This is a genomic window from Prochlorococcus marinus str. MIT 1013 (genome assembly GCF_027359395.1).
GTDB lineage: Bacteria > Cyanobacteriota > Cyanobacteriia > PCC-6307 > Cyanobiaceae > Prochlorococcus_B > Prochlorococcus_B marinus_E.
In genome coordinates, this window is record NZ_CP114778.1 from 1863270 (window position 1) to 1972812 (window position 109543).

The 109543-nt window shown below is 36.3% G+C and carries 138 protein-coding genes, 4 tRNA genes and 2 pseudogenes (2 of these 144 only partly in view); 77 read left to right on the forward strand and 67 right to left on the reverse strand.

Features of this window, described 5'->3' with window-relative positions:
* The 8 genes and pseudogenes from O5633_RS10540 to O5633_RS10575 all read right to left on the reverse strand — a co-directional run.
* Positions 1-1692, reverse strand: partial view of a GIY-YIG nuclease family protein gene (locus O5633_RS10540; RefSeq protein ID WP_269609662.1) — the 5' portion only. The gene continues 51 nt to the left of window position 1, outside the view; the window shows 1692 of its 1743 coding nt (coding positions 1-1692); the start codon lies at positions 1690-1692; its stop codon lies beyond the left edge, outside the window.
* An 18-nt stretch (positions 1693-1710) separates the two neighbouring features.
* On the reverse strand, positions 1711-2562 hold the full coding sequence (locus tag O5633_RS10545) for a PD-(D/E)XK nuclease family protein (RefSeq protein ID WP_269609663.1): 852 nt from the start codon (positions 2560-2562) through the stop codon (positions 1711-1713).
* 3 nt (positions 2563-2565) lie between these two features.
* Positions 2566-3102 carry a hypothetical protein gene (locus tag O5633_RS10550; RefSeq protein WP_269609664.1) on the reverse strand — a complete coding sequence of 179 codons (537 nt, stop codon included), beginning with the start codon at positions 3100-3102 and terminating at the stop codon, positions 2566-2568.
* A gap of 1 nt (position 3103) precedes the next feature.
* Positions 3104-3703 carry a hypothetical protein gene (locus O5633_RS10555; protein ID WP_269609665.1) on the reverse strand — a complete coding sequence of 200 codons (600 nt, stop codon included), beginning with the start codon at positions 3701-3703 and terminating at the stop codon, positions 3104-3106.
* Positions 3700-5013 carry a tetratricopeptide repeat protein gene (locus O5633_RS10560; RefSeq protein WP_269609667.1) on the reverse strand — a complete coding sequence of 438 codons (1314 nt, stop codon included), beginning with the start codon at positions 5011-5013 and terminating at the stop codon, positions 3700-3702. Before O5633_RS10560 ends, O5633_RS10555 begins: the two co-directional genes overlap by 4 nt.
* A gap of 572 nt (positions 5014-5585) precedes the next feature.
* Positions 5586-5804 (reverse strand): annotated as a pseudogene (locus O5633_RS10565) (hypothetical protein); the annotation flags it as partial.
* Between the two features lie 580 nt (positions 5805-6384).
* Positions 6385-6867 (reverse strand): hypothetical protein, encoded by a 483-nt coding sequence (locus O5633_RS10570; protein WP_269609668.1) that lies wholly within the window; start codon positions 6865-6867, stop codon positions 6385-6387.
* A gap of 339 nt (positions 6868-7206) precedes the next feature.
* Complete coding sequence (locus O5633_RS10575) at positions 7207-7524, reverse strand: pyrimidine/purine nucleoside phosphorylase (RefSeq protein ID WP_269609669.1); 318 nt, start codon at positions 7522-7524, stop codon at positions 7207-7209.
* 48 nt (positions 7525-7572) lie between these two features.
* Between O5633_RS10575 and O5633_RS10580 the strand changes: the two genes are divergently transcribed.
* Positions 7573-7758, forward strand: a complete 186-nt coding sequence (locus tag O5633_RS10580; protein WP_269609670.1) for a hypothetical protein — start codon at positions 7573-7575, stop codon at positions 7756-7758.
* Here O5633_RS10580 and O5633_RS10585 read toward each other — a convergent pair.
* Positions 7759-7872 (reverse strand): annotated as a pseudogene (locus tag O5633_RS10585) (DUF1651 domain-containing protein); the annotation flags it as partial. It abuts the gene before it with no gap.
* A gap of 73 nt (positions 7873-7945) precedes the next feature.
* Here O5633_RS10585 and O5633_RS10590 point away from each other — a divergent pair.
* The 5 genes from O5633_RS10590 (at position 7946) to O5633_RS10610 (ending at position 9948) form a co-directional block, all read left to right on the forward strand.
* Complete coding sequence (locus O5633_RS10590) at positions 7946-8146, forward strand: hypothetical protein (protein WP_269609672.1); 201 nt, start codon at positions 7946-7948, stop codon at positions 8144-8146.
* Between the two features lie 596 nt (positions 8147-8742).
* A complete protein-coding gene (locus tag O5633_RS10595) occupies positions 8743-9378 on the forward strand; it encodes a recombinase family protein (protein ID WP_269609673.1) in 636 nt (211 codons plus the stop codon).
* Positions 9375-9569: a hypothetical protein gene (locus O5633_RS10600; RefSeq protein WP_269609674.1), complete on the forward strand. Its 195-nt coding sequence runs from the start codon at positions 9375-9377 to the stop codon at positions 9567-9569. The genes O5633_RS10595 and O5633_RS10600 overlap by 4 nt, the downstream gene beginning before the upstream one ends.
* Positions 9566-9763, forward strand: coding sequence for a hypothetical protein (locus O5633_RS10605; RefSeq protein ID WP_269609676.1), 198 nt, complete (start codon positions 9566-9568; stop codon positions 9761-9763). Before O5633_RS10600 ends, O5633_RS10605 begins: the two co-directional genes overlap by 4 nt.
* Positions 9763-9948, forward strand: a complete 186-nt coding sequence (locus O5633_RS10610) for a hypothetical protein (RefSeq protein ID WP_269609677.1) — start codon at positions 9763-9765, stop codon at positions 9946-9948. Before O5633_RS10605 ends, O5633_RS10610 begins: the two co-directional genes overlap by 1 nt.
* Before the next feature lie 137 nt (positions 9949-10085).
* Here O5633_RS10610 and O5633_RS10615 read toward each other — a convergent pair whose 3' ends face one another.
* Positions 10086-10634 (reverse strand): hypothetical protein, encoded by a 549-nt coding sequence (locus O5633_RS10615; RefSeq protein ID WP_269609678.1) that lies wholly within the window; start codon positions 10632-10634, stop codon positions 10086-10088.
* Positions 10635-11527: 893 nt separating this feature from the next.
* Here O5633_RS10615 and O5633_RS10620 point away from each other — a divergent pair.
* On the forward strand, positions 11528-11653 hold the full coding sequence (locus O5633_RS10620; protein WP_269609679.1) for a hypothetical protein: 126 nt from the start codon (positions 11528-11530) through the stop codon (positions 11651-11653).
* Positions 11654-11692: 39 nt separating this feature from the next.
* Here O5633_RS10620 and O5633_RS10625 read toward each other — a convergent pair whose 3' ends face one another.
* The 3 genes from O5633_RS10625 to O5633_RS10635 all read right to left on the reverse strand — a co-directional run bounded on the left by O5633_RS10625 (position 11693) and on the right by O5633_RS10635 (position 12467).
* Positions 11693-12028: a hypothetical protein gene (locus O5633_RS10625; protein ID WP_269609680.1), complete on the reverse strand. Its 336-nt coding sequence runs from the start codon at positions 12026-12028 to the stop codon at positions 11693-11695.
* Between the two features lie 274 nt (positions 12029-12302).
* Positions 12303-12374: transfer RNA gene (locus O5633_RS10630), tRNA-Thr, on the reverse strand.
* 11 nt (positions 12375-12385) lie between these two features.
* A tRNA-Tyr gene (locus tag O5633_RS10635) sits at positions 12386-12467 on the reverse strand.
* 108 nt (positions 12468-12575) lie between these two features.
* Here O5633_RS10635 and aroQ point away from each other — a divergent pair.
* Genes aroQ through cobI form a run of 3 tightly spaced genes read left to right on the forward strand, consistent with a single transcriptional unit; the run spans position 12576 to position 14400 of the window.
* Positions 12576-13013 carry a type II 3-dehydroquinate dehydratase gene (gene aroQ / locus O5633_RS10640; RefSeq protein WP_269609681.1) on the forward strand — a complete coding sequence of 146 codons (438 nt, stop codon included), beginning with the start codon at positions 12576-12578 and terminating at the stop codon, positions 13011-13013.
* A 7-nt stretch (positions 13014-13020) separates the two neighbouring features.
* Positions 13021-13635, forward strand: coding sequence for a tRNA-(ms[2]io[6]A)-hydroxylase (locus O5633_RS10645; RefSeq protein WP_269611358.1), 615 nt, complete (start codon positions 13021-13023; stop codon positions 13633-13635).
* A gap of 36 nt (positions 13636-13671) precedes the next feature.
* Positions 13672-14400, forward strand: a complete 729-nt coding sequence (gene cobI, locus O5633_RS10650; protein WP_269609682.1) for a precorrin-2 C(20)-methyltransferase — start codon at positions 13672-13674, stop codon at positions 14398-14400.
* Between the two features lie 5 nt (positions 14401-14405).
* Here the strand turns inward: cobI and dusB are convergent, their stop codons facing one another.
* Positions 14406-15398: a tRNA dihydrouridine synthase DusB gene (gene dusB / locus O5633_RS10655; protein WP_269609684.1), complete on the reverse strand. Its 993-nt coding sequence runs from the start codon at positions 15396-15398 to the stop codon at positions 14406-14408.
* Positions 15399-15724: 326 nt separating this feature from the next.
* Here dusB and der point away from each other — a divergent pair, with 326 nt between their 5' ends.
* The 6 genes from der to proC all read left to right on the forward strand — a co-directional run bounded on the left by der (position 15725) and on the right by proC (position 20541).
* Positions 15725-17095 (forward strand): ribosome biogenesis GTPase Der, encoded by a 1371-nt coding sequence (gene der, locus O5633_RS10660; protein ID WP_269609685.1) that lies wholly within the window; start codon positions 15725-15727, stop codon positions 17093-17095.
* A 9-nt stretch (positions 17096-17104) separates the two neighbouring features.
* Complete coding sequence (locus tag O5633_RS10665) at positions 17105-18019, forward strand: energy-coupling factor transporter transmembrane component T family protein (protein ID WP_269609687.1); 915 nt, start codon at positions 17105-17107, stop codon at positions 18017-18019.
* Between the two features lie 16 nt (positions 18020-18035).
* Positions 18036-18302 (forward strand): PipX family protein, encoded by a 267-nt coding sequence (locus tag O5633_RS10670; protein ID WP_269609688.1) that lies wholly within the window; start codon positions 18036-18038, stop codon positions 18300-18302.
* 6 nt (positions 18303-18308) lie between these two features.
* Positions 18309-18956 carry a YggS family pyridoxal phosphate-dependent enzyme gene (locus tag O5633_RS10675; protein WP_269609690.1) on the forward strand — a complete coding sequence of 216 codons (648 nt, stop codon included), beginning with the start codon at positions 18309-18311 and terminating at the stop codon, positions 18954-18956.
* Positions 18957-19112: 156 nt separating this feature from the next.
* Positions 19113-19685 (forward strand): cell division protein SepF, encoded by a 573-nt coding sequence (locus O5633_RS10680; RefSeq protein ID WP_269609692.1) that lies wholly within the window; start codon positions 19113-19115, stop codon positions 19683-19685.
* Between the two features lie 13 nt (positions 19686-19698).
* Positions 19699-20541, forward strand: a complete 843-nt coding sequence (proC, locus tag O5633_RS10685; protein ID WP_269609693.1) for a pyrroline-5-carboxylate reductase — start codon at positions 19699-19701, stop codon at positions 20539-20541.
* Here the strand turns inward: proC and O5633_RS10690 are convergent.
* The 4 genes from O5633_RS10690 to hpf form a co-directional block, all read right to left on the reverse strand.
* Positions 20432-21706, reverse strand: coding sequence for a glycosyltransferase family 4 protein (locus O5633_RS10690; protein WP_269609694.1), 1275 nt, complete (start codon positions 21704-21706; stop codon positions 20432-20434). The genes proC and O5633_RS10690 overlap by 110 nt on opposite strands.
* Before the next feature lie 123 nt (positions 21707-21829).
* Entirely contained in the window at positions 21830-22630 is an 801-nt protein-coding gene (gene recO, locus O5633_RS10695) for a DNA repair protein RecO (RefSeq protein ID WP_269609695.1), read from the reverse strand.
* Positions 22627-23313 carry a deoxyribose-phosphate aldolase gene (deoC, locus tag O5633_RS10700; RefSeq protein ID WP_269609696.1) on the reverse strand — a complete coding sequence of 229 codons (687 nt, stop codon included), beginning with the start codon at positions 23311-23313 and terminating at the stop codon, positions 22627-22629. Before deoC ends, recO begins: the two co-directional genes overlap by 4 nt.
* A 15-nt stretch (positions 23314-23328) precedes the next feature.
* Positions 23329-23913 carry a ribosome hibernation-promoting factor, HPF/YfiA family gene (gene hpf, locus O5633_RS10705; protein ID WP_269609698.1) on the reverse strand — a complete coding sequence of 195 codons (585 nt, stop codon included), beginning with the start codon at positions 23911-23913 and terminating at the stop codon, positions 23329-23331.
* Between hpf and lipB the strand changes: the two genes are divergently transcribed.
* The 5 genes from lipB (at position 23896) to queA (ending at position 29872) form a co-directional block, all read left to right on the forward strand.
* A complete protein-coding gene (gene lipB, locus O5633_RS10710; protein WP_269609699.1) occupies positions 23896-24618 on the forward strand; it encodes a lipoyl(octanoyl) transferase LipB in 723 nt (240 codons plus the stop codon). The two genes, hpf and lipB, sit on opposite strands and share 18 nt — an antisense overlap.
* A gap of 47 nt (positions 24619-24665) precedes the next feature.
* Entirely contained in the window at positions 24666-26639 is a 1974-nt protein-coding gene (locus O5633_RS10715) for an AMP-binding protein (protein WP_269609700.1), read from the forward strand.
* A gap of 80 nt (positions 26640-26719) precedes the next feature.
* A complete protein-coding gene (locus O5633_RS10720) occupies positions 26720-27154 on the forward strand; it encodes a YlqD family protein (protein WP_420063616.1) in 435 nt (144 codons plus the stop codon).
* Between the two features lie 190 nt (positions 27155-27344).
* Positions 27345-28721 carry a dihydrolipoamide acetyltransferase family protein gene (locus O5633_RS10725; protein ID WP_269609702.1) on the forward strand — a complete coding sequence of 459 codons (1377 nt, stop codon included), beginning with the start codon at positions 27345-27347 and terminating at the stop codon, positions 28719-28721.
* Between the two features lie 53 nt (positions 28722-28774).
* Positions 28775-29872, forward strand: a complete 1098-nt coding sequence (queA, locus tag O5633_RS10730) for a tRNA preQ1(34) S-adenosylmethionine ribosyltransferase-isomerase QueA (protein ID WP_269609703.1) — start codon at positions 28775-28777, stop codon at positions 29870-29872.
* A gap of 8 nt (positions 29873-29880) precedes the next feature.
* On the opposite strand, the gene cysK is transcribed toward queA, so the two are convergent.
* From cysK to O5633_RS10745, 3 genes are all read right to left on the reverse strand, one after another.
* Entirely contained in the window at positions 29881-30867 is a 987-nt protein-coding gene (gene cysK / locus O5633_RS10735; RefSeq protein WP_269609704.1) for a cysteine synthase A, read from the reverse strand.
* A gap of 88 nt (positions 30868-30955) precedes the next feature.
* Positions 30956-32422 carry a PLP-dependent transferase gene (locus tag O5633_RS10740; protein ID WP_269609705.1) on the reverse strand — a complete coding sequence of 489 codons (1467 nt, stop codon included), beginning with the start codon at positions 32420-32422 and terminating at the stop codon, positions 30956-30958.
* Complete coding sequence (locus tag O5633_RS10745; protein ID WP_269609706.1) at positions 32419-33588, reverse strand: trans-sulfuration enzyme family protein; 1170 nt, start codon at positions 33586-33588, stop codon at positions 32419-32421. Before O5633_RS10745 ends, O5633_RS10740 begins: the two co-directional genes overlap by 4 nt.
* A 310-nt stretch (positions 33589-33898) precedes the next feature.
* Between O5633_RS10745 and O5633_RS10750 the strand changes: the two genes are divergently transcribed.
* Positions 33899-34069: a hypothetical protein gene (locus O5633_RS10750; protein ID WP_269609707.1), complete on the forward strand. Its 171-nt coding sequence runs from the start codon at positions 33899-33901 to the stop codon at positions 34067-34069.
* Positions 34070-34816: 747 nt separating this feature from the next.
* Here O5633_RS10750 and O5633_RS10755 read toward each other — a convergent pair.
* The 3 genes from O5633_RS10755 to O5633_RS10765 form a co-directional block, all read right to left on the reverse strand.
* Complete coding sequence (locus O5633_RS10755; protein WP_269604600.1) at positions 34817-34957, reverse strand: hypothetical protein; 141 nt, start codon at positions 34955-34957, stop codon at positions 34817-34819.
* 94 nt (positions 34958-35051) lie between these two features.
* Positions 35052-35582 (reverse strand): PAP/fibrillin family protein, encoded by a 531-nt coding sequence (locus tag O5633_RS10760; protein WP_269609708.1) that lies wholly within the window; start codon positions 35580-35582, stop codon positions 35052-35054.
* Between the two features lie 20 nt (positions 35583-35602).
* Positions 35603-35800, reverse strand: coding sequence for a hypothetical protein (locus O5633_RS10765; RefSeq protein ID WP_269609709.1), 198 nt, complete (start codon positions 35798-35800; stop codon positions 35603-35605).
* An 834-nt stretch (positions 35801-36634) separates the two neighbouring features.
* Between O5633_RS10765 and O5633_RS10770 the strand changes: the two genes are divergently transcribed.
* From O5633_RS10770 to O5633_RS10780, 3 genes are read left to right on the forward strand one after another with little or no spacing between them, the layout of a single operon-like run.
* On the forward strand, positions 36635-36808 hold the full coding sequence (locus tag O5633_RS10770) for a hypothetical protein (RefSeq protein ID WP_269609711.1): 174 nt from the start codon (positions 36635-36637) through the stop codon (positions 36806-36808).
* 1 nt (position 36809) lies between these two features.
* A complete protein-coding gene (locus tag O5633_RS10775) occupies positions 36810-36941 on the forward strand; it encodes a hypothetical protein (RefSeq protein ID WP_269609712.1) in 132 nt (43 codons plus the stop codon).
* Entirely contained in the window at positions 36934-37074 is a 141-nt protein-coding gene (locus tag O5633_RS10780) for a hypothetical protein (protein ID WP_269609714.1), read from the forward strand. Before O5633_RS10775 ends, O5633_RS10780 begins: the two co-directional genes overlap by 8 nt.
* A 533-nt stretch (positions 37075-37607) precedes the next feature.
* Here O5633_RS10780 and O5633_RS10785 read toward each other — a convergent pair.
* Entirely contained in the window at positions 37608-37889 is a 282-nt protein-coding gene (locus tag O5633_RS10785; RefSeq protein WP_269609715.1) for a hypothetical protein, read from the reverse strand.
* Positions 37890-38147: 258 nt separating this feature from the next.
* Here O5633_RS10785 and O5633_RS10790 point away from each other — a divergent pair, with 258 nt between their 5' ends.
* From O5633_RS10790 to O5633_RS10830, 9 genes are all read left to right on the forward strand, one after another.
* Positions 38148-38357, forward strand: coding sequence for a high light inducible protein (locus O5633_RS10790; RefSeq protein WP_269609716.1), 210 nt, complete (start codon positions 38148-38150; stop codon positions 38355-38357).
* A complete protein-coding gene (locus O5633_RS10795) occupies positions 38354-38518 on the forward strand; it encodes a hypothetical protein (RefSeq protein WP_269609717.1) in 165 nt (54 codons plus the stop codon). The genes O5633_RS10790 and O5633_RS10795 overlap by 4 nt, the downstream gene beginning before the upstream one ends.
* Before the next feature lie 11 nt (positions 38519-38529).
* On the forward strand, positions 38530-38649 hold the full coding sequence (locus O5633_RS10800; RefSeq protein WP_011294968.1) for a high light inducible protein: 120 nt from the start codon (positions 38530-38532) through the stop codon (positions 38647-38649).
* Positions 38649-38795, forward strand: coding sequence for a high light inducible protein (locus O5633_RS10805; protein WP_269609718.1), 147 nt, complete (start codon positions 38649-38651; stop codon positions 38793-38795). Before O5633_RS10800 ends, O5633_RS10805 begins: the two co-directional genes overlap by 1 nt.
* Positions 38795-38941 (forward strand): high light inducible protein, encoded by a 147-nt coding sequence (locus O5633_RS10810; protein WP_038653298.1) that lies wholly within the window; start codon positions 38795-38797, stop codon positions 38939-38941. The genes O5633_RS10805 and O5633_RS10810 overlap by 1 nt, the downstream gene beginning before the upstream one ends.
* A complete protein-coding gene (locus O5633_RS10815; protein ID WP_269604622.1) occupies positions 38941-39066 on the forward strand; it encodes a chlorophyll a/b-binding protein in 126 nt (41 codons plus the stop codon). The genes O5633_RS10810 and O5633_RS10815 overlap by 1 nt, the downstream gene beginning before the upstream one ends.
* Before the next feature lie 172 nt (positions 39067-39238).
* On the forward strand, positions 39239-39373 hold the full coding sequence (locus O5633_RS10820) for a Photosystem I reaction center subunit IX (protein WP_269609720.1): 135 nt from the start codon (positions 39239-39241) through the stop codon (positions 39371-39373).
* 56 nt (positions 39374-39429) lie between these two features.
* Entirely contained in the window at positions 39430-39621 is a 192-nt protein-coding gene (locus O5633_RS10825; RefSeq protein ID WP_269609721.1) for a hypothetical protein, read from the forward strand.
* A gap of 269 nt (positions 39622-39890) precedes the next feature.
* The gene (locus O5633_RS10830; protein ID WP_187152535.1) at positions 39891-40061 is read left to right on the forward strand and encodes a hypothetical protein; all 171 of its coding nucleotides are present in this window, start codon (positions 39891-39893) and stop codon (positions 40059-40061) included.
* Between the two features lie 98 nt (positions 40062-40159).
* On the opposite strand, the gene O5633_RS10835 is transcribed toward O5633_RS10830, so the two are convergent.
* The gene (locus O5633_RS10835) at positions 40160-40267 is read right to left on the reverse strand and encodes a high light inducible protein (protein ID WP_158466094.1); all 108 of its coding nucleotides are present in this window, start codon (positions 40265-40267) and stop codon (positions 40160-40162) included.
* Between the two features lie 352 nt (positions 40268-40619).
* On the opposite strand from O5633_RS10835, the gene O5633_RS10840 reads away from it, so the two are divergent.
* Positions 40620-41042, forward strand: a complete 423-nt coding sequence (locus O5633_RS10840) for a hypothetical protein (RefSeq protein ID WP_269609723.1) — start codon at positions 40620-40622, stop codon at positions 41040-41042.
* A 252-nt stretch (positions 41043-41294) separates the two neighbouring features.
* On the opposite strand, the gene O5633_RS10845 is transcribed toward O5633_RS10840, so the two are convergent.
* From O5633_RS10845 to O5633_RS10860, 4 genes are all read right to left on the reverse strand, one after another.
* The gene (locus O5633_RS10845; RefSeq protein ID WP_269609724.1) at positions 41295-41591 is read right to left on the reverse strand and encodes a hypothetical protein; all 297 of its coding nucleotides are present in this window, start codon (positions 41589-41591) and stop codon (positions 41295-41297) included.
* 312 nt (positions 41592-41903) lie between these two features.
* On the reverse strand, positions 41904-42077 hold the full coding sequence (locus tag O5633_RS10850; RefSeq protein WP_269609725.1) for a hypothetical protein: 174 nt from the start codon (positions 42075-42077) through the stop codon (positions 41904-41906).
* A 178-nt stretch (positions 42078-42255) separates the two neighbouring features.
* The gene (locus O5633_RS10855) at positions 42256-42420 is read right to left on the reverse strand and encodes a hypothetical protein (RefSeq protein WP_269604639.1); all 165 of its coding nucleotides are present in this window, start codon (positions 42418-42420) and stop codon (positions 42256-42258) included.
* 5 nt (positions 42421-42425) lie between these two features.
* Positions 42426-42611 carry a hypothetical protein gene (locus O5633_RS10860; protein WP_269609726.1) on the reverse strand — a complete coding sequence of 62 codons (186 nt, stop codon included), beginning with the start codon at positions 42609-42611 and terminating at the stop codon, positions 42426-42428.
* A gap of 381 nt (positions 42612-42992) precedes the next feature.
* On the opposite strand from O5633_RS10860, the gene O5633_RS10865 reads away from it, so the two are divergent.
* The gene (locus tag O5633_RS10865) at positions 42993-43202 is read left to right on the forward strand and encodes a hypothetical protein (RefSeq protein ID WP_269609727.1); all 210 of its coding nucleotides are present in this window, start codon (positions 42993-42995) and stop codon (positions 43200-43202) included.
* 139 nt (positions 43203-43341) lie between these two features.
* Here the strand turns inward: O5633_RS10865 and rpsD are convergent, their stop codons facing one another.
* Positions 43342-43950 carry a 30S ribosomal protein S4 gene (gene rpsD, locus O5633_RS10870; protein WP_269609728.1) on the reverse strand — a complete coding sequence of 203 codons (609 nt, stop codon included), beginning with the start codon at positions 43948-43950 and terminating at the stop codon, positions 43342-43344.
* Positions 43951-44042: 92 nt separating this feature from the next.
* Between rpsD and yidD the strand changes: the two genes are divergently transcribed.
* The 3 genes from yidD (at position 44043) to O5633_RS10885 (ending at position 46335) form a co-directional block, all read left to right on the forward strand.
* Positions 44043-44282 carry a membrane protein insertion efficiency factor YidD gene (yidD, locus tag O5633_RS10875; protein WP_269609729.1) on the forward strand — a complete coding sequence of 80 codons (240 nt, stop codon included), beginning with the start codon at positions 44043-44045 and terminating at the stop codon, positions 44280-44282.
* Entirely contained in the window at positions 44279-44590 is a 312-nt protein-coding gene (locus tag O5633_RS10880; protein WP_269609730.1) for a glutaredoxin family protein, read from the forward strand. The genes yidD and O5633_RS10880 overlap by 4 nt, the downstream gene beginning before the upstream one ends.
* A gap of 215 nt (positions 44591-44805) precedes the next feature.
* Positions 44806-46335: a UDP-N-acetylmuramoyl-L-alanyl-D-glutamate--2,6-diaminopimelate ligase gene (locus O5633_RS10885; protein WP_269609733.1), complete on the forward strand. Its 1530-nt coding sequence runs from the start codon at positions 44806-44808 to the stop codon at positions 46333-46335.
* Here O5633_RS10885 and O5633_RS10890 read toward each other — a convergent pair.
* Complete coding sequence (locus tag O5633_RS10890; RefSeq protein WP_269609734.1) at positions 46328-47539, reverse strand: aminotransferase class V-fold PLP-dependent enzyme; 1212 nt, start codon at positions 47537-47539, stop codon at positions 46328-46330. The genes O5633_RS10885 and O5633_RS10890 overlap by 8 nt on opposite strands.
* Before the next feature lie 178 nt (positions 47540-47717).
* Here O5633_RS10890 and O5633_RS10895 point away from each other — a divergent pair, with 178 nt between their 5' ends.
* The 4 genes from O5633_RS10895 to O5633_RS10910 all read left to right on the forward strand — a co-directional run bounded on the left by O5633_RS10895 (position 47718) and on the right by O5633_RS10910 (position 49568).
* Positions 47718-47855, forward strand: a complete 138-nt coding sequence (locus O5633_RS10895; protein ID WP_269609735.1) for a hypothetical protein — start codon at positions 47718-47720, stop codon at positions 47853-47855.
* Positions 47856-48333: 478 nt separating this feature from the next.
* The gene (locus tag O5633_RS10900) at positions 48334-48570 is read left to right on the forward strand and encodes a photosystem II reaction center protein PsbN (RefSeq protein ID WP_269609736.1); all 237 of its coding nucleotides are present in this window, start codon (positions 48334-48336) and stop codon (positions 48568-48570) included.
* Between the two features lie 182 nt (positions 48571-48752).
* Complete coding sequence (locus tag O5633_RS10905) at positions 48753-49421, forward strand: hydantoin utilization protein A (RefSeq protein WP_269609737.1); 669 nt, start codon at positions 48753-48755, stop codon at positions 49419-49421.
* A 12-nt stretch (positions 49422-49433) separates the two neighbouring features.
* A complete protein-coding gene (locus O5633_RS10910) occupies positions 49434-49568 on the forward strand; it encodes a hypothetical protein (protein ID WP_269609738.1) in 135 nt (44 codons plus the stop codon).
* A gap of 377 nt (positions 49569-49945) precedes the next feature.
* On the opposite strand, the gene O5633_RS10915 is transcribed toward O5633_RS10910, so the two are convergent.
* Positions 49946-50191 (reverse strand): NifU family protein, encoded by a 246-nt coding sequence (locus tag O5633_RS10915; protein WP_011294385.1) that lies wholly within the window; start codon positions 50189-50191, stop codon positions 49946-49948.
* Between the two features lie 74 nt (positions 50192-50265).
* Here O5633_RS10915 and O5633_RS10920 point away from each other — a divergent pair, with 74 nt between their 5' ends.
* Both O5633_RS10920 and lepA read left to right on the forward strand, forming a co-directional pair.
* Positions 50266-51756: a malate:quinone oxidoreductase gene (locus O5633_RS10920; protein ID WP_269609739.1), complete on the forward strand. Its 1491-nt coding sequence runs from the start codon at positions 50266-50268 to the stop codon at positions 51754-51756.
* A gap of 84 nt (positions 51757-51840) precedes the next feature.
* Positions 51841-53652 (forward strand): translation elongation factor 4, encoded by a 1812-nt coding sequence (gene lepA / locus O5633_RS10925; protein ID WP_269609740.1) that lies wholly within the window; start codon positions 51841-51843, stop codon positions 53650-53652.
* A gap of 16 nt (positions 53653-53668) precedes the next feature.
* On the opposite strand, the gene O5633_RS10930 is transcribed toward lepA, so the two are convergent.
* Entirely contained in the window at positions 53669-53860 is a 192-nt protein-coding gene (locus O5633_RS10930) for a hypothetical protein (protein ID WP_269609741.1), read from the reverse strand.
* A gap of 166 nt (positions 53861-54026) precedes the next feature.
* Here O5633_RS10930 and O5633_RS10935 point away from each other — a divergent pair, with 166 nt between their 5' ends.
* A complete protein-coding gene (locus O5633_RS10935; RefSeq protein ID WP_332299679.1) occupies positions 54027-54785 on the forward strand; it encodes an ABC transporter permease in 759 nt (252 codons plus the stop codon).
* A 21-nt stretch (positions 54786-54806) separates the two neighbouring features.
* Here O5633_RS10935 and trmH read toward each other — a convergent pair whose 3' ends face one another.
* Together trmH and O5633_RS10945 are read right to left on the reverse strand one after the other, a co-directional pair.
* The gene (gene trmH, locus O5633_RS10940; RefSeq protein WP_269609743.1) at positions 54807-55496 is read right to left on the reverse strand and encodes a tRNA (guanosine(18)-2'-O)-methyltransferase TrmH; all 690 of its coding nucleotides are present in this window, start codon (positions 55494-55496) and stop codon (positions 54807-54809) included.
* Between the two features lie 176 nt (positions 55497-55672).
* The gene (locus O5633_RS10945) at positions 55673-56677 is read right to left on the reverse strand and encodes a porin (protein WP_269609744.1); all 1005 of its coding nucleotides are present in this window, start codon (positions 56675-56677) and stop codon (positions 55673-55675) included.
* Between the two features lie 222 nt (positions 56678-56899).
* Here O5633_RS10945 and O5633_RS10950 point away from each other — a divergent pair, with 222 nt between their 5' ends.
* A complete protein-coding gene (locus O5633_RS10950; protein WP_269609745.1) occupies positions 56900-58216 on the forward strand; it encodes a 16S rRNA (cytosine(967)-C(5))-methyltransferase in 1317 nt (438 codons plus the stop codon).
* Positions 58217-58288: 72 nt separating this feature from the next.
* Here the strand turns inward: O5633_RS10950 and chlG are convergent, their stop codons facing one another.
* Positions 58289-59239, reverse strand: coding sequence for a chlorophyll synthase ChlG (gene chlG / locus O5633_RS10955; RefSeq protein WP_269609746.1), 951 nt, complete (start codon positions 59237-59239; stop codon positions 58289-58291).
* A gap of 15 nt (positions 59240-59254) precedes the next feature.
* Entirely contained in the window at positions 59255-59476 is a 222-nt protein-coding gene (locus O5633_RS10960) for a DUF2862 domain-containing protein (protein ID WP_269609747.1), read from the reverse strand.
* Positions 59477-59530: 54 nt separating this feature from the next.
* Between O5633_RS10960 and hisF the strand changes: the two genes are divergently transcribed.
* Together hisF and ubiE are read left to right on the forward strand one after the other, a co-directional pair.
* Positions 59531-60301, forward strand: a complete 771-nt coding sequence (gene hisF / locus O5633_RS10965; RefSeq protein WP_269609748.1) for an imidazole glycerol phosphate synthase subunit HisF — start codon at positions 59531-59533, stop codon at positions 60299-60301.
* Positions 60302-60381: 80 nt separating this feature from the next.
* Positions 60382-61080 (forward strand): bifunctional demethylmenaquinone methyltransferase/2-methoxy-6-polyprenyl-1,4-benzoquinol methylase UbiE, encoded by a 699-nt coding sequence (gene ubiE / locus O5633_RS10970; RefSeq protein ID WP_269609750.1) that lies wholly within the window; start codon positions 60382-60384, stop codon positions 61078-61080.
* A gap of 11 nt (positions 61081-61091) precedes the next feature.
* Here ubiE and O5633_RS10975 read toward each other — a convergent pair whose 3' ends face one another.
* Complete coding sequence (locus tag O5633_RS10975) at positions 61092-61574, reverse strand: DUF721 domain-containing protein (RefSeq protein ID WP_269609751.1); 483 nt, start codon at positions 61572-61574, stop codon at positions 61092-61094.
* 74 nt (positions 61575-61648) lie between these two features.
* Here O5633_RS10975 and O5633_RS10980 point away from each other — a divergent pair, with 74 nt between their 5' ends.
* Together O5633_RS10980 and O5633_RS10985 are read left to right on the forward strand one after the other, a co-directional pair.
* Positions 61649-62425 (forward strand): PspA/IM30 family protein, encoded by a 777-nt coding sequence (locus O5633_RS10980; protein ID WP_269609752.1) that lies wholly within the window; start codon positions 61649-61651, stop codon positions 62423-62425.
* 28 nt (positions 62426-62453) lie between these two features.
* Positions 62454-63212: a biotin--[acetyl-CoA-carboxylase] ligase gene (locus tag O5633_RS10985; protein ID WP_269609753.1), complete on the forward strand. Its 759-nt coding sequence runs from the start codon at positions 62454-62456 to the stop codon at positions 63210-63212.
* Positions 63213-63215: 3 nt separating this feature from the next.
* On the opposite strand, the gene O5633_RS10990 is transcribed toward O5633_RS10985, so the two are convergent.
* A complete protein-coding gene (locus O5633_RS10990) occupies positions 63216-63935 on the reverse strand; it encodes an ABC transporter ATP-binding protein (RefSeq protein ID WP_269609754.1) in 720 nt (239 codons plus the stop codon).
* Entirely contained in the window at positions 63928-65490 is a 1563-nt protein-coding gene (locus O5633_RS10995; RefSeq protein WP_269609755.1) for an NAD(P)H-quinone oxidoreductase subunit N, read from the reverse strand. Before O5633_RS10995 ends, O5633_RS10990 begins: the two co-directional genes overlap by 8 nt.
* Before the next feature lie 130 nt (positions 65491-65620).
* On the opposite strand from O5633_RS10995, the gene topA reads away from it, so the two are divergent.
* The 6 genes from topA (at position 65621) to O5633_RS11025 (ending at position 72664) form a co-directional block, all read left to right on the forward strand.
* Complete coding sequence (topA, locus tag O5633_RS11000; protein ID WP_269609757.1) at positions 65621-68527, forward strand: type I DNA topoisomerase; 2907 nt, start codon at positions 65621-65623, stop codon at positions 68525-68527.
* Between the two features lie 4 nt (positions 68528-68531).
* Entirely contained in the window at positions 68532-69020 is a 489-nt protein-coding gene (locus O5633_RS11005; RefSeq protein ID WP_269609759.1) for a hypothetical protein, read from the forward strand.
* Positions 69021-69025: 5 nt separating this feature from the next.
* The gene (locus tag O5633_RS11010) at positions 69026-69712 is read left to right on the forward strand and encodes a DUF2232 domain-containing protein (RefSeq protein ID WP_269609760.1); all 687 of its coding nucleotides are present in this window, start codon (positions 69026-69028) and stop codon (positions 69710-69712) included.
* Between the two features lie 7 nt (positions 69713-69719).
* Positions 69720-70916, forward strand: a complete 1197-nt coding sequence (locus O5633_RS11015) for a nicotinate-nucleotide--dimethylbenzimidazole phosphoribosyltransferase (protein WP_269609762.1) — start codon at positions 69720-69722, stop codon at positions 70914-70916.
* A 5-nt stretch (positions 70917-70921) separates the two neighbouring features.
* Complete coding sequence (locus O5633_RS11020) at positions 70922-71923, forward strand: hypothetical protein (protein ID WP_269609764.1); 1002 nt, start codon at positions 70922-70924, stop codon at positions 71921-71923.
* Between the two features lie 84 nt (positions 71924-72007).
* Positions 72008-72664, forward strand: a complete 657-nt coding sequence (locus tag O5633_RS11025; RefSeq protein ID WP_269609765.1) for a riboflavin synthase — start codon at positions 72008-72010, stop codon at positions 72662-72664.
* Positions 72665-72695: 31 nt separating this feature from the next.
* Here O5633_RS11025 and O5633_RS11030 read toward each other — a convergent pair whose 3' ends face one another.
* The 4 genes from O5633_RS11030 to O5633_RS11045 form a co-directional block, all read right to left on the reverse strand.
* Positions 72696-73049, reverse strand: a complete 354-nt coding sequence (locus O5633_RS11030) for an AbrB family transcriptional regulator (protein WP_269609766.1) — start codon at positions 73047-73049, stop codon at positions 72696-72698.
* 95 nt (positions 73050-73144) lie between these two features.
* Positions 73145-73750 (reverse strand): cytochrome c oxidase subunit 3, encoded by a 606-nt coding sequence (locus O5633_RS11035; protein WP_269609767.1) that lies wholly within the window; start codon positions 73748-73750, stop codon positions 73145-73147.
* Positions 73747-75387 (reverse strand): cytochrome c oxidase subunit I, encoded by a 1641-nt coding sequence (gene ctaD / locus O5633_RS11040; protein ID WP_269609768.1) that lies wholly within the window; start codon positions 75385-75387, stop codon positions 73747-73749. The genes O5633_RS11035 and ctaD overlap by 4 nt, the downstream gene beginning before the upstream one ends.
* Before the next feature lie 4 nt (positions 75388-75391).
* A complete protein-coding gene (locus O5633_RS11045) occupies positions 75392-76204 on the reverse strand; it encodes a cytochrome c oxidase subunit II (RefSeq protein WP_269609770.1) in 813 nt (270 codons plus the stop codon).
* A gap of 169 nt (positions 76205-76373) precedes the next feature.
* Here O5633_RS11045 and O5633_RS11050 point away from each other — a divergent pair, with 169 nt between their 5' ends.
* The 5 genes from O5633_RS11050 (at position 76374) to O5633_RS11070 (ending at position 80818) form a co-directional block, all read left to right on the forward strand.
* A complete protein-coding gene (locus O5633_RS11050; RefSeq protein WP_269609771.1) occupies positions 76374-77315 on the forward strand; it encodes a COX15/CtaA family protein in 942 nt (313 codons plus the stop codon).
* Complete coding sequence (locus O5633_RS11055) at positions 77308-78303, forward strand: heme o synthase (protein ID WP_269609773.1); 996 nt, start codon at positions 77308-77310, stop codon at positions 78301-78303. Before O5633_RS11050 ends, O5633_RS11055 begins: the two co-directional genes overlap by 8 nt.
* A 101-nt stretch (positions 78304-78404) precedes the next feature.
* Positions 78405-79418 carry an ABC transporter ATP-binding protein gene (locus tag O5633_RS11060; RefSeq protein WP_269609774.1) on the forward strand — a complete coding sequence of 338 codons (1014 nt, stop codon included), beginning with the start codon at positions 78405-78407 and terminating at the stop codon, positions 79416-79418.
* A 31-nt stretch (positions 79419-79449) separates the two neighbouring features.
* Positions 79450-80307, forward strand: coding sequence for an ABC transporter permease (locus tag O5633_RS11065; RefSeq protein WP_269609775.1), 858 nt, complete (start codon positions 79450-79452; stop codon positions 80305-80307).
* A gap of 28 nt (positions 80308-80335) precedes the next feature.
* On the forward strand, positions 80336-80818 hold the full coding sequence (locus O5633_RS11070) for a hypothetical protein (protein WP_269609776.1): 483 nt from the start codon (positions 80336-80338) through the stop codon (positions 80816-80818).
* 56 nt (positions 80819-80874) lie between these two features.
* Here O5633_RS11070 and groL read toward each other — a convergent pair whose 3' ends face one another.
* Positions 80875-82572: a chaperonin GroEL gene (groL, locus tag O5633_RS11075; protein WP_269609777.1), complete on the reverse strand. Its 1698-nt coding sequence runs from the start codon at positions 82570-82572 to the stop codon at positions 80875-80877.
* Between the two features lie 128 nt (positions 82573-82700).
* Between groL and O5633_RS11080 the strand changes: the two genes are divergently transcribed.
* Positions 82701-82877, forward strand: coding sequence for a hypothetical protein (locus tag O5633_RS11080; protein ID WP_158466132.1), 177 nt, complete (start codon positions 82701-82703; stop codon positions 82875-82877).
* Positions 82878-82884: 7 nt separating this feature from the next.
* Here the strand turns inward: O5633_RS11080 and fabG are convergent, their stop codons facing one another.
* Positions 82885-83637 carry a 3-oxoacyl-[acyl-carrier-protein] reductase gene (fabG, locus tag O5633_RS11085; protein WP_269609778.1) on the reverse strand — a complete coding sequence of 251 codons (753 nt, stop codon included), beginning with the start codon at positions 83635-83637 and terminating at the stop codon, positions 82885-82887.
* Between the two features lie 159 nt (positions 83638-83796).
* On the opposite strand from fabG, the gene ispD reads away from it, so the two are divergent.
* Entirely contained in the window at positions 83797-84474 is a 678-nt protein-coding gene (ispD, locus tag O5633_RS11090) for a 2-C-methyl-D-erythritol 4-phosphate cytidylyltransferase (protein ID WP_269609780.1), read from the forward strand.
* Here the strand turns inward: ispD and O5633_RS11095 are convergent.
* Both O5633_RS11095 and O5633_RS11100 read right to left on the reverse strand, forming a co-directional pair.
* Positions 84458-85333 carry a S66 peptidase family protein gene (locus O5633_RS11095; RefSeq protein ID WP_269609781.1) on the reverse strand — a complete coding sequence of 292 codons (876 nt, stop codon included), beginning with the start codon at positions 85331-85333 and terminating at the stop codon, positions 84458-84460. The two genes, ispD and O5633_RS11095, sit on opposite strands and share 17 nt — an antisense overlap.
* A gap of 25 nt (positions 85334-85358) precedes the next feature.
* Positions 85359-86249, reverse strand: coding sequence for a 4-hydroxybenzoate polyprenyltransferase (locus tag O5633_RS11100; RefSeq protein ID WP_269609782.1), 891 nt, complete (start codon positions 86247-86249; stop codon positions 85359-85361).
* 84 nt (positions 86250-86333) lie between these two features.
* Here O5633_RS11100 and O5633_RS11105 point away from each other — a divergent pair, with 84 nt between their 5' ends.
* Complete coding sequence (locus O5633_RS11105) at positions 86334-87953, forward strand: Ppx/GppA phosphatase family protein (RefSeq protein WP_269609783.1); 1620 nt, start codon at positions 86334-86336, stop codon at positions 87951-87953.
* Here O5633_RS11105 and O5633_RS11110 read toward each other — a convergent pair.
* From O5633_RS11110 to petC, 5 genes are all read right to left on the reverse strand, one after another.
* Entirely contained in the window at positions 87950-88447 is a 498-nt protein-coding gene (locus tag O5633_RS11110) for a helix-turn-helix domain-containing protein (protein ID WP_269609785.1), read from the reverse strand. The two genes, O5633_RS11105 and O5633_RS11110, sit on opposite strands and share 4 nt — an antisense overlap.
* 118 nt (positions 88448-88565) lie before the next feature.
* Positions 88566-89318, reverse strand: coding sequence for a precorrin-4 C(11)-methyltransferase (cobM, locus tag O5633_RS11115; protein WP_269609786.1), 753 nt, complete (start codon positions 89316-89318; stop codon positions 88566-88568).
* Positions 89315-90226 carry a prolipoprotein diacylglyceryl transferase gene (lgt, locus tag O5633_RS11120; RefSeq protein WP_269609787.1) on the reverse strand — a complete coding sequence of 304 codons (912 nt, stop codon included), beginning with the start codon at positions 90224-90226 and terminating at the stop codon, positions 89315-89317. The genes cobM and lgt overlap by 4 nt, the downstream gene beginning before the upstream one ends.
* Positions 90227-90239: 13 nt before the next feature.
* Entirely contained in the window at positions 90240-91205 is a 966-nt protein-coding gene (petA, locus tag O5633_RS11125; RefSeq protein ID WP_269609788.1) for a cytochrome f, read from the reverse strand.
* A gap of 7 nt (positions 91206-91212) precedes the next feature.
* Positions 91213-91749: a cytochrome b6-f complex iron-sulfur subunit gene (gene petC / locus O5633_RS11130; RefSeq protein WP_269609790.1), complete on the reverse strand. Its 537-nt coding sequence runs from the start codon at positions 91747-91749 to the stop codon at positions 91213-91215.
* Between the two features lie 82 nt (positions 91750-91831).
* Between petC and O5633_RS11135 the strand changes: the two genes are divergently transcribed.
* The gene (locus tag O5633_RS11135) at positions 91832-92194 is read left to right on the forward strand and encodes a DUF3067 family protein (protein ID WP_269609791.1); all 363 of its coding nucleotides are present in this window, start codon (positions 91832-91834) and stop codon (positions 92192-92194) included.
* On the opposite strand, the gene tatC is transcribed toward O5633_RS11135, so the two are convergent.
* The 3 genes from tatC to O5633_RS11150 all read right to left on the reverse strand — a co-directional run bounded on the left by tatC (position 92160) and on the right by O5633_RS11150 (position 95102).
* On the reverse strand, positions 92160-92879 hold the full coding sequence (tatC, locus tag O5633_RS11140; protein ID WP_269609792.1) for a twin-arginine translocase subunit TatC: 720 nt from the start codon (positions 92877-92879) through the stop codon (positions 92160-92162). The two genes, O5633_RS11135 and tatC, sit on opposite strands and share 35 nt — an antisense overlap.
* A 226-nt stretch (positions 92880-93105) precedes the next feature.
* Positions 93106-93357, reverse strand: a complete 252-nt coding sequence (locus tag O5633_RS11145; RefSeq protein ID WP_332299685.1) for a hypothetical protein — start codon at positions 93355-93357, stop codon at positions 93106-93108.
* 41 nt (positions 93358-93398) lie between these two features.
* On the reverse strand, positions 93399-95102 hold the full coding sequence (locus O5633_RS11150) for an Rqc2 family fibronectin-binding protein (protein ID WP_269609796.1): 1704 nt from the start codon (positions 95100-95102) through the stop codon (positions 93399-93401).
* A gap of 68 nt (positions 95103-95170) precedes the next feature.
* Between O5633_RS11150 and gmk the strand changes: the two genes are divergently transcribed.
* A complete protein-coding gene (gene gmk, locus O5633_RS11155; RefSeq protein ID WP_269609799.1) occupies positions 95171-95737 on the forward strand; it encodes a guanylate kinase in 567 nt (188 codons plus the stop codon).
* A 16-nt stretch (positions 95738-95753) separates the two neighbouring features.
* On the opposite strand, the gene psaJ is transcribed toward gmk, so the two are convergent.
* Both psaJ and O5633_RS11165 read right to left on the reverse strand, forming a co-directional pair.
* Positions 95754-95891, reverse strand: coding sequence for a photosystem I reaction center subunit IX (gene psaJ / locus O5633_RS11160; protein ID WP_269609801.1), 138 nt, complete (start codon positions 95889-95891; stop codon positions 95754-95756).
* A gap of 45 nt (positions 95892-95936) precedes the next feature.
* Positions 95937-96494, reverse strand: coding sequence for a Photosystem I reaction center subunit III (locus O5633_RS11165; RefSeq protein ID WP_269609803.1), 558 nt, complete (start codon positions 96492-96494; stop codon positions 95937-95939).
* Positions 96495-96567: 73 nt separating this feature from the next.
* Here O5633_RS11165 and tsaD point away from each other — a divergent pair, with 73 nt between their 5' ends.
* From tsaD to O5633_RS11185, 4 genes are all read left to right on the forward strand, one after another.
* Positions 96568-97638 carry a tRNA (adenosine(37)-N6)-threonylcarbamoyltransferase complex transferase subunit TsaD gene (gene tsaD / locus O5633_RS11170; protein WP_269609805.1) on the forward strand — a complete coding sequence of 357 codons (1071 nt, stop codon included), beginning with the start codon at positions 96568-96570 and terminating at the stop codon, positions 97636-97638.
* A 22-nt stretch (positions 97639-97660) separates the two neighbouring features.
* A complete protein-coding gene (locus O5633_RS11175) occupies positions 97661-97843 on the forward strand; it encodes a high light inducible protein (RefSeq protein ID WP_269609807.1) in 183 nt (60 codons plus the stop codon).
* Positions 97844-97887: 44 nt separating this feature from the next.
* Positions 97888-98409 (forward strand): DUF1643 domain-containing protein, encoded by a 522-nt coding sequence (locus tag O5633_RS11180; protein WP_269609808.1) that lies wholly within the window; start codon positions 97888-97890, stop codon positions 98407-98409.
* A 165-nt stretch (positions 98410-98574) separates the two neighbouring features.
* Positions 98575-99819, forward strand: a complete 1245-nt coding sequence (locus O5633_RS11185) for a cation:proton antiporter (RefSeq protein WP_269609810.1) — start codon at positions 98575-98577, stop codon at positions 99817-99819.
* Here O5633_RS11185 and gltX read toward each other — a convergent pair.
* The 5 genes from gltX to rplS all read right to left on the reverse strand — a co-directional run bounded on the left by gltX (position 99775) and on the right by rplS (position 102347).
* A complete protein-coding gene (gene gltX / locus O5633_RS11190; RefSeq protein ID WP_269609812.1) occupies positions 99775-101205 on the reverse strand; it encodes a glutamate--tRNA ligase in 1431 nt (476 codons plus the stop codon). The two genes, O5633_RS11185 and gltX, sit on opposite strands and share 45 nt — an antisense overlap.
* A 21-nt stretch (positions 101206-101226) precedes the next feature.
* Positions 101227-101300 (reverse strand) — tRNA-Asp (locus O5633_RS11195).
* Between the two features lie 201 nt (positions 101301-101501).
* Positions 101502-101690, reverse strand: coding sequence for a hyperconserved protein Hcp (locus tag O5633_RS11200; protein ID WP_006043540.1), 189 nt, complete (start codon positions 101688-101690; stop codon positions 101502-101504).
* Between the two features lie 35 nt (positions 101691-101725).
* Positions 101726-101798 (reverse strand) — tRNA-Trp (locus O5633_RS11205).
* Between the two features lie 60 nt (positions 101799-101858).
* Complete coding sequence (rplS, locus tag O5633_RS11210) at positions 101859-102347, reverse strand: 50S ribosomal protein L19 (protein ID WP_269609814.1); 489 nt, start codon at positions 102345-102347, stop codon at positions 101859-101861.
* Positions 102348-102646: 299 nt separating this feature from the next.
* Here rplS and map point away from each other — a divergent pair, with 299 nt between their 5' ends.
* Positions 102647-103486, forward strand: coding sequence for a type I methionyl aminopeptidase (gene map, locus O5633_RS11215; protein WP_269609817.1), 840 nt, complete (start codon positions 102647-102649; stop codon positions 103484-103486).
* 16 nt (positions 103487-103502) lie between these two features.
* On the opposite strand, the gene O5633_RS11220 is transcribed toward map, so the two are convergent.
* Positions 103503-104246, reverse strand: a complete 744-nt coding sequence (locus tag O5633_RS11220) for an SDR family oxidoreductase (RefSeq protein ID WP_269609819.1) — start codon at positions 104244-104246, stop codon at positions 103503-103505.
* 148 nt (positions 104247-104394) lie between these two features.
* On the opposite strand from O5633_RS11220, the gene O5633_RS11225 reads away from it, so the two are divergent.
* The 5 genes from O5633_RS11225 to O5633_RS11245 all read left to right on the forward strand — a co-directional run bounded on the left by O5633_RS11225 (position 104395) and on the right by O5633_RS11245 (position 107840).
* Entirely contained in the window at positions 104395-105495 is a 1101-nt protein-coding gene (locus tag O5633_RS11225; protein WP_269609821.1) for a phosphotransacetylase family protein, read from the forward strand.
* A 30-nt stretch (positions 105496-105525) separates the two neighbouring features.
* A complete protein-coding gene (locus O5633_RS11230) occupies positions 105526-106044 on the forward strand; it encodes a DNA recombination-mediator protein A (RefSeq protein WP_269609823.1) in 519 nt (172 codons plus the stop codon).
* A gap of 121 nt (positions 106045-106165) precedes the next feature.
* On the forward strand, positions 106166-106663 hold the full coding sequence (locus tag O5633_RS11235) for a YajQ family cyclic di-GMP-binding protein (RefSeq protein ID WP_269609825.1): 498 nt from the start codon (positions 106166-106168) through the stop codon (positions 106661-106663).
* A gap of 41 nt (positions 106664-106704) precedes the next feature.
* Complete coding sequence (locus O5633_RS11240) at positions 106705-106899, forward strand: hypothetical protein (protein WP_269609826.1); 195 nt, start codon at positions 106705-106707, stop codon at positions 106897-106899.
* A 137-nt stretch (positions 106900-107036) separates the two neighbouring features.
* Positions 107037-107840 (forward strand): prohibitin family protein, encoded by an 804-nt coding sequence (locus O5633_RS11245; protein ID WP_269609827.1) that lies wholly within the window; start codon positions 107037-107039, stop codon positions 107838-107840.
* Between the two features lie 60 nt (positions 107841-107900).
* Here the strand turns inward: O5633_RS11245 and hemL are convergent, their stop codons facing one another.
* A complete protein-coding gene (hemL, locus tag O5633_RS11250; protein WP_269609828.1) occupies positions 107901-109196 on the reverse strand; it encodes a glutamate-1-semialdehyde 2,1-aminomutase in 1296 nt (431 codons plus the stop codon).
* A 269-nt stretch (positions 109197-109465) separates the two neighbouring features.
* Positions 109466-109543: the end of an exodeoxyribonuclease III gene (gene xth, locus O5633_RS11255; RefSeq protein WP_269609829.1), read on the reverse strand. The gene runs 750 nt beyond the window's last position; only the last 78 of its 828 coding nucleotides appear in the window; its start codon lies beyond the right edge, outside the window — the gene reads right to left on this strand; it ends in the stop codon at positions 109466-109468.

A 109543-nucleotide genomic window follows, 5' to 3' on the forward strand; every position in this document is an offset into this window, starting at 1 on the left:
TGCAGGTATCCATCCTCTTCGGAATTTCTGGATCATTTTATCTAAATTTAAATTCGTAAGTGTTCTCATTCTCCACATCCCACACTGTTCATTCTCGATCCAAATATCAAAGTATTGATCAGCAAAACACCAGATTTCTTTTCTAGTAGACGGACGCGACCAACTCATATCATCTTTGGATCTTAGAAATTTATATATCTCTTCTAAGTATCCATTTCTCCTTGCTGCGTCGTAAGCGCCATTATTGGCATCGACAAATTCAGAACGGTCAGTACATGATCTAGCAAACTCAACAATTTTCTTTTTTTTCCATGTATGTGCCTTTTCAATCGACCGCATATGAGTACATGCTTTATCTAATAATCTTTGAGTACAAGCAGCATCATAAATTCTTGGACTTTTCTTTTTGAATTCTCCTCTTGTTGCATATTTTTTTGCTTCAGCAAAAATTATTTCATCTGTATGGATTCTCCTATCTGTACCGGTTCGCCCAAGTTGCTTTTCATCATTTAGCAATATAAATCCTTTACGTTGATATTTTTTGAACCATTTAAATTCTGCTTCCTTAACCTGACTTGAATCAAACAAATAATCAGTAAGTTGAATAAACTCAGTGTCTTTTAAATTTGTGATTGCTTTTGAACTAGCAGTATTATTCTCACTTTTATGACCTTCCATTCTTGCATTAAATAATTGCCTAGTTATTCCTACATAAGCAAGGTTTTTTCTTTTATTTAAAATTACATAAATGCAATGATTATAACCATCAGCATGAGATTTCATATGTGAGCATATTTCATCTAACCAACCATTCTTTAATGCTGCGTTATAAGCACTACCGAATTCCTTTTGAAATTCATTTCTATAATGATATTTACTTGCTTTCTCTTTACATTTTTCTATCGTCCAATAACCATGAGGGACTAATAATCTATCCATCTTTTTAACCACCTCTGTAAGGTATCCATTCTTGCAAGCATAAAGATAAGCACCTTTTTTTTCGGTTCTGAATTTTTTTAGTGATTTATATTGTTTTGCTACTTCCATTAACATTGATTTAGTCCAATATATTGATTTCATATGTGCACATACTTCATCGACTATTCCATATCTTTTTGCTGCTTTATATGCTCCATATGCTCCTTTTTGAAACTTTTTTCTCCCGTTATATTTTAATGCTTCTTGTTTAATACTTTCTGGGTCCCATTTTTCTGAAAACTTTGGTTTCATATGACTACATATTTCATCCATTATTCCCAATTTATATGCTGCTCTTACAGCACCTTTAAATTCTCTTGCAAAGTCTTTTCTACGATCAAATTTTAATGCTTCTTCTCTAATACTTTTTTCGTCCCATTTTCTTGATTCCCTTTTAGGCATATGTTCGCAAATATCATCTATTATTCCTAATTTTCTTGCTGCTCCATACGCACTACGACAACCTGACTGAAATTTACCTCTTGAGTCGTATTTTAATGCTTCTTCTTTAATACTTTTTGCATCCCATTTTCTTGTTGAACCTTTTGGCATATGAGCGCAAACTTGATCAATAATTCCAAGTTTTAATGCTGCCTGATATGCACCTGCGGTGCCTTTTTCAAAGTCAGATCGTCGATCGTATTTCAGTGCCTCTTTCTGGATAATTTCATGTGTCCATTTTCTTGGTTTGCTTTTTCGTTCTATTCGTTTCATATGTTTTTATCATTCCTACTAAAACAAACTTCCTTGAGAGTCATCACCACGATCAATTCCATCAGGATGAACTGCTCTTGCATATTGATCTGAGTAAGCACAGTTCTTACAACTCTCATGAGGTTGTGGGATCTGGTGCTGATTCATGAGAGAAACCATTTCATCAATCTCTTCTTCTATCCAACTCATATCCCAGTTGTAAGGAATTAGATACTCATCAAAGTTCATTGTTTTATGGAATCCGTCTTCCTCTCTTTTGGCATTGCAGACCAAGAAGTAAGCAGTCGGATGAACTTCAAAACCCATTCCTGAAAGTAGATAGGAATAGAAGTCCATTTGGGTTTTGTATCCCTGATGGTATGGATCATCTAGATATTCTCTTTTATCAACCAGTCCACTCTTTGCTTGTGATTTGTAGTCAACAACGATCAATTGATTGGTACGAGTGTCTTGCCAAATATCGTCTACTCCTCCAGTCAAAATAATGTTTGTATCCTTGTGCCGAAGCATCAATCCATGGTGAAGAGAGTCCCTCCACTTATCCATCTGAGGATGATCAAAAGGAACGACATGACCTAAACCATTAGGAGCAAAAAGTCTGTGAGGAATCTGCCGATGTCTGCACTCATCAAACTCTTTTTTAAGTAATCGGTCAGTGGTTTCATTGAGAGTCCAACCTGGTGTTCCTGGAGGGTCTAAACCTTTGACACGATTGAGATAAAAGCATCTAGGACAGGAAAGAAAATCAGAGAATTTACCTCTACTTATTTTGAAGTCTTCTTGTTGATGAGGTGAATAGATCGATGATGCTTTGACTCTGCATCCAGTTGCTTTCACAAATCCTTTTTTGTTTCTTTTGAGATCGATCATCGTTTAACCGTCATAGAAACTTTCAATGGTGAAACCTTCTTCATCAAGCAATTTTCGATTGAATCCATAAAGACCTTCTAAGACAACTTTGGAATCTTTCTCTTTCAAATAAACCATCTCTTGTTCAATATCATTTTCTTGATCTACTAATTGAACAAATGAAGGGATGGTAAAACTATAAGTTCCATTTGTTAATTGCTCTGTCTCTACGTCTATCCATTCACCCGCACAACTGATCTCTTCATCAAAGTCATCTTTGTGCTTTTCATAAACCTCTTGAGTCATGCATCCTGTAATTTCATGCTCATCAAATGAGGTCTGGTAATAATTGTCTTTGTACTTCAGAACTACAAATAGATCCTCTCCGTAAGAGATAGGTTCATCCAAGGGATATTCAATTTGTTTGCATCCTTGATAAGGGTTGTTCTCGTGCTCACATTGATTACCTAATCCATCCGTATTGTTCACGTCGAGATTGTTGAACTGATCTACAAGTTCATTGAATGTTGATGGATAAGGTTTACGAGATTGATTAGTCATATCAATCATCCCTCCAAGTAGATGATTCCTTGCAGCAGTCTTCGTACCTCAGTCCCCAATAATCTGCGATCTCTTCATAAGTAAACCAAGAGGATCCTTCTATCCATTTCAAATCCCAAGGATTTACATAGACCATATTCATTACTGATTGCACCATCATTGGTTCTTTAAAACCAAGTTCTTCAATGTATTCTTCTGCCGAATCACTATCTCCATATGTGATCTCTTCATTTACGTAATCAATATCGAAATCAACTAATTCTGTCCCTTCATAGAATTCCTTATTTGCCTCTACAAGTCTTTTAGGGACATAAACAATTCCTGTGTGGTCATCACTGATTACTAATCGGTCTTTGTAAATATCAAAGAAATTATCTTCGTCTTTATGAGTAGCACTATGATTTTTCTCTGCCTCATCGATTGCTTTCTTTAGGTGATCAACTAAAGGAATCTTTTTCCCTTGATCATCGATATGAAAATAACCAAGTGCTAGGGCAATTGAACTTTCATCTTGACCATCAAGGTCTTCCATAACGGAGGCAAGATAATCACCTTTGCATACCTTATTTAAATCATCAGGTTCAAAAGTTTTTGGTGTCATTTGTTCCTCAGTGAGTTAATCATCTTGTTTACCTCAACCTCTTGTGCAGTTCCTTTGATCTCAGATGATTGAGAGTAATCCTCCAAAACTTTAAGTGCTTTTTCATCACCCATTTCTGCTGCTTTGAATATTGCATCGAAAGACCCTTGCAGATCTCCAATCTTTAATTTGCTAGTACCTAATAAATAATAAGGAAATGCATCACAGTCAGGATTGAGTTCTAATCCTTTCTCTAAATCAGCAATAGCACTTTGGTAATCCTCTAAACAATATTTACTAAATCCTCTACCAAAATATGATGGAGAAATATCATCCCCATTATCATGATTATCTATAACAAAACTATAATCAATAATCGCACCTTGATGATCTCCTAGGGATTGTTTATTTTTAGCAAGATCATAATAAATTTCTTCGTCATTTTGATCAGACTCCAGTATCTTATTCAGATCAAAGATTGCACCCTTATAATCTTCCAAATTTCTTTTAACTATTGATCTATTAATATAGGCATCTCTATAATCTGGAAGTATTTCTATGATTTTATTATAATCTTTAAGTGCTTCATTGTAATTATTTAAATCGCAGTAAGTTGAACCCCTATTCATTAAAACTATATGGTCTGTCGGAACAATATTTAATGCAATATTGAAATCATTAATTGCACCTTGATAGTCTTCAGTTAAAGATCGAGCATACCCACGACTATTCAATATCTGTATATTTTCTGGTTCTATTGAAAGAGCATTTGTATAATAATTTATTGCTTGATCTATGTTTCCTTTAGACTCTAATTGACGACCAATAGAATATAATTCTTGGACACTACTAGGTGATAATTTATCTTCTAATTCTGTCTCAAAATTTTCACGACTTGTTTTTCTTTCTCTATTTACTGATGGTTGACAAAGTAAATACCAAATATATAAACCTATTGATACTTTAATTAAACCAAAAACCCCTGATCTTGGTAAGAAGATTGCATACCACCATAGAAAACTCTTTCCTGCATCATTTAGTCTTCGTAAAGAGAGAGTATAAAATGGTGCAAATGCTATTGAATAAGTCAATACTCTTAAAACAGAATAGAGAGAAGAATTGATTGACTTTATAAACTCACCTTGGAAAGGTTGTAAGTATAAAATTATCAAATAATAGATTAAAGCATTGAAAATTATCCCAGGTAAATATAAGAAGAAATCCTTTCGAGATACAAATTTCTCAGTATTTAAAATATCAATAAATGGAATAAGATAATATCTAAATATTTTTTTAAATCTATTTCTTTTTTTGTCGTTCATAGATTTCATTTGCAATTCTCCTCCACTAATTTCGCAGCATCTTCCTCTCCTAGTTCTGCTGCTTTCTTCCAGTCCTCACAAGCACCTTTCATATCCCCAAGTGCATTTTTAGCATCCCCTCTTTCCTTATAGTTATATTCATCTGTACCCCTAAAATCTTCTGTATTGGTGTCGACTTTGATTGCTTCCGTTAAATAATAAATTGCCTCTTTATATTCTCCTTCTGATAATTTTTCTCCTCCTGCTTCACTCCAAGTTTCCCATGTATGAATAGGTTTTTTTAATCCACAATGTTCCATCAATAATTCATCTGCCCAAACATAATCAGATTCATATACCTTATTCCATGCTTCACAAGCACCCTCTAGATCTCCTAATTCTTTTTTTGCTTTACCTACTTGCAAAAGAGCATCAAGTTTAGGACCTTCATCTGCCCAATAAGTCTTTTCATATGCCTCTTGGAAATATTTAACTGCCCCTTTAAAGTCTTTTTCTTTAAATTTTTTATCACCAATTTCATATAACTGCAGACTAGTAGGTTCATCTTCTATGACATCTTCTCCAGAATCTTCTGAGTTTCCTGCAGACCTTGAGACTCCTTTTGCTTCTAAGAGTGCTTCGTAAAAAGCAGTGAAATAAAGACGTTCACCTCCATCTTTTTTAGTCCCTACATAACCACACTCTCTAACCAGGTCTGACTTGCTGACATCCCCAAGTGATTCAACTTTCTCTAATAACTCTTTCCCTGTAAGTCTTCCTGAAGAGATGTTGGAATCTTCTTTATCCTTCAACGCAATCATCAATCCTGCACCGACAACAACAGCAGTCGATCCAACAACAAGATCCTTATTAACTTTCAGCAGAGATAAACCAGTCGCAGTCGCAGCACCTATTCCTAAAGCAATCGCAGTATTTCTAAGTTTCATCTAGTCAGACTAGTTCTTCTAACTTTAAAGAGATCAACCAGTTCTTCAACGATTCAATTTTTACAAGTAATAAATCACTGACTTTGATTGAAGGTGTATAAAAAAGCAAGATATTTTGTACACCTTCACTTGGACCGATATGACTAATGTTTGGGTGTATTGGAATACTGTATAAAAATGATATTCAAATCAGATAAGGGAAAATCCTTTACGCAAGAGGAAGCAATAGATCTAATGGTTTCATTGAGTGCAACTGACGCAAATTCAGAAAAGAAGTGGAGAGGTTTCCATCTCTCTTTTAACGAATTCTTGGCATTAAGAAAGGGACCCTGCTGCATCAGCGACCTTGAGTCCCCTTCTTTCTCTGTCGACAGAACTAATACTGGTAAGGAGTTGTTCTGCTTTTGCTTTTCTAATCCAATCAACAAAGATAAGAATCGGAAATTATTCCTAATTAGCAATCAGCGTTAGCAATGCCCATACCAAGAACAGCACCTAAAGGAATAGACCATCCATAAGCATCTTTCTTAGATAGTGCAGCAGCAAGACCACCACCAAGCAATCCTCCTGTGGTTGCACTACTTGAACTACAACTTCCACCGCTGGATGTATAACTCCGAGAAACTAAAACTTGTCGGTGAGTTGGTCTGTAATACCTGCGATGAGTGTGAGGGGAAGAATGAGCGTGATTATGGTGATGACGATAATTACGAACTGGTGAATTCCAACTAAGTGAAGAGCAAGGGACTTCAACTTTATCCAGATAGGACTTCACATAACCTTTGGATGATCTTGTCCCAGCAACATATTCCTCTTTATAAATTTCCTTGTAGCAAGAGCGTTGAGTTGTATATCCCCTCTGGTGATGGTATCCTTCTGCCATTGCTGCCATGGGAGACAGAAGCATTGCAGTTAGAACTAATGGTTGGATTCTCATCGCTTACATTTACCTCTAATACAAACATAGGATTAGTCTTCCGTGATATCCAATAACTTAGACACTACATAAATTGATTGATCTATTGGAAGGCAGGACTTTTAAAAAAATATGGGTCTTCTCTACTTAAATTTTTTCCAGACTCAAATCAACCAACTGAAGCAAATACTGGGAGACCGACTGTTGCTGTACCTGCAACAAAAGCAGCGAAGATAAGGAAAGGAAGTAAAGGGTATTTCTTGATCATATTTAAAATTAAGTTTAAACCATCTTATAAGTAATTTTACTCAACCGTGCCTTTTTGTGGGTCAGTCTAAAGTTTTTCCCTACTCTAATTTTTTAATCATCAAAATAAGAGCATGTGTAGTTTACTAATTCTGAAACCTCTAAACAAAATGAAGAATTTTTGGGGACATTAAAATCCATACCCTCAGTTATTAATGTCCAATCTTTATCACCTGCAATTTTTACATTTAGTTTTCCAGAGTGGATTTCCATGACTTCTCTTGACGCAGTTTTAAATTCATATCCACCCTCCAACATCACTCCTAATGTTTTTTTTGAACCATCTTTAAAAAAAATGTTCCGACTAACAACTTTACCTTCAAAATAAATATTTGCTAATTTATCAACATCTACATTTTGATAGTTATCCATTTAGAAATCCCTGAGTCTAATTTTCTAATCACTAATCATAATCTATAGATGTTGAATTTCATTTATGCACTTGTTATCCCAGTACTGATCTTGGGATTGCTTTATCTATTCATCATTGAAAATAATGGTCTTCCAGATTGGATGGAGCGTGTCTCAAGAAATAGTGGTTCCGTTTGGACTTATGGAATTATTGCCATCGCCCTAGTTGGAATTCTTAGATATCTGATTCGATGACTAAGCAGCAGCATCACTTATCTGATGTTCCATTAGTTCCCAATCTTGAGTTAAGAGTCCATGCCAAGTTTCTATAGCAGAATCGAGATGAAGTCTTCTTGAATTTTTTAATTTGGTTGAAGTGCCTCCCTTTGCTTACAGAATTATTGTTTAGTTGATTATCTTTAGAAGTATCTGAATTGCTCTTATGGCAAGAACTGAAAATGATCTTGATATCTACTATGCAGTAGGAAATGCCAATACTTCTAGGCAGGAAACTGAAATTGGAGAAATCATCAAAAAAAGAAATTCATTGGGATGGAAATTAGTTTCTACCAGTACTGCTGTTGTTGATACGAGCAAACAATTCTCGAACCTCTATCTTTTTTGGGAAAAACAATATGAGTAAGAGAAAAGAGAATTTCAATGTGACACAGGGCATGACCTTGTTACTTCTTAAAAAACTTTCATTGCCTGCAAACCTAGTTTTTCAACTAATTCTCTTTATTACTGATCCTGAAAACAATATTGGGTATGAAGATTAATAGGCACAAAAAAACCGCCCAGTTCTGTTAGGGCGGTTTCTTCGTGAGATCAGGCGTAAGTGTTTCCTTGTTTCCACTACGGAGGATCTCGACTCCTCACATGTAGAACTTACCGGAACGGGATTAGTAATAAACCTCTAGCAGGTGGGTTTGAAGATTGGCACATCGATTGAAGGCACTAAAAAAGCACCCTATTGGATGCTCATTCAGCACAGAACTATGTGTGAGGAGTTGTTCTGTGTCTCTATTCTTGTATACGAAGACGAAGATAGCAATAGCACAAATATTTTCTTGAAAATTGGTGTTCCAAAAAGGGGACGGTAATCAAACTTAGAGAATGTTCACTTTGATATTATTGAAAATCCAGGATAAAAGAGTTTTAGTGTTCCAATAAGACTGTTTGGTTGGTAAAATAATGACATATGCAATTCAATAAGAAACACCATAGTTTATGGAACAGATGAAAACACAAACAAAGTTCCAAAGAAAAAAACCACTATTCAGAGATAGACCTGAATACAAGTGCATTGGATATGCGCGCCAAAGTACGAATAAACAAATCTCTATTGGCGCTCAAGTTGAAGAGTTGAAAAAGGCAGGTTGCGTTGTTGTATTCCAAGAGACTGTCTCAAGTGCGGACAAAGCAAGACCACAATTCGAGGCAGCATTAAGAACCCTTGAAGAGGGAGATGAAATCGTATTCACCAAGTTGGATAGAGGTTTTAGAAATCAGAGGCAATGCATCAATACCCTCCATGACCTTCAAGAAAAAGGGATCCATGTAAGAACAACAGATGGAATGATCAACACCAGAGCACTGGGAAAATTTGCTCCAATTATGATTGGTCTTTTAAGTGGAATCGGAGAAGTTGAGCGTCAAATGGTGATTGAGAGAACGCAAGAATCGATTAACCACAGAAGAGAGACAGGAGGAAATCTTGGCGGAAGACCAAAGACAAACAACGAGAAAGAAGGTTTGGTATTGCGTCTAAGAGAGGAAGGTTGTTCTTACAGATCAATCAGGAAACAAACTGGACTTGCTTTATCAACCATTAGAAGAATTATTGTTGAGCAAGATGTGGTGATAGAAGTATGACCAAAGAGACAGAAATAATGAATGCAATGGATGAATGCGTGGTGAATGCTTGCGAGCGAATGAAAACTCTTAACCCTCAAGAGAGGTTCCACCTTTTGTGTGAGATGGGTGAGTGGATGTATAACCCTCTTTCTGAAGAGATAGAAGACGTATTGATGGTTCCTAATTTTGGAGAGAAGGAAACGGCATGACCGACAAAAACGTAGGGGGACTATCTGATTACATTGTCTTGAAGAAAGAGAAGGAAGTTGTTTTTTATTTGCATAATCCCTATCCAGATTGCTTGGAAATTCCAGCAATCATGAAGCAAAGATTCCCTGATGACTACAAATCAATAGTTACCAGTTCATTAGAGGAGTTCAAGAAATACAGAGGACAGGTGTGATGACTCTTCCTCCTCACTTCATAGATGAAAAGAAGAAAGAAGTGGTCTTTCATCTCAAAGGAACCTTTCCAGTTCAGTTAGAAATTCCTACTTGGATGCAATCTTTTCCAGAAGGTTTTAAGGGGGTTACTTGTCGCTGTGAAGAAACCTTCTACAAGTTGAGAGCGAAAGTAAATGAAGGTTGAACTTACTTATTGCCAAGGAGGTAAGACATGGAAAGAAACAGTCCATGCCAACAACGTGACTGATGCAAAAAAATAGGAGAGGCACGAAACCCCTCCATAAAAATCATTGCTGCTAATCCTTTGCCTTAATACTTCTTCTATGCAACTGCCTTATGCTTATCCCATAAATTCTGGATATCGTCAGGGTGAGGGCAGCAATGAATATTGCCTTTCTTGTCTCCAACAAGTATCCATTTTTTTCCATTAGATAAACCAATCCCAATAGTAGATATAATTTCATCTACTTGTTTCTTACTAAATAAATTTAAAAGTAGGTCTATTCCTTCATCAATATAAGGTTCTTTGATATCCCAAGTTCCTAAAGTTAGTTTATTTACATCTATACCAAGATCCATAGATTGATCTGATTTCTCCCAATCAGATAAGGTCTTTGACATTGGTGAATCTCCAATAACACATGCTATTTGGGTTTGACTTTGATTAAGAATTACTGATATATTTCCCATCTCACTTCTTGATTGTTTTTCGGGAAGAATAGCGAAACGAAGTAAGTAATGGTAATCATTAGTTAGACACATGAAAACACTATTGTGAATATTTCCTTGCGTATCAGAATCTACCAAAGACAACATTTTTTTATTCTTCTCACGAAGATTTTTTACCTCATGCAAGTTTCCTTTTGGCATAGTTAAATTAGATAAAGTTGGATAAAATTAGTAAAATTAATCCTCACAATTGAGTCCAATATTTAAAAGATAAATTATGAGGTGATTATATTTTGATTGACAAGTCGCTGAAGTAGTCTGACTGTGCTTAAGATGCCCCTAGCAGGGTCTTATTTTATTCAATTTGTATTGAAGAGGAATTACTTAGTTCATCCCTGTTTCAATACTTACATTATAACATGAAAATTGTTTTAAGGGCACTAAATTGGGTCAATTATGAATGTGGTATCCCTTTTTATAGCAACTAGTTTAAACCTTTTGTCTATAATTTTTAATATCATAATCTTACTGATATTGACTAAGTATATTTTTCATCATAACTAATCTATAAAGTGTTCCAGTCTGCAAGAAAAAATCTCAACCAGAAAAATTCTATTAATAAGAATTAGAATATATAATTGTTAGGAAAAGTTAATAATTGGTACGCTTTAAATACTTTATTTGTATAAATATTTCTGTTAGGTTTCAAGGGTTGTTCTAAAGACTTATAACTTAAACAACTAATAACCATGAGCGAAGCGAATCATTCCCGAAGGGAATGGATTTAAAAGCATTAAATAAATAATATTGAGTTCTTTCTTTCTCGTGATCTTGGATAGCAGTTTATAAAGACGAATGAATTCAAGATCAATATCAATACAACGCAATTAAGACACATTTACGACCAATGTTTAATCCAGTATCTAATCAATTCCATATCACTTATAAAAAGCGTGAGGTTCCGATCTTGATCCCCATCGAACGACAGTTGTGTAAGGAGATGGGACTTACAAGAAGCGACCTACACAAGAATGCAATTAAACGCTTGTGGAACTCAAGGCAAGAAAAGCAACTGAAATTGGTATGAGAGAACAATGAAGCAAGTAAAAGTAAATCCTGTGAGATATCAAATGCTTACTGAACTAGCAAAGGGAAGCAGAATGAATATTGAGAATTATCTGGGCGAACTTATTGATTCGATCTATGCAAAGAAAAAGTGAACTGATAATTGCCTTTGGTTTTGTCTTTTGATCTTCTAATTAGTTGCTTCGGCAGAACCCATTCCCTTTGTACTGAGCACCAGAAGGGCAAGATGTTCCGCTAGATCCACCACCACGTAAAAATTGTTTGTAATCGTTTGATTTGCAGAATCCATTCCCTTTGTACTGACTTCCGGAGGGACAAGCAGTTCCACTGTTCCCACCACCACGGAAGAACTGTTTCCCGTCAGATGAACTGCAAAATCCATTTCCTTTGTATTGACTTCCAGATGGACAGGCAGTGCCACTAGAACCTCCTCCTCTGAAAACTTGAGCAGAAGCAGAAGTTCCCAGAAAACTTGCGATAAGGATTAAGGGAAGAAAATATTTTTTCATTGGTTAATTCTTCAGACTTTCACCCAATCTAATCCTGAGTTTGCTTATAAATTCTTGGGGAACTTTTGGAGATTTTGGGGAACTTTTTTGGGGAACTTTTGGATATTTCTGAGGAACTTTTAGGGAACTTTGATTTTGAATTTTTGGTGTATCCTGATATTCCCTGATGGTCTCCTTTCGGAACTTCCCTCTGATTGCAACGACTTGGCATTAAAAAAGAGACCTCAAGAGGTCTCTTGATTGCGATTAAATCTCTTTGATGTCCCTCCGACGATGCCCTCGTCGGGACTTGAACCCGAGACCTCTCCCTTACCAAGGGAGTGCTCTACCGCTGAGCTACAAGGGCTTGTGGAAAGATGGGCCGGGTTGGATTTGAACCAACGTAGGCGTAGCCAGCGGATTTACAGTCCGCCCCCATTAACCACTCGGGCACCGACCCGATCCACTTGATGAGATTAACAGTAAACGGTGCCACTTTTTTCGAATTTGTTGGTCCTTTGAGGTTGGAATCGATACGATCATGAAAGATATTTAATTTGTAAGGAATATGGATCTTTTACTTATCAATGGTCCGAATTTAAATCTTGTTGGAAGAAGGGAACCATCTATATACGGATCGCAAACTTTAGAAGATATTCAAGAAGAGTTATTGACTTTAGCTAATAAACTTGATGCAAGGCTGAAATTTTTTCAGAGTAATTCAGAGGGGGAGATGATTGATTGCATTCAAAAAAGTGTTGGTTCAATTGACGGAATTTTAATTAACGCAGGTGCTTATACACATACCTCTATTGCTCTAAGAGATGCTTTATTAGGAGTTGCCATTCCTTATGTAGAAGTACATTTAAGTAACATTTATTCTAGGGAAGAATTTCGACATAAATCATTCCTTTCAGATAAAGCATTGGGTTTGGTTTGCGGCTTTGGATCAAATAGTTATCAACTTGCTTTAAAGGGGATGGTTTCTTATTTAAAGAGTGCCTGAGGAGCTTATGGATAATTCAAAATCTCAAGTTTTTGGTCAATCAAAGATTCGTTGGTTAATAAATAAAACTAGTGAAGATTGGATAGATCTTGCAATTTCTAATCCAATGGAAATACTTTTGGACCATGCACATTGTGAGAGAAAGGCTGCTGGTGTAGCGCTGCAACTTATGTTTCGTTATGTAAGTGAACCTGGACTTTCAGAGGTCTTAAGCCCTTTAGCAAGAGAGGAGCTTGAACATTTTGAGAGGGTTGTGTCTATTTTAAATGCGCGTGGAAAAAAACTTCAAAAATTAGCCTCACCTCCCTATGGAGCAATTATGGCAAAAAATATTTGTAAAGATGAACCATTTCGAATGTTGGATAGCTTTCTAGTAGCGGGACTTATTGAGGCAAGGAGTCATGAAAGAATGAAATTATTGTCTATACATTCTCCTGATATTGAACTTCGGAATTTATACGCTGACTTACTAATAAGTGAGGCTAGGCATTTTGGAATTTATTGGAAGTTGGCAGATGAACGTTTTGATCGAAATATTCTGACTTCTAGGTTAGAAGAATTAGCTAAGGTTGAATCTGATGCTTTATTGGAAATGCATCATGCGCCAAGAATGCACAGTTAATTATCTCTTTTAAGTAGACAGATGTTACCCAATTAAATGAAAATTTTGACTATTACTGGCTTAGGCCCAGGTGATCCCTCTTTATTAACTTTGGCAGCAGTTGATGCAATTCAAGAATCAACAGTTGTTTCTTATCCTGTCTCGACTAGGGGCGGAGATAGTCTTGCTGAAAAAATTGCTTCAAAATGGATAACCAAAGATAAAAAAAAATTGCCTTTGCATTTTCCCATGGTTAAAGATCAGAGCACTTTAAAAAGTGCATGGCGAGTTGCTGGGAATGAATTAATGAAGATGGTTGAGAAAGGTGAAAGAGTCGTTTTCCTTGCTCAAGGAGATATATCGCTTTTTTCGACAGGCTCTTATCTTTCAAAAGAGTTAGAAAAACATCATCCAGAGTGCCTTGTTAAATTAATTCCAGGTGTTACATCTTTTTCTGCAGCTGCCGCGAAAAGTAAATTACCACTGGCTTTTCAAGAGGAACAATTACTTGTATTGCCTGTGCCCTCCTCATCTGAGGAGCTAAAGGTTATGTTGTCTGATGCAGCGTTAAAGAAAAGGGTAGTTGTTTTGCTCAAACTTGGTAAAAATTGGGAATGGGTCAAACCTTTGCTTGAAGAACTTGATTTAATTAAACAGTCAGTATTCGCAGAAAGAATAGGATTTTCAGATCAAAAAATCCTTAGGGCATCTGAGCTCTCCTCGGGCACTAGGCCATATTTTTCTTTACTATTGATACGACAAAGTTGGCCTTTCATAATGCCTTAAAATTTTTAGTTCAATTTAATAAGTTCATCTTCGAGTAGTTTTATTGCCTCTGTTGGAGTGCTTGCCCTAACTAGTTTATGGCGAAGAGTAGAGGCTCCTTGAAATCCCCTACAAGTCCAATTCATATGTTTCCTAGCAATCAAAAGCCCATGATCACCTCTCTTTGAAACTAATAATTTTAAGTGTTCTAAAGATAAACTGACTTTCATCTTTGCATCAGGTGGTTTAAAAGTTTTTTGATTTTTAATTTCTTCATCAATTTGCCCAACCAGCCATGGTGAGCCCATACTTGCTCTTCCTATCATCACTCCATCGGCATTAGTAATCTTTAGGCATTCAATAGCATCTTGTGAGTTTTTAATATCACCATTAGCAATGACAGGTATATCTAATGACTTTTTGATTTTTGAAATAGCTTCCCAGTTTGCGTACCCAGAAAATCCTTGCCTTCTCGTTCGTCCATGAACAGTTATGAGTTGTGCGCCAGCCTCCTGTAGTCCTAAAGCAAAAGATACTGGATTACTTGTGGTTTCACACCAGCCCAACCTTATTTTTACTGTTACTGGAATTGATATGGCTTTTGAAACCTTTTTGACGATTAATTGAGCAAGTTCTGGTTCTTTTAATAGAGCACTTCCGCCTCCTTTCCTGGCAATTTTTTTTACTGGGCAGCCCATATTGATATCTATAAGAAATGCACCAGATGACTCGGCTTTTATGGCAGCATCTATCATTGAATCTGGCCTATGGTCAAAAAGTTGAACACCAATTGGTCCACTCTCTTCTGAAAGCTCAATTACCTTCTCTTCACCATGACCTAATTCAAGACTTTTAGCATTTACCATTTCGGTAAAAAGTAAAGCTTTTGGAGACCATCTTCGAACAAACTTCCTGAAAATTTGATCGCTTACACCTGCAAGTGGGGACTGAATAACCGGACACTCTAAAGATCTAGAAGTCCCATTACCTGATAAAAAAATGGGAGATAACTCTTTCATCTATAAAAAAGATTGGATTTATTTAACTCATTACAAAAAAACAAAGTTTTATTTGTTTCGCTGGTTTCTGAAAATAAGCAAAAAATACTTATTGATGCTTTTAAGGAAATTGGTATTTGAAGAAAAGCTATCAAAAGAAGAAGTATTGCTATTAAAGATGGTTTGTTAGTTAATGAATCCCTTTGCCTTTGGGTGAATCTTTTTAGGGAAGTTTGATTTCTAAATTTCATTTTGGAATCGAACTCTTTGCTCTTACTTGTAGTATGAAGAATTAATCTTGATTCTGACCTATAAAGGGTAAATAATCTTATGAAAGGTAGAGAAATTTGGCGCTACCAATAGTCGCAATAATTGGACGCCCAAATGTTGGGAAATCTACATTGGTCAATCGCTTATGTCAGAGCAGAGAGGCCATTGTTCATGATGAGCCAGGGGTAACTCGAGATCGAACTTATCAAGATGGATTTTGGAGGGATAGAGATTTTAAAGTTGTAGATACTGGAGGTCTGGTTTTTGATGATGATAGTGAGTTCCTTCCTGAAATTAGAGAGCAAGCTAATCTTGCGCTTGAAGAAGCCGTAGTTGCATTAGTAATTGTTGATGGCCAGGAGGGCGTTACTACTGCTGATGAATCGATTGCGGAATTTTTAAGGTCTCATTCCTGTCAAACACTTGTGGTGGTTAATAAATGTGAATCTCCCGAACAAGGCTTGGCAATGGCAGCTGAATTTTGGAAGCTTGGTCTTGGTGAGCCCTATCCAATTTCTGCCATACATGGTGTAGGAACAGGTGATCTGCTTGATCATGTAATCACTTTGTTTCCCTCTAAAGATTTAGATGAAGTCAATGATTCTCCTATTCAATTAGCTATTATTGGGAGACCTAATGTAGGGAAGTCAAGTCTTCTTAATTCTATTTGTGGAGAGACAAGAGCAATTGTTAGTTCGATTAGGGGTACGACTCGAGATACTATTGATACTCGAATTACTCATCAGGATAAGCAATGGAAATTAGTTGATACAGCGGGAATACGTAGACGTAGAAGTGTTAATTATGGCCCAGAATTTTTTGGTATTAATCGCAGTTTTAAGGCAATAGAAAGGAGTGATGTTTGTGTTTTGGTTATAGATGCTTTGGATGGCGTCACAGAACAAGATCAGAGGCTTGCAGGTAGAATTGAGCAGGAAGGAAGAGCTTGTTTGATCGTCATTAATAAATGGGATGCTGTCGAGAAAGATAGTCATACAATGTCTGCAATGGAAAAAGACATTCGTGCAAAACTATATTTTCTCGACTGGGCCGAGATGATTTTTACGTCTGCACTTACGGGACAAAGAGTAGAAGGCATTTTTGCATTAGCAACTTTGGCTGTTGATCAGAATAGAAGGAGGATCAGTACGTCAGTTGTTAATGAGGTGCTGACAGAGGCATTAAAATGGAGAAGTCCTCCTACTACGAGAGGTGGAAAACAAGGACGTCTTTATTACGGTACTCAAGTGGCTATTAATCCTCCAAGTTTTACTCTGTTTGTGAATGATCCTAAATTGTTTGGCGAAACTTATCGAAGATATATTGAGAGACAAATTAGAGAGGGACTAGGCTTTGAAGGAACTCCCATAAAATTGTTTTGGAGAGGGAAGCAGCAGCGCGATGTTGAAAAAGATTTGGCTCGCCAACAGCAAGGATCCAGAAAATAGTAGTTTTTTATGGACTGGCTAAAAAAGATTCCGATAGGTCAATATGTCTCTGGCAAATCAAGCTGGCTTCGCCGAATTGATCCTCGGATCAAACTCTCCTGGATCCTTTTGTTTTTAATAACCCCAATTTTAGCAAACTCCATCTGGAGGATTTCAACAGCTTGTGTTCTTTTATTAATTACATTTCTTAGTTTGTTGCCACCACGTATTTGGTGGCGATCTTTGGTGTTTTTATTAGCTTTTTCCTTGATTATTGGATTCTTGTCGATTGTTTTACCTGCGAGTGAAATATCAAGTGAATTGTCTATAAGGGCACCCGATGAAATACCAGGAACAACTGTTTTAGCACAATCATGGGAGATTTTCAGGTTTGGACCATTTAACATCGGAGGTATTTCATTAGGACCATTAATCGTTGATCGTCGCTCCGCAGAATTAGGTATTAAAACTTCGACCCTTATTTTTACTGTTATTCATAGTGTGAATTTGATGTTAATTACAACCCCTCCAGAAGATCTTGTTTGGGCACTAAGGTGGTTTTTTGCGCCTCTAACTGTGTTGGGATTTCCTTTGGAAAAATTCTCATTTCAACTTCTTTTGGCTTTACGGTTTTTACCTTTAGTTCAAGAGGAACTTCAAAACCTCTTTCGTTCAATTGGTGTGAGGGCAATTGATTTTAGTAAATTAGGATTTAAAAGTACATTAGGGTTGTTTATTTCCTTAGGAGAAAGACTTTTGTCAAATATTTTGCTGAGGGCAGAGCAGGGGGCTGATTCTTTAATGACAAGAGAGGGGCTTTGGCTATCATCTCAACAATTGCGGCCTTGCATTGTTATTAATTCTAGATATTTGTTGATTAACTTGACTTCAATTTTTTTGCTTTTGATAGCTATTGTCTTACGTTGTCTGTATGGTACGTCTTAACTAAAAAAATCAAGGTTTGAACGCTGAACGCTATCTAAATCATCCAACTTTTGGAATGCTATATCTAGTGTCACCAGCGAGTAATGGAAGGGATGTGTATGCAACTTTATATGCACAAAAAATATTTTTCTTAGTTACTTTGCAACCTCGTGGAGCAGCCTTTGAAGTTATTCCATATATGGATGCTAGGCATTATTCCGAAATGCATTTGGCTAAATGCAAGAGAGATAAATCGTCTGATATTGCCGTTTGGCAGGAATTATTTAATCAAACTTTTATGTGACTTTATTTGATTTTGACCTCCTCTAATGAATTTAAGTTTATAAAAGATTCTTTACCCAAGGGGGTTAATTTACTTGCAGTAAGCAAGGGACATAATCAAGAATCTATACGTCAAATATATAGTTATGGTCAGTTGGATTTTGGAGAAAGTCGTTTACAAGAGGCTCTTCCAAAAAAAAACGATCTGAATGATCTAAATCAACTCCGATGGCATTTCGTGGGTACATTGCAGAAAAATAAAGTTAGAGGAGTTATTAAAGAATTTGACTTTATTCATTCGGTTGATTCTTTGCCTTTGCTTGAACGAATCTCTAGGATTTCACAAGAAGAAAATAAAATTCCGAATATATTTTTACAAGTAAAATTTAGGGATGATCCAAAAAAGGGTGGATTTTTAAAACAAGATCTTTTGCAAAGTTGGCCCAAAATTATGACTTTGGAAAATATTCATTTAATTGGCGTAATGACAATCCCACCCATAGCTCTTACTTCGTTTCAGAGAAAAGATTTATTTTGTGAATGTAGAAATTTTGCAAATCATCTGGGATTAAAGGATTGTTCGATGGGAATGAGCAACGATTGGCAAGAGGCTATTCAAGGTGGTGCTACTTGGATTCGTTTAGGATCGGTTCTGTTTGGCAAACGTCCAATTTAATTAAATTGTCGAAGATATGAAAAAACTAATAAAAAAGCTTGCCCCTTAAGATAAGGAACGTTATTTAAGTATATGGTTCATCCTTCAATGTTGTTGTAGATGCATCATTGTTGGCTTATCCAACTTTTAAACAAATCATCCCGAGAGGATTAACAGGTGTCGCTTATTTCCCGTCTTCGTGCTGTCGTCGCTGGTGATGACTTTTTAGATAGTGATTTTGATGAGCTCGATTACGAAACAAGTGATGACTTTGAAAATTTTAAAAGAGACAAAAAAGGAAGTGGAGAAATGGCTACCATTTCTTCACATAATCCTTTTGACGGAAGGAGTGGAGTTGCTTCTTCTAATGTGATTGGGATGCCTGGCATCTCAACAAATGATTCTGAAGTTAGTTTGATGGAACCGCGTAGTTTTGATGAAATGCCCAGAGTTATCCAGGCTTTGCGTGAACGTAAAACAGTTATTTTGAATCTCACAATGATGGAGCCTGATCAGGCTCAAAGAGCTGTTGATTTCGTCGCAGGTGGAACGTTTGCTATTGATGGACATCAAGAAAGAGTTGGAGAAAGTATTTTCCTTTTTGCGCCTTCTTGTGTAACTGTAACTAATTCATTTCAAGAGGAAGCTTCTCCTTCAAATATGACTAATAAAGGGACTGATTTGATTTCTAAGGAGTCCTCTCCTGCACCAGAGCCTGCTTGGGGGGAGACAGTAGCTACAGCTCTTTGATCTATTAAATAGATTGGAAATTTCCATAGGTATAATTGGTCTTGGTAGTATGGCTAAAGCCATTATTTCACCTCTTCTTGAAAGAGGTGAATACCAGTCCGAACATGTTTTAGGGATTGTTGGTAGTAGCTCAAGTATTGCATCTACATTAAATGATCTTCCAAAGGGAGTAAGAGTAGTATCCAGTGAAGATTCTTTGTCTAGGGATCTATGGAATGCTCCTCTGAAATTATTAGCTGTAAAACCTCAACAATTTGGCAAAATCAAAGAATATGACTCATCATTTCAATCGAATGATCAGTTTCCCAAACCATTGTTGATCTCAGTTTTAGCTGGCATAACATTGAAAAGTCTTAAGAAAGCTTTTCCTGGTCACACATGTGTAAGAGCGGTTCCAAATACCCCTTCACTTGTTGGGAAGGGGCTTACTGGCTTGTCTTGGGAGGATGATATTACTTTGGATCAAAAAATATTAGTTAGAAAGATTTTTGAACCCATTAGTGAAATTTTTGAATTACAGGAGAGTATGCTTGATTCCTTTTTGGCTTTAACTTCTTCTGGGCCTGCATATATAGCTTTAGTGGTTGAAGCAATGGCTGATGGTGCTGTTGCAGCAGGATTGCCTAGAAAATTATCCAATCAATTAGCTCATAAAACCCTTTCAGGGACAGCATATTTACTAAGAGAAAAAAGTTTGCATCCTGCTGAACTTAAAGATATGGTTGCCTCTCCTGCAGGTACCACAATTAGTGCTCTTCGACACCTTGAACTTGCGGGCTTGAGATCTGCCTTAATTGAAGCAGTTGTTTTGGCAGCTCAGAAGAGTCGTCAATTGGCTGAAGAGGTTTCGAGTTAGATGAGCTAAGTACGTTTGCGTATAGAGTTTCAAGTGAGTCAATATTTTGTTGAAGTGTATATTTCTCTTCTACTCTCAAACGTGCACGTCTACCTAATTCGTGGGTAAGTACTGGTTGATCGCGCAAAACAGGTAAAAGAGTACGTAATTGAGAAGTAACCCCTTCAGTGTTAAGTATTATCCCTGCTCCATTTTTAATCACTTCTCCATCTGCTCCAGCATCTGTCGCAACGCATGCTGTTCCAGTTGCCATGGCTTCGAGCAAGGCGATAGATAGCCCTTCTACAAGACTTGGAAGTAAAAAAACTTCGGCGATTTGAAGAAGAGCGACTCTTTTATTTTGATCAGCCTCGTATCCCCACCAAACCACATTATCTTTTTTATTGAAGATTGAATGATTTTCGAGTGTTGGCCTTAAAGGCCCATCGCCTACTATTACTAGTCGACATCCTTTTGGCTGAACAAACCTCCATGCACGTAGTAAGGCTTCAACATTTTTTTCAGAAGCTATTCTACCCATATAGATAAAGATCCTATCAGAACCTAGCTTTTTCCTTATTCCAAGTTGAAGTTCATTTTGTGAATTATTAGGTTTAAGGGGGTTCCACTTTTTTATGTCAATTCCATTAGGGATTACTTCGAGTCGGCTTTCTTTTACTCCTAGTTTTGCGAGAACTTCTGCTTGCAAATCTGAAAAAACAATCACTTTGTCATACTTAGCTAATGATGGTGCATAAAGTTGGTAAGTAAGTTGCTGTGTATTGGCAGTAAGATTTCTGAGCTTTGAATCGAAAGCTGGGTGAAAAGTTGCGATCAAAGGTAAATTAAGTTGATGACAAAGCTCAGGAAGTCGAAAATCCAATGGAGAAAGAGTAAGACTTGCATGGACTAAATCAGGTTTTAGTCTTGAGAGAGATTCTCTAAGCTCTCTTTGAGCATTTAAAGAAGGGATTGTGTAAACCTGAGATTTAATTAAATAAGGAAGACTTACATCAGGATCATTGGCTAGCAAGGAAGTTTTATTATTCCCATCTCTCATTGGGTTATCAAAGTGAATAAAACTTGTTTGATATCCTCTTTCTCTAAGTTCTTCAGTCGTGCTAAGTCCGTAACAGACGTTCCCGCAAAAAGGTGTTTTTTTGCCTAGCCAGGCGATATGGGTCAAGCTCTAAAAAAACCGGTATTTCAAGCTAGCAGCTATTCTATATTTCTTTTCAAACTATTGTTAATAGTTAAATAATTTATAAACAAGATTTTTTTACTATTAATTCTTTCCAAATATATGTCCCTACTTAGTATTTAGATCATTACTGATTATTACCTCTCTCATCATTTCAAGAGATGTAACTCTTCTTTGTAAATGTGTTTCAATCCAGGTTTCAACAATTTGCAGTAGCTTTAACCAAACATTTTTAGGACCTAATATTTTTCCATTACTGTGAAATGGTACTTTTTCTAGTAATAGTCTTTGAAGTAAAGCAAGTTCAGATGGATTCAGCTCCATTCTTGCATTTTGGATCGTTCCAATTGCAAAACCTTCTTCGGGAATAAAGCTGCACTTCCAGCTCCATTCTCCAATAGGGGGTATTAGCTTCGATCCAGAATGACAACAGTTTTGGAGTGGTAAGCAATATCCTCCTAAAGCCAATAAATGCATACACGATTGAACACTTATTGCTAAAGCTTCTAATGAATCAAATTCTGTTTTATGCAAGTCATTTAATCTATCTAAATGGATTAAAACCAGTTTAAGTAAATCTTTTTGCGGATCTTCATTACCAACCATTATCATAATCAGCTCTGAAATTGCTTGTGCCGCTGAAAGTGTTTCGATGCTTTTGCCAAGATTTCCATAACTCTTAAGAATCCTTATTTGTGTAACTCGTCTAAGATTTTTTTTTCCTACGATGTGTAAATCTAAAAAATTAAAAGGAGATGTTGCTCCAAGCCTACTTTTAGGTTTTCTTGCTCCTGGTATGGCAAGGCGAGATATTCCATTCTCTTCACTAAGTATGGTTAAAAGCCTGTCATTTTCCCCAAGAGGTCCAACTTTTAAAGATAGTCCTTTCACTCTTTGATTAAGACTCATTCCTCCTTTCTCTTTTGTTCTGCGCTAATTTCAAAACCAAAACTTGTACCAATATATGTTGATCCTGCTTCAATGATTTCTATTGCTTGATCAAAAGTTTTAATACCTCCAACAGTTTTAATTGAGCAGCGATTTTTAACAATTTTAGAGACATGATTAGTTTGATTCTTGGTGATAGGTGGACCAAAACCATTACCTATTTGAATTCCAATTGCTCCCGCATCAATTAAAGCATCTATTGCTATGGAAAGTTTTGATGAATTTAAGAGTGTAGTTGCATCAATTATTACTCTTACTGGAATACCAAGTTCACTTATTAGATTTATTTCCTCAGCAAAAAGTTCGACATTTCCTTCTTTTAATGCAAAATAATTTGGAACAAGATCTAACTCTTCTGCTCCTTTCTCGATTGCATACTCGGCTTCTTTTAGTTTGTTGAAAGTTGGGATAAAACCAAAAGGAAAGGCAATTACTGAGATTAATTTTGTAGTACTTTTGCTTCCTAACCTTTCACGTGCAAATGGTAAATGGGAAAGGCTGGTGCATAAACCTGCAAAGCTATTTTGCTTGGAAGCATCACAAATTTGAACAAGCATCTCTTTATCGAAATGAGGATTTAAGACTGCTTGATAAATCACATTAGAAATATTGGCATGAGCTTCTTCCAGGCTGTGTTTACTCATTTGACTTTGTAGTAATTAAATTTTTTCTTGGATTACGCCATATCCTCCATGATTTCTCTTGTATATGACTCGCAAAGCTGATCCTTTTTCCTCTCTAAATAGATAGAAATCATGATCAATCAGGTCTAATTGGACTCTTGCTTGCTCAATGGTCATAGGATCCATATCAAAATATTTGCGTCTTACTCCTGGGCTAGGTAGATGGGGCTCTTTACCTTCAATGAGTGAATGATCTGAGGAAGAAAAATTTTGAGTTTCTTCGTTTTGGACTGATTTCGTTGACTGATTATTATGAACATTATGACTGTTATGTCGCTCTTTGTACTTACGTAATTGTCGTGCAAGTTTATTTGCTACTAAGTCGATGCTTGAATAAAGATTTTCACTTCTTTCTTGGGCTCTTATCACTGTTCCATTTGCAAAAACAGTCACCTCAGCCGTCTGTTGTGGCACGCGAGGGTTTCGAGCGACTGAGAGGTGGACATCAGCTTCTTGCACCATTTCTTGGAAATTGTGAGTTGCTTTATCAATTTTTGTTTTGGTGTAATCACGAAGTGATGGAGTTAATTCAAGATTGCGTCCATGAATAAGAAGCTTCATTCTGTTTCGCCTGAATCAGGGCCTAATAGCAACTTAGATCTAACCCCTCAACTTGCACAATCTTCTTCCGCTTTTCTTTTTGAACCTAAAAATATTGTGCCATTTGAGACTGCGTTAGGTTGGCAGAAGAATTTTCAGAAAAGCCTTATTGAGGAACCGTTCTCACCACAAGCAGTATGGTTTCTTGAACATTTTTCTTGCTTCACTATCGGTCGAGGTAGCGACATGAAAAATTTGTTATTCGATGAAAATAAGTCTCCTTTACCCGTTTTTAGGATTGAAAGAGGAGGTGAAGTAACGCATCACATGCCTGGGCAGATCGTTGGATACTTGGTTTTGAATTTGAGTCGTCACAAAAAAGATTTATTTTGGTACTTGAGAGAATTGGAACAAGTGCTGATTGATGTTCTTGACTTATTGGGAATAGAAGGGAAGAGGATAGATGGCTTAACAGGAGTTTGGTGCAAAGACAAAAAAGTTGGTTCAATAGGAATTGGTTGCAAGAGATGGGTGACTCAACATGGATTCTCACTAAATGTAGATTGCGATCTTATTGGTTTTGAGAAGATAATTCCTTGTGGACTGGATAAAGTTAAATTAGGTAAATTGAGTGATTGGATTCCTGGCATCAAAGTCTGTGACGTTAAGCCTCTTTTAAGTGAATCTGTGAAAAGACGTTTTAAATTGAATTGGGAAAACATATAAATTCACTTTGAATTATTACTAAAAAAAATAAAAATTATTTTTTGGATATGACAAAAACTAACTCAAAAAAAAATATTTTTGCCTCTAAAGATGCTTTGGCTTTTTGGATCCCTAATAGAAAAGAGGAAAAAGCACTTAATAGAAGATCTCAACTTGAGATGATTACTCAAGTTGATGAGATTTGGGAGCTATTAAAAGTTCAGTTGAGAGATGTATTAGCTGTTGATTCTCCGCATACTTTCCACCCAGAAAGCTTTACCTATGAAGAACTTGCGGTAAATATTTCTAAGGCAGCATTTGCTTTTTCTCAAATGGGAGTAGAACCTGATGATGTGGTTGCTCTTTTTGCAGAGAATAGTCCTAGATGGCTTATTGCCGATCAAGGTCTTATGCGGATAGGTGCAACAAACTCTGTTAGAGGTGCGACTGCTCCACCAAGTGAGCTTAGATATATTCTTGAGGATTCAAATGCGGTTGGATTGATTGTTCAAAACTCCGAGGTCTGGGAGAGACTTTCGCTTGATGATGATCAAATAAATAGTTTGAAATTTGTTCTTCAACTTGAAGGTAAAGCTTGTGAAGGCGTTTTGGAATGGGAGAGTTTTTTGAAGAAAGGATTTAATAAAGAAAATGTAAGTAAACGGGAGAAAATAATTGAGAGACAGCCAACAAGAATAGCAACGATTTTATATACTTCTGGAACGACAGGTAAGCCTAAAGGCGTTCCACTAACACACTCTAATTTATTACATCAAATCAGGTCTCTTGCGTGCGTAGCAAACCCTTCTCCAGGAGAGCCAGTATTAAGTGTTTTGCCAATTTGGCATTCATATGAACGTAGTGCGGAATATTATTTTTTTTCTTGTGGTTGTACTCAAACTTATACATCAATTAGGCATCTAAAGGAAGATTTACCAAAGGTTAAGCCAATAGTAATGGCAACTGTTCCAAGGCTTTGGGAATCAATAAAGTTGGGGTTTGAGGACGCTGTTGATAAAATGCCAAGGCTGAGAAAGACCTTGATAAAAAGTGCGATTTCTAATAGTAAGGCATATAAACTGGCACGAAGAAAACTTTATTTTTTGACTATTGATAGTGTTTCTACTTTAGAACAAATTACTTCTTTTATAGAGATGCTTTTGCGTTACCCAATTCATAGAATTTCCTCTATTTACTTATGGCCAAAAATCCTTACCAAGATTTGTGGAGGAAGATTGAGATTCCCAATTAGTGGTGGAGGTGCAATCGCTCCACATATTGATTCTTTCTTTGAAGCTTTAGGTGTTGAATTGTTAGTTGGTTATGGATTGACGGAAACTAGTCCAGTCCTAACTTGTAGAAGACCTTGGAGGAATATTCGTGGAGGTGCAGGTCAACCCTTGCCAGAGACTAAGATAAAAATTGTGGATCCAGAAACATTCCAAATAAAAAAGCTGCGTCAAAAAGGCTTGGTTTTTGCTCGTGGTCCTCAAATAATGTCTGGTTATTTAGGAAAAGAATCAGAATCGAAGAAGGTTTTAGATGCTTCTGGCTGGTTTAATACTGGAGATATAGGTATGTTGCTTGCTGATGGATCTTTAATCCTGACTGGAAGAGCAAAAGATACGATTGTGCTAAGTAGTGGAGAAAATATTGAGCCTGGCCCTTTGGAGGAATGCTTGATTGCAAGCCCATTGATTGAGCAGGCTTTGCTATTGGGTCAAGATCAAAAATATCTTGCTGCTTTGATTGTTCCAAGAATTGATCACGTAAAAGGATGGTTAGCAGAAAGGGGTGTAAATACACAAGTTGTTCTTGGGCTATCTCCTGAAAATCATGAATTAAGACAAGCTCTAAGATTGGAAATGAATAAAGTTTTAGCAAATCGTCTTGTGTCTAGAAGAGAAGAGAGATTATTTTCAATTGCTTTAGTAGAGCCATTTACAATAGAAAACGGCTTGTTAACGCAAACTCTTAAGCAAAAACGTGAAAAAATTATTCAACGTGATTTGAAACTGATAAATGAAATATATGGTTTGTAATTTGTTTGTTTGGTCAATTAAATTGACCAATACTATCTTTTACTGAGAGTCTATAGATAAAATCATAATTTATTGATCAGGTGGACTCAATTTCTATAAAACGTTCAATAACGGTCAGAGCAGTTGTAACACCTTCATGGAAAGAGGAGGCTGAGAGAGAATTAAGTAATGCAATATCAGCAATAGATCAGCAACTTGGTGAATTAGAAAAAGAAGGACAACAAATTGTTGATGGTATTAGACGTCAGAGCTCTAATCCCCTTGACCCAAGAGTTCAAGAGCAAGTAACTCAAGTTCAGAACCAAGTTGCTTCTAAGAGAACAGAATTTGAAGAACAAAAAAGAAATCTTCTGTTACAGCAATCTCAAGTTCGTGAGTTAGAGATGGAACAAATTGTCGAGCAAGGACAAATTGACAGTTTTTGTGATTTAAAAGTTGGTGATAACTTAGTTAGTAAAATGGGAGTGAGTATTTTGGTAAGAGATGGCTTAGTAGAGGCAATTGATCAAGATTGAAGTTTGGTCAATTACAATTTATCCAATAAAGAATTTTTGATATTAAGAAGAAATCCACATAAAAAAACCTATCGTTGTAAGGACACTCATGTAGAACTAACATTGGTATGTATTGATACTTGCAAAGCTTCTAGATAGAAAATTTTGAAGCCTTGCTACAAACTCTCCATAAAGGGAATAGGAACAAATTATGGCCACTCATGACATCTTTATGCCTGCTTTAAGTTCAACAATGACTGAGGGCAAAATAGTTGAGTGGCTAAAAAAACCAGGAGATAAAGTTGAAAGAGGTGAGTCAGTTTTGGTTGTTGAGTCAGATAAAGCTGATATGGATGTTGAGTCTTTCCAAGATGGCTTTCTTGCCTCGATTGTGATGCCCGCTGGAAGTTCTGCTCCTGTTGGAGAGACAATTGGATTGATTGTTGAGACAGCAGATGAGATCGCAGCGGCTCAAGCTAATGCACCTTCTCCTTCTCCTTCTCCTCAATCAGCTAGTCAAGAAAAAGAGAGTTCATCGCCTCAAGTTCAAGAAAAACAATCCTCTGTTGACTCTCCTAAAGCAACAGTAATTACAAAGACATCTCCTGCACCTCTTGTTTCAGAAGCCACTGTTAATCAGTCTCAGTTTTTAAATGATGGTCGAATAGTCGCCTCGCCAAGAGCAAAAAAACTTGCTTCTCAAATGGGAATCGATTTGGCAACTGTTAGGGGGTCAGGACCTCATGGACGGATACAAGCTGAGGATGTTCAAAGTGCAAAAGGGCAACCCATAAGCGTTCCTTGGATTGCTGAAAGTAATGCTCCAGCAAAAATTGTTTCTGACATGCCTCGCATAGAAAAAAAATCTGTTGACTCGGGTAAGCCACCTGCTCCAGGAAAAAGTTTTGGATCCAGAGGAGAAACAATTGCATTCAATACCCTTCAACAAGCTGTAAATCGGAACATGGAGGAAAGCTTAAATACTCCTTGTTTCAGAGTCGGTTATTCAATTCTTACTGATGAATTGGATGATTTTTATAAACAAGTTAAACCTAATGGAGTAACTATGACTGCTTTACTTGCTAAAGCTGTTGGTTTAACTCTTGCTAGACATCCCCAGGTGAATGCAGCTTTTAGTTCTGAGGGGATTGCCTATCCTTCACAAATAAATGTAGCCGTTGCAGTTGCGATGGAGGACGGAGGGTTGATAACTCCAGTTCTGCAAAATGCTGACAAGACAAGCCTTGCTGATTTATCCCTTCAATGGTCAGATCTTGTTAAGCGTGCTAGGAGTAAGCAATTAGAACCCCAAGAATATAGTAGCGGTACTTTTACGCTTTCTAACTTAGGCATGTTTGGGGTTGATCGCTTTGATGCAATTCTGCCTCCAGGGACAGGAGCAATTTTAGCTGTTGGAGCTTCCTTGCCTAAAGTTGTTGCTTCTAAAGATGGTTCAATCTCAATCAAAAAACAGATGCAAGTAAATCTTACAGCTGATCACAGGGTGATCTATGGTGCTGATGGAGCATTATTTCTGAAGGATTTGGCTTACCTAATTGAAAAAAATTCTAATAACCTTTTATCTTGAGATTTAATTAGTCGAACAAAAAGTGGTTTTTTCTTACTTTAATCTGATTTGATGTGTTAGATCAAAAAGATAATCTTTTAAGCTCATATAACTATGATTTACCTAAAGATTTAATTGCTCAATCACCTACTAAGTGTAGGCATGATGCAAAATTGATGATTGTTAAAGAAGGATTAGAGGATTCTTTAAATCTTATGCACGCAAAGATCTTGGACTTGAAAGATAGCTTGAAGGCTGGTGATCTTTTAGTTGTTAACAATACCCGTGTTATTAAGGCGAGAATAAAAATTCGATTATCAGGGGGAGGTTTAGGTGAATTGTTACTAATGGAACCTAGAGAAAATGGCCAATGGCTTTGTTTAGGTCGTCCTGCTAGGCGTATGAGAAGAGGTGATCAATTATGGCTGGATAAGTCTCAAGATAATTCTTTATGTTTAAAGGTTGTTGATAAAGATGAGAGTACAGGTGGAAGAATTATTCAATTCCCTAAAGAGTTTACTAGTAGGAAGGAAATGGCAAGTCTACTTGATTTGTATGGTGAAGTCCCATTACCTCCATATATAGATAAAGATAAATCTTGTGAGCATGAGGAAAGATATCAGACTAGATATGCTTCGAAGCCAGGTGCTATAGCTGCTCCCACAGCGGGTTTACATCTAAGTGATGAACTTATAGAAATTTTAAAAATCAGAGGTATTAGGATTGCACAAATTACCTTGCATGTTGGTCTAGGAACTTTTAGAACATTAGAGAATGAAGACCTATCTCAACTTCATTTACACAGTGAGTGGGTAGAGGTTACTGATGAGACCATAAGAACGATAAATAATTGCAAGGAAGGTGGGGGAAAAGTTTTTGCTGTTGGTACTACAAGTGTTAGAGCTCTTGAAGCTGCTTACCTTTCCGGTGGAGGCAACTTGAAACCATTTGAGGGAAAAGTGAACCTTGTGATTAAACCAGGATTTAAATTTTGCGTAATCGATGGATTGCTTACTAATTTCCACCTTCCTAAGAGCTCACTACTACTCTTGGTTAGTGCTCTTATTGGTCGAAAGCGTATGTTGAAGCTATATCAAAATGCGATTAGTAAAAAATATCGATTTTTCTCCTATGGAGACGCGATGTTGATAACACCGGAGTCAATTGTATAAACTTAAAATTAGGCTAATAATGGTTCTTTAATAACTCCTGTAGGAACATTCTCAAACATTATGGATGAAATATATCTTTCAGCAAGGTCAGGTAGAACTACAACGATTGTCTTTCCTGCGAATTCTTCTTTTTCGGCTAGTCTTACGGCTACAGCGGCAGCTGCACCACATGAGATGCCAACAAGTAAACCTTCTTCTTGTGCTAACCGCAATGCCATTGCAATAGACTCATCATTAGAGACTTGCTCAACTTGATCAACTACCGATAAGTCAAGGTTTTTAGGAATAAACCCAGCTCCAATACCTTGGATTTTGTGAGGACCAGGCTTTACTTGTTCTCCATTGAGGGTTTGTGTTATCACTGGACTATGACTGGGCTCTACGGCAACAGATAATAATGAATGATTTTTTTCTTGCTTAATGTAACGTGAAATACCTGTTATTGTTCCACCTGTCCCTACGCCAGAAACTAAAACATCAATTTGTCCATCGGTATCATCCCAAATTTCAGGACCAGTCGTTTTAAAATGTATTTCTGGGTTAGCTGGATTATCAAATTGTCCTGGCATGAAGTACTTTTGAGGATCGCTATCTGCTATTTCCTTCGCTTTTGCAATGGCGCCAGGCATCCCTTTTGCTGCTTCAGTAAGTATTAATTCAGCACCAAGAACAGCCATCATCCTCCTACGTTCAATTGACATGGACTCAGGCATCGTGAGGATTAATTTGTAACCTCTAGCAGCGGCTGTATAAGCAAGGGCTATTCCAGTATTTCCAGATGTTGGTTCAATAATAACTTTATCTTTATTTAGTAAACCTTTCTTTTCAGCATCCCAGATCATATTTGCTCCTATTCTGCATTTGACACTGTAGGCAGGGTTACGGCCTTCTATCTTTGCAAGTACTGTTGCGTTTGCGTTTTTTGTGATCGAATTAAGTTTGACCAATGGTGTATGACCAATAGCAAAACTATTGTCTTCATAGATTCTTGACATTTTTAAAATGACTTAATTAACTGATACTCTAAATCTATATAAAAATCTCGTTAAGTGGTTATTTAGATAATCTTTATTAGTGATTTTTTTATATTACTGAATTAAATCTTGACCATAATTCATCTTCATTTTCTAGTCCTACAGACACTCTTAATAAGTGTTCCGAGACCCCGCAACTTTCAGCCCATTTTAATTCTTTGAAGTGAGCCAACTGAACATATGGACAAACCAATGTAAAATTTGTACCTAAACTTGGTCCTTTGCTTACTCTTAATGAATCATAAACTCTTTTTGATTCTTCAATTCCTCCTTTAAGTTCAAACGATAATAGACATCCATAACCTCCTCCTTCTTTTAATAGCGAATTAAAATTTTTACAATATTGTGGATGTAACACTTTTGAAATTTCTTTTTTTGTTTCTAATTTTTCTTTCAGCTTTAAGCAAGAAATGTTTAACCTTCTTAAGCGATCCTCTACGTCTCGACTAGTTTTTTCAAGCTCGATAGCATCTGAATCAGATAGGGTAGATAATGCAACTTTTGGAATGATCTCAGCTAATTCCTTTTTCCATTTGGAGTAAGGACTTATGACAGTACTGCCAGCAAGAATATCTCCTCTCCCAGCAAAACTTTTTGTAAGTGAGCTAAAAACCACATCTGCATAAGGAGTAAGATGAACGTTTAGAGATGAACCGATGGTGTCGTCAACGATGATTGGGATGTTTTTATCTTGCGCTAATTTTGAAATAGATATCAGGTCAACACATTGCAATAGAGGATTACTAGGTATTTCTATGATTAATGCTGCTGGATTCTTTTTGTCTAGTTCTTCTTTTATATGACTTAATGTTGTTTTGACGATGAGATCGCCTCCTTGGAAAATAATTTGAGGGAGTTTAAGCACATCAACATATGGGAAGCCTATTTGAAGCGTCGAAGAATTTCCTTTGATACATTTTATCGCTGAAAGAATAGTCGTTAAGGCAGCCATTCCTGATCGATGTAGTCGTATGAGACTGCTATCGCAATTATATATAGTTGCTAAATGATTACGGATTTTACCTCGAGCGCAATGACCATCTGAAGTGGCGGGTTCTCTCTCTCTTCCAAGGGCAATTGCAGCTTCGCGTGATGATAATCCAAGACCAGTATGTTGCCAGAAGGCTTTTGCTGAAGGAGTACTCTTTTGGTCAACAATTAAACATGAAATACCAAGAAAATCTTCTATTTTTGAAGAACAATCAGAATTTTTTCGATGACAATATTTTTGAGCATTCAAAGCAGAAGCTCTATTGGGATAAGGCCAACTACTCTGCTGTGATTCACCATGAAATTCAAGTGATTTACGAGCCACCTCAGCAACAAAAGGGTTAAACCCAAATCTAGGATAAATTGCTTTTAATGAATCTATACAGGCTGGAATCTTCTCTTCGTAGGCGATTACATCTTCCCATCTGGGTAATGCAACAGATACGGCATGTGGCCTGTTCGGTAGAGGCTCTCCTAAATCTTTAGCACTCCAGCAAGGATCATTGAGTAAATTTCTTTCAGTCAAGAGATGTTTCCCAAGGCTTGATTTAAATCAGCACCCAAGTCCTCAATATCTTCACATCCGACGGAAAATCGAATAAGTGAATCAGTAATTCCAATCTTTAATTTGGTTTCTTTGGGAACTGATGCGTGAGTCATTGTCGCTGGGTGGCAAACAAGGCTTTCAATCCCTCCGAGACTTTCTGCCATTTTGAAGTAATGAAGACTTTTGCAAAATGAAAAAGTTTGGGCTTGAGTTGCGTTAACAGTGGCAGTAACAATTGCTCCTCCCAGAGTCATTTGCTTTTGTGCTAATTTACATTGTGGATGATCACTCCTGAAGGGATATCGAACTGATTTTATTGCTGGATTGTCGGCTAATTGATTAGCTATTATAGATGCATTATTTATTTGTCTTTCTAAGCGAAGTGGAAGAGTTTTTATCCCCCTAGTAATAAGCCAGCAATCAAAAGGAGAAGGATTTAAGCCAAGAGCTTTTTGGGCGAAATTTAGCTTGTCTTTCCATAAGGTATTGTTTGTGCATACCGCACCTCCAAGTGCATCTGAGTGACCATTGATATACTTTGTCGTGCTAGTTAAAGATAAGGTCGCGCCAAGTTCAAGAGGTCTTTGTAATAGAGGTGTTGCAAAAGTATTGTCTACAACAACAGGAATCTGCATTTTATTTGAGACATGACAAATCCCTTCAATATCAATAATTTTAAGGAGTGGGTTGGTCGGACTTTCGATCCAAATCATCGCGGGTTTGTGATTTGAAATGACTTCTTGAAAATTGGGCTTGGTAAAGTCTATCCATTGAGTTTTTAATCCAAAACGATTAAAAACTTGTTCAAATAATCTCACCGTACACCCATAAAGGTTCTCCTCACAAAGGATTAAGTCTCCAGCCTTAAGAGAGGAGACTATTGCTGTAATTGCAGCGACTCCAGAACTAAATACACTTGCAAACTGACATTCTTCCAGATCAGACAAAACTGATTCAAGAATTCGAAAATTTGGATTTCCCGAACGAGTGTAGTCAAAGCCACCCTCATTACCATGAACGAACGTTGAGGTTGGGAAGATTGGAGGCATTATTGATCCAGTCTCTTCAGAAAAATTTTCTTTGTGATGAATGACTCTTGTGTTTACCCCAGCGCTGAACTTCTTCTCTCTATTTACTGAGCCCATATCCTTTGAGTTGTTTTCTATAGGTTATAGAAAAACATGAAAAAGCCCCTAAAAAAAGGGGCTCCATAATTAAATTTAATGAGAAATAAGCTATGTGTAGTTTTATACCTTTCTTGAGTAATACATAAGTTCAGCTATGGCAGTTAAATCAAAAGAAAATTAGGTTGGACTTTAGTTTGACTGAATATTCCACAGATCGCACAATACACGCGAAATTAATCTGATTGGCTATCCGTACAAACTCATTATCACGATTATCTTGTTTAGGAGCGAGCATTAAAAAAAACTAAGAAAACCAAATTAGTTTGCGATGAATCTATTCGAAAGTATTTTTCATAATCAAGTCTTGATGACTTTCCTGATTGCATCAATATGGATCGTTCCAGGTTTTGTATTTAGCAGAATGACAAATCAAAAATCCAAGCGAAGAGAACTTGCAAGACAAGCTAAGAGAGTGTCAAAACTTTATCCTTCTTCTTAGTTTGAGAAAGGTCAAAAGTAATAGTACATCTTCCTAAAAAAAAATTGCGAGCTTAATCATTTATCAATGAGCTCAGGATATCTAGCAAAAGCCCCTTACGAGATTTGTATAATCCAAGTATTTTTCTAATTGACTTATAAAATAAACTAATAGGTAAAAATAACCCGAACTGGTTAGCCCTCCATCGACCGACCTATGAGAAAAAAGAACTAACTTCTATATTAATTGCAACCTCATATAAGTAACTAGAAAACGATTAGCTATGCACGCAATAACTAAAATTACTGCTACTAAGCTGTTGCTTCTTTTTAATCTGCCAGCAATCCTTTTATTGGCCGGGGCTTTCGAAATTGGTTCTTCTGTACTTGCATAATTATTACTTCATTTCAAGAAAGATTTAATGAATCAAAAGTTAAAAAGTATACTCCTCTTTTTGTCGTTGGAAAGCTAGCCATTTTTACAGGGTTTCTTCTTTACATGATGCAGGGGTAAGAAATGACAACATAAGAAAGAATTAAAGCTGCTGAACTACGAATTAAAGAACTACAAACTCTTCTTCAATACTTGAAGAACGAGAAGTGAAATCTATTAAGAAGTTTCCCCAACACTGAAAATTTTTTGATAGGTTTTTTAAGAATTTAAGTTACTTTTACCACTCAGAGTCTTCTAGAAGATTTGAATAATCGTTGTAATCAAAAAACAGGTCTTCCTCTAATACTTCTTCCAGAGTGATTCTATGGAAATAAGTCATGCTTCACCTCGAAAAGGTGAGTTGTAATAAGCTTTGTTGACTGTATAAAGTGTGTAAAGAGATACAGCGATCCCTAAAAAACCTACAACTAAGATTGGAGAGAATGATGGAAAATCATAAGTAGGAATTGAAGTCATAATGATATAAATGATGACTGATATGTTCTAAAGCATCTGCATGCTTTTTGATTGAGGCTTGTACGACAAATTTTTACGCTTAACACGACAAAGGCTAAGGATCAAAAAACTCAGTAAGTGATAAATCATTTCTTTTTAACAACGCAAAAGTTGTACCCTTGTAACCTTTGCATATACGTAAGTCGGGAGATAATACAGTTGTATCTAGCCAACCTTTTTGAGTCTTTTTTATTTCTGATAGGAAACTAATCTTTTTACCTAGTAACTTTGGACCTATTATTCCTGCTTTTTTAAAGCTAACGTTTATACGTTTCTGATCAATGATTTCTAAGCTAGCAAGAATGTTAGTAGAAAATAGCTTTCCGGCAAAACCTTTTGGTCTTAATAAATTTAGTCCTCTACTTCTCTTTGGCTCAAGTATCTGTAAGTTATCTAATAGCGGTGAATAATTTAAAAGAGGTGAGTTAGAAGTACTCCATCTAAGTTCCCATACACCTGTGAGCAGATCAATTTGTTTTGTTATGTCTACAGAGGATTCGCTTTCAGATAGTTTTATGAGCTCTACGATCTGATTTGATTTAGGGGTATGTTCAAGAACTTCTATCAATTTTGATACTGCATTCATGATTATTGTTTGTTTAAAACCTACAGTTGTTCGATATTTATCTGGTTGACATAAAGAACGTGTGGCTGGTCTTTACTCCCCTCACTTGCTTGAATCCACTCTTTATACTCTTCTGTTAGAGCTTTTTTATCAAGCCCATCAAGTTCCATTAGTCTCTTTGAAGCATCATTCATTGTTACTTCAAGAGTTCTTTTCAAGCTGATAGTTGGAATTTTCATACAAAGTTACCAATTAGAGAGTCAGCTAAAAAAGTGCAAACAACAAAAGCGAAAGTCATCGCTAGTGGTTTTTGAAATAAATCATTAGAAGAGTTCATTGGATTTTTTTAGTAGTGACCAATTGAGCTAACGAAGCATGCTAAAGCTCCGCAATAAATAAAAAACAAACTCATTTCTAATGGTCTGCGACTAAAAAATGAGAGGTAGAAAGTAGTTGATTTCATGTGGGTAGCTAAAACAATTTAAAATGATTGTTTGCTTTTTTCTTTGCTGCTTTTTGTATACGGCAAAGCTCAGTAATCTCTGGTTTAGGGATGCTGAAAGGGGTAAACAATTTCATAAAAATCTCCCTTTTACTCTTCAGTTTTAAGGCATTTGAAAGTTATGTAGATGTGTAGAACCCCCTAATAAAAAGTCGTACTTTTACTACAACGCACTACCTTCATAGCTTCTTATTATTTGAGAGTTTTTTGATCAACTATGTTCACGCCATATCACTCAATAATGTTTGGGATACTGTTAATAGTTAGTTCTACCTCAATTTTTAAAATGTCTGCAGCAGAACCTAGTTAGTCACAACAAGTTTAACAAATATTAATTAGCATCATTTTCACTTGTCCTTACTTATCTAGACATGAGTAGGACAAGAAAACTAAATACATTTAATCATTTTTTAGTTCCAATTCCGGAAAATGCGAAACAGCTTTCATATGCAGAAAGGGAATCAATGGGTAAAAGAATTCTATAATTGTCTTATGTTTATAGTTAACCGAACCATTGAATCTCACAAAACTCATTTGATTCTTTGATCGTATATGTATTCGATATAAATTAATGAAGAAATTAATTCCGTTATTACTCCTTTCATCTGCAACTCTTTACTCCACGATTGGTTCAGTGCCTATTAATGCTATGGGCTGCAATTCATCTGCCAACAAAGCCGAAGTGGTTTGTGCTGAAGGTGATATTGATTGTGAAAACAAACTAATAGAAGATCGAATCAATTAAAATGTCAATTCACACTCCTGATTTTTACGAATCAATTGTCGAAGCCTGTCAGCGTGTTGAGCTCTGGGGGGTTGAATTACCTTCTAATACTCCTACTCAGTTAGAAATTGATTTTAATCTTAATAATGCTTAGCCAATTAATTGTTGTTTGTTCAGCGGGTTTGCTTGCCCTGGGTGGTATTTGGGTATTGATTTCTGGTTTTGATGATGACGATAATGATGGAGATGGCATGACTTACCCAGAGTTGCAGGGATTGGGGACTTAGTCACGGAAATAATCTTTTTTTAAAGGTCTACTTAATGATGCTTTTTCTCATAAAGTGAAAGCAAAAGAAAAGTCCCTTATGGCTGATATTAAATTAAATTCTGATTCAGATGATGTAGGAACCAAATTCAAGATCATTGGAATTTCAGTTACATTGGGTTTAAATGCAACCGTTTTTATTTGGTATTTTTTCTTTTCAGGTCTTACCTAAGCCTTGTCTTGAATCGATTATTTGTCTATAAGATATAGAAGGGTGATTTAAAAATGTGGTCAAAGAAATTACTATCTACGAAACTTTTGATGGGTCTAGGTTTGACTCTCTTCACGAAGCCAATAATTACGAAGATCGTTTAAAGAATCAGGCTATAAGATCGTTATGCAATCACGACTATGACGAATGGGAAGACTATATGTTCACTTTATCTAAGGAAAACAGCTAAAAAAGGATTTCATTGCTCCACCGCTCAACAGAATTAGGAGTTATGCCGTAAAAAGCACCAATCTTTTCACAACTTCATAAAAACCCTTATGGCTTTAATTCTTGAAATCTACAAATTGATTGATAACTGCTTTAAAACTAGAAATCCATCTACCTATTCTTGATGAAGAAGTAAGAGATTTAGTTAAAAGTTCTATTTGTTCTTCTCTCTCTTTGTATTTAACTTCCAGTTCGTTTTTTGCAATAGCAAGGTTTTCTTGTTGAATAGAGCAATCATTCTTTCCTTCCCAGTCGTTGATACTTGCTTCTAATTCTTCAATATCCATAGTCCTGTACTTGCTTATAAGTATTTGTATATCATCAGGTTCGGGATGCATGAAAAGTGATTTATTTACCAACGGAATCTAACTCGTAAAAAAAATATCAAGGATGGGTAAACACACTCGTGTTTGGGCTATTTATACTTATCAGGATCATCAGTGGATCTAATCATTGAATAAAGATCTCTCTAATTAGTTGCTGTCTTTAGTGTTTGAGGTTTATATCTATCAAGGATTAGAAGAAGCCGTACCGGACCGAATCTTTACCTTAAAAAGCCGATGCTTTACATTTCTTTACATAAATTATTTTCAGTAATGACTTCTTCTCCTTCTTCTTCTCAGGTAATCACTGAGTACGGCAAGCAAAACATCTTTGGCCGTGAAACACAGCCCCAGCTTGTCGAGGATTACACAAGTTATCCAGAAGAAGCAGAAAAGACAAATGGTCGTTGGGCGATGATTGGCTTTTTTAGTCTTCTCGTTTCTTACTTCACAACTGGTCAAATCATTCCTGGAATCTTTTGACTTCTGAATCACCTTCAGCATCTGGCAACTACATCAACGTAGTTGAGAAGTTCAAACCAGAAGATGCCGAGAAAACAAATGGTCGCTGGGCAATGCTCGGCATGATCGCTCTACTCGGTGCCTACTCAATAACCCACCAAATCATTCCTGGAATCTTCTAAAACAATTAATCATGCAACCATCTAACAAAACAATTCTAGAAAGAAGCATCGGCAGACCAGCCATGATGGCCTTTGTTCTACTAACAGGTATCTACCTAACAACCGGTCAACTTATCCCAGGTGTCGTTTAATGACTACTCAAAATAACAACAACAGAAACATTGATCCTGAAAAGTTAACTGCAGAGAGACTTAACGGCTATGCAGCATTGTTTGGATGCATCGCTCTAGTCGGTGCCTATGCAACAACAGGTCAAATCATCCCAGGTTTCGTGTAATGAAAAATCAAACCACTGAAACGCCAAGAGTAGAAGAAGGCAAAGTGTTTGCTGAACGACTTAATGGTCTAGCTGCCTCTGTTGGCTGTTTAGCTCTCATTGGTGCATACTTAACAACAGGTCAAATCATTCCAGGTTTTGTGTAATGAATAAAGAAACGAACTACTGGAAAACAGCAGAGCAAATGAACGGTCGTTTAGCTATGATGGGTTTCTTTGCTGCAGTCATTAACTACGGATTCACAGGTTGGATTGTTCCTGGAATTGTTTAGGAGTCAATTTACAATCTTTCTTTAGCCTCTCCTTTTATTGTAAGGGAGAGGCTTTTTGATTTGCTAAATTAAATATTTATTTTTAAGAGATCGATTAAGACATGATCGTCTACTTAAAACCGAACCTTCGCTTCTATTGTCGATCTCTTAGCATCTAAGAAATATTTGAATAATGTTTAAAATCTTTCGTACAAAGTGGTTTAAGTCCGCGCCAGTAGTCGCAACACTATGGCTTTCTAGTACAGCAGTCATCCTCATTGGAGTGAATTATGTTGCTCCCGACTACCTATTCATGCCGATGAGTTAACTTGTGGTCGAAGGCTTGAAGGGATGTTTATATAACTTGAACGATCTTCGACACTGTTGCGTAATTTATTTTTTCTATCGTTAGCAGCATTGCTAACCGCATGCACTAATCACGGTGGAGGCTTTGGATCCTTACCAAAAGGATTTACGATGGGTCCAGGGGTTCCAGAGGAGCGTAATTGTGAAAATACTTCATTCCATGATCACTATTGTGCTACTGGTGAACACCCCAATCTATGTGATTGTTGATGTTAGGTCCTACATGACCTAGGTATAAGCAGTCAGTTATTGCAACGTTTGTCTAGGTTGGTTTGACCCCTATTCGTTTTGGGCTTGACAATTCACTAGAAAAAACAATCTTATTAATTACTCAAGATTTGAATAGGGAAGAATTAAATATTATCGATTGTATGAGCAGAATATGAAAGAAACAAAAGTTAAATAAAAAAGTAAAACTTTCCAAACGAATCACAGTCAGAAAGTTAAGTAGCTAAAACATAACTCCCAACTTTACTGATATGAGTCATTTGATTTTTGGTGGTTTGTTATCAACCCCCGCTCCCACCGCTCCAATTGTAGGAATTGCTTTTATTGCTTTGTTTGCAATCGTTGGAGTTATGGTTGGACCTGACTATGACGGAATGAATGCGCCCGCATTAGGAGATTCCAAAGATACTAATCAAGGTTAAATCATTTCTCGATTAGTAACTCAAATATTGGGTTGATTAAAAAATCAGTTAGTAGATTTTTAAAGTCTATTCACTGATTTTTTTATTTTTAATTATTTCTAGAAAATACCTGGGATGAATTGACCAGTTGTTGCATAAGCGCCTATTCCAGCAACGATGCCTATCATCGCCATTAAACCATTAAAACGTTCAGCACCAGAATTCATGACTTATAGAAAAAAATAAATTTTAATCATTGTTTTGAGTGTTCGAGAGCGGAATACCGAACGATCATCAATAAGATTGAATATAAAAAAAGCTTAATTGCATCAAGCGCAGCTAGTCAGTTTTGACATTGTTGTTTTAGTTTCGTTTAGCTGACTGTTGAATGTAGTTTGACTTCTCTTTCAAAGGTTTTATCCCAGTCATCTTCCAAAGAGGCCAAGCTAGCTAAAAGACGCACAGTGATAGGGATATGTGTATGTTTTTGATTAATGTTTAATAGTGTTTCTATAAGTATTTATTATCTGGTTTTGTATTCACATATACGATAAACAAGCTTAGTAGAAAACATTGAAGATGCCTGTGGCCACGTATCTGAAGGATAAGCAAAAGAAAATTGAATCAAAATATCATCAAGTTGCCAAACAATTTGAATCGAAATATGAGCTAATCCATCGGAAGGTAACCTCAAGGTTTCATAGAGAAGTACCTGAAATAGAACTCGTTCGTTCAAGCCTTAATGATTTGATCGCAAAATCTACAGCATCGGTTGAAAGGAAAATAAAATCAAAAAGTAAATCATCTATCTTCTCTCAAACGTCTACTAAAAAAGGAGCTAACTCTTATCAAGAAAATATTGATTGGACACGAGGTAGATTCTCAGGACAAACAATACAAATCGTTGTAAGGGATGGCAAAATAATGGAGAAGGTTTTCTTAACTCCTAAAGGAAGTAAGATTTCTGTTAAGAGAAGCGAGTTAGGACTACTGTTGAGATGAATTCTGATTTACAAAATACGGTCATATTCTTACGTCTATGTTAAGGCCGATTATACTACGTAGCTTAAAAACATATTTATAACAGTAGATTCAAGGGAAGCAGTAAAGAAGGGTAACACTAAGGTAACAGTACTAAAAGATGTATTCCCTGTCCTAAGTAGCGACTTGGTAAGGGGTATGAGGGGTAAATAGAGGCGTAAACGTTAATTGGGAAGAGAAATTTATAATGAAAATTAAAGGACCAAGCTTTACTCATCTATCTTTGATTTTCAATGATGAAGGTTTTGGTACGGAAGATATCAACAGTGATTTTTTAGTAGAAAGAGTCTTCTGTTTAGGACTCTGTTGCTCTCTATAACTACATATTTTTATTGAGTTCATGATTGATATTGGATAATGGAATAAGGCTAAAGACATACCTTCTTCTTCTCTAAGAAGTTGGTATTCACCAGCCGGTTTGGAATAAGAAAGGTAAAAAAAGTCCCCATAAAGCATTGCTGTTTTATGTGCTTTTGATTTATCTAAGAGATGCTGCCACGCAGGCTTCACCGAGCTCGGATACGCAAAAGAAATAGGGAGTCCCCAACCCTGAAAGAAAGCAAAGTCTTTGACCTGTATAAGAGACAGCATCTCGTTTACTTCGATCACCAGTACCCATGACTGGCAGCATGAATCCGTTGCTATCTCGGATTATCGGTCTACACCTGTTATGAGGCTATGTCTGCTGCGTTTAACGTCTAGCTGGACGTGTTCTCTCTGTATACGTGACGACTCACTCTAAACCCAGATAGGGTGCGAGTTCTTCTCTCCCCTGTATAGATGGGCTAACCCTCTCCTTGTATAGGTGACGACTCGGTCTCTCTATTGAAATTTCTTTCCAAAAGTGGAGGTGTTAATAAAGAGAATATCTTGTGGGATCAGTTCTCTATTCTTTACACATTGAATCCATTCTCTATATTCTTGACCAATCGCTAATTGATCTCCAGTATTTAGCTGATCGGTTCTTCTTAAGGCATGGCATATAACTTCTGACATTGTTTCCTCAATCGAATGAAGGGATTCCATTTGCTAGAAGTAGCTGTCCCAGGCTACCTACTTAACTGAGTGTGTAAAGCATCAACTTTATGAGGGGAGCTTTTGAGTCCATGAATAGACGTTATGAGGCTTCAGGAATTTGTGTTAAAAATTTAAGCCTTTATGGAGAAATTAAGAACTAAGTTCGAGAATCAATCCGAGGTGCATTTTTAGACTTTTGACTAACTATTTGATGCCATAAAAGATTGGCTTCTTTCGCTAAATCAATATATTCACTTCTGCCTTCAGCCTTCTTCATCTTCAACAATGTGAATGCGTATCGGTAGGTGAGTTTTTTGGTCATAACTATCAATGTCGGCTGATAAAAGGATCTATCAAGACCCGAAACCAGATTGTATTCAATGTAACAAGATGAACATTTTCTTTTGAAAAGGTAGTTATAGCTTGATTATCTATCTTTGGGTAGCCAGGTTGAAGTTCTATCGAATCTCTGGAGGGTTGTCTTTCTTTGTTCGTTGGTTTCTCCAGATTCATTTAAGAAGCTATAACCACAGTCCTTTAAGGGTTTAAATAAGTTAGATATATGAATACAAGCCAACGTATTACTATTGCATGGGCGGCTCAGAGGGTCTCTTATCTCGATAGCCTTAAGAGGTATGAAGACAGCTACGCTGTTAGCCAAGAATTCTGTGAATGGACTACCTGTTTGAATGTCTATCCAGAAGGACTTAAAGCTGCAACGCTAAACGTTCCAGATTTCAACAAGGAAAACCGTACTAGACAATCAACGCAATCGTAAAAGCACTTAGCCAGAATATTTAAACGTTGGGATCAGCACCAACGAGAGTTAGGAAGACAGTTCTATCAGAAGCCAGTTTTCCTCTTCTCGCTAAGTAGTTATTGAAATTTAGAACAATGAGTCACCACAACGCCACACTTAATTTCTCTCAGGCACCATATAAAAACAAGGCTTCTTTAAGTGAATTAGATCGTGAAATAGAAATGGGAGAACTAAGACTGAGATATATACAGCTAATGAGAGATGTTCATAAGACTCTTGGAAAGGAAGATGCGATTGAATTGATTAAAGAATCAGAGGGTATCTGGGAAAAACTTACTTCTTGACTAGGTTTTAGTACAAGGAAAACTTTTGATTTCTCTGCAATATTCGGCATGAAAAAAACTCTTGCCGTACTGAAAGCAGCGTAGCAAGAGTTTGACTAAAGTTGGACTGAGGTTAAGAAAGACCAGTAATAGACTAGTCCTAAACTTTTCTTGAGTAGTACTCAACAACTAACAATTCATTGATTTCAATAGCAACCCATTCCCTATCTGTCTTTGCAGATATCTTTGCCGAGAGTTTGGTTTTATCAAGCTCAAGGTGTGGAGGAACATTCGCAAGACCTGGAAATTCTAAGTTAGCTTGAGCCAATTGCTTACTAGCTTTGTTATCTCTAATAGCAATTACATCTCCAGCCTTGCATTGGTAACTTGCAATGTCAGTGATCTTGCCATTAACAGTTACATGTCCATGGTTTACCAGCTGTCTTGCGCCTGGGATGGTAGGTCCAAATCCAAGTCTAAAACAAACATTATCAAGTCTATTTTCCAGAAGCTTTAAAAGATTGGTTCCTGTGGAGCCCTCCTGAGCACGAGCTTTCTTTACATAGCGGACAAGCTGACGTTCAGAAATACCATAGTTAAATCGAAGTTTTTGCTTTTCTTCGAGTCGGATCGCGTATTCAGAGCGCTTGCGACGGGCTTGGCCGTGCTGACCTGGAGGATGAGACCTTTTTGCGGCCTTCCGGGTGAGACCAGGTAGGTCTCCCAAGCGTCGCGTGATCCTCAAACGAGGTCCGCGGTATCTAGACATAGGGGTTTAATTTAGAAAATGTTTACTGGTAAAAGGTAATCTGGAAGTAAATCCATTAGCCCTTATTCACCAGTTCATTATTCTATCTAAAGATGCTTACAAAGATCAATAAAGCTATTGCATTCGTTTTTGTTGGTTTGATTCTCTTTTATCAGAAGTGGATTTCACCATTATTTGGACCGAGTTGTCGATTTATCCCTAGTTGCAGTGCCTATGGGATAGAAGCCGTTAATAAGCATGGTCCTTGGAGAGGTGGTTGGTTGACTTTGAAAAGGTTAAGCAAATGTCATCCTTTTACTCCCTGTGGGTGTGACCCAGTTCCAGAAAAATGAACTCAGAGGTATTAATTTTATATTCACGTAAAGGGTGCTGTTTGTGTCAAACACTTGAAGAAAAATTATCCAACATATGTTTAGAAAAATTAAACCCATCTATTATGCTTTCCATTGTCGACATAGATAGCAAAAAAGTGTCTTTAGATATTCAAATGAAGTATACAAATCAAGTCCCAGTAATAGTTCTTGACTCAACTAGATTATTAAAAAAGGTTGAATTACCTCGAGTTCCTCCACGTTTAAAGGAAGATATGCTTTTATCTTGGATACAAAAGAATTTGAATATTTTTTACAAAACAGTTTAAGAAAATAACTAATTCCTCTTGTTGTTAAATTACTTTATTGATTTCAAGGAGAAAAACATAATTTATTTTTTAAATAACTAAAATTTTTTATAAAGAAGATTAAATTTCTTTTTAATTGCAGAATCATAAATAGATTTATTTTCTGGTGAAAATTATGCAGATCTTTTTATACTTGAAATGATATTTCATTGATTTTTCATCATCAGAGGTTTGTTTTGTCGCGTTATTTACACACTTTATTAGAAGCAGTTAATCTTCAAGTCCCTCCAGGGTTAGTGAATCCAGAAATAAAAAATCTTTCATGTGACTCTAGAGAAATCGAAAAAGGTGATTTGTTCTTAGGTTTAGACGGTGAAAAAGTTGATGGAGGGACCTATTGGTCAAAAGCAATTGAGAGAGGTGCTTGTGCTGCAATGATTAGTAAAAAGGCTTCTATTTTAAATCCGCCAACTAATGAAGACCCCGTAGTTATTATTCCGGATCCCGTATCATTATTTATTGGCAAATTAGCTGCTGATTTTTGGGGTAAGCCATCTAGTGAGATTTGTTTGATAGGTGTCACGGGTACTAACGGCAAAACGACTACATCATTTTTAATTGAATTTTTGACTGCTTCTCTTGGCTATCCAACCGCCTTGTTTGGAACATTAATTAATCGATGGCCTAACTATGAGAAAACCTCAAAATATACAACTGCTTTTGCTGTCCCTTTGCAGGAACAACTTAGTAAAGCTGTTCGGGCAGGAATTGAATATGCAGCAATGGAAGTAAGTTCACATGCTTTGTCTCAGAATAGAGTTGCTGGATGTGATTTTAGTGGAGCAATATTTACAAATCTTTCAAGAGACCATTTAGATTATTACGATTCAATGGAATCTTATTTTGAGGCTAAAGCTAGTTTGTTCCGAGCACATTTAACAAACGATAATAGCCCTAGATCAGTGGTTAATATAGACGATAAATGGGGTGCGAAATTAGCAAAAGAGCTAAACAAAAAATGTTGGACATGCTCACTAAAAGAGAACTCTCAAGCCAAAGAGAAACCAGATTTATATATTACTAATCTTCGAATTATGCAAGATGGATATAAGGGAAAATTGCATACGCCCTTTGGAGTAGAAAAATTTTTTTCACCACTAATAGGTGATTTTAATTTAATGAATATCTTGCAAGCAGTAGGAATTCTAGTTCAAAGGGGACTCCCGTTAAATGATCTTTTGGTAGCTTTGAACAAGTTCCCTGGAGTACCAGGGAGAATGCAACTGATAAATATGGATGGATTTAAAGTCAAAGACGGCTATCCACTAGTGATAGTAGATTATGCACATACACCGGATGGTTTGCGAAATGCTTTAATAGCATCGAGATCATTGACGAAAAAAAAATTAATTTGTGTCTTTGGTTGTGGTGGTAACAGAGATAAAGGTAAAAGATCTAAGATGGGGGAAGTAGCTGCTAAGTTTGCAGATTATGTAGTTGTAACATCTGATAATCCTCGGCAAGAAGACCCAAGCGAAATTATTAAAGATATTGAAAAGGGCATAACTTTTGATTCTGAAATTTCTATTGAGCCAGAGAGATCCATAGCAATTCAACTGGCCATAGCAAAAGCCAATAAAAACGATGTTATTTTAATCGCAGGAAAAGGTCATGAAGATTATCAAATTTTAAAAGATCAGACAATTTATTTTGACGATCGTGAACAAGCTAGAAAAGCATTATGTTTAAAAACAAATTTTATTTAGACTGCTTAGTCGAGATGTAATTTTTTAAACCAATAACAAGATTATCGATCTCGTTTAAATCTGTTGTGACATGAACGCAAGCACGAAGCCATTTGGGATCTTCGAGAACTCTTATCCATAAATTCTCTTTACCAAGATAGTTGACAACCTCTTCCGGAGAATTGATTCCATTAATAGTGAAACTTATAATTCCTGCAGGTGGAGGATTGTTTAAAACAAGTTCAATGTTTTTGATTTGGTTTAGTTTTTTCCAAAGGATAGCGCTGAGGCTTTTAATCTTACAAAAGCGCTCAGTCTCATGACCTTCATTGATTAGCATTATTAGAGAGCTCCTTAGACCAGCTAAAAGAGGGACACAAGAAGTCGCTATCTCAAAACGTCTGCCATCAGAATGAAAAGGAGTTTTATTGTTGACATATATGCCTTCTTCAGCTTTTAAGCTTTTCCAGCCAATTAATGTTGGGCTTGACTCTTCTAGAACTCTTGTTGAAAGAGCAACAGCTCCCAGTCCCTCAGGCCCGTATGCCCATTTATGTCCTGTAAACGCATATATGTCCGCATTGTCACAAGCACCTTTAATTGGTATGTGACAAAAACTTTGAGCAGCATCAACTAATAAATAAGGTTTGCTTGAATGCTCTTTAAGTCTTTTGGAAATGAGTTCAATCGGCATAATTTGTCCTGTATTCCAAAGGAGGTGTGAGAGAACAACGAGCTTTGTATTTTTTTGTAGATATTTATCTATTAATCTAAGTACTTCTTTATATGTCTCATCTTTCTTGTCGTTACCATTGCATAATTTTGATACGGGAAGTATGGCGATTGTTAGATTCTTTTTTCGAGCTAACTCTTTACATGCTGCGACTATCCCTGGATGTTCACAATCGCCAAGTAATAAATTATCACCATTAGAAAATGGCAGGCCTAGTAGAGGTAAGACACAACCGGAGGTGACATTTTCAGTAAAAGCAATTCTCTTAGGATGAATAGCGCAAATCTCTGCTATAAGATTTTTCGTAGTTATGACCTCTTTAGTAATGTATGGCCAAACGTCATTTGTAAATGGACCTAAGTTTTGAATTGTTTGCCAACTCGAATTTATTGCATTTAATGATTGAGTTGGGAGTGGACCTTGACCTCCATAATTAAAATAGTCTTTATTTTGTAGAGCGGGCATATTGTCTTTGAACAATATTGGTGACATATCGTTTATCTTTTGATGTAGTAACTAAGAATATCTTTTTTTTGCCAACTTACCAATTTAATTATATCTTTTAGTTGTGTGAACCTAAACGTCTACCATTCTTAATCATTTTCAGGAGAGATTTTAAATCATAAAGTACGTTATTAAAGTATGATTGCATTTGATTTTTAATTGGTCTATGAATATCAAAAAAGAACAAAAAATCAAAGCTCAAGAATGGGTGGTAATGTTCGATGGGCAAATAAAAAAAAGTGAGAAAGAGATTGATGCTTATGAGCATCATTTGGAAGTTAACAATCAAAAGAGTGAATCTTGATTAGATTTTGGTCCCATCGAGCAAATTAGTGAAAATCATATTTCTATTGAACTTTTGAATTACTTTCCATTTTAAGCCACTTCACCTTTTGTAGCTTTTATATTAAGATGCGATTCCTAATTAAGTCTTAAAATGAAAATTGATTTTGGTCCTGTAACTTTTAGCAGGATTGCTAGCATCCTTTTGATCTTAGGTTTTTTCGGGCTTTTAGCTTATAATTCTACTCTCTAATAATACGTTGATCAATTCTTTAATTATGAAAAAAGTTAATCATATAAATAGGAATTAAATTAATTTTTACAATTTGTTGTTATCAATTTATTTCTAAAGTATTTATCATTTTTAAATCAGTTAACTATAAATACTTTTTGATTAACCAAGCTAAAGATTGTATTGGGCCAATTTAAGTAGTTTCCTTTTTTAGCTCTCGATGTCTTTATTCATACAGTAGGATTATGTTAATTAATTAACAAAGCGAATGGAAACCTCAACTACTGATCCAACCTTGTTGATTCTTATAGGAGGAATAGTTGTTTTACTAGCTGGCTCAGTAGCCTATGGAGTTTATTCGACATTCGGTTCAGGCTCAAAGGAGCTCAGATATACCATCGATGAACATGCAAAAATGCATGAATTAGGTATTGCTCATGGACATGGTGGAAGCTCAGAGGCCTATGAGATGTCTGGAAAACTTCAAAAGGATCAAATTTCGTAAAAAATAAAGTAAGGATATATCTACACTTTTGATGAAAATTTCAGTTATAAAAAAAATTCATCAATATAATCACTCTACTGGGATGTAATATTAATTTTATACGGTCATAAAATTGATCCATTTGATGAAGCCCATATCTTTTTCATGAAGATTCTGAAAAAAAATTCATCTGACCAGCTCAAATGTTGATCAGCACATTAACTGGATTTGCGGCAGGGGCAGTACACGTAGTTAGTGGAGCAGACCATATGGTAGCAATGGCTCCTTCGTCTATACGAAAACCCCGAGTAGCTTTAATTGATGGGTTGGCATGGGGGATTGGACACTCAGCAGGGGTTTTGATCCTTTTATTAATAGCGATTTTAGCTAAGGATTTAATTAACATTGAATTATTGTCTTCTTATGCAGAGTTTCTTGTTGGTATAAGCCTTTTGATTGTGGGGGGGCTAGCTATTAGGACTTCTTTGAAAGTAAATATTCACATGCATCAGCATATGCATGGAGAAGAAAAGTCTCATAAACATTTTCATTTCCATTCACCTGGAAATAAACTTCATAGCAGTCATACTCATGCCGCAACGGGATTAGGAGTTTTGCACGGGTTTGCTGGCGCTAGTCATTTGGTTGCAGTTATTCCTGCATTGGCATTACCTTTGTTTGGAGCGGTGGCTTATCTATTTGCATATTTACTTGGATCAGTCTTCGCAATGGGATGTGTTGTTTTAGGTATTTCTTTCGCAACTAGTAAAGCGAATAAAATGTTTTATCCTTTTTTGATGCGTTCAATAGGAGCACTATCAATAGTGATAGGAGTATTTTGGCTTCAAAAGACTTCGATTCTAACTTTTTAAAAGTCTTTCTTTATGAACTTCACAGCTAGCCTTCTTGCTTTGGGTGGCTTCTTTTTATGGGTTGTTATTGCGACACTAATATGGGCAAGAAGAATGAGAAAGCTGAAAAAAGAATATTCTCTAAATAAATCAAAATTCAAAAATTAATTGATACATCATTTTTCATCTTTAGATACATATTTGTAAGTAAAAATGATTAAAGATTATGTATGATCATTCAACTATAAATAAGATTGATGAAAGGTATTTTGTTTTTCTTAGGTTCTATTTTTAGATGGCCTGTTCAAAATATTAAAGAATTTTTGATTCTTCATGTTTATCTTTTAGGGATATATGGAATAACTTTTTTGCTAAGAAACATAGGGCTAGAAGTATCTAATCTTATTTTTACAGTTGGTTTAATGGCTCCAATAGGTTATCTCATTTATAATGGTCTCCCTTTAGATTGTCTTAATTACAAGTCCGCAATTAAGAGGGAATTAAGCTCTCTAGATTAAATAATAAAGGTTAAAGAGAAAGTTGATTTATAAAACTTGTATTACCTCGCTAACCTCAGGAATCATTTCCCTTAGCTTTCTTTCAATACCCATTTTTAGAGTCATAGTGCTACTTGGGCAACTTCCGCAAGCGCCCTGAAGTCTAACTTTGACGATTGGTCCATCTATTTCAGCGATCTCTACATTTCCTCCATCGGCCATGAGAAATGGTCTTAATTCATCAAGAACCTTTTCAACGTTTTCTGTCGTCAATGCAAGAGTTTCGTCACTCATTTCGGTTTACTTAATTTGATTTTGCTTAGCTTAGTTAATTGCAGGATATTCTATATGTAATCTTGATAAAGATTTTGTTTAATACTAGTTCCTCAGAATCAGAAGATACTTATGACGCAATATTAGTAGGTGCAGGAATTATGAGCTCAACTCTTGCAGTTCTTCTGCATGAGCTTGAGCCAGATTTACGATTGCTAGTTGTTGAAAGATTATCTTCTGCTGGTTTGGAAAGTAGCTGCTCCAAGAATAATGCTGGAACAGGACATGCGGCTAATTGTGAGCTTAATTATACTCCAATCCAAAAGGATGGCTCTCTTATTACTACCAAAGCTTTTGAAATAAATAAATCCTTTGAGCAAAGCTTGGAGTTTTGGGCATCGTTGGTAGAAAAAGGGAAATTGGTGCCAGAAAACTTTTTAAATAATTTGCCACATATCAGCCTTGTCTTTGGAGAAAAAGATATTTCTTTGCTTAAAAAAAGGTTTTCTGAACTGAGTTCTCATGCGGCTTTTGCACAAATGGAATTCACCAAGGATTATGCGGAATTAAAAGATTGGATTCCATTAATTATGGATGGTAGAAAAGAGAATGAAAAAATTGCTGCGACAAGAATTAAAAGAGGGACTGATATTGATTTTGGCAATTTAACTCGTTCATATATCAATCAAATTGAAGGGAAGAAATCTATTGAGATTAACTACTCTACTAATGTTGAGAATCTTCAGCAAGATAGTCAAGGAGATTGGTATTTATCTTTAGAAGGAGCAAAAAAAAATAGAATTGTAAGATCAAAGTTTGTTTTCCTTGGGGCAGGAGGAGGAGCTTTATCCCTTTTGCAAAAATCGGGAATTCCTGAAGGATTGTCATATGCAGGGTTTCCTGTCAGCGGTAAATGGTTGATATGTGATGAGGAGAAATTAACAAAAACACATAATGCAAAAGTTTATGGAAACGCAGCAGTTGGAGCACCACCAATGTCTGTCCCTCACTTAGACACAAGATGGATAGATGGAAAAAGATCTCTTTTGTTTGGTCCGTTTGCAGGATTTAGTTCAAATTTTTTAAAATATGGATCAAAATTGGATTTATTTAGATCCATCAAAACAACTAATCTTTTCTCTATGTTGCAAGCAGGATTAGACAATATAGATCTAGGCAAGTACTTAATAAATCAATTAATACAAACAAATGAGGATCGAATAGAAACTTTAAAAAGATTTCTTCCTAAGGTTTCAGCTAATGATTGGAAGCTTTCAATTGCAGGACAACGTGTTCAAATAATTAAACAAACCTCTAAAGGCGGTGTTTTAAAAATGGGGACAGAAGTTGTTACTTCATCTGATGGATCTTTAGCTGCTTTGCTTGGGGCTTCTCCTGGCGCAAGCACAGCAGTAACAATCATGATTGAAGTTTTAAACCGGTGCTGGCAGAAAAAAATGAAATCAACCAAATGGAAAAATAAAATGTTAGAGCTTTTCCCCAGCATTGGGACAGATATTAATTCAAATCAAGATGCACTTTTGGCAATTCGCAAAAGAAACGATTTCTTACTTAAATTAATTTAAAACTTTAGTACTGGTGAGCTATATTTAATCTTTATTCAGAATGGAATTGATAAATGAAGATCTTGCTCTTTTAATTGCTTTCGCATGACTAATGTGCCCATTTCTCGTCTGAGGAACTTCTGCATAATTGCTCATATTGACCATGGTAAATCAACCTTGGCAGATAGGCTTCTTCAGGACACTGGCACTGTCTCCTCTAGAGACATGCAAGAACAATTCTTGGACAATATGGACCTTGAGAGAGAGAGAGGAATAACTATAAAATTACAGGCTGCTCGGATGAATTATAAAGCGGATGATGGAGAGGAATATGTCCTGAATTTGATAGATACTCCTGGCCATGTTGACTTTTCTTATGAGGTGAGTCGTTCATTGCAGGCTTGTGAAGGTGCTTTGCTTGTTGTTGATGCTAGTCAAGGAGTTGAAGCTCAAACTTTGGCCAATGTTTATCTCGCCTTGGAAAATGATTTAGAAATTATTCCTGTTCTTAATAAAGTTGATTTACCTGGCGCTGATCCTGAGAAAATCAAAAATGAGATTGAATCAATTATTGGTTTAGATACATCTAAGGCAATTTCCTGTTCTGCTAAAACAGGGGTTGGTATTCCAGAAATATTGCAAGCAGTAGTAGATAGAATACCTTCTCCAAAAGATAATGTTGACCAAGCTACAAAAGCACTTATTTTTGATTCTTATTACGACCCTTACAGAGGGGTGATTGTCTATTTCAGAATCATGAGTGGTGGCATAAGTAAGAAAGACAAGGTTTTACTTATGGCTAGTAAAAAAAGTTATGAGTTAGACGAAATAGGCGTTATGGCTCCTGATCAAGTAAAAGTAAATTCTCTTCATGCAGGGGAAGTTGGATATTTAGCAGCTTCAATCAAAGCAGTTGCTGATGCAAGAGTCGGGGATACGATCACGTTGCAGGATAGACCTGCTGGAGAAGCTCTACCAGGTTACACAGAAGCCAAACCAATGGTTTTTTGTGGGTTGTTCCCCACTGATGCAGATCAATATCCAGATCTCAGAGAGGCTCTAGATAAATTACAGCTATCCGATGCTGCATTGAAATATGAACCTGAAACTAGTAGCGCAATGGGATTTGGCTTTCGTTGTGGATTCTTAGGTTTATTACATATGGAAATTGTTCAAGAGCGTTTAGAACGCGAATATGACTTGGATTTGATTGTTACTGCACCCTCAGTTATTTATAAAGTGAAAATGACTGATGGAGAAGTTTTGATGATCGATAATCCCGCTACACTCCCAGACCCTCAAAAACGTGAAACCATAGAAGAACCCTATGTCCGAATGGAAATTTATGCTCCTAATGATTACAACGGAACTTTGATGGGACTTTGTCAGGATAGAAGAGGAGACTTTATTGATATGAAGTACATAACGACTGATCGAGTCACTCTTATTTATGAAATACCTTTAGCAGAAGTTGTGACAGACTTCTTTGATCAGATGAAAAGTAGAACTAAGGGATATGCTTCTATGGAATATCACTTGATTGGTTATAGAGAAAATGATTTAGTAAGATTAGATGTTTTAATTAATTCAGAGAGAGCAGACCCTTTAACGACAATTGTTCATAAAGATAACGCTTATGGTGTCGGTAAAGGACTTGTTGAGAAATTAAAAGAACTTATTCCGAAACAACAATTTAAGATTCCTTTGCAGGCTTCTATTGGGAGTCGAATTATTGCAAGTGAAGGTATTAGTGCATTACGAAAAGATGTTTTGTCAAAGTGCTACGGGGGTGATATTTCTAGAAAAAAGAAATTGTTGAAGAAACAGGCAAAAGGTAAAAAACGAATGAAGTCAATGGGGAAAGTAGATGTTCCTCAAGAGGCTTTTATGGCTGTATTGAAATTAAATAATGATTAATAGTTGTTTTTATGATCTATGTTTGTTTTGTATAGCTTATCTCGCTTGAATTAGTTATGAACATCGATACTTCCTGATTCCCTTTTTCTTTGGTTAAATTTGTCCATATAAAACCTATAATTATTAAAGCTGCAATGGTTATTGAAAGCTCCCCTACGGTGAGACCATCATTTCTTAAATGCATTTTAAATTGTATGTATTCATTCATTTAAGCAATTTTTTTTTAATTTTCTACCTTTTACAGCTAAATTTAATTAGGTTTTATTATTTGATCATTGAATCTGAGAGATTTTATAAGACGAAAGAATTTGTCCACACGGTTATTTTTCGCTGGGCTGATAATTTTATCCGTATATATAGGCATCTCTATTTTCATGCCACTATTAATCTCTTTAAAGCTTGTACCTGATGGTGAATTTGGGTTAGGGAATCCGATTTTTTCGGCTCCATCCATAGATCACTGGTGTGGAACCGATCGACTAGGAAGAGATGTTTGTATTAGAACTTTAGCTGCGAGTGGAGTTGCTTTGCAGGTTGTTTTTGTTGCCGTATCTCTTGCTGTTCTGGTAGGCATACCTTTGGGACTTTTGAGTGGCTATATTGGTGGGCTTTTGGATAGGATTCTGGTGCTTTTCATGGATACTCTTTATACAATCCCTGTCCTTCTTCTTTCAGTGGTGATGGCATTTTTATTGGGTAGAGGCATATTGAATGCATCAATAGCATTGTGCGTCGTCTATATTCCCCAATATTTTCGACTTATAAGAAACCAGACTTCACAGGTTAAATCAGAACTTTATATTGAGGCGGCAATATCAATGGGAGCTTCCCCTTTGTGGGTAATAAGAAAGTATCTTCTTAAAAACGTTCTTACTTCTGTACCTGTGGTCTTAACACTTAATGCTGCAGATGCTGTATTGGTGCTTGGAGGATTAGGATTTCTTGGATTAGGTCTTCCTGAAAATATTCCAGAATGGGGAAGTGATTTAAATATGGCATTAGTTGCATTGCCTACTGGCATTTGGTGGACAGCGATTTATCCTGGTATGGCTATGTTCGTTTTAGTGTTGGGATTATCTTTTATTGGAGAAGGTTTAGAGAAATTTTTCAGTGAAACTAGTTTGCAGGATTAAATCATACTTGAGGTTTGGAATTTAGTATCTCATTTTTTCTGTTCTTGGGAGATCATCCATGATTTCACCTTTTTCATTAAGTTCTGGATATTTTCTGCCCTCACTTTTGCACCATTGAGCAACCTCGGGGTAAGCCCACTCGAAGATCTTTTCTTTGTATGTTTCTTGGCTCATACCCTCTCCAGACTCAGGAATTATATTGGCTACTTGACGTTGCCTTAGCGCTTCGAATAATAATGCCGATGCTGCAACTGATACATTCAAAGATTCAACCATACCTCTCATTGGAATATGAATATGCTCATCCATTAGACTCGCGGCTTCTTCACTGATACCCCATTTCTCGGCACCTAGTACAAATGCTGTTGACCCTTTGAAATTACATTTTCTATAGTCAATTGATTTTGGATTCAAGTTCGTGCCATATAATTTAAACCCTCTTTTCTTAAGAACTTTTATTGCCTCAGTGGTCTCTTTATATTGGTTTATTTGGACCCATTTTTGACTTCCTTGCGCCGTGCTATTAAATGTTAAAAACTTTTCTTTGTTGAAAACAGCATATGCCTCAAGAACACCAACTGCATCACAACTTCGTATTATCGCTGAGAGATTATGAGGCTTTTCAACATTCTCAATTAAGACTGTGAGATCCGAAATCCTCTTGTTTAGTACTGATTTTATACGTTCAAAACGTCTAGGTAGTAGAGGCATTTCTTATAACTTTTGGAACAGTAGGAGCTTTTTTATGATGATAGTGGTATTTATTTCATATATAAAAAATATATATTAGTGATTTTAAAAAATATTTGATAAATCTCCAAATAAAAAGCTCCTGCCAATGGACAGGAGCTTTTTATTTAAGTAAAAGAATTTAGGTTCTAATAAATTTAGAAGCTAAATGCAGTTTCAACAACAACACCAGTGTCGTCATCACCAGTACTTGTATCTTCAACAGTGAAGAAACCAGGAGTAAGTGTAACGTTGTCGTTCAATGAATAAGTGTAAGAAACTTCAAATCCTGTTGAATCTAAAGAATCACTACCATCAACATCAGTTGAGTTGTAAGCAGCACTTAATGTTCCTGGACCAACTTCGTAGTCAACACCAACGAACAAGTCGGTTGCATCAGCACCTGTTTCTGGATCTGTTGTGTCATAAGCAACGCTGAATGTTGCATCAATTGACTCTGGGCTGTAGTAGATACCACCACCAAATGTGTCGTATCCAGCTGTTCCGCCTTCACCGTCGTTAGAAGCGATTACCAGACCGCCACCAAAGCCGTCGCCGTTATAGCCAAGAGTGAAAGTTGAAACATCATCACCATCATCAGCGCCGATTCCTACTGTTGAATCAGCACCACCAACAGAAACGAAACTTACAGAAGCAACTACGCCGTTATCGTTAGAGTAAGCAACACCAACTCCAGGACCAGTTTCGTTACCAGCCAAAGAATAAGGCATGCTGCCTAGTCTGAAAGCGTCTGAATAAGCAGAAGTTGTTGCAGCAACAACATCATCCTGATCAACCAAAGGTCCAACAGTTACTGAAAGATCGCCAACAGGGAAGTTGTAAAATAAAGACTGAACATCTAGGCCACCTGTTTCAGCACTATCCATGCTTGCAAGTGGGCCACTAGCATTACCAGCTACGATGCCTGCAGAGAAAAGGTCTTCGCCAGTGAAGCTAGAATTTACATCTAGAGTATATGCATACTGCATATAAAGCTCTTCTTCTGTATCAGATGTTCCGCCATCAGCAACTGAACCAGTTGTGAAAACAGCTGAACCACCAAGAGTTGTGGTTGATGAAAAGGCAGTATCTGCATTAGCTGCAACAGGAGCCATAAGACCCAAAGCTGCTGGAGCTACTAATAATCGTGAAAAAAGCTTCATAGTGTCCTCACACATTAAAGAAGTTGTATCAAATTTAACGTTTGCAGTATGAGGTTAAAAGTATCTTATGTTACACCTTTTGAGTTGGCCTAGTACGAGCTATTCCTTTGAAAGTCATTGCAGTAAAAGACTTTTGGATCCCTTGAATTATGATTGTCTCGGTAAACACTTTACTGTCAACTGTTTTTCAATTGATCTCTTTTGAGTAAAAACCTGTCATCCATGAAAGGCTTAGATGCCAGAAAAGCTGCTTGGGAGGTTATCCAAGCAGTAGGTGGAGGTGCATTCGCAGATGTTGCTTTGGAAAGGGTTTTTAATCTTTATTCTTTTAAGTCGATAGATAAAGCCTTGATAACTGAACTTTCTTATGGTGCAATTCGCCAAAGATATTTTTTAGATTGTTGGATTGATTATTTAGGAAAAGTACCCGCTAAAAAACAACCTCCTTTATTAAGATGGCTATTGCATCTTGGGCTTTATCAGGTTTTAAAAATGGAGCGAATACCTCCATCTGCTGCAATTAACACAACTGTAGAACTTGCGAAAAAGCATCATTTAAAAAAACTGGCACCTGTTGTTAATGGAATCTTGCGATCTGCTCTTAGAAGCCAAAAGAGAGGTCTCCTGTTACCTGAATTGAAGAATCCGAGTTTAGAATTAGCAAAAAACGAATCTCTTCCTCTTTGGTTGGCAAGTGAATTGATTAATTGGAAGGGAATTGAAGATGCTAAGAAGATTGCTAAAGCATTTAATTGCATTAGTCCTATTGATATAAGAGTGAATAAATTGCGTGCAGATTTAAAAGAAGTAAAAGCAATTTTTGATTCCTGTGGTATTCATACCCAAGTGATATCAAACTGTCCTTACGGATTAGAAGTTCGAGCTGGTGTCGGTGAACCTAGGAAATGGCCCGGTTATGAAGAAGGGAAATGGAGTGTACAAGATAGATCTTCACAGCTAATTGCCCCATCATTAGGACCTTTGCCTGGAGAAAAGATTCTTGATGCTTGTGCTGCACCAGGCGGAAAATCAACACATATTGCTGAATTAATTAACAATGAGGGCAAGGTCTGGTCTGTTGATCGATCATCCAGAAGATCAAAAAAAATATTAGCTAACTCAGAGAGACTTGGGACTAAATGCTTGCAAATATTGGTTGCTGATTCTAATGAGCTATTACTCAAAAATCCTGATTGGAAAAGTTTTTTTGATCGTATACTTATTGATGCGCCATGCTCAGGATTGGGTACTCTTGCTCGCCACCCTGATGCAAGATGGAGAATGAATCAAGATAATATTCAGGAGCTTGTCGCTGTTCAAAGTCATTTACTTAAATCGTTAGCTCCTTTATTAAAAAGTGGAGGCACACTGATCTATTCCACCTGTACTATTCATCCTGAAGAAAATTTTAATCAGATAAAAAACTTTCTTCAATTAAAACCTGAGTTTTTATTGGAATATGAAAAACAGATTTGGCCTGGAGAGGAAGATAATGGAGATGGTTTTTATATTGCTGTTTTAAATAAATTAAAAAATTAATGTAAGTATATGGACTATAAATGTATTTTTTTTTAATAGTTTTTATCTTGTTTTAAGATTTAATAATTAATTTTATAAACTGATTAAGGAACTATGTCCTATGGCAATTGCAGTTACAAGCATTCCTAAAATCAGAAATGGTTGTGCGCTTGCTTGATACTTAACATCAAAACTTAATGGATCACGCAATAGCCAGATGTCTTGAAATGTTATTTGAGGAATTATAAGTAAAACCAGAATGACAGATGCAAAATGTTGTCCTATCGCTATTAAAACTACTACCATTGCCAGTTGAAAGATATCTATCATTCCTGCGCTAATACGACTTGCATTTTTAATACCAAAAACAACAGGAAGTGATTCAAGCCCAAGGCTCTTATCCCCTTCCACGCTTTTAAAATCGTTAATTACAGCAATTCCTAAGCCTGACAAGCTATAGGCAAGAGTAAGAAGAGCAGTTGTCCATGTTAAATGTCCAAATAGAGCCTGTCCAGCCCACCAAGGAAGAGCTATGTAGCTTGCACCAAGTGCATAATTCCCAAGCCAACCATTTTGTTTAAGTTTTAAAGGTGGTGCTGAGTAAATAAAACTTACAAATGAACCTCCCAATGCTAGAAGAAGGACTGAAGGAATAGTGTGATGTGCCCATAAATCCAATAAATATGCAATTCCAAGACCAGCTATTAATAGAACCCAAATTTGACATTTCACTTGAAAAAGTGAAATTGCCCCTGAAGGTATTGGTCTATTAGGTTCATTTATTGCATCGATTTCTCTATCAAAGTAATCATTTATTGTTTGCGTGTATCCAGTTAAGAGTGGCCCGCTCATAAACATGCAACTGATCGAAGCAAGAACGTTGCTTAATTCCCAGTGGAAATTACCACTGGCAGCTGCTCCACAAATGACTCCCCATAACAAAGGAATCCATGTGATTGGCTTCATTAATTGCAAACGAAGCTTCCAAATGTTTTTTGTTTCAGAACCTCCTTTTATTCCAAGGAGTTGCCTAGCATCGCTCACTTTTTTATCTCAGGGTTAAGAAAGTTCATCTTCGAAGAACCAATGTTTGCTTCCATCATTCATTTTAATTACCACACCAATGCCACCTCTACCATCAGTCATCTTGTAATCGATTACAGTACCTCTTGGATCCTCAGATAGTTGGTTGATCAAATAAGAAGGTATGCGATCTCTTACACGTTCAATATTGATTTTAATTTTTGAACCTATCCTTGAAAGGGAGGTTGGCTTAGCCATGGCATCAAAATGCTTAAGTTTGGGCAACCATAACAGTTCCCCTGTTTAAAAATCATGGTTGCTTTAAGATTGATCCCTTGTCTTGATGTTTCAAATGGAAGAGTAGTGAAGGGGGTTAACTTTGTAGGATTGCGTGATGCAGGTGATCCGGTTGAGCTTGGATGTAGATATAGCAAGGCTGGAGCCGATGAATTGGTCTTCCTAGACATAACAGCTACGCACGAGAAAAGATCAACTTTGGTTGATATGGTTAGAAGAACATCAGAAGCGGTAACCATTCCTTTCACTGTTGGAGGTGGGATAAGTTCTATAAATGGAATAAATGAATTGTTACGAGCAGGAGCTGACAAAGTAAGTTTAAATTCCAGTGCTGTTAAAGACCCTTCGTTGATTTCTAAAGGGGCTAATCGTTTTGGATCTCAATGTATTGTTGTTGCAATAGATGCAAAAAAGAACAAAAATATTCCTAATAAGTGGGACGTTTATGTGAGTGGTGGACGTAATAATACTGGTTTGGATGCGATTGAATGGGCAGAAAAAGTATTTGAGCTAGGAGCAGGAGAAATCCTATTAACTTCCATGGATGGTGACGGAACTCAAAATGGATATGACATCGAACTGACAAAATCTATTGCTGAAAAGGTTCCAATTCCTGTAATAGCTTCAGGAGGGGCTGGTTGCTTGAAACACATTAAAGAGGCTTTTACTCTTGGGAAATCTTCAGCTGCTCTCTTGGCATCCCTATTGCATGATGGACAATTAACTATCAGCGAAATAAAAGAATATCTAATTAAGGAAAATTTACTTATCAGACCAGTTGAATGATTAATATTTGCACTAAAAGATATAAAATAAATTTCTTTGCATTAAGTTTTATTTGCGAGTAAAGAACTCCTTAGACTTATATGAGACCTGGTAATACTAAAGCTATCGAGGAAATGTTTAATTCAATTTCTTCAAAATATGATTTTTTAAATGATATTTTTAGCTTTGGATTACATAGGCTATGGAAAAGAAAACTATTGAATATTCTAAATCCAATTTTTGGACAAAAATGGATAGATCTTTGCTGTGGAACAGGAGATATGGCAATACTTTTGGCTAGATATATGAAGAGTTCTGAAAATATTACTGGAATAGATTCAGCCTCTCAAGCATTATTAGTTGCGAGAGAAAGATCTAAGCAAAATTATTCTTCAATTGAATGGATAAATCGCGATGCTCTTGAGACAAATCTCACTTCACATCAATTTGATGGCCTTTTAATGGCCTATGGCTTAAGGAATCTTTCAAGTCCTTATGCGGGGCTTAAAGAGGCTTTGAGGATTTTGAAACCAGGAGGCAAAGCTGGAATATTAGATTTTAGATCTTTTGAAGGGCCTTCCATTCAAGGTCTATTCCAAAAAATTTACTTAAGTTTTTATGTTGTTCCAATTTCATCTCTTTTCGGCTTGGGGAAAGAATATTCATATATAAAAAAAAGCTTAGTTAACTTCCCTTCAGGCGAAAAACAAATTCATATGGCACTTTCTGTTGGCTTTAAAAAAGCAAAATACCAAACATTAGCCAAGGGGCAGATGGGGATTTTATTACTTGAAGCTTAAAACCAAGTTTTTCAATCTATTCTCAATTCTTTTCTTCTACAAAAACTACATTTACCCCATAATTTAACTTCTCCCTTGGGAGAAGGAACTTTACAATAAGGGCAATTTGCAATTCCATTCTTATCAGTTCTACTTGGATGTTTTTCCCATATGTCTTTTTCACTTTCTTTAGTGACCAAATCAATAGGATAATGTTGTCTAATCCGAATTTCTTTTATTTGATATCCATAGGAATTTAAAGATTCAATTAACTCCATACGATTGTATTGGAGCGCTTGTCTCCACTGCGGGTGACTTGATCCAATCGTTAAAACTTTATTTTGAATGTTAAGTGGTGTGCAATTCAATGCGAGTTGTTCCCCAGCTATTTCTACCCAATCCTGAATAAGGCCTCCGACACTCCCTTTCCATGAAGACTTTATTTCCTCTAAGCATGTATATATTGACTGTTCTCTTTTTGCTTTTGTTTTATGCGTTAAGTTTTCTAAATTCAATTTTAATTAGACACTATTGATGAGTTGGTGCTTAAATCTAGCTAATATTTTTTTAGATTGCTTCAAAGATCATAATGGGATTATTAGATAGGTTAAGTCGCTTGCTAAGGGCAAATCTAAATGCTTTTGTCAGTGATGCAGAAGATCCAATAAAAATACTTGATCAGTCTGTTGCTGATATGCAAGAAGACTTGGTAAAGCTTCGTCAAGCGGTTGCTATGGCTATTGCAAGTCAAAAAAGACTAGAGAATCAGGGAAATCAAGCAAAAGAGCAAATTAAAAATTGGCTTTCTAGAGCTGAATTGGCCTTAAAAAAAGGAGAGGATGATCTGGCTAGAGAAGCATTGAGTAGAAAAAAAGCTTTTCAAGAAACTTTTCAATCTTTATCGACTCAATTTCAAACACAAAATGGTCAAGTTGAAAAATTAAAGAAAAGCCTTTTGTTATTAGAGAGAAAGATTGCTGAGGCTCGAACTAAAAAAGATATGCTTAAAGCAAGAGCTCAGGCAGCTAAAGCTCAGCAACAAATTCAAAGTACAGTTGGTGATTTAGGTAGTAAGTCTGCTATGGCTGCTTTTGAACGAATGGAAGATAAAGTTGAGGCATTGGAAGCTTCTGGGCAAGCAGCATTAGAGTTGGCTGGAGAAGATCTAGAAAGTAAGTTTGCAGCATTAGAAGGAGCCGATGATGTAGAGAAAGAATTAGAGATATTAAGGACTCAATTGAAAGCAGGGGTTGATGCACTGTCTTTGCCTCCGTCTGATTTAGATGTAAATGAAGTAAGGACAGTAGAAATCCAAGAAGTTGAAGTTGAATTAGAGGAGTTGAAAAAGTCAATGGATAATTCTTGATTTTTAAAGAACACATTACTTTTGAAATATGAATAATCAAAAACCTGAAAGAGGGGTTGGGTTGATTCATAGATATCACAAATCAAATCATCCCTCTCCAAGATCTTGGAGATTAATTCTTAAACCTATTTGTGCTAGTACAGAAATAGAGCTATCAAATTGGATTGCAGAGAAACCAGTAAAACAAAATCAGTTAATAGCTGTATTTTCTTCTTGTCAAAGATTTGGTCAAGGTCAAGCTGGTCGAATTTGGCATGCACCCAAAGGAGGGGTTTGGGTTAGTGCCGCCATTAAGAAAGAAGGACCATGTGAAAATAATTCTCGGCTTTACGGGTTAGCGGTGGCATTAGCTTTGGTTGAGAGAATTGAAAGGATGGGAGTTAAAGTCAAAATAAAATGGCCAAATGATCTATTGGTTGATGGTCAAAAATTAGCTGGAATTTTACCTAAATTATTTTTTAGAGGGAGAAAACTAAGATTATTAAGAGTTGGAGTAGGTTTAAATGTTTTTAATAATGTTCCAAAAGATGGAATTTCACTAAAACAAATCATTGGAAATAAAAAGATGAATATAAATTTTTGGTCGTCAGAAGTTTTGCTTGCAATTGAGAGGTCTTTAGATTTATTAGATAATAAAAATTTTTTGTGCAGTCAAGTAGAAGAAAGATTGTGGTCAAAAAAATATATTGATAAAGAAACTGGTTATAAGTGGGATATTAAAGGTATTGACTCAATCGGTAGATTGATTCTTTTTAAAGAAGATAATGTGAGAGTCTTATCAACTTAAACCCTACTGCTTGAGTTGATTATGAGTAATCTCGGTTACCTTCCCATCTCTAAATCTTGCGATTTTCTTTGCTCTTTGAGCAACATTGTCTTCATGAGTAACTAATACAATTGTTATTCCTTGATTATGAAGTTGGTCAAAAAGATTTAAAACATCTTCAGTGGTTTTGGAATCAAGAGCACCAGTTGGTTCGTCTGCTAATAACAGTGATGGTTGATTTATTATTGCCCTTGCTATGGCAACTCGTTGTTGTTGTCCTCCAGATAGTTGATTAGGTAGATTGGTCATCCTGTTCCCAAGCCCTACTCTATCAAGAGCCTCTTCAGCGCGTTTCTTCCTTTCGAAAGAGGGGACGCATGCATAAATCATTGGAAGCATTACATTCTCAAGTGCTGAAACTTCTTGAAGCAAATGAAATTGCTGAAAAACAAAACCAAGTTCTTTGTTTCTAATATCTGCTAGCAGATCATCATCAAGCTTTTCAACAGCAGTTCCATTCAATTCATAAGTCCCATTGGTAGGACGATCAAGGCATCCAAGTATATTCATTGCAGTACTTTTGCCGGATCCACTTGCACCCATAACTGCAAGGTAGTCTCCCTGAAAAACCTCAAGGTTTAATTCATCAAGAGCTTTAACTTTGACTGAGCCTTCTCCATAAATTTTATTTACTTTTGTTAGACGAGCTACAGATTTTTCCAATGATTTAAATTGGTTAGCCAATTGAACTTTTACTTGCAAGAGTAATAGCTTCTCGAAGCAATGGCGTTCCGTTTACCGCACTATCAGCAAAGTCAAAGAGAGGGTTTGAAATTATTCCACCAATAGCAGTTACAAGAACACAAAAAATCAAAGCTACTTTTAGAGAAGACATTCCTGGAATTGACCATTCTATGGATGGATATGCTTTGACAACTTCTGAAGATTGTTTAGGTTCTGTAACGACCATCATTTTTATAACTGAAATGTAATAGTAAATAGAAATAACAGAAGTAACCAGACCAACGCTAACTAGTAAGTATTGCCCATCTGCCCATCCAGCAAAAAATAAATAAATCTTTCCGAAGAATCCCAGCATGGGAGGAATTCCTCCCAATGAAAGAAGGCACAAACTTAATCCCAATGTTATCAGTGGATCTTTTTGGTACAGCCCTGCGTAATCTGATATTTGATCACTCCCAGTTCTTATTGTGAAGAGTATTATGCATGCAAAAGCGCCAAGGTTCATAAATAAATAAGCTGCCATATATAAAACCATTGCTGCAAAACCATCTTCAGTTCCACAAACCAATCCAATCATTACAAATCCAGCTTGCCCAATTGAGCTATATGCCAGCATTCTTTTCATTGATTTTTGAGCTAGCGCTACAACATTTCCTAGTGACATACTTAGGACAGCCAAAACAGTAAATAGCAATTTCCATTGAGTGTCAAAGGCGCTAAAACATCCCACTAGTATTCTTATTGCAAGTGCAAAACCCGCTGCTTTAGAGCCTACTGATAAAAATGCAACTACTGGAGTAGGAGAGCCTTCGTAAACATCTGGTGTCCATTGGTGAAATGGAACTGCAGCAATTTTGAAGGCTACTGTAGATAAGACGAAAACAAGAGCTAATGCCGATAAAGGAGTCGGAGCACTTATTAGGGTTATTCCTATGTCATGTAGATTTGTAGATCCACTAATTCCATAAAGAAGCGATGCTCCATAAAGAAATACAGCAGCAGCAGCAGAACCAACCAATAAATATTTTAAGGCTGCTTCTGAACTTCTGGAATCTCTTTTGAGATATCCAGAAAGTAGGTAGCTAGCAACGGAAAGTGTTTCTAATGAAACAAAAACACTTACCAAATCTGTTGAACCACAAAGAAGCATTGCTCCAAGCGTGGCAGCTAATAATATTGCTGCAAATTCACCAATAGGACTTCCATTCTGTTCGGCATATCTCCAACTGATGAGAAGAGAAATAAGAGTTGATAGCGCTATGACCCCTCTAAAAGCAATAGCCAGATTATCTGCGACAAATGCTCCTAAAAAAGATTCTTGAATTTCTCCATTCCATTGCATCCCTAGCAAAATCAGAGAAGTACAAAGGCCTACATAACAAATGGGAGGGGACCAGCGGGCTGAAATCTTTTCACTAACCAAATCAACCAAAAGTGTCCCTAGCATTGCCAGAAGAACTGCAGCCTCTGGTAGCACGGCTTTAGCATTTAAAGAGAGATTTAAAAGCTCTACAGGCGTGTTTATGAATATTTGAAAAGACAAAAGTTCTCCCATTTATGTATTGTTTTTATGCTGAGTCTGATTTTATAACTCTAGCGAAGTTATAAAATATGCCTTTTTAATCATTTTGGGCTATGCATTTTACTATTCAGTACGTTAGATAAGAAGGAGGGAAATTGAGCTGATGCCCACTGACCATACTCTGGTAATTGTTGAAAGTCCCACAAAGGCAAAGACCATTAAAGGTTTTTTGCCTAAGGATTTTCAAGTTCTTGCATCAATGGGGCATATAAGAGACTTGCCTAACAATGCCTCTGAGATTCCGGCAAAGCACAAAGGAGAAAAGTGGGCAACAATTGGAGTTAATACCACTGCTGATTTTGATCCTTTGTATGTGGTACCTAAAGATAAGAAAAAAATTGTCAAGGAATTAAAACAATCTTTGAAGGGTGCTAGTCAATTGTTGCTTGCGACTGATGAAGATAGAGAAGGTGAAAGTATTAGTTGGCATTTAATGAATGTCCTTGACCCAAAAATTCCTGTGAAGAGGATGGTTTTTCACGAGATAACTAAAGAAGCTATTTCCAAAGCCCTATCAAAAACAAGAGAAATTGATATGGAATTAGTTCATGCTCAAGAAACAAGGAGGATACTGGACCGATTAGTTGGATACACTTTATCGCCTCTTTTATGGAAAAAGGTTTCTTGGGGGTTATCTGCTGGAAGAGTCCAATCAGTTGCAGTAAGACTTTTAGTTCTTAGAGAGAGAGCAAGGAGATCTTTTAAAAGCGGAAGTTATTGGGACTTAAAAGCAAAATTAGAAAAAGAAGGTAGTGAATTTGAGGTAAAAATGACTTCAATAGATGGACAAAGAATTGCTAGTGGGAGTGATTTTGATGAATCAAACGGATTATTGAAATCTGGTAGAAATGTCAAATTACTCAAGGAAGAAGAATCTAAGGAACTTTCTCAAAAACTAACTACAGATAAATGGAAAGTTATTAATGTCGAAGAAAAACCTTCAATTCGTAAACCAGTTCCTCCTTTTACAACAAGCACATTACAACAAGAGGCCAATAGAAAACTTCGATTATCAGCTAGGGAAACCATGAGATGTGCCCAAGGCTTATATGAAAGGGGGTTTATTACATATATGAGAACGGACTCTGTTCATCTCTCTGATCAGGCAATTAATGCCTCACGAAAGTGTGTTGAGTCAAAATATGGGGCTGAATACTTAAGTAATAAGCCGCGCCAATTCTCTAACAAGACTAGAAATGCGCAAGAAGCTCATGAAGCAATTCGTCCGTCTGGCGAAAGTTTTAAAACACCCAAAGAGTCAAGCTTACAAGGAAGAGACCTTTCTTTATATGAACTGATTTGGAAACGAACAGTTGCTAGTCAGATGGCTGATGCGAGGTTGACAATGCTTGGCGTTGAAATACAAGCATCGAATGTTTCTTTCAGGGCAAGTGGTAAAAGAATTGATTTTCCTGGCTTCTTTAGAGCTTATGTTGAAGGTACTGATGACCCAGATAGTGCGCTTGAGGGACAAGAAGTGCTCTTACCTAAATTAGTTGTAGGAGATACTCCAATAGCTAAGAATATAGAGGCGTTGGGGCACCAGACTCAGCCTCCTGCTAGATATAGCGAAGCTTCATTAGTTAAAACACTTGAGAAAGAAGGAATAGGTCGTCCGTCAACATATGCAAGCATTATTGGAACAATTGTAGATCGAGGTTATTCAGCTCTAAACAACAATTCTTTAACTCCAAGCTTTACAGCATTTGCTGTTACGGCACTGCTTGAAGAACATTTCCCTGATCTCGTAGATACTAGTTTTACAGCTCGTATGGAGTCTACACTTGATGAGATATCAACAGGAAAAGTGAGTTGGTTACCATACCTTAAGGATTTTTATAAAGGTGATACTGGTCTAGAGAATCAAGTTCAACAAAGAGAAGGAGATATAGATGGAGGGGAATTCCGAGCTGTTTCGTTGGAGGGACTTTCATCTCTTGTTAGGTTGGGCAAGTTTGGAACATATCTGGAGTCAAAACAACTTGGTGAAAATGGCAAGCCTATAACAGCTACTCTTCCACAGGAAATCACTCCTGCGGAGTTGGACGAGGAGATCGCAGAGATGATCTTAAAACAAAAAGCTGAGGGTCCTGAATCGCTTGGGGTTGATCCTGAGAGCGGACAGAATTTATATCTAATGAATGGTAGATATGGTCATTTTATTCAAAGAGGTTTAGTAGTCGAATTGAAAGATCTTGGAATTCCAAAAGGTAAGAAAAAGTTAGGAAATCTTCGCTTGTTTAAAAGTAGTCAATATGGACTCTATTTGAAGCAAGATTCATCAAAGGTGCAGATTTTGTTGCCAGAGAATATAAAAGAGGAAGAGATAGATGTTGAAAAAGCACTTGAATATCTAGATGATAAATCTTTAAAAAAAGCTCCAAATCCAAAAAGGACCTCATTGCCAAAGAATTTAAAACCAGAGAATGTGACTTTTGAGGAGGCCCTTGGATTAATTCAATTACCACGTCTACTTGGAGAGCATCCAGAAGGAGGTAGAGTTCAATCAAGTTTAGGTAGATTTGGTCCCTATGTGGTTTGGAGCAAAAATGGTGGTGAGAAAGATTATCGCTCAATTAAGGGTGAGGATGACGTTCTTCAAGTAAGCCTAGAAAGAGCTCTTGAGCTTTTATCTATCCCTAAACGAGGGAGAGGAGGAAGAACTGCTTTGAAGGAGCTCGGTATCCCAGAAGGACAAAAAGAAACTATCCAATTATTTAATGGTCCTTATGGTTTATATGTAAAACAGGGTAAGGTAAATGCCTCTCTGCCAGAGGGAAAAAATGCTGAAGATATCTCTATAGAGGAAGCGATTGAATTATTGGCAGCTAAAAAATCAACTAAAAAGACAACATCTAAGAAAAAGAATTCTACTAAAAAGACAACTAAGTCAACTAAGAAAGATTTGGATTCATCAATATCAAAAAAAAGTAGTGCTCGAAAAGGGCCTTCTACAACTAAAACAGGACGTCTACGGGCAAGTAAAGTTAGGGTTATTAAGGCAAAATAAAATTTTGAAAATTTCAAGATTAGTCGAGAAAGTATTTATTAGATTATTTCTAATAGTTCCCCTTGTTTCTCTTCAATCATGTTCAAATACTCTAATAGGTGAAAAGTTGGAAAATAGTTTTGATACCACTGAGAATCCAAAAGCTTCAGGAAAACCTAATAATATGCTGCAAAAACCTAATGAAAAAACAAAAATTATATCAAGAGTGAATGATGATAAAAAACAAAATGAAAATGATTTTGGTGTCACTATCAAAGAAGTTTCAATATCTAAAAAAGATAGACTTAGTCAAAAATCAACAGAATTAAAAAAGAAGACAATTTTTAATCCACAGCCATACAGAATCATTTTAAGATTATCAGGTGCTAATCCCTCTGCACCAGCTGAGTCTGTTACTGAAGCTCTAAGAAAAGCTGGGGTCCAGTTTGAGGTAGAAAAGATCGAACGTTTTGATGATGATAACTTTTCAAAGGCTACATCTTTACAAAGATAATAATTTTGACCTTAGATAATAAAAACTTTTTAAAAAGTAGATCTCTTTACAAAGCTCCTCTTAGTAAGAGACAAGCCTTGAAAATTGTTGAGTCCTCTTACCTTGCGGCTGCAACTGCTTTGATTTGGATAGCTCTTTATTATTTGCCTATTGGTGGCGCTGTTTTTCGTCTTGCTTTACCATTGCCATTGGCTCTTCTTCAAATTCGGAGAGGTGTTAAAACAGGTATTGAGGGAGTAACGATATGCGTAATGTTATTAATTGCTCTGATGGGTCCGCTAAGAGGACCTTTAGTTCTTTTCCCATATGGATTACTTTCCTTATGGTTAGGGTATAGTTGGCAAAAAGGATGGAATTGGTGGTTAAGTTGGGGTGTTGGAGTCTCAATCGGAACTATGGGTTTTCTAGTTAGGGTAATCGCCTTATCTGTGTTGGTTGGTGAGAATTTATGGGTTATTCTTACTCGTGCTGGAGCAGGATTGCTGGAAAAAGGAATAGACATTTTTAATCTTTCTTTTACTCCTGATATGAGACAAGTTCAAATAGTTGCACTGTTTCTAATTATAACTCAAGAAATCGTTTACGTTCTTTGTTTACATGCTTTGGCTTATTGGATTTTTCCTAGACTTAGGTCATCAATACCTGAACCACCTAATTTGCTAGAAAAATTAATTTCTCTAGAACCTCATTGAAAAAAAGATGATAGGAGACAACTATGTTTTGTTGCCATCAGGAGTATTAGCTTTTGGAGAAGGTCTCCAAGAGCAAAATATTGACGAAAGAGTTGAGAGGTGGCAAGAAAATATTACGAATACGGCTTTCTTTTTGATTCTTGCTGGATCTCAAACTGCAGAGATTGAGGGGATTTCTGCTGCTGGTTCAACTGCTGTTTCTAGACGTTATACAGCTGTTGCAGATGCTGAACTTTTATTGAGAGGACCTACTCTTCCAAAAAGATGGCCTTTGCCTCCTTTACCCGCAGGTGTCTCTCCCGCATTGATTAGTTACGTTGCCTCAAGGTTCTTGAAAATTAAGCCAACAATCATATCTGCAGGACTACTGCAAACACCTCCTTTTACTCATGTTTCCCTAGAGCCCCCCGAGATAGGCCCAGCTAGGTGCTTAAGTTCAGGGAATGCAATGGAAAGAAAAAGGGTTAAACTTTTACTTGATGGTGGTTTTAAGATAGGTAAGAAATTAAAAAAATCTCTTTTGATCACGGAGTGTGTCCCAGGAGGTACATCTACAGCTTTTGCGGTTCTTTCTGGGTTAGGAATAAATGTTAATAATCTTATAAGTGGAAGTCATAGATATCCACCTTCAGAATTAAAAAGAAAATTAGTTGATCAAGGACTTGAAGCCGCGAACTTAAAGGAGAAACCATCTTCTGTCGAGCTAATGGCTGCTGTTGGTGATCCATTTCAGCCAATTGCAGTTGGTCTTTTAATGGGAGCTAGAGAATCTAGCCAAGACATTTTATTAGGAGGAGGTTGTCAAATGTTGGCAGTTTTGGCTTTGGCATTAAATGAAATTGAATCTGAATCACGTTCTGAATTCGTTAGTAAAATTTTAATAGGAACCACTTCATGGCTAGTGGATGAATCACTTTCTTCTGCGGAAAATAGAAATTCTTTTATTCATTTAATGAATCATGTCTCTGATCATTTCAAAGTCAATATCCTAGGTCTAGCTAGTGGGTATAGATTTAATGATAGTAATCAAAAGGTTCTTAGAGATTATGAGATTGGTTATGTCAAAGAGGGAGTTGGGGCTGGAGCATTGTCGTTACTCGCTCAAATTAACGGATTGACTCAGAAAGAAATGATTGAAAGATGTGATATTGAGGTTAGTAATTTATTTAAGTCAAATAATGAAAAAACGTGTGAAGGGATCTAAATAATATGAATACTGATTCATTTGGAAGGAGAGAGTTCATCAAATATGGATTGATTTCCTCCTTACTTTTCTTATATGGGTGCGCAACTTCTCAAAAGAAATTAGCTTTGAGAGGAGTTTCTAATAGCTTCCCAAGTGAATTTGTTAATAGTTTATCTAAAGGTTGGGAATATTTCCCTATAAAAGATATCGAGTTAAAAAAATTTCCCTATAACTCTACTCTTCAAGAAAAAACAGATTTATTAGTCTTAAATGATGGTTGGATTTCTGATTTACCTATTAAGTCACTTCAAGAAATCAAAGCAAATAATATTAGAAATAATTTCAGCAAGCAGACTAGTTCTTTTCTTGATGGCTTAGGTGAGGATTATAAAAAAACGCTTTTACCTTTAGCTGTTAGTCCTTGGGTGATACTTTTTAGAAATGAAGATTCTCTGGCTCTAAAAAATAAGAATTCTTGGGAAGTTATTTTTTCGAGTTCACTTACAAATCAAATAGTTTTTCCTAATAGTCCTTATCTTCTGATTTCAATTGCACAAAAAATAGGTTTAGTTAATGATTTCTCAAAAATCAAGAGTCAAGCCAAGTCATTTGATGATAGGAATGCTTTAAATTGGGTTGTTTCAGGTAGAGCTAATGCAGCAGTTTTACCTTTATCTAGCTGTGTTGATAGCCTTATTGAAGACCCTCGTTTGTCTGTTCTTTTACCTATGGACGGCAGCCCTCTGAATTGGACAGTAATTGCTTCTCCTTCGCTGTCTCCAGAGCATTTTCCCACTGATTGGTTCGATTCCTTATGGGGCGCTACTTATTTGAGTCGTGTAATAAATAAAGGTTTTTTGCCACCAACAAACTTATCAGATTTAAATAGAAAATATATAAATGTTCCCCAGAAGTATAAATCTATCTTTCTTCCAGAAGAAAGTGTTTGGAATAAATGCTGGTCATTACCAATACTCACTTTTGAGCAAAAAAAAGAGTTGGCTTTAAATTGGAATAATTCATAACCAAACTAAATTTGAAATTCAAAAAACTTTTCAAAGACATTTTTAAATACCATAACTAGCATTCTAAAAGTTGTATGCTCAATAATGTTTACTGGTTTAATTCAGGCTATTGGCACGATCAAGAAAAATAATTCTGGGGTAGTTGTTGATGGATGTAGCCCTTTTTCTCCTTTAAAACTTGGAGATAGTATTTCTGTGGATGGAGTTTGTCTAACAGTTTCTGAATTAATGAATGATTCTTTTAACGCAAATATAAGTGAAGAGACTCTTAAGAGAACAAACCTTGCTGAAAAAGCGCAGAAAAATGGTTATGTAAATCTTGAGCCAGCATTACGTCTTTCTGACCGATTAGGTGGACATATTGTTAGTGGACACATAGACGGGTTGGGTGAAGTTGTCTCAATCGAAAATTTGAAAAATTCTTGGAATTTGAGAGTATCTTGGGATGATTTAAAATTCTGCAAATATATCTGCGATAAGGCGAGTATTAGCCTAAATGGAATAAGTCTCACTGTTGCAGAGATATATTTTGATGGGCATGAATTTTCAGTAGCCGTAATACCTCACACGTGGTCAAATACATGCTTGAAGTTTTTGAGAATTGGCGAAAAGGTTAATTTGGAAGTTGACTTGATGGCTAAGTACGCAGAAAAACTTCTTAAGGTAAATAATAATGATTCCATTTTTAAACAAAGCTCAGTAATTAGCTCTCAGTGGCTTGAAGAGCAAGGTTGGAATTAGTAGATTTATATAATTTGCTTTGAGAGATTTATTATTTCTTGAGTGGTAACAAACTTATCGCTCCAGACTCTTTTCGTACATCAATACGAAATTCCTGTCCAGGTTCAAGACCTAATTTTTTTGTATAGGCATGTCCAATAAGAAGATTGCCATTGCCATGAACTTTAGTCCGAAATTCCGCTTGCCTTCTTGAAGATCTATTTCCAGCTCTTCCAGGGCCATTTGAGCGAAGTTTATAACCTTTAGCTTCAACTAGAGCACGGTAAAAACTTTTACGTAAAACTCTCCCACTTGGCCCCACGTAACCACATCCTTTAGCTATTTCGTCTTCTGGACGGTTGCTCAAAGATCTTGCTTTGTCGAGGAGTTCTTTTCCAACAAGCATTTCAGACTGTTTTAATTAACTGAATTCTGACCAATAAGTGGAATTGTGGCAACAAATTAATTGAAAGTTTCTTTCTTAGTATCAATATTTAACTCTCAAAGCAGATAAAGGATGATGAATAAAACGACCCAAATCCCGTCTACAAAGTGCCAATAGAGCTCTACTGCCTCAAATGGGAACTTGTTTTCATTATTCACTCGACCAGATGGAATACGTGTTTGCCACCAAATTATCATTATCATTATTGACCCAAGTGTTACGTGAAGCCCATGAAAGCCAGTTAATGCATAAAAAGTACTGGCAAAAAGGTTGTCAGTTAATCCAAAAGGCAAAGTAAAGTACTCAAACATTTGACTGATTAAAAATGCCACTCCCAATGCGCCTGTTATAAGAAGCCATTTTTGGCATTGTTTTGCTTCATCCTTTTCTAGGAATTTTCCAGCTCGATGAAAAGTAAAGCTACTAACTAGAAGCAAGACTGTATTTAAAGTTGGTAATGCTAGTTCTAATTCGTAAATAGCATCAGGACCAATGGGATTGACTGCTTTAAAAGTTAGATATGCCGCAAAAAAACCTGCAAAGGTCATCCCGTCTGCGATTAAAAAAGCTATTAACCCAAACAAACGAAAATCTTCATGTTCTTCAATTGAGAGATCTTTCTTTCTTTCTGAGGATTGCTCTTTTGGAACTATTGAGGTCATTTCATGCTCTCCTGTGTGTTTTTTGAATTTTTTTCTCCATAACCATATGGTTCAAGAACGAGTGGAGCCTCTCCCTCCCAATTCTCAACGGGAGGAGGTGAACTTGTTAACCATTCAGGAGTGAGTGCATTCCATGGATTGTCTCCAGCTTCATTCCCATAGAGAATGCTTTGAAGAATATTCCATAGAAAAGGTAAAGTACTTAAAGCCATTAATAATGCACCTACGCTACTTATTTGATTGATTAATTGAAATTGTGGATCGTATTCGGCAACTCGTCGAGGCATTCCATTTAAACCTAGCCAGTGCTGAGGCGCAAAACAAAGATTAAACCCTATGAAAGTAATTATGAAGTGAAATCTTCCAAGATTTTCATTCAACATTTTCCCTGTAAATTTTGGGAACCAGTGATAAATCGAGGAGAAGATAACAAAGACAGAACCTCCATAGACTATGTAATGAAAATGGGCAACAACAAAATAGGTGTCGTGTACATGAACATCAAAAGGTACTTGAGCTAGGGCAACTCCAGTTATCCCACCTAAAACAAAATTAATAATAAATCCGCAGGAAAATAGCATTGCTGCATTAAGTGATATTTTCCCTCCCCATAAGGTCGCAACCCAATTAAAAAATTTAATACCTGTGGGAACAGCTATAAATGCAGTAGCGATCGTAAAAAATAAGCGCATCCATGGAGGAGTCCCACTCGTAAACATATGATGAGCCCAAACAACTAGACCTAAAACAACTATTCCCATAATTGAGAAGACCATTGTTGTATAGCCAAAAAGTGGTTTTCTACTATGGATTGGAAGTATTTCACTGACTAAACCAAACGCAGGTAAGACCATGATATAAACAGCAGGATGCGAGTAAAACCAAAAAAGATGTTGATAAACAATTACATTCCCACCAAGACTTGGGTTGAAAAAACCTGTATGAGCAACTATGTCAAAGCTCAAAAGTATTAGAGTACCAGCGAGAACAGGAGTCGATAGAACAACAAGAATACTTGTACCAAGCATTGCCCAGCAATACATAGGCAATTGCATTAACTTAAGTCCAGGTCTCCTAAGCTTGAGGATGGTTGCGATGAAATTAATACCACCAAAGATTGAGCTTCCACCCAAAAGTAAGACACTTAATATCCAAATAATTTGACCGGCGGCTGGGGTAGTGATGCTTAAAGGTGGATAAGCTGTCCAACCAGATTGTGCGGCTCCGTTTATGAAATAGCTTGTTATCAGCATCAATCCAGAGGGAGGTATTAGCCAAAAAGCAACTGCATTCAGTCTTGGGAAGGCCATGTCCCTAGCACCAACATAAAATGGTATTAAATAGTTGCCAAAGGCACCATTTACTACAGGCACGATCCATAAGAAAATCATGATTGTGCCATGGAGAGTTAAAACTTGGTTGTAAACCTCTCTAGGCATGAAATCCGAGAGGGGACTGATGAGCTCTACCCTTATTGCTCCAGCTAAAGATCCTCCAATTAAATAAAACAAGAAACCACAAACTAAATATTGAAGGCCTATGACTTTGTGATCGAGACTAAAACTCAGATATTTTAACCATCCAGTTGGTTGAAGCTTTTCTTGAGGAGAGTTGCTTGGTTTGAGTGAAATAGTCATGAATTTATATTGATTCTTTAGCGTTTTCTTTCAACCAAGTATCAAAGTCTTCTTGTTCATCAACTATTACATTTGATCTCATCCCACCATGATAGGGACCACACAATTCTGCGCAAACAATTGGGAAATTACCTGCTTTTGTTGGAGTGAAATTTAAAATCGTTGGTTGACCTGGGATTACATCTTGCTTAAGTCTGAATTGAGGCACCCAAAAAGCATGTATTACATCTTTAGATTCCATTTTTAAACTAACTTCTCTTCCAACTGGAACATGAAGTTCACCCGAAATAATATCTCCTTTTGGATAATGAAAGATAAAAGCAAATTGCATTGCAGTTAACTCGATTGGTAATGAGGATGAATTTGTTCTAGATGAAGACTCTATTGGTCCGGAACCAATACCTCCCCAAACCCTTTCGGCCTGATTATCCATTTTCCCACTGTGATCATGCATTAAAGGTTGCATGCCACCCATTCGATCATAAATATCGTAACTATATAATCCTACAAATAGAACAACAATTGCGGGAACTGCTGTCCAGAAAATTTCTAGAGAAATATTACCTTCTAAGTCAATTCCATCCCCAGTTTCTCCAGGCCTACGACGGAATTGAATAAGACTATAAATTACTAAAGCAGTCATGCCTATAAAAAGTATGCAGCCAATAATGAATAGGACACGATATAGTTCATCGTAAACAGGAGCATTCATACTCGCGCTTACGGGAAGCATATCGACGTTGTAAGCAATCCAAACTCCTCCTACGCCAAGAATTAAACTTGATGTAAGAGTTAAGATGGCCGACAGTTTCGGCAAGAAGATCTCCTTTCTCTTTTTATAGGTTATGAGCAAAAGTAATTAATGTATCGGCTAATTGTTAATTCAAGATGAATAATTTTTTTTTAAAGAAAATATTTATGTTGCAGTCCTTTTATTCAGGTGACGTGTACGAAGTAATCGCTACGTTGAATTAATAATAATCTTGATGGATTTTGCATACGTGCAAGTTTTTTATCCACCAAAACCACGCTTTAGATTGGGCCAGCTTGCTGCTCACGTAGTAGTTGCACTTATCGCTCTTGTGGTGATTGGAGGGGCAACCAGAGTAATGGAGGCTGGTCTCGCTTGCCCAGACTGGCCTCTATGTTATGGATCGTTTTTGCCTGGTAAGCAAATGAATTTACAAGTCTTCTTAGAATGGTTTCATCGCCTAGATGCCTTCTTCGTAGGAGTTGTTTTAATTACTCAATTTGCCTTTTCTTTGTATTGGGCAAAATCTTTGCCTAAATGGCTTCCTTGGACCTATGGATTCTTAACTCTATTAGTTGCTTTTCAGGGCTTTTTAGGAGCTTTGACTGTCCTGCAATTATTACCATCTTTAGTTGTCATAGCTCATCTTGCTGTCGCATTAACTCTTGTTGCGATCATGAGTGGTGTTACTCAACAATTACTTAGTCCTGGTAAATCAATTTTCCCATTTTGGCTTCGTTCTTTTGGATTTCTATCTCTTTTTTCTGTAATAGCTCAGTCTTTACTTGGTAGTCGCGTGGCAACCTCCTGGTCAGCTCATAGATGCCTGGATTTTGGAGATTCTTGTAACCTTTTAGGACTTCATCGGACAAGTGCTATCCCAGTGAGCCTTTTGGTGATTTTATTCGTAATTGTTTCATCTTTTCAGAGAAAAATTTTTTTGAATCAATGGCCCTATTTTTTGACGATTATTTTTTTGATCATTTCACAAATCTTTTTAGGAGTTTTTTCAATTCAACTAGGAATGAGTGAACCTAGTCTTATCATTGGTCATCAACTAATTGCCTGTTTGTTAGTGGCCGTAATATCAGCATTGAATTTTAAAGGTAGAGGAATTGGTGATTCTTCTCGATCACTTTTTATAACTCAATCAACTTTGGAGACATGTCATGGTTAGCTCAACATCAGATTTAATTTCACAGCCCGTTAATCGTGAGGAAATCGTTCCTTCTAGAAAGCGTATTAAATTACCCGCATGGTTAGAGGTCGCCAAACCAAGATTAATTCCTCTTTTACTTGCTACTACTGTTGGCGGAATGGCTCTTTCGGAAGAATGGCCATTACCATCTCCTAGATTGGCATGCACTTTAGGTGGAGGAGCTCTTGCGGCTGCGGCTGCAGGAGCTCTTAATTGCTTGTGGGAACAAGATCTTGATAAGCGAATGAAACGCACCAGTAATAGAGCCTTGCCGTCTGGTCGCCTTTCTCAGTCTTCTGTTTTTATTGGAGCAATTGCTTGTACGCTTGCTGCTTCGGCACTTTTAGTAAGTGGAGTTAACTGTTTAGCAGCAGGACTCACTCTTTTAGGGCTTTGCAGTTACGTACTTCTCTATACAGTTTTCTTAAAGCCTAGAACATCTCAGAATATAGTTTTTGGAGGAGTCGCTGGAGCAATTCCTCCTCTTGTGGGAGCTTCAGCCGCCGCAGGACATATTGGTTTAGGTGGTTGGTGGCTATTCTCTTTGGTTATGGTTTGGACCCCAGCACATTTTTGGGCTTTGGCCATATTGTTAAAAGAGGACTATAGATCGGTTGGAATACCTATGCTTCCAACAGTAAGTGGCCCTTTTGTTACAGCAAAAGCTATATCTGTTTATGGTTATCTGACTGTATTTTTAAGTTTTTTAGGTTGCTTTGTTTTGCCTGAAGGAGGATTGTTATATGGAATGTTATTGCTACCTTATAATTCAAGACTACTTCAATTGGTTTCCAGATTAAGAGATAATCCTGAAGATTTAGATCGGGCTAAGGGTTTGTTTAGATGGTCCATTCTTTATATGTTTGGAGTTTGTTTTTTGCTTGTTATTAGTAGATTAGAGGTCTCAATTGTTTTTAATGATCAGTTAATAGCTCTAATTAAAGACTTCTCAATGGGGTATTTGTAATTCTATAAAATAAAAATAAAAACTTTATGACTTTGATCTCCAATATTAATTAGAATTTGTTAGAAGAATTCAGCTTATCTTTTTAGGCAATCTGTTCCTAGATGTTTTTCATCCAACTTAGAGATTTATATAAGTCTTATGGTCCTGTTAGGGCTTTAAATGGACTTAACCTTGAAGTACCTAAAGGTTCTTTGTATGGTTTGTTGGGGCCAAACGGGGCCGGCAAAAGTACTGCACTTAGAATTATCTGTACTCTCCTTGCGCCTGATTCTGGTCGTGTTGAAGTAGGGGGACGTGATGCTTTTCTTGAGGAAAAAGAAACCAGGCGAAGATTGGGTTATGTAGCTCAAGATGTTGCAATCGATAAAATACTTACAGGTAGAGAGTTACTACAGCTTCAAGGAGATCTTTATCATCTAGATAATAAACGTAAGAGTAAGAGAATTGAAGAACTGATTCAAAGACTTGATATGCATGAATGGATTGATAGAAGATGCGGTTCTTTTTCGGGAGGAATGAAAAGAAGACTTGACCTTGCTTCAGGTTTGTTGCATGAACCAGAATTATTGATTCTTGATGAACCTACTGTTGGGTTGGATATAGAAAGTCGGTCAGCTATCTGGGGATTATTGAAGGAACTAAGAAATAACGAAACTACAATTCTTTTAAGTAGTCATTACCTTGAGGAAGTAGATGAATTGGCAGATGAGATGGCTATTATTGATAAAGGGAAAGTCATTGCTAGTGGAAAACCCGATGATTTAAAAAAAGAACTTGGTGGCGATAGAGTTACACTTAGAGTGAGAGAGTTCAGTGATGAAGAAGAAGCTGAATCTGTGAGAAAATTAATTAAAAATATCAATGGGGTATCAAATGTAGTAGTGAATCAAAAGCAAGGATATTCTCTAAATTTTTTAGTGCAAAATAATGATGTTATATCAAACTTGTCGGGTCATCTTTCAAAAGAAAATTTTGAAGTCTTTGCACTTTCTCATAGTCGGCCAAGTTTAGATGATGTGTATTTGCAGGCGACTGGCAAAACTCTTATGGACGCTGAATTAGAATTAGCTGGTAAAAGAGATTTTAAGCTTGAGAATAAGCAATCGATGCGTTAATTGATTTTATTACCCCTAAATTATTAAACACATGATTATTACTAGTAATCCATCAATTCCTAAGAGCAAGCAATCTAGAAATGATTTGAATGAAATGTTTCAAGAGACTTCTGCATTAACATGGAGGCTTTTCATTCAATTAATTCGACGACCTTCAACACTATTTGCTGGAATTCTTCAGCCTTTAATATGGCTTTTGCTTTTTGCAGCTTTATTTTCTAATGCTCCAATAGATTTTTTGCCTGGGGGTAGTAGCTATGGCGAATTTCTTGGTGCAGGTTTAATAGTCTTTACTGCTTTTAGTGGTGCACTTAATGCTGGTCTTCCTTTGATGTTTGACAGAGAATTTGGTTTTCTTAATCGATTATTAGTTGCTCCATTGAGTAGTAGAAGTTCAATCGTAATTTCTTCGGTAATCTACATAACTACCATTAGCCTGTTGCAGAGTTTTGCAATAATGGCAACTTCTGCCCTCTTAGGTTATGGCTGGCCAAGTCTGGTAGGTTTTCTTCTCATAGCAATAACCTTATTGTTATTGGTATTTGCAATAACTGGCCTGAGTCTTGGATTGGCCTTTGTTTTGCCAGGACACATAGAGTTAATTGCAATTATCTTCATATCTAATCTCCCTGTTCTTTTTGCCAGCACAGCATTGGCCCCCATATCTTTTATGCCTGAATGGCTTGGATTAATAGCATCAATTAATCCATTAACATTTGCTATTGAACCTATTCGAATGGCTTATCACAATCCTGTCGACCTGAGCGAAGTTTTAATAAATGCTCCGTATGGAGATGTGACTGGATATTCTTGCCTAGCAATTCTATTTATTCTTACAGTTGGATTGTTTTTTCTTATTAGACCTCTTTTAAATCGCAAACTTGCTTGATAATCTAAATTAGTGATTTAAAAGAACCTTGGAGTCTCGAAAGTACCAGCTTCAAAAACAAATTATAGAAGCTCTAAAGGCTAATGATAATAATTTATATTCTCTCTTGAAATCTCAATGGGCACATCGTTTTGGAGTAGAAAGTTTAGAAGAATTAAACAATCTAGATTTAAAACAGTTGAATCAAAACTCTACAAATGTAGATAATCAAAAGATTGATCAATCACTCGAAAATTTTTTAGAGGGTGATAATTCAGTAGCTTTGAAAGAGGATGATAATCAAGAGAAAGAAAAAAAAGACGAGGTAATTGAGTCAGTAAATGATGAGATCAACGCATCATTCAAAGTTAAATCATATGAAATAATTGATAAAAAAAATTATAAAAATCAAGCTATAAATCAAATTAAAGAAATAAAAAGTCAGCCAGAATTTGAGGCGCTAATTCCTTTACCTCCTAAACCCAAATATGGTTATCTAAGAAAGTGGTTGCTTAAAAATAAGTACTATTAGTTGTTAGTTATTAATTGCTATTTTTTTGAGTTTAGGAGGATATAACTTTTAATTCTTTACATCATTCCTGGCATACCCATACCACCCATACCACCCATACCACCCATACCACCCATACCACCCATACCACCCATACCACCCATACCACCCATTGGATCTCCCTCAGCACCTGGAGCTGATGGTGGTTCAGGTTTGTCAGCAATAACAACCTCAGTTGTTATGAGAAGTGAGGCTATTGATACAGCATCTTGAAGAGCAAGCCGAATTACTTTCGAAGCATCTAATATTCCTGCTTCAAGTAGATCCACATACTCTCCAGTTTGTGCATTAAAGCCTTTACCTAACCTCTTAATATCTGATACAACAACATCTCCATTAAATCCTGCATTTATAGCTATCTGTTTCGTGGGAGCAGTCAATGCTCTTTTTATGATTTCAACTCCTGTCCTTTGGTCACCTTCTAGCTTTTTAGATAAGTCTTCAAGTCCTTCACTTAGTTCTAGAAGAGTTGTTCCTCCTCCTGCCACAATACCCTCTTCAATAGCTGCACGAGTTGCGTTAAGAGCATCCTCAATTCTGAGCTTTCTGTTCTTTAACTCGGTTTCAGTAGGAGCTCCAACTTTAATTACAGCTACACCACCTGCAAGTTTAGCGATTCTCTCGTTTAACTTCTCTTTGTCATACTCAGAATCTGTTTCGTCAAGTTCTCTCTTGATTGAGGCAATGCGATTAGATAGTTCTGTGTTTTGATTTTCATTTGCGACAATTGTTGTGTTGTCTTTTGTAATTGTCACTCTTCTGGCTTGACCTAGATCAGAAATTTGAACTTTCTCAAGACTCATGGCTTTGTCTTCGCTAATTAATGTCCCGCCAGTTAGTACCGCAATATCTCCAAGAGCAGCTTTTCTCCTCTCGCCAAAAGAGGGAGCTCTGACTGCTGCTACCTGTAAAACTCCACGGTTTTTGTTGACTACAAGTGTCGCTAATGCTTCACCTTCAACTTCCTCGGCAAGAATTATTAATGGTGTTCCATTTTTCTGAACAGTTTCCAGAACTGGAATGAGATCGGCAATAGATGAAATCTTTTTGTCAGTGATTAATATTGATGGGTTTTCAAATTCACAAATTAATCGATCTTCATCAGTAACAAAATACGGTGAACTATAACCTCTATCAAATGCCATCCCCTCAGTTATATCTAGTTCAGTGGCTAAAGATTTGGATTCCTCAACAGTTATTACGCCATCAAAACTGACCTTGTCTATAGCATCTGCAATCATTGCACCTATTTCCTCGTCTCCACCAGCACTAACTGTAGCAACTTGTTTAATAGCATCACCACTGACTGTTTTACTTTTTTTCTTGAGATCATCAACGATTTGAGCAACAGCCTTTTCCATGCCCCTTCTTAATTCGATTGGACTTGCTCCAGCAGCTGTATTTCTTAACCCTTCTTGAACCATGAATTGAGCTAAAACTGTTGCAGTGGTTGTGCCATCCCCAGCTTTTTCCTTCGTTTTTGAGGCAACTTGTTCAATGAGCTTGGCTCCTATGTTTTCAAATGGATCTTCAAGATCTATTTCTTTCGCAATTGTTACTCCATCATTAACAATATCTGGCGCTCCAAATTTTTTTTCAATAACAACATTTCTACCCTTAGGTCCAATTGTAACTTTGAGAGCATTGGCTAAATTGTTTACTCCTTTTTCTAGAGCACCACGTGAGTCGTCTGAAAAACTTAGAAGTTTTGGCATATTTGATTTGATTTGAACTTAATCTCCCACAGCAATCACACATTAGGGGAGGTTAAATAAGTGGGGAAAGCCGAATTGTAATTCAGAAATTATTCCCAATTTTTGCAGAAGGCAGTTAGTGTCAACATATGAACGATCCTGGAGCTTTATTTTTTATTCTCATGGCCGGGTTGGCCGGCACTATGACTTTGATTTATTTTCCTTTGAGGATATTTCTTACAGCTACTGCAAGAAGCAGAAGATTAAAACTATTGCAACGTATTAGAAGATTGAGAGATGAACTAGGACAACCTATTCAAAATTAATATCTGCTCAACTCATAACCATTCCACCATCAACTTGAATCGTCTGACCGGTTATGTAAGCAGCCGAAGGATCTGCTGCTAAAAATCTTACTGCGCCCGCAACATCCTCAGGGTTTCCGAATCGACCAAGCGGGATTGCAGAAAGGATTGATTCACTGTTCAGATCTTTTGTCATATCAGTTGAAATAAAACCTGGAGCTACTGCATTTACAGTAATCCCTCTGCTTGCAAATTCTTTTGCAGCACTTTTTGTAAGACCTACTACTCCGGCCTTGGCTGCAGAATAATTAGCTTGTCCTGGGTTGCCCATCAATCCAACAACAGAAGTTATGTTGATAATTCTTCCTTTTTTTTGCTTCAACATCTGCCTAGAAACGGCTCTTGTGCAATAAAAAACACCACTCAAGTTAAGGTCTAAAACTTTTTGCCAATCGTTAGTTTTCATTCTCATTAAAAGTCCATCTTTTGTTATTCCTGCATTATTGACCAGAACATCAATTTTATTATTTTTATCCAATACTGTTTTTATTAATTCATTTACCGAATTTTCATTAGAAATATCAGCTTGAAGAGGGTATGCCTTACCTCCAAAGGAATTTATTTCTGATACGACTTTATTCGCATTTTCCAAAGAAGAAGAATAATTGATGATTACTTCTGCGCCTTCCTGTGCTAAAAGAATTGCAATAGCTTTACCAATCCCCCTGCTGGCCCCAGTTACAATTGCAGTCTGACCTTCAAGTAGTTTTGGTGATTTCATAATCTTATGATCTTTAAAATCGTTAGAATCGAATACTTATTTATTTAACTTACTATTGAGCCACTTGCTTTTTGAAAAGACTTTAAGCTCAGACAGTAAAAATAGTAATTTTTACTAGTCGAATATATTAAATGAATAAACAATGGAGAGGGATCAGTTGTGCATTTGTTAATTGCGGCTGCAGGGAGTGGAAGTCGAATGGGTGCTGATAAAAATAAGCTCCTTTTAAACGTTGCAGGCAAGACGGTTTTAGAGTGGACTTTGAAAGCAGCTTTTGACTCTAAAACAATTACATGGATTGGAATTATTGGACAACCGAAAGACAAAAACTCTATATGTTCGATTCTTGATTATTCTGCAAATTCAGTCCAATGGATCAATGGGGGATCAACAAGACAGCAGTCAGTTCAGCTGGGATTAGCTTCCCTTCCAGATGATGCTAAGTCTGTTCTTATTCATGATGGAGCAAGATGCTTGGTGAGATCATTTGTTTTTGATGAAATTTCAAAGATTGTTTCCAATGGACAAGCTGTTATTGCTGCTTCTCAAGTAACGGACACTATAAAAAAGGTTAATAAAAATGGTGAGATTATTGAGAGTCCTCCTCGCTCAGATCTGTGGGCAGCACAGACACCTCAGGGCTTTCCAGTAAATAAACTGAAGCTTGCGCATAGTGAAGCAATCACTAAAGGATGGCATGTAACCGATGATGCATCCTTATTTGAACGATTGGGATTGCCAGTGAAAATATATGATGCAGGGCCTTCAAATATTAAAGTGACAACCCCATTTGATCTTGTTATTGCAGAGTCTTTATTGTCTACTTTAAAAGACTAAGTCTCCCTTTGTTGCCATCCAAGATAGCTTGACTACCTATTGGAAGCGATGCATTCCCACAACAGTGTCCAATGGGCAGATTTGAAACAATTGGGATTTTAAGGTCTTGTGTTCTATCTTTGAAAATATCAAGAAGCTCAAACGTCTTTCCTTTTTCGATGCCTTTCTCATTATTACAATTTATAAATGAGCCAAAACCTAAGCCAGATAGATGTTTTAAAACTCCAGCCAATCTCAAGTGGGTTAGCATTCTGTCAATTCTGTAGGGAGCTTCTCCAATATCTTCGATGATTAAAATTGATTTTTTGAAATTTGGTAGATGTTGAGTTCCAATTAAGTGAGTCAGTACAGTTAGATTAGCAACTATTAGATGCCCCTTTGAGACTCCGCCTCCCCATGGGTCTCCATAGATATCCGGTACACAATTGCCAAATAAAATTGATTTAAGTCTGTCTTTACTCCAGTCTGGTTCGGCTCCCAACGTAGTGATTAGTGGACCATGAACTCCTCCCTGAAATCCACCTGCTAGCCTTGCAAGAAGTATGGAAGTTAAATCAGAAAAGCCAATCATCCAACCTTCTTTCCATGGTTGTCTTCTCTCTAGCAATCTTGCCGACCCCCACCCACCTCTAGCAAAAGCTAAAAGAGGGTAATGATTTTTTGGGTGTAATTCATTAAATCTAACTTCATCATTACCTGCTAAATACCCCCATGACCTATCTATTGCATCAAGATGATGGCATATTAATCCCCACTCCTGAAGGACTTTTATCCCAGAGTGAATATCCTCGTTTTTAGTTAATGGCGAACTTGCGGCAACAATGTGGAAAAGATCGCCTTTTTTTAGAGGCTCAATCATTTGCGAAGCTTGCTAAAGATATTAATTAAATCAGTTTGCTGAAGATCATGCCAAGAAGTAATAAACTCCCAATACGGACTTGATTGCTGAAATGCAAAACCGAAGTCTTAATACCTTTTGATCTTGAACTTAATAAAAAAACCTCTCTTTGCATTCCTAAAGTAGTTGTCAACCAAAAAGGCCAAAATATTAATCCTAAATTTGCTTTAAAAGCAGCAATAGCAAGAAAAGAACAGGTTAAAAAGTAGCAAAAAGAAACTGTTTTTATTGACTTTTTCCCGAGACTGATCGCACTACTATTTAGGCCAATTACTTTGTCTTCGATCTCATCTGCCATTGCATAAACAGTATCAAAGCCGAAGGTCCAAAAAATAGTTGCTAGCCAACAAAATAATAATGTTACTCCTCCTGCTAAAGAAGATTCACTTGCTGCCCAAGGAATTAGAACTGAAAAACCCCAGCAAATAGAGAGAATTAGTTGGGGATATTTAAACCATCTTTTTGCTGATGGATATAAAAGAATAAAAGGTAATGATAACGTTGCAAGTTGAAGGCATAAATTTCTACTTTCTGTTGGGATCCAAAGAACTATTAAAAGACTAAAAAATAACATTAAAATTAGTAGTATCCATGCAGTCTTTAGAGATACTTTGTCATTAGCTAATGGTCTTTCTTTTGTTCTTATTACTTTCTTGTCAAACTTTCGGTCCCAAATATCATTAGCGATACATCCCGCACCGCTAACAAATAACCCACCTAAAGTTATTATTCCCAAAACGAATAGAGAAGGAGGGGCTTTAGGAGTTAACCAAAGAGACCAGCCAGCAGGAATGAGAAGTATCAATCTTCCACTTGGTTTGTTCCATCTAAGAAGTTGAAAATAATATCCAATTTTTTGAGTAAGAAGATTATTCACAAAAATTCAAATTGATAATGATTTTTAAGGTCTTCTCAATGGGGTGCTGAGGGTGTCAGAGTATTGAGGTTAAACCTACTTATTATGTTAGGTGACTCAATAAATAATTCTATTGAATTGGATCTTGGAGAAAATCAAGATACAGAATTGTGTCGTGTAGCAACAATTGATATTGGCACCAACTCAACTCATTTATTAATTGCAAAGCTTGAGCGAAAATTAAATACATTTAGTATTGACCTTGCAGAGAAATCGACAACACGACTAGGAGAAAGAGATCCTGAGACGGGAGAACTTACCTCCCTTGCTATGAATAGGGCTTTTTCAACATTAAAGAGGTTTAAGGATTTATCTGAAAGTTATAAAGTCGAGAGTCTTATCATTGCCGCTACAAGTGCGGTTAGAGAAGCACCAAATGGGAGAATCTTTATTTCTGAAATAAAAAAGAAGATAGGCTTAGATGTTGAATTGATAAGCGGAGCAGAAGAAGCAAGATTGATTTATTTAGGTGTACTTTCAGGGATGCAATTTGAAAATAAACCTCATCTAGTTCTTGATATTGGAGGAGGTTCGACAGAATTAATCCTTGCTGATAGCTCTGAAGCACGAGCATTAACAAGTACAAAGATTGGAGCAGTAAGATTACAAAGAGAATTTATTAAAAAAGATCCAATATCCTCTCAGACTGAATTGTTTTTAAGATCATTTATTAGGGGTTCTATGGAGTCTGCAATTGATAAAGTATCTAAGAGAATTGAAGTAGGTGAGACACCAGTTTTAGTTGCAACTAGTGGAACTGCAATGGCTATTGGTGCATTGATATCTAATAAAGAAAATCATATTCAATCAAAATTACAAGGATATAAAATATCAAAAAATAATTTGGATATAATTGTTAGTCAGTTAATAAAAATGACATCTTCTGAACGGAGTGAATTATCCTCATTAAGTGAAAGAAGATCTGAGATTATTGTCCCTGGGGCTTTGATTTTACAAACCATAATGGATATGGTTAAAGTAAATGAAATTATTTTAAGTGAAAGGGCCCTTCGTGAGGGATTAGTCGTTGATTGGATGTGTCGTAATAATTATTTAAAAGATCAGTTGAGCTTTCAAGGATCAATAAGAGAAAGAACAGTTATTCATCAATCTAAAAGATTTGGTGTTAATTCAAAACGATCAAAAAGGGTGTCAGAATTTGCCCTTGCTTTTTATGATAAGACTAAGGGGATTTTGCATAATGATAGTGGTCAAGGCAGAGATCTTTTGTGGGCAGCAGCTAAACTTCACTCTTGTGGAAAACATATCAATATAAGTTCATATCACAAGCATTCTTGGTATTTAATCAGACATGGAGAGCTCTTGGGATATTCCCAAAGTGAGCATTTAATGGTCGCTGCTATTGCAAGATATCATAGGAAAAGTTTTCCAAAAAAAAGACATGAATCTTGGCAATTATTGATTGATGAAAGTCAAAGAAGTTTGGTTGCTGAAATGTCTTTACTTCTTCGCCTTTCATGCGCTTTGGATAGAAGGCCAGAACCTTTAATAGCAAAAATAGTTATTGAAGCTAATAATAAGAAAGTTAATATAGATCTTATTCCTAATGAATTAGGCCAAAATTTAGATCTTGAGAAATGGAGCTTAACAAAGGCAGCTTTACTGATTAAGAAAATTAAAGATGTTGATATAAATATACTTTAAAAATATGTGTTTTTATCTAATAAAAAGACATGACTTCGCTGGGGGTTGGTCGAATCATTTTGCACTCCTTGAATATATTTTAATACCATAAATGAAGTGAATAATCCTAAAGCACCAGAAAAAATTACCATGCTCAATGGATTAAAATTCCTTTTTTTTCTAGTATTTTTCTTCTTAATCACAGGGATAGGTTTAGGGTCATTATTTTTCTTTTCATTAAGTTCTTCAAGAATAAAACTTGTATCTAAGTTCAATTTCTCAGCTATTCTTCGAACCATTGCTCTGATAAAAACTTTTTCAGGAAGAGCGCTTTCATCTCCTGATTCAAGTGCAATTAATTGTTCTTTCCCAATTCTAAGTGATGAAGATAGATCCTCTAATGAAAGATTTCTGCCTTGTCGGGCTTCTCTGAGAAACTCACCAACGGTTTGTAATGCCGTTTTTTTATTTGCGACATAATTACCATCGCTTTTTTTTTCATCACTTTTTTCCAATTAAAAACCTTTATGGTATTAAGTACATTCTAAAGGCTCTGTAAAGTCGTTTGTCTCTAAAAGATCATTTATCTCTGGCTTTAAAGATTGTTAAGAAATATTCCTTGGTTTTTGTTATTTAACACGGCCTAAATAAATGAGAATGAGTTGGATTATATAGTTTTGATCTATTATTCCCGATCTTTAATGTTGGACTAATTATGTATAATGTTGTTCTGATTAAATTTTTTTCTTGAGATATTTTTGCCATCTCTCTCAAAGGTATAATTTTTATCCATTCGTCTGGCCAAGTTACTCTATATGCAATAGCTACAGGAGTATTTGCAGGATAATACTTTATAAGTATGGATTGAACTTCTTCCACATGTCTTGCACTTAGGTACAGACATAAAGAGGACTGAATAGAAGCTAGCTTTTGAAGACTTTCTTTCTCTGGTTTTCCTGTCCTGCCATCAGCTCTGCTAAGTATTATGGTCTGGGTTAAATCTGGAATTGTTAGTTCGAATCCTAAAGTTGCAGCTGTTGCCTGATAGGCACTCACTCCAGGAACCACCTCTACTTCAATCCCTTCATCATTTAATCTACATATTTGTTCTGATATTGCTCCATATAAGCAAGGATCACCATCGTGGAGACGAACAATTTTTTTACCTTCCTTGTGCTTTGTAATTAAGATCAAAATTATCTCTTCTAGAGTTAATGAGCTTGTCTTTATCTTTTCACAATTATCTTTAACAAGTTTTGTGATTTGTTTAGGAATGAGAGAATCTGTCCAAACAAGAACATCAGCTGTTTTTAGTCTTTGTTGAGCTCGTATTGTCATTAAATCTAAAGCGCCTGGCCCTGCTCCTACAATTGAAATCGGATTCATTGATTTCTCCTGTTAATTAAGGAAGGATCAGGGAGTACTTTTTTAGAAATGTAAATTCTCCATATTCCTAATAAACCTGCACTAATTAAAAACAAGCTAATCAATTGTGCTATCCGTAGCCCTCCCGCGCAAAAAGGTGGAACTCCACCCAAGCAGAGAGGATCTGTTCTTAGGGCTTCTATCCATAACCTTCCTAAACTGTAAGTGATCAAATATAAGCAGCTTAAAGTCCCAGATGGGATAGTAAGTTCTTTTTTAACTGACTTTCTAAAAAGAAAAATTAGTATGCAAAAAACAAAAATGTTCCATACTGATTCATAAAGAAAAGTAGGGTGAAAATATTCTTGTGCGGAGAATATTTCTGGCCTGAATTCATAAGGTATAAATAATTTCCAGGGTAAGTTTGTAGGTATACCAAAAGCTTCATTATTAAAAAAATTTCCCCATCTACCTATTGCTTGGCCTAAAGCAACTGAGGGGACCAAAACATCGATAACAGCCCAAAAAGATTCTTTTTTCCAGCGGCAAAAAAATATAATGGATAATGTACCCATTATCAGTGCTCCATGTATTGCAATTCCTCCTCCCCAAATTTCTATAGCACTGGGAATAGGAATATTTAAGCTTAGGAAATTAATAGAACTCCAGAAGTTTTTACCAGTGTAGTTTCTCCATTCAAATGCAACATAATAAATTCTTGCACCAATTACAGATGCCAAAACTAAAATAGGAAGTAAATCGTTAATAAGGCTTTTTTTTAATCCTTTTTTTGATGCTAATTCACCTGATAAATTTAAACCTGCTAAAACCGAAATGGCTATTAGCAATCCATACCATCTTAAAGAAAAAGGCCCTAGTTGAAACAACTCAGGCCCAGGTGATCTAAGCGCTAAAAAAATATTTTCCATCAACTATTTGAAGTTATATTCCTTCAGCAGCTTGAACCTTTTCAACTTGTTTCTTTTTAAGAACCAACATTATTTGTGATAAACCAACTCCTATAAAGAAAATTATCATTCCAATAACTCTTGCTTTGCTTTGTAGAACTATTTCTTTGTCAAGTTGACCAAAGCCTCCAACATTAGGATCTTCCGTTAATTTGGCACCTTTCTCGATAATGTCACCTTCTTTAACTAATAATGAAGTCCCTGCAGGAATATTTTCTGCAAAACTTTCTCCTTCTTCATTATTTAGATTAATAATTTGTGTACCATCTTCATTTGTATCAATTGAGCTTATTGTTCCAGAATTGGTTGCTGTAAACATATTGTTATTGCTCTTTTCGCCAGTTGGATAAACTTGACCTCTTCCTCTATTACCTCCTACATGAATTGAATACTTTCCAAAGTTGAAATTTTTGTCTTTTCTAGGATCAGGTGAAAGTACAGGGAAGACAATCTCTCTGTTTTGATCACCAGGTAAAGGGCCTACTAAAATAATATTTTCTTGTTCCTCGCTGTATTGAGTGAAGTAAACACCTTGTGTTTCTTCTTTTATTTCATCAGTCCATCTTTCTTGAGGAGCAAGTTTAAATCCGTCAGGAAGCATTACAACTGCCCCAACTTGGAGAGGGACTTTGCTGCCATCAGCTCCAATTTCTTGTAAATCCTTTTTGTAAGGTATTTCTACGACTGTTTTGAAAACACTATCAGCAGCAACTGACTGAGGTACTTCAGCTCTAGTAGGCATACTTGCTACATGACAATTAGCGCAAACAATTTTTCCAGTTGCCTCTCTAGGATTTTCGAATTTTTGCTGCGCCCAAAATGGATATGCCCAACTTGGTTGTGGAACTAAGAATATTGAAAATCCAAGAACAACTGAACAAAGGAAAAGTTTTAATGAACGACTCATGGTTTTAGAAGTGGTATTGAAGTTTTTTTTCATTTATTTATCAACCCCACCAAGGATCAATACCAGTTCGAAAATCAGTTTCTGTCCACTGACTTATTAGAACTTGATCATCCTCGACTGAGACATGAGCTAAAGCTAGTGATAGAGGGGCTGGACCTCTTACAACTTTCCCTGTCTCATCATATTGACTTCCATGACATGGACACATGTATTTATTTGCACCGCTATTCCAAGGCACTACACAGCCAAGGTGTGTACAAATAGCATTGATCCCATAACTAGTTATTGCATCCTCGCCTTCAACTATTAGATAGGTAGGGTCACCTTTAAGACCTTGGACTAAACTCCTGTCTCCAACTGGATGAGTAGATAGCCATGCACTTGCCTTTACTGGATTGCCTAGCTCATCCTTAGCATTCGTTCCACCTCCACCTCCACCGGCTCTGTAGGGAGTGAAGTATTGAGCTACTGGATATAAAGCTCCTAAGGCAACCCCTGTGACGGTACCAAAGGTAAGCAAGTTCATGAACTGCCTTCTGCCCATTGAGGGCACATCTGCAGCATTCATTTGTGTCATTACAGATGTTCACCTGAGTTCTGATATTAGACCAGAATGGACACCAAAAGTTTATTAATCTCTGCCAAGACTGGCTTTTGACATGAGTTTTAAATCTAATGAGTTAAATTTTGGCAGCTCATCTTCTTCAATTCCCTTGGAAGTAGACGAGGTAGTGGGGTGCTTAAGAAGGCGATGGGGTGTCACATATGATTTGAAATTGTTAATCAAAAAAGACAGAATATATTTACAAATGATGTGGGGATTTTTAGAACAACAATCTTTCCCATTGGAGGAAGAGACCTTTCGAGAAAATTTGAATCGAACTTTAGAAATTATTAATCGTGCAGGTCAATCGGATTTCGTAAGAAATTGGTTGGAAAATGTACAGGCAAAGCCAAGACTTGGAAGAGCAATAACCTTACGGTTGCCTATGGATCAAAGGATGGACGAATTTGTCCTTTGAGATTTGTTGTTAAAGCCACTAACCCAATTCCAACAAAAAACAAAAAAGTTATCGATGATGATAGAAGAAGCATGGTTATGGGATCAGTCGATGGAGTTAAAACAGCTCCTGCAACTGCTGAAGCCATAACTACTAATCGCCATGCTGTTAGCATCTTTTTCCAAGAAATTATTTCTAAGAAACCTAATATCAATTGAAGGATTGGTAACTGGAAGGCTAAACCAGTTGAAAGCATAAGCAGAAGTACAAAATCTAAATATTTTTCTATTGACCAAAGTGGTTCAACAACATCAGCACCATAATTTATAAGAAAGCCCAAAGCGGCAGGTATCAAAGCCTTCCATGCAAAGAAAATTCCTAAGAAAAATAAAATTGCTGAACCAGCAACAGAGGGGGCTATTAGAAGTTTTTCTTTTTTAGTTAGCCCAGGAAGGATGAACTTTAAAAATTGGTAAAGTATAAAAGGGAGGGAAATAGTAAGCCCCCCATAACCTGCAACTTTTATTGAAGTAAATAAGAATTCACCTGGCGCTACTTGTAAAAATTGTATTTTTCCTGCCGGTATCTCCAATGCCTGTACAAGCCTTCTAACAAATAACAAGCAAAAACCTGATGATATAAGAATTGCAATGAGACTCTTTAGTATCCTTTGGCGAAGTTCTTCAAGATGATCAACTAAAGGCATCTCAAGGGATTGAAATGGCTCAACTGAACTAGCTTTTTCCTTTATCCTGATAGGAGGAGGAGCTTTAAAAATATTTTCTTTTTTGTTGGAGCTATTCAGGTTGATTTAGTTAATGAGGTTATTTTAGTAGAAAATTCAGTTTGCAAGCATGCAAAAAACTTTTCTATCTTTTTTATGAAAAAATAATTAGATAAATTATTTGTATTCAACTATAGGAAAGATTTTTTTATTTGTTTTTTGTCGGGTCAGGCAAAATAAAAGGTGGACAATCATTTAATGAAGATTCACCATAACTTGCATATTCTTTGTAGCCTCCCATTTTCCCATTGGTTTTCATTAAAGCGCTGGTAAATGCCAATAAAAGGAAGACAGTTGGAGCTCCAATAATTAATGCCGCTCCGAATGCATATCCAATTAAGAATTCTGGGAAAGAATGATTACCTAGAAACTCATGAGTGCCTAGCAAAAAGTCAATCATTTTCATCTTGTCTAATGAAGCTGATAGTAAGTCATTGAAGTTCACTTGTGGTGGAAATATTTCTCTGCTCGCTCTGCTTTCCCCCAAATCACCTTTCCTCCTCTATGGCTAACTGTTCCAGGTAAGGCTCCTGATATCCTTTGAAGATTTTCAATTGGCACCATTAAAATTGGTACTTGCTTGTTAGCTCTAGCCCGGCTAAAGAGAGAAGCTAAATCAGCTGCTAATTGAATATCTTTTTCATCGAAAAGTCCGTTGGATGATTTCAGTACAACATGGCTTCCAGGTGATTCTTGCGCATGAAACCAAAGGTCACCTTTCTTTCCTTTCCTTAAACTGATTAATTCGTTTTGCCTGTTGTTACCTCCTATTTGAATCTTTAGACCACTTGGACTTTGAATCTCTTTTATATTTGAAGTCTGTTCTTTATTCCTATTTGATTTAAACTTGGATGTATTTTTTTTAATGCAAATATATTCCTCGACTTCTTCTTTAAGTTCAATAATGGATTCTAGATTGTTTTTGTTATCATTATTTTCACCATACATTAATGAATTAAGAAATAATTCACAATATTCAATATTTGATATTTTTTTCTTGTAAAAATTGATTCTATTTAGAATTGATTCTTTAGATCTTTTTTTCCTTTTAGCCTCTTTAAATAGTCTTTGAGCCTCAATTATTTGCTTCTTAGTGGGAGATTGTAAAGTGAGAAGATTATTAGCCTTGTTTTGCATCGTTATATATTCAGAAATATTTTGAATTAGTAATTCCTGTTCCTCAAGCTTTCTGATTTCGTGATCTTTCGAATTCTTTAGATCTTGTTTCAATTTTTCTCTAATAGAATTTATTTTTCTTTCTGCAATTTTATTTGAATAATAGATGCTAAGGCTAATTCCTATTTTACTATTTTTAGCGTTTGACTTCATTTGTCCCCAGACTACAAAATCAGTTGCTCCTTTAAAATTAATAGAGTAATTGTTATTCTCAATATCTAATAGCCACTCTTTCCACTTTTTATATATTGCTTCCCATATATCTAATTCAATACTTGTTACTGATTGATTTATTATATTGATAGCGTCGTTATAATTATTGCCTGCAATTTGTAATGTTAGAGCAGGACTTATTCCTTGGTAAGTATCTTTTAGACTATTCTTAAATGTTGATGGAACTAAGCAAATATTATCTTTCCATGAATTGAATGATTCAGAGTAATCAGGAATTAAGCCTTTAAGAGGTGGAGGGGAAGTATAGATATCTCCTGTTCCTATTGGCCTTAATCTTGATTGACTCTCTTTTATTTGTTTCCCAAGAGTAATTACTTTTTTTTTGCTATCTAAAAGTAAAATATTACTGTGTCTACCCATCAACTCGACTATCAATTCTTTCTCTATCTCTTTTCCAGGTCTGCTAGATAATTTAAATCTTACTATTCTTTCAAAACCAGTTTGTGTTATTTCTACCAGAGCTAAATTGACCAATAAATGTTTTACTTGTTTCGCTAATGTACTTTTCTCCCCATATCTTTTTGGTGGCGGTATTGATACAATTCTTGGAGATTCGGCAAGCCAGCTTATTTCTATCCATGTAAGCTTTTCTAGGGTTCTAAATCCTAGTTGAATAGTATGTGAATCAATTTGCTGTGCATTTTCAAATCGACTTGGAACTATGTCTTGACTAAGTTCAAATACAACCGCTTTAAGGGTTGTTAAGTCCATAATTTGAATGGGAACTTTGTTCATCTATCATCCTTTTAACTTCATAAATGATGTAATTAACCTTTATTAGGTAAATTAGATAGGATTTGGTTATGTCATCTTCAGGAAATCTTACTGTTCTCACTGGCCCAAGCGGGGTGGGTAAAGGAACAATTGTTAGGAAAATCCTGGATAGTCATAGTGATGTATGGCTTTCTATTTCTGCTACTACTCGCCAGCCAAGATCTGGAGAAATTGATGGAGAACATTATTTTTTCTTAGAAAAGAAAAATTTTCAAGAAATAATTGATAATCAAGGTTTTCTGGAGTGGGCTTCATTCTCTAATAATTTTTATGGAACCCCAAAAAAAATAGTTAAAGAAAAAATAGAAAAAGGAACTAATGTTCTTCTTGAAATCGAATTAGAAGGAGCTCGACAAATTCGAAAGTCGTTTCCTGAAGCATTACAAATATTTTTAGCACCACCTAATTTATCTGAACTTGAAAAAAGGATTAGAGGCAGAGGTACTGAGAATGAAGAAGCTATTAAAGATCGTTTGAAAATAGCAAATAAGGAACTTGTTGCGAAAAAGGAGTTTGATGCTGTAGTTATTAATGAAGATATTGAAAAAGCCTTCAAGGAAATTGAAGGCTTAATGGGATTAAAAACTTTAACTTAATTAATAATTTATATTCTTAAAAAGACATTGGGTGGAAAAGCAAGTCAGGCACAAATCTATTAAATTCAACAATAATACTTGCTGTTAATGTGATCCAAATAGTTGCGACGACTGGTGCTGATCTAAACCATTTGGTACGAAATAATTGAAACATGATTAAGAAAAATTAAGTGATTTTTTTAATTAGAAAAATAATTTCTTAGCCTCTTGGACCATTAAGAGAAACATTATTGTCTTTTTCCCTAAGCTCTCCATTCTTTCCCTCTCTGTTTGCTTGTAAAGGCCAAGCGGCACCTCTTTTTAAGCATTGCCAAGCAAGATCAGTATCAATAATAATTTCAAATTCTGCAGCGTTCTTTTTACCTCTAACAGCTCTTACATACTCCCTTCCTGACCAACCAATAATACCTGCAATATAGATAAACATTACTCCAGGAATAAGTAGATCTCCTTCATGACCTCGATTAATCCATGCACCCCAAGGCTCAATAGGTGGACCAATTATTAAATGAGGAAGCCCATCATCTCCACATAAGGCTTTGCTATATCTTGCAAATCTTTTTATGGCCTGGTCTGTGGAGGCGGCGCTTGCTCTCTCTTGGAAACGAGGATTATCAGCACAAGAGACCAAAGCAGAAGCTGTGAAATCTGTAGGAGCTCTATCAGCGTTTAGTGCTGGGCCTGGCCTTGCATTAGCTATAGGAGCTATTCCTAAGAAAAGAAATGCTGAAAGTAGAATTGATAAAAGACGACTCATGAGTTCTGATTTTTATCTGTTGCCCTGTTTTAATGGGATTTCAATACTAAACTTAGTTGATCATTAGCTATAAATGTCAATAATTTTATCCCTCGAAACAAGTTGTGACGAGTCTGCAGCAGCTTTAGTTTCAGATGAAAAAGGAAAAATTGATTTGATAGCTAATGAAATAGCTTCACAAATTGAAGAACATGCTAATTGGGGTGGAGTTGTTCCGGAAATTGCGTCAAGAAGACATGTTGAAAATCTTCCATTTTTAATTGAAAAGGTTTTTGCAAAATCAAAATTACAGATGAAAGACATAGATGCTGTGGCCGCAACTGTTACTCCAGGTTTAGCAGGCTCACTTTTGGTCGGATCAATTACTGCAAGAACTTTAGCTAATTTGCATCAAATTCCATTTTTAGGAATTCATCATTTGGAGGGGCATCTTTCATCAATATATTTGTCAGAAAACCATCCTAAACCACCTTTTCTAGTCTTATTGGTTAGCGGAGGACATACTGAATTGATAAAAGTAGATATTCAACATAAGTATCAACGTCTTGGTAGAAGTCATGATGATGCTGCTGGAGAAGCTTTTGATAAGGTCGCAAGACTTTTGGGACTCTCATATCCAGGCGGGCCGGCAATTCAAAAAATAGGTAAATCTGGAGATCCAAAAAAATTTTTATTTCCCAAAGGGAGAGTCTCCAAGCCTGAAGGTGGTTTTTACCCATATGATTTTTCTTTTAGTGGTTTGAAAACGGCTGTGTTTCGACAGGTAGAAAAAATCAAGTCAGAAAATAAAAAATTACCAATAGAGGATATCGCTGCAAGTTTTGAAAACGTAGTGGCTGAGGTCTTAGTAGAGAGGAGCTTTCGATGCGTTCTTGAGCAAGGTTTAAATTCTCTTGTTTTAGTGGGAGGAGTTGCTGCAAATGAGAGATTAAGGGAAATGATGATTGCAAAAGCATCTGAAAATTCAATTAATATTGCTCTTGCACCAATGGAATTTTGTACTGATAATGCGGCAATGATTGGTGCTGCAGCTTTGTTAAGGTTAACATCAAAAAATATCCAAAGTTCAATGGAACTGGGTGTTTCCGCTCGTTGGCCTTTAGAAAAATCTGATTTACTTTATGATTCCAATCCTCCTTTCTAATCTATATTTTTAAGCTTTTATTATGTCTTCAAAGCAAAGAGATGAAGCAAATAAATCTACTAGGCTTGCAAGCTCAAGTGAACTTAATTCATGGAAAAGAGGATTCACTCCTCAAGCTGAGATATGGAACGGCCGAATGGCAATAGCAGGTTTGATTATTGTATTAACTATCCTTTTAGTTTCAAATTTAATTTTTTCTGGTTAGAAAAAACCATTAGTTCTAGGGTATTATCTGGTTTTAGTTGTTTGTTGTCATTTTGCTTATTTAGTGAATGCGGATCATATCGATGGATTTTAAAAAGAGAGCTATTAATTGGTAAAAAGACGGTAATTTTTATTGGTTTGAATCCATCAAAAGCAAATTCATCGAATAACGATAGGACTCTTACAAGGATAATTAATTTTTGTTCGAGATGGAATTACAAAAATATTTATATAATTAATCTATTTGGAAAGATTTCCAAGTCTCCTATTCAACTATCAAAAAGCAATGATCCAATAGGAGAAAATAATAATTTAATTACTTTAAAATCATTAGAATTTTGGAGTGAAAATAATAATTGTGACTTGTGGTTAGGATGGGGTGATAAAGGTCAATTAAATGGACGTGATCGTAAGGTTCTAAAATTAATTAAAAATTTTTCAAATTTCAAGTCAAACAAAAATAATTTTTATAAACGTGTTTTAAGTCTTGGTCTTAGCAAAAAAGGGAACCCTCGACACCCTTTATATATGCCTAATGACTCTTTACTAAGAAAATTTAATATATAATTTTTTAATTGGTTTTTTCAATTCTTTTCTAAATTATAAATAATATTTGGATTCAAAGGGTTGCTACTCTATAAGAATATGTAAGTAAAATCAGCTCATTAACTTATTTATTTTTATTAGGTAGATTTAATGGATACTCTCTTATGTTTTCATTGCTAGTTATTTATGACTCCTGAGAGGCTGGGCTTGCTCTGGGGTATCACAGTTTTTTCTGGAGCTGGTGCGAGATTACTATCAGTGCTAACAGGACTTCCTGGGGTAGTTTTATTATTGCTATCTGGCTTGTTGATTGGAAGATCAGGTCTTGGATTAGTTGAACCTTTAGATCTGGGCAAGGGGTTGGAAACAATAGTTGGTTTATTGGTAAGCCTTGTTTTATTTGATGGTGGCTTGAATCTTCGATTTCCAGCAGGGCCCATTAAGTCAATAGTTCTTAGAATTTCTTCAATTAGATTAATTATTTCATTAGCAGCTGGTTTCCTTGCTGCGCATTGGTTTGCAGGACTTGGTTGGTCAGTAGCAGGAGTTTATAGCGCAATTGTTCTTGCTACTGGGCCAACTGTTGTGACTCCATTAGTCCGACAAATTCGACTTGCATCTCCATTAAGTGATGTTCTAGAAGCGGAAGGTTTGATACTCGAACCTATTGGGGCAGTCCTAGCACTATTGTTGTTAGAGCTTGTTGTAGGAGATTTGCATGGCTGGAGAGAGCTATTGCTTGGACTGCTTTCAAGACTTGGAGGAGGAGTCTTAATAGGTTCAATTGGGGGCTTATTGCTTTCAGAATGTCTTAAGCGCTTACGATCCGAGCCTTATATCGGGCTTAGATTGCAACTCACTCTTGGGGTGGTTTTTTTACTTTATGGAGTCTGCGAATGGTTATTACCTGAATCAGGCTTGCCTGCATCTGTTGCCGCAGGGTTTGTTGTAGGACAAAGACCCTCTACACAGGCGAATGAACTTGACAAATTAATAAGAGAATTAGCTCAGTTAGCAATAACCATGCTTTTCCCTCTATTAGCAGCAGATGTTTCATGGGGGGAATTAAGTCCTTTGGGGTGGGGAGGTATAACTTGTGTGCTTTTTTTGATGATTGTTGTGAGGCCAATAGCTGTATCGATCGCAACTTATGGTCTACCTCTTGATAATAAGCAAAGATTGTTTCTTGGTTGGTTAGCTCCGCGTGGAATAGTTACTGCTGCAGTTGCTTCTTTGTTTTCCATTAGATTGGAGCAGGCGGGTGTTTTAGGAGCAGGAAAACTTCAGGGATTAGTCTTTTTGACAATATTGATGACAGTTGGCATACAAGGTTTAACAGCTCAACCTTTAGCAAAAATGTTGGGTTTATTGGATGAAGATCAAAATCTAGATAAACCGACTAATACGGGCTCTATCTTTACTGAATCTTGAGAGTAAAATCCAACTTTGAATTAAATCTGGCCCATTGAGAGTTCCAAAAAATGCAGCTCTAAGACTTTTCATAACCAGACCTTTTTTTACTTCGCAGTTTTTTATTACTTGATTTATTAAATCAACAGCTTCTTCTTTACTAATGAATGCAGAATATGAGTTTTCTAGCTTTTTAAGAATAAACTTTAAAATTAATTTTGCTTCTTTAATTTCCAATTGCTTTTTACCGTCATTCATTAATTCAGGTTCTTCAAAAAAAGGTTTAGCTTGATCAACTCCATCACTAATGAGAACCATTGACGGTCCTATTAGATCTGCAAGATCGTTTCCCCATTCTTGACTTGGTATATACCAACCATTTTCTTTGAACAAAGGATCTAAGTTTTCCAATAGAGTTTCAGCTGACATTTCATGAATTACTTGAGAGTTGAGCCAGTTCAATTTGTCCCAATCAAATTTTGCTGAAGCTTTATTAACCTTTTTAAAACTGAAAATTTCTGAAATTTCTGAAATTTTGAATCTCTCATTAATTCCCTCTGGAACTGACCAGCCAAGTAGAGTCATATAATTTGCCATCGCTTCAGATGTGTAACCCATCTTTTTGAATTCAGAAATAGAAGTAACCCCATCCCTTTTTGAAAGTTTTTTCCCTTCAGAATTAAGAATTAAAGGAGTATGAGCGAAAACTGGAATCTTGAGATCAAGAGCTTCGTAAAGAAGAATTTGCTTTGCTGTATTTGCAAGATGATCTTCTCCCCTTATGACATGAGAGATTTTCATTGCTGAATCATCAGCTACAACAACTAAATTATATAAGGGGTCGCCAATTGAATCTGCTGGTGCTCTTCTTGCAATGACCATGTCACCGCCTAAATCTTTCCCACTCCAGGTCATTTCTCCTCGAATTAAGTCATTCCATGAAATTAATTTTTGATCACTGATTTTGAATCTGATAACAGCTTCTCTTCCACTCTTTATAAATTCAGATTCTTTCTCTGGAGTTAAATTTCTGTGCCTGTTGTCATATTTTGGAGCTAAGCCATTTCTCTTTTGTGTTTCTCTCATTTCATCTAGTTCAGCTTCTGATACATAACACCTATATGCAAATCCTTTAGCAATAAGAGCTTTTATAATTTGTTTGTGTTCGTTTACTCTTTCACTTTGAATTATTGGGGTTTCATTCCAGTTAATTCCTAGCCATTGGAGGCCATCGTAGATATTTTTTATATACTCCTCTTTTGATCTTTCAGTATCAGTATCTTCAATTCTTAAGAGGAAAGTTCCACCTTCTTTTTTTGCAAATAACCAGTTGAATAGGGCCGTTCTAGCTGTTCCTAAATGAAGTGTTCCAGTTGGACTTGGTGCCAATCTTACCCTAACTGTCAAAGCTCTAATTCGATTGAGATACGGGACCGACGGGATTCGAACCCGCAACTTCCGCCGTGACAGGGCGGTGCTCTAACCAGTTGAACTACGGTCCCAGTTTTAGGCCTTGAAAAGGATTTTATCTTTCATTAGAAATCCTTAGTATTGCCCCAATGAGTATCATCCTCAAAATGCCTTCTAGTCAACTAAGGATTAATATTGTTGACTTAAGAACTATCTTTATAAGGTTTTTTTCAAGCTCACTCTCAATCAAGAGAGAAATCCTCATGAAATAAAACTAAATAAGTAGATGGTTTTTAAGGACGGAAACCTGCAGGCTCTATAAGCCTAACTTGATTTCCACGAGCTGTGAACTCGCGGCCTTGGTCGCTTTGCACTACTACACGGCCACCTGATTTTACACGAATAACTCGAGCCCTGACCCAGCCTAAGGCGGCTGACTCTAGAACTTTTACGACATCGCCAGGTTGAAGATCTAACTCCATTCTTTAAATAAGTAACTGCAAAAAAGGTTTTCGAACGCGCCGTGGAGGACTTGAACCCCCGACATCAGGTTTTGGAGACCTGCGTTCTACCAACTGAACTAACGGCGCATTTTATATACCCTTTAAGTCATTGTTGACCAATGACTTTTGATTGAGGAGGCCGAAACCTCAGCGGTCGAAGCGCTGCTTTACGCGTGTGGCTTTGCCCACTCGCTCACGCAGATAGAAAAGCTTCGCTCTTCTTACTTTACCTCGGCGCTCAACCTTAATGGATGCAACTTGAGGACTGTGAACCAGAAAAACTCTTTCAACTCCTATCCCTTGGAAAATGCGTCTTACTGTGATTGTCTGATGAATCCCTCCATGTCGCTTTGCTATTACGACTCCTTCATAGGGCTGAACTCTCTCCTTATTACCTTCACTTATTCGGACACCAACACGAACAGTATCTCCAACGTAGATATCAGGGAGATCTTTGCTTAGTTGAGAATCTTCAAAAGTCTTTATTATTTCTGTAGGAGAGAGTTTTTTGATTGAAATTTTCTTTCCTTTAGATTTTGCTTGAGACGCATTTTTTACTCCAGACTCCTTTGGAGCATTTGATTCGTCTTCAACTTGTACCTCTTCTGAAGAGGGCTCTTTAGAATCAACAGACATCACCAATTACTCTTAATTTGACCGAACGTATATTGTAACCGCTTGTTTCTCAAATTAAAAATTTTTATACATCTGATTTTTTCGTTTCTATCTGACCAAGATTTTTCCATTTAGCTTTTATCTAGTCATTGATTGCTCATTTAAAAAAAATCAGTCTTTTAAAAAACTACTTTAATATAGAAATTTTATTAAAGATAAAGAATTTTTTTAATGAAAGTCTCCCTAACCATTTGGTAGTTTAACTATTATTAGATAATTAATAAATGCAAATTTTGAGGTTTTTACTTTTTTCCTAAACAATGAAACTATTTTCTGATCTTCTTTCATCTGCAAATTCAAAAAAACCTATAAATAATGGGCCTGTTATTCAACAAAGGAGAGGAGTTGAAATTAAGTCTTCTAGAGAGATAGAAATTATGCGTAAATCTAGCAAAATAGTTGCAACTGTATTAAGTGAAATTAGAGACCTAGTCAAACCTGGAATGTCTACCTTGGATTTAGATAAATATGCAGAAAAACGAATAAGAGATCATGATGCAAAACCAAGTTTTAAAGGATACCATGGCTTTCCAGGGAGTATATGTTCAAGCATAAATAATGAGGTTGTTCATGGAATACCAAGTAAGACAAAAATCATTAATGAGGGAGATTTACTTAAAGTAGATACAGGAGCTTTTTATAATGGTTACCACGGTGATAGTTGTATAACTATTTGTGTAGGTGAATCTTCAGATGAAGCAATTGAACTAAGTAAAGTAGCGAAAGAAGCTTTGATGCTTGGAATTAAACAAATTAAGCCACAAAATAAACTTCTTGATATAGCTGGAGCTATCGAAGATTATGTGAAAGCGAATGGTTATAGTGTAGTCGAAGATTACACTGGTCATGGAGTTGGTAGGAACCTTCATGAAGAACCTTCGGTTTTTAATTTTAGAACTAATGATTTACCAAATGTCTCTCTAAGAGAGGGGATGACTATAGCCGTTGAACCTATTATTAATCTTGGTTCAAAGCATTGTAAGACTCTTCGAGATGGATGGACAGTAATTACAAAAGATGGAAATCTATCTGCTCAATGGGAGCATACTGTTTTGGTTACAAAAAATGGTTTCGAGATACTTACTGACAGAGGAGACTGATTTGATTTTAAGTTGATTAGTTTGAGTAAATTATTTTTATAAATTTTGAATATAATATTCGAATGGATTCAATAATTGGCATTAATAAATATGTTATCGGATTGGGAGTTACTATAATTAAATAATTTTCTTTTTCTGCTTTTTTGATTATTCTTTCTGCTACAAATTCAGGTTTCAGAATTCCTTGTGGGTTTAATTTCGATTTGAAGGGGCCTAGTATTAATTTTTTGATAATCAAGTAATTACTTTTTTCAATTGATAATTTACTTTTTTTTAAACTTACTAGTTCACCGATTAGACGTTTTGTTATTTCATATACAGGACTAAAAGCTATTTGGATCTCTGCTTCTGATGTATTTATCCATATTTCCTTTGTACTATCTTCATTATTATCTATTGCTAAGTCCTCAAAGATTTTAATCAATCTCCAATAGCTCAGTGCATTGATTTCTATAGCTTTATTTATTTCATTGAAATCAATAATTTCTTTTGGATTAAATCCATGGTTAAGTATTAAAATATCAATATTTTTAAGACTACTTGAGAGTTCATCTTCTTTTCCACATGACCAGTAAATCCATTCATTCGGTGCGCTTGCATCAGAGTTAACATGGTTTTTTTTGCTATGAGTTAACCCAACCATATAAGCCCCCTTTTTTTTCAGTTCCTGAATAAGAGACTTACCAAGACTCCCGGTTGCACCCGTTATGGCAATTCTTAACCCTTTAAACCTTGAACTTTTTGATAAGTTTTTGTTCATTTAATTGAATCCATTGTATTTCTTCCAAAAAATAGGAATTACTAGAGTATTTTTGTCTAATTAGAATTTTATACAGATTTGGTGTTGAGAAGTTTTTCAAAAAGCCTAAACTTATAAAGTTATTAATCTCTCATCAGGTCTTTAATTAATGAGCAAGACCTTTCTAATAGGATCGTGTGAACCATTTAGCGGTAAATCAGCATTAGTTCTTGGTATTGCAAGAAATTTGATTGCTTCTAATCATTTGGTTAGATTTGGTAAGCCATTAGCCACAAGTCTTGAATTAAATGTCTCGGGTAGTGGAGATAATCAAGATCTGATTGATGATGATGTCAGGTTTGTTGGAGAGACATTAAATTTATCTGCTGAAAATTTAATTCCTTCCATTCAGTTTTTGGCCGCCTCTACAGCAAGCAGAAGGATTCAGGAAAATATTTTAGATGCTGGAATTAAATTTGAGGAGTTTAAATCCTCTCTTGATTCTTCGGATAAGGTTATCAATATTCTTGAGGCGGCCGGCAGCTTACATGAAGGACTTTTATATGGATTAAGTCTAAGCCAACTCGCTAAAGGTTTAAACGCTCAAGTATTACTTGCTCATTTCTGGCAAGATAGTAGAAGTGTTGAAGCTTTATTGGATGCTAAAAATCAACTTGGAGAAAATTTATGTGGTGTTGTTTTAAATGCTGTGAACCCTGATCAAATCAAGGATATTAAAGAGAATATAGTTCCATCTCTTAAGTCACTAGGTTTAGAGGTCTTTGGAGTAATGCCTAGGTCTCCTTTGCTGAGGAGTGTCACTGTGGAAGAATTGGTTAGACGTCTAAATGCTCGAGTTATTTGTTGTTCTGAAAGGCTTGAGTTGATGGTAGAAACATTGAGTATAGGTGCGATGAGTGTTAATAGTGCAATGGAATTTTTTCGTAGACGGCGTAATATGGCCGTAGTGACAGGAGCTGATCGAACTGATATTCAATTGGCGGCTTTGGAAGCCTCTACTCAATGTCTAATACTTACTGGAGCAGGTGAACCATTACCACAATTAATTAATAGATCAGAAGAATTGGAAGTTCCACTATTGAAAGTTGATAGAGATACACTCTCAACAGTTGAGGTTATTGAGCAAGCATTTGGTCATGTTCGTCTTCATGAAACTGTCAAAGCTACTTATGCCTTTCGTTTAGTTCAAGAACATTGTGATCTTCATCGAATCTTTAAAACTTTGGGAATTTTTACTGGAATTCACTAATAGTGCTAACTTTACATTATCTGAATTAGGATGTCCTTGAGCAGATCGCTCGATCTTCCTGCATTGGGACGAGTTGATACTCTCGCTCAGGAATTGGCCTTGTTGAAAAACGAGGGAAAAAGAAGAATAGCTTTTCTAGGGAGCAGGCATGTGCCTGTTGTATCTATCCATATAGTCGAATTAATTGCACGGTCTTTGGCTCAAGAGGGTCATTCGATAATTACTTCAGGTTCTCAAGGCGTAAATGCTGCAGTAATTAGAGCGGTTCTAGATGTTAATCCCTCTCTCTTAACTGTTTTATTGCCTCAGTCTCTTGATAGGCAAACTGCAGAGGTCAAGGATATTCTTGGTAGCGTTCTACATCTAATAGAGAAAGAAGACAATAATGATTTACCTTTGCCAATGGCAAGTAGTCTTTGCAATCAAGAAATTATTAACAGATGTGATCAATTGATTTGTTTCGCATTCCATGACAGTGAAACATTATTGAGTAGTTGCCATAGTGCTGAAGATATGGGAAAGGTTGTGAGTTTGATGTTTTTTGATTAATTTCAATCAGAGACAACTATTTGCTTCTGGATATTTTTAATTTACGAAATATCTCATAAGTATATTTCGTAAGCAATTTGGCTTTTTTTTCATAAAATGATGGAAACAAATGGAAATTTTCATGCCTTCTTCTTATTCTTTTGATGTGGTTTCAGAATTTGATCAGCAGGAATTAGTAAATGCTATTGATCAATTGAGGAGAGAAGTCGATCAAAGGTATGATCTTAAAGACTCGAAGACAAAAATTGATATTAAAGAAGATGAATTATCTATTGTCTCTCTAAGTGATATGACAATCGAGGCTGTAAAAGATATTTTATTACAGAAAGCTACTAAAAGAAATTTATCATTAAAGATATTTGATTTTCAAAAAATTGAAATTATAGGAGGAAATATGGTAATGCAAATTGTTAAATTAAAGAAAGGCTTGCCTCAAGAAATCTCAAAGAAATTAAGTAAGTTAGTTCGAGACAACATGAAGAAAGTAACTGTATCAATACAAGGAGATAGCTTGAGGATTACAGGTAAAAATAAAGATGATTTGCAATCTGCAATTAATTTAATAAAGAAGCAGGAAGATGATTTAGAAATAGCTCTACAATTTCAAAATTATAGATAGTAAATTAATAATTAAAAACTTTATTACTAAGATTTTTTGTTATGGAGCAATTAATAGAAAGACTTTCTGAAAAAGCAGTTGTTTTATCTGGAAAGTCAAAAAAAGAATTAGAAAGAACATGTTGGATGATTGTCCATGAGCATAAGCATGGGGTGATGCCAACAGAATATGATATTAGGGAGATTGATGAAGAACTTTATCTGAAGGTTTTAAAAACAGCTAGAGATATGGCTTAGGTAAAGAAGAGAGATGCTTTTTATTTATTAAAATGACAATTTGGCTGATTCAAAAATAAATTTATTATCTTTTCTATCTAACAATTTTCGCAATACTTGCTAAATCAACATAAAATTATCTTTAGAGAATCTTTTTTATGACAACTCCATTTCGTAATGTGACTCCGAATGGACCAGGTGGAACAACAACTCTTCTACTCGTCCTTTCATTTACCGGATTTTTACTTCTTACTCAAGCCTTTTTCGTTGTTCCTGCTGGACAAGTTTCAGTTGTCACAACATTAGGAAAAGTAAGTGGTGGCTCACGTAAACCTGGCTTGAATTTCAAAGTACCTTTTGTTCAAAATACTTATCCTTTTAATGTTCAAACCCAAGTTAGACCTGAAAAGTTTGATTCATTAACCAAAGATCTACAAGTCATTTCTGCCACGGCCACTGTTAAATATGCTCTAAAGCCTAATGAGGCTGGAAGAGTCTTTAAAACTATCTCTTATAACGATAGAGAGATTTATAACAGAATTATTCAACCATCATTACTTAAAGCACTCAAGTCTGTTTTTTCAAAGTATGAGTTGGTAACAATAGCAAGTTCCTGGAGTGATATTTCTGAGTTGGTTGAGCAAACAGTAGCTGATGAACTTAATAAGTTTGACTATGTTGATGTTCAATCACTTGATTTGACTGGTTTGACTATCGCTGATGAATATCGAGCAGCTATCGAACAAAAACAGATTGCTGAGCAGCAGTTATTGAGAGCTCAAACTGAAGTTAAAATAGCAGAGCAAGAAGCTCTTAGATACGATACATTAAATAAAAGTCTCGATGATCAAGTTCTTTTCAAATTGTTTTTAGATAAATGGAATGGCGAGACACAAGTTGTTCCTTCATTGCCAGGAAATAGTTCAGGAAATGTTCCTGTAATTGTTAGAGGAAAAAATTAATTAGACTTGAAAATTGACTATATAAAATCCAATTTATTAATTTAAATTGGATTTTTTTTATTAGATTTCAGAGAAACTTTCTTGAAAAGCTTTTATTGTCGAATTTATATCATCTTCAGAATGTGCAAGTGATGTAAAACCCGCTTCGAATGCACTTGGAGCTAAATAAACACCTTTTTGAAGCATCAGTCTATGCAATTTACTAAACCGATTTGTATCAGCAGATTTAGCTTCTTCAAAGTTTCTAACTGGTCCTTCACAGAGATAAAAACCGAACATTGCGCTAATGCTTTGACCATAAATGGCAATATTTGCTTCTTTAGCAGCTGTAATGACTCCATCGACAAGCTTTTTCGTAAGAGCTTCTAATTTTTCATAGGTACCTTCTTGCTTAAGAAGTTCAAGAGTTTTAATTCCGGCTGTCATAGCAAGAGGATTACCGCTCAATGTACCAGCTTGATACATAGGGCCAGAAGGCGAAACCATTGACATGATTTCTTTGCGACCGCCATAGGCCCCGACTGGAAGTCCTCCCCCAATCACCTTCCCCATAGTGGTTAAATCAGGAGTTACTCCAAAACGCTCTTGCGCGCCTCCAAAGCTGATCCGAAAACCTGTCATTACTTCATCAAAAACTAAAAGAGCACCGTTCTCCTGGGTTACCTCTCTCAATCCCTCTAGAAATCCTGGTTCAGGTGTAATGAAGCCTGCATTTCCAACAACTGGCTCAAGAATGACTCCAGAAATGGCATCTGGGTTTTCAGCAAAAAGCTCTTTTACAGCTTCAAGATCGTTATAAGGAGCAGTAAGCGTATTGGCGGTTGTACTTCTTGGAACACCTGGTGAGTCTGGTAGGCCGAGTGTTGCTACTCCTGAGCCTGCTTTCACCAAAAACATATCTGCATGCCCGTGATAGCAACCCTCGAACTTGATAACTTTGTCCCTACCAGTAAAGGCTCTCATTAAACGAAGAACAGCCATACAGGCTTCAGTACCGCTATTAACAAAGCGAACCATCTCGACGCTTGGTACGGCATCTATGACCATTTCAGCAAGCTTGTTCTCGAGCACACATGGTGCTCCGAAGCTCGTACCTTTTTCAAGTGTTTCTTGAAGAGCGGAAATTACCTCTGGGTGAGCATGCCCACAAATCGCGGGTCCCCAGCTACCTACATAGTCGATGTATCTGTTTCCATCAACATCCCAGGCATAAGGACCCTTCACTCGATCAAAAACGATTGGATCCCCTTCAACAGATTTGAAAGCTCTTACAGGTGAACTGACTCCACCAGGCATTAAATTTTTGGCAGAGCCAAAAATTTCTTCAGATCTTTTTGTGTTCAACGCGTCTGTCACAGCACCTCAGCGAATGAGCTAATAAACACAGTCAGCCATAATGGCCTAAAAGTGACTGATTCGTCTAAATTTTTGAATCTGTTCAGCATCTGGTTATTTTTTTTTAATCTTTAATAGGACCATCTCGATAAATGAGTCTAATCCTAAAAACAAGTGGCTGACTGACTTTATTGGTGATGATGCCACCCGAATTTAATATTTTTTGGCTGATTGTAAATATTTGATTTGTTAATTCTGTGATGATTTGAAAATAGAAAAAAACCAAATTTTTAAAAGAAAAATTCATTTTCATCATCTGAAGGAGGCCAGCTAATGTCGACAACTACAGGCGCGTGGTCACTTGGTTT

Bases quoted from the DNA above. Each gene is read 5' to 3' on its own strand.
- lepA (WP_269609740.1), top strand. From the start codon at position 51,841: ATGACTAATGTGCCCATTTCTCGTCTGAGGAACTTCTGCATAATTGCT.
- hpf (WP_269609698.1), bottom strand. From the start codon at position 23,913: ATGAAGCTTCTTATTCATGGACGCAATCTTGAATTAACTCCATCACTT.
- topA (WP_269609757.1), top strand. From the start codon at position 65,621: ATGCCCACTGACCATACTCTGGTAATTGTTGAAAGTCCCACAAAGGCA.
- deoC (WP_269609696.1), bottom strand. From the start codon at position 23,313: ATGAGTAAACACAGCCTGGAAGAAGCTCATGCCAATATTTCTAATGTG.
- O5633_RS11025 (WP_269609765.1), top strand. From the start codon at position 72,008: ATGTTTACTGGTTTAATTCAGGCTATTGGCACGATCAAGAAAAATAAT.
- lipB (WP_269609699.1), top strand. From the start codon at position 23,896: ATGAATAAGAAGCTTCATTCTGTTTCGCCTGAATCAGGGCCTAATAGC.
- O5633_RS10590 (WP_269609672.1), top strand. From the start codon at position 7,946: ATGGCAAGAACTGAAAATGATCTTGATATCTACTATGCAGTAGGAAAT.
- lgt (WP_269609787.1), bottom strand. From the start codon at position 90,226: ATGGAAAATATTTTTTTAGCGCTTAGATCACCTGGGCCTGAGTTGTTT.
- O5633_RS10595 (WP_269609673.1), top strand. From the start codon at position 8,743: ATGAAAACACAAACAAAGTTCCAAAGAAAAAAACCACTATTCAGAGAT.
- rplS (WP_269609814.1), bottom strand. From the start codon at position 102,347: ATGTCTGTTGATTCTAAAGAGCCCTCTTCAGAAGAGGTACAAGTTGAA.
- O5633_RS10775 (WP_269609712.1), top strand. From the start codon at position 36,810: ATGTCAATTCACACTCCTGATTTTTACGAATCAATTGTCGAAGCCTGT.
- O5633_RS11200 (WP_006043540.1), bottom strand. From the start codon at position 101,690: ATGGAGTTAGATCTTCAACCTGGCGATGTCGTAAAAGTTCTAGAGTCA.
- O5633_RS10785 (WP_269609715.1), bottom strand. From the start codon at position 37,889: ATGCATCCCGAACCTGATGATATACAAATACTTATAAGCAAGTACAGG.
- O5633_RS11060 (WP_269609774.1), top strand. From the start codon at position 78,405: ATGTTTTTCATCCAACTTAGAGATTTATATAAGTCTTATGGTCCTGTT.
- O5633_RS10830 (WP_187152535.1), top strand. From the start codon at position 39,891: ATGAGTCATTTGATTTTTGGTGGTTTGTTATCAACCCCCGCTCCCACC.
- O5633_RS11225 (WP_269609821.1), top strand. From the start codon at position 104,395: ATGAGCAAGACCTTTCTAATAGGATCGTGTGAACCATTTAGCGGTAAA.
- O5633_RS10725 (WP_269609702.1), top strand. From the start codon at position 27,345: ATGGCCACTCATGACATCTTTATGCCTGCTTTAAGTTCAACAATGACT.
- O5633_RS10790 (WP_269609716.1), top strand. From the start codon at position 38,148: ATGACTTCTTCTCCTTCTTCTTCTCAGGTAATCACTGAGTACGGCAAG.
- O5633_RS10760 (WP_269609708.1), bottom strand. From the start codon at position 35,582: ATGAATGCAGTATCAAAATTGATAGAAGTTCTTGAACATACCCCTAAA.
- O5633_RS10945 (WP_269609744.1), bottom strand. From the start codon at position 56,677: ATGAAGCTTTTTTCACGATTATTAGTAGCTCCAGCAGCTTTGGGTCTT.
- O5633_RS11105 (WP_269609783.1), top strand. From the start codon at position 86,334: ATGTTAGGTGACTCAATAAATAATTCTATTGAATTGGATCTTGGAGAA.
- O5633_RS10550 (WP_269609664.1), bottom strand. From the start codon at position 3,102: ATGACTAATCAATCTCGTAAACCTTATCCATCAACATTCAATGAACTT.
- ubiE (WP_269609750.1), top strand. From the start codon at position 60,382: ATGAGACCTGGTAATACTAAAGCTATCGAGGAAATGTTTAATTCAATT.
- O5633_RS10580 (WP_269609670.1), top strand. From the start codon at position 7,573: ATGTTGAATTTCATTTATGCACTTGTTATCCCAGTACTGATCTTGGGA.
- O5633_RS11135 (WP_269609791.1), top strand. From the start codon at position 91,832: ATGAGTTTTAAATCTAATGAGTTAAATTTTGGCAGCTCATCTTCTTCA.
- O5633_RS10800 (WP_011294968.1), top strand. From the start codon at position 38,530: ATGCAACCATCTAACAAAACAATTCTAGAAAGAAGCATCGGCAGACCA.
- O5633_RS11150 (WP_269609796.1), bottom strand. From the start codon at position 95,102: ATGAACAAAGTTCCCATTCAAATTATGGACTTAACAACCCTTAAAGCG.
- O5633_RS10765 (WP_269609709.1), bottom strand. From the start codon at position 35,800: ATGAAAATTCCAACTATCAGCTTGAAAAGAACTCTTGAAGTAACAATG.
- O5633_RS11165 (WP_269609803.1), bottom strand. From the start codon at position 96,494: ATGAGTCGTCTTTTATCAATTCTACTTTCAGCATTTCTTTTCTTAGGA.
- aroQ (WP_269609681.1), top strand. From the start codon at position 12,576: ATGGATCTTTTACTTATCAATGGTCCGAATTTAAATCTTGTTGGAAGA.
- O5633_RS10620 (WP_269609679.1), top strand. From the start codon at position 11,528: ATGAAGCAAGTAAAAGTAAATCCTGTGAGATATCAAATGCTTACTGAA.
- O5633_RS10915 (WP_011294385.1), bottom strand. From the start codon at position 50,191: ATGAGTGACGAAACTCTTGCATTGACGACAGAAAACGTTGAAAAGGTT.
- O5633_RS10715 (WP_269609700.1), top strand. From the start codon at position 24,666: ATGACAAAAACTAACTCAAAAAAAAATATTTTTGCCTCTAAAGATGCT.
- O5633_RS10605 (WP_269609676.1), top strand. From the start codon at position 9,566: ATGACCGACAAAAACGTAGGGGGACTATCTGATTACATTGTCTTGAAG.
- cysK (WP_269609704.1), bottom strand. From the start codon at position 30,867: ATGTCAAGAATCTATGAAGACAATAGTTTTGCTATTGGTCATACACCA.
- cobM (WP_269609786.1), bottom strand. From the start codon at position 89,318: ATGAATCCGATTTCAATTGTAGGAGCAGGGCCAGGCGCTTTAGATTTA.
- O5633_RS10930 (WP_269609741.1), bottom strand. From the start codon at position 53,860: ATGAATGAATACATACAATTTAAAATGCATTTAAGAAATGATGGTCTC.
- petC (WP_269609790.1), bottom strand. From the start codon at position 91,749: ATGACACAAATGAATGCTGCAGATGTGCCCTCAATGGGCAGAAGGCAG.
- fabG (WP_269609778.1), bottom strand. From the start codon at position 83,637: ATGAAATCACCAAAACTACTTGAAGGTCAGACTGCAATTGTAACTGGG.
- petA (WP_269609788.1), bottom strand. From the start codon at position 91,205: ATGAAAAAAAACTTCAATACCACTTCTAAAACCATGAGTCGTTCATTA.
- gmk (WP_269609799.1), top strand. From the start codon at position 95,171: ATGTCATCTTCAGGAAATCTTACTGTTCTCACTGGCCCAAGCGGGGTG.
- O5633_RS10985 (WP_269609753.1), top strand. From the start codon at position 62,454: ATGAATAATCAAAAACCTGAAAGAGGGGTTGGGTTGATTCATAGATAT.
- O5633_RS11035 (WP_269609767.1), bottom strand. From the start codon at position 73,750: ATGACCTCAATAGTTCCAAAAGAGCAATCCTCAGAAAGAAAGAAAGAT.
- O5633_RS10575 (WP_269609669.1), bottom strand. From the start codon at position 7,524: ATGGATAACTATCAAAATGTAGATGTTGATAAATTAGCAAATATTTAT.
- O5633_RS10600 (WP_269609674.1), top strand. From the start codon at position 9,375: ATGACCAAAGAGACAGAAATAATGAATGCAATGGATGAATGCGTGGTG.
- O5633_RS10645 (WP_269611358.1), top strand. From the start codon at position 13,021: ATGGATAATTCAAAATCTCAAGTTTTTGGTCAATCAAAGATTCGTTGG.
- O5633_RS10810 (WP_038653298.1), top strand. From the start codon at position 38,795: ATGAAAAATCAAACCACTGAAACGCCAAGAGTAGAAGAAGGCAAAGTG.
- psaJ (WP_269609801.1), bottom strand. From the start codon at position 95,891: ATGTTTCAATTATTTCGTACCAAATGGTTTAGATCAGCACCAGTCGTC.
- O5633_RS10780 (WP_269609714.1), top strand. From the start codon at position 36,934: ATGCTTAGCCAATTAATTGTTGTTTGTTCAGCGGGTTTGCTTGCCCTG.
- O5633_RS10890 (WP_269609734.1), bottom strand. From the start codon at position 47,539: ATGTCACCAATATTGTTCAAAGACAATATGCCCGCTCTACAAAATAAA.
- O5633_RS11095 (WP_269609781.1), bottom strand. From the start codon at position 85,333: ATGATTGAGCCTCTAAAAAAAGGCGATCTTTTCCACATTGTTGCCGCA.
- O5633_RS11235 (WP_269609825.1), top strand. From the start codon at position 106,166: ATGCCTTCTTCTTATTCTTTTGATGTGGTTTCAGAATTTGATCAGCAG.
- ctaD (WP_269609768.1), bottom strand. From the start codon at position 75,387: ATGACTATTTCACTCAAACCAAGCAACTCTCCTCAAGAAAAGCTTCAA.
- O5633_RS10960 (WP_269609747.1), bottom strand. From the start codon at position 59,476: ATGGCTAAGCCAACCTCCCTTTCAAGGATAGGTTCAAAAATTAAAATC.
- rpsD (WP_269609728.1), bottom strand. From the start codon at position 43,950: ATGTCTAGATACCGCGGACCTCGTTTGAGGATCACGCGACGCTTGGGA.
- O5633_RS10865 (WP_269609727.1), top strand. From the start codon at position 42,993: ATGAGTCACCACAACGCCACACTTAATTTCTCTCAGGCACCATATAAA.
- O5633_RS10560 (WP_269609667.1), bottom strand. From the start codon at position 5,013: ATGAAATCTATGAACGACAAAAAAAGAAATAGATTTAAAAAAATATTT.
- yidD (WP_269609729.1), top strand. From the start codon at position 44,043: ATGCTTACAAAGATCAATAAAGCTATTGCATTCGTTTTTGTTGGTTTG.
- O5633_RS10755 (WP_269604600.1), bottom strand. From the start codon at position 34,957: ATGACTTCAATTCCTACTTATGATTTTCCATCATTCTCTCCAATCTTA.
- O5633_RS10900 (WP_269609736.1), top strand. From the start codon at position 48,334: ATGGAAACCTCAACTACTGATCCAACCTTGTTGATTCTTATAGGAGGA.
- tsaD (WP_269609805.1), top strand. From the start codon at position 96,568: ATGTCAATAATTTTATCCCTCGAAACAAGTTGTGACGAGTCTGCAGCA.
- O5633_RS10835 (WP_158466094.1), bottom strand. From the start codon at position 40,267: ATGAATTCTGGTGCTGAACGTTTTAATGGTTTAATGGCGATGATAGGC.
- groL (WP_269609777.1), bottom strand. From the start codon at position 82,572: ATGCCAAAACTTCTAAGTTTTTCAGACGACTCACGTGGTGCTCTAGAA.
- O5633_RS10750 (WP_269609707.1), top strand. From the start codon at position 33,899: ATGAATCTATTCGAAAGTATTTTTCATAATCAAGTCTTGATGACTTTC.
- O5633_RS10745 (WP_269609706.1), bottom strand. From the start codon at position 33,588: ATGGGCTCAGTAAATAGAGAGAAGAAGTTCAGCGCTGGGGTAAACACA.
- O5633_RS10910 (WP_269609738.1), top strand. From the start codon at position 49,434: ATGAACTTCACAGCTAGCCTTCTTGCTTTGGGTGGCTTCTTTTTATGG.
- O5633_RS11015 (WP_269609762.1), top strand. From the start codon at position 69,720: ATGATAGGAGACAACTATGTTTTGTTGCCATCAGGAGTATTAGCTTTT.
- O5633_RS11185 (WP_269609810.1), top strand. From the start codon at position 98,575: ATGACTCCTGAGAGGCTGGGCTTGCTCTGGGGTATCACAGTTTTTTCT.
- O5633_RS10805 (WP_269609718.1), top strand. From the start codon at position 38,649: ATGACTACTCAAAATAACAACAACAGAAACATTGATCCTGAAAAGTTA.
- O5633_RS10615 (WP_269609678.1), bottom strand. From the start codon at position 10,634: ATGCCAAAAGGAAACTTGCATGAGGTAAAAAATCTTCGTGAGAAGAAT.
- O5633_RS10555 (WP_269609665.1), bottom strand. From the start codon at position 3,703: ATGACACCAAAAACTTTTGAACCTGATGATTTAAATAAGGTATGCAAA.
- O5633_RS10995 (WP_269609755.1), bottom strand. From the start codon at position 65,490: ATGGGAGAACTTTTGTCTTTTCAAATATTCATAAACACGCCTGTAGAG.
- O5633_RS10850 (WP_269609725.1), bottom strand. From the start codon at position 42,077: ATGTCAGAAGTTATATGCCATGCCTTAAGAAGAACCGATCAGCTAAAT.
- hisF (WP_269609748.1), top strand. From the start codon at position 59,531: ATGGTTGCTTTAAGATTGATCCCTTGTCTTGATGTTTCAAATGGAAGA.
- dusB (WP_269609684.1), bottom strand. From the start codon at position 15,398: ATGAAAGAGTTATCTCCCATTTTTTTATCAGGTAATGGGACTTCTAGA.
- O5633_RS10950 (WP_269609745.1), top strand. From the start codon at position 56,900: ATGAAAGGCTTAGATGCCAGAAAAGCTGCTTGGGAGGTTATCCAAGCA.
- O5633_RS10855 (WP_269604639.1), bottom strand. From the start codon at position 42,420: ATGACCAAAAAACTCACCTACCGATACGCATTCACATTGTTGAAGATG.
- O5633_RS10570 (WP_269609668.1), bottom strand. From the start codon at position 6,867: ATGAGAATCCAACCATTAGTTCTAACTGCAATGCTTCTGTCTCCCATG.
- recO (WP_269609695.1), bottom strand. From the start codon at position 22,630: ATGAGTCTTAATCAAAGAGTGAAAGGACTATCTTTAAAAGTTGGACCT.
- O5633_RS10880 (WP_269609730.1), top strand. From the start codon at position 44,279: ATGAACTCAGAGGTATTAATTTTATATTCACGTAAAGGGTGCTGTTTG.
- O5633_RS10770 (WP_269609711.1), top strand. From the start codon at position 36,635: ATGAAGAAATTAATTCCGTTATTACTCCTTTCATCTGCAACTCTTTAC.
- O5633_RS10610 (WP_269609677.1), top strand. From the start codon at position 9,763: ATGACTCTTCCTCCTCACTTCATAGATGAAAAGAAGAAAGAAGTGGTC.
- O5633_RS11065 (WP_269609775.1), top strand. From the start codon at position 79,450: ATGATTATTACTAGTAATCCATCAATTCCTAAGAGCAAGCAATCTAGA.
- O5633_RS11245 (WP_269609827.1), top strand. From the start codon at position 107,037: ATGACAACTCCATTTCGTAATGTGACTCCGAATGGACCAGGTGGAACA.
- O5633_RS10935 (WP_332299679.1), top strand. From the start codon at position 54,027: ATGCCACTATTAATCTCTTTAAAGCTTGTACCTGATGGTGAATTTGGG.
- O5633_RS10665 (WP_269609687.1), top strand. From the start codon at position 17,105: ATGGACTGGCTAAAAAAGATTCCGATAGGTCAATATGTCTCTGGCAAA.
- O5633_RS11030 (WP_269609766.1), bottom strand. From the start codon at position 73,049: ATGCTTGTTGGAAAAGAACTCCTCGACAAAGCAAGATCTTTGAGCAAC.
- O5633_RS10840 (WP_269609723.1), top strand. From the start codon at position 40,620: ATGCCTGTGGCCACGTATCTGAAGGATAAGCAAAAGAAAATTGAATCA.
- O5633_RS10815 (WP_269604622.1), top strand. From the start codon at position 38,941: ATGAATAAAGAAACGAACTACTGGAAAACAGCAGAGCAAATGAACGGT.
- O5633_RS10625 (WP_269609680.1), bottom strand. From the start codon at position 12,028: ATGAAAAAATATTTTCTTCCCTTAATCCTTATCGCAAGTTTTCTGGGA.
- O5633_RS11230 (WP_269609823.1), top strand. From the start codon at position 105,526: ATGTCCTTGAGCAGATCGCTCGATCTTCCTGCATTGGGACGAGTTGAT.
- O5633_RS11020 (WP_269609764.1), top strand. From the start codon at position 70,922: ATGAATACTGATTCATTTGGAAGGAGAGAGTTCATCAAATATGGATTG.
- O5633_RS10895 (WP_269609735.1), top strand. From the start codon at position 47,718: ATGAATATCAAAAAAGAACAAAAAATCAAAGCTCAAGAATGGGTGGTA.
- O5633_RS11050 (WP_269609771.1), top strand. From the start codon at position 76,374: ATGGATTTTGCATACGTGCAAGTTTTTTATCCACCAAAACCACGCTTT.
- O5633_RS10905 (WP_269609737.1), top strand. From the start codon at position 48,753: ATGTTGATCAGCACATTAACTGGATTTGCGGCAGGGGCAGTACACGTA.
- tatC (WP_269609792.1), bottom strand. From the start codon at position 92,879: ATGCCTTTAGTTGATCATCTTGAAGAACTTCGCCAAAGGATACTAAAG.
- O5633_RS11080 (WP_158466132.1), top strand. From the start codon at position 82,701: ATGAACGATCCTGGAGCTTTATTTTTTATTCTCATGGCCGGGTTGGCC.
- O5633_RS11055 (WP_269609773.1), top strand. From the start codon at position 77,308: ATGGTTAGCTCAACATCAGATTTAATTTCACAGCCCGTTAATCGTGAG.
- map (WP_269609817.1), top strand. From the start codon at position 102,647: ATGAAACTATTTTCTGATCTTCTTTCATCTGCAAATTCAAAAAAACCT.
- O5633_RS10820 (WP_269609720.1), top strand. From the start codon at position 39,239: ATGTTTAAAATCTTTCGTACAAAGTGGTTTAAGTCCGCGCCAGTAGTC.
- O5633_RS10860 (WP_269609726.1), bottom strand. From the start codon at position 42,611: ATGAATCTGGAGAAACCAACGAACAAAGAAAGACAACCCTCCAGAGAT.
- O5633_RS11175 (WP_269609807.1), top strand. From the start codon at position 97,661: ATGTCTTCAAAGCAAAGAGATGAAGCAAATAAATCTACTAGGCTTGCA.
- O5633_RS11240 (WP_269609826.1), top strand. From the start codon at position 106,705: ATGGAGCAATTAATAGAAAGACTTTCTGAAAAAGCAGTTGTTTTATCT.
- cobI (WP_269609682.1), top strand. From the start codon at position 13,672: ATGAAAATTTTGACTATTACTGGCTTAGGCCCAGGTGATCCCTCTTTA.
- O5633_RS11145 (WP_332299685.1), bottom strand. From the start codon at position 93,357: ATGATTGACTTTTTGCTAGGCACTCATGAGTTTCTAGGTAATCATTCT.
- O5633_RS10545 (WP_269609663.1), bottom strand. From the start codon at position 2,562: ATGATCGATCTCAAAAGAAACAAAAAAGGATTTGTGAAAGCAACTGGA.
- O5633_RS10980 (WP_269609752.1), top strand. From the start codon at position 61,649: ATGGGATTATTAGATAGGTTAAGTCGCTTGCTAAGGGCAAATCTAAAT.
- trmH (WP_269609743.1), bottom strand. From the start codon at position 55,496: ATGCCTCTACTACCTAGACGTTTTGAACGTATAAAATCAGTACTAAAC.
- O5633_RS11220 (WP_269609819.1), bottom strand. From the start codon at position 104,246: ATGAACAAAAACTTATCAAAAAGTTCAAGGTTTAAAGGGTTAAGAATT.